We start from the raw sequence: 84,644 nt of genomic DNA on the forward strand, positions 1-84,644 counted from the left end.
GCACCGGGCGGACGCCGTCCGGGTCGTTCAGGTAGGGGACGTCGACGATCAGCGTGTCGTCCCGGTCGAACAGCACGGCCACCGGGGGCCGGGGGCGCCGCGCGGCGATCTCCCCGCGCAGCCGGTGGTAGCACGCGGCGGGCGGGATCAGGGCGCTGGTGACGACCATGCGCGCCACTTCGCCGGGCGTGCGCGGACCGGGGAGGATCCGGCGGCCGGCGAACTCCGCCGTCAGCCCGGCCCAGAGCCCGGCCGCGAGCAGGGCTTTCCCACGCTGGTTGACCAGCGGCAGCGTGAGCGCGGCCAGACCGGCCACTGTGGACAGTGCGTGCAGGCCGAGCCGGCCGGGCCCGGCGCCGGTGCGCTGCCGCCAGAGCACGCCGTGCTTGGCCCGCATCAGCGCGTTGTCGGCGTTGCCGCGCTGGGCTTTCAGGCTGTAGAAGAACCCGGCCCGCCGGGCCGGGTGGGTGGTCAGCCGCTCGCCCTGGTCGATCCGGTGCCCCGCGTCGGCGACGCGCAGCGCGAGGTCGGAGTCTTCGCGGAACGCGCGCGGGAACCGTTCGTCGAAGCCGCCGGCCTCGGCGAGGGCGGCGCGGCGGTAGGCCATGTCCGCGGTGATCCACCGCGCGTGCTCGAGTCCCGCGGTGCCGCGCTCGTCGTCGGCGGGCCGCCGGTCCGCGGGCAGCGGAACGGTGATGCGGCCCTGGGACGCGGCGACGTCCGGGGGCAGGGCGGCGACGTCGCGGTCGAGCTGCCGCGGCCAGTCGGGGGCGAGCACGACGTCGTCGTCGACGAAGGCGATCCACTCGCTCTTGGCGGTGCGCCAGCCGAGGTTCCGGGCCGCCGCCGGACCGCGGCCGCCGGAGCGGAGCACGCGGACCCCTCCGGGGACGGCGAGTTCGCCGCCACCGGGCCGGTCGTCGACGACGAGGATTTCCGCCGGCCGCGGGGCCGGCCCGCCGAGCAGGGTGTCGAGCAGTGGCCGAAGCGTCTCCCGGCCCGTCGTGGGGATCACCACGGTGTAGTCGAGCGAAGCAGTCACCCGGCGCGGATACCCCCGGCCGAGGTGATCAAACGGCGTGTCGGAGCGCCCGGACCGGGTAACCGCCGGGCGACGAGAAGGAGGTGCGGATGACCGCGGGGACGATCGAAATCCGGAACCCGGCCGACGGCAGCGTGGTGGGCAGTGTGCCGACCGCGGGCGAAGACGAGATCGCCGCGGCGCTCGCGCTGGCGAACCGGACGAAGGCGCAGTGGGCGCGGACGCCGGCCGCCGAGCGCGGCGCGCTGCTGCACACCGCCGCCGAACGGCTGCGCGCCCACGCCGACGAGCTGGCGAAGGCGAACGAAGCGGAGACCGGGCGCCCCCGGGGCGAAGCGCGCGAAGGTGTACTCGCCGGGGCGGGCACCTTGGACCAGTACGCGGAGCTCGGCCCGGTCCACCGCGGCCGCAGCCTGCTCGGCGACGTGGGCGCGACGGACCTGATGGTGCCCGAGCCGCGGGGCGTGGTCGTGGCGCTCACGCCGTGGAACGACCCGGTCGCGGTCGCCTGCGGGCTGCTGGGGGCGGCCCTGGTCACCGGGAACACGGTGGTGCACAAGCCGAGCGAGCGCGCGCCGCACACGGGGCAGTTGCTCGGCGAGGTCCTCGGCGGCGTCTTCCCGGGCGGCGTGCTGCAGACCGTCCACGGCGACGGCGGCGTCGGCGCGATCCTGGCGATGCGCGACGACGTGGACGTGCTCGCCCACGTCGGCAGCACGGCGACGGGCCGTTCGATCGCGGCGAGCGCGGCCGCGACGGGCGCGAAGACGTTGCTGGAGAACGGCGGCAACGACCCGCTGGTGATCGACGAGGACGCCGACCCCGGGTGGGCGGCCGGCCAGGCGGCGCTGGGCGCGTTCGCCAACTCGGGCCAGATCTGCGTCGCGGTGGAGCGGATCTACGTGTGCTCGGCGATCGCGGAGCCGTTCCTGGCGGCACTGGTGAAGGAAGCCGAGTCGCGGACGCTCGCGCCCCTGGTGGACCGGCGCCACCGCGACCACGTGCACTCCCACGTGTCCGACGCGATCGCGCGCGGAGCCCGGTTGCTGACCGGCGGTTCGGTGCCCGAGGGCCCGGGGGCGCACTACCCGGCGACGGTGCTGACGGAGTGCACGCCGGAGTTGCGGGTGATGGCCGAGGAGACGTTCGGCCCGGTGGCGCCGGTGCAGGTGGTCCCGAGCTTCGACGCGGGCCTGGCGGAGGCGGCGAAGGGTGCGTACGGGCTGGCGGCGACGGTGCTGACGGGCTCGATGGCCAATGCCCAGCGCGCGTGGCGCGAGCTCCCGGCGGGAACGGTGAAGGTGAACAACGTGTTCGGCGGCGCACCCGGCGGGGCGGCCCACCCGCGTGGCCGCAGCGGCAACGGGTACGGGTACGGACCGGAGCTGCTGGACGAGATGACCCAGACGAAGCTCGTGCACATCGCCCCGCCGGCATGACGGGACAGCAGGACAGACGCGGCGGCTCGGCGCCGGAGGGGGAGGAGGTGAGCCGGAGGGGCCACGGGGAGCCGGGGGAGGAGAGCGCGGGCGGCGGCGCTTCGCAGCAGCGGGGAGAACGCGAGCGGCCGGGGCGGCCCGGCGGCCCGGGTTCGCGGGGCGCGAGTTCTCCGGCGGGCGGCGACCGGCCCCGCCGCCCGGGCCCGCAGGACACCGATTCCCCCGCGGATGGGGCCGGGCGCAAGGAGACCGCCCTCCACCGGGTCGTCCGAGCGGTCAAGCCGCACCTCGGCAGCGCCCCACCCCCGGATGCCGAGCACCACGACCGGTCGCCCTTCGGGTGGTTCGCGCGGGCCTTCCGGATTCCCGGGCGGGAACGGCGGGTTCTCGTCCAAAGCGCCAAAGCGACCCTCGCCGCGTCCGCTGCCTGGGTGCTCGCCACCCTCGTCCTGCGCCTTCCGCAGCCCTTCCTCGCGCCCTATGCCGCCGTTTTCCTCGTCGAAGCCACCGTCTACCGGTCGCTTCGGGGCTGGCTCCAGCAGGTCGGCTCGGTGGCCACCGGGGTGCTGCTCGCCGCCGTGGCCGCGCAGCTCATCCCGTGGCAGGCCGTGGCCCTCGCCGCCGTGGTCTTCGTCGGGTTGCTGGCCGGGAGCTGGCGGCGGTTCGGGAGTGCCGGTGTCTGGGTCGGTGTCACCGGCATGCTGCTGATCTCCTACGGCACCGCCCGCGAACCCGTCCTGCTCGGAGACCGCCTGCTCGAGACGGCGCTGGGCGCGGCCATCGGCGTCGCCGTCAACACGCTGATCTTCCCGCCCCTCTACGGGGAACGGCTGGCCGCCGCGGCCGGGCGCCTCGCCACCGCGCTGGCCGGGCTGCTCGAATCGCTTTCCGACGTCGTCCGGCGGGACGAGCCGCCCGAAGACCTCGGCGATCTGCTGTCGCAGGTGCAGGACGCGCGCAGCCAGGTGCTGGCCGCCGAAGAAGCCGTCGGGCTCACGCGGGAAGGGCGGCGGCTCAACCTCCGCCGGGGCCGGCCGACCGCCGGGGTGCGGCACGAACGTCCCCTGCGGACGCTGCTCGGGCTGTGGCCCGCCGTGTCGCAGCTGGTCGCCGCCGTGCGCACCACCGCGGGGCGCCGGGAACACCCCTTCGAGTACCCCTGGCCCGACGCGCGGGACGCCGTGGCCGACCTGATGCACCACCTGGCGGGTGCCGTGCAGGCGGTCGCCCTGGTGGGTGAACCGGTCGAGCTGGACGAATGCCGTGCGCTGCTCGGGCAGCTGGAGAAGCGGCTGGTGACCGCCGAAGAGGACGGCGTGCCCGCCCGGCTGGGCCTCGGCACCATGACGCTGCCCGCGCGGCTGCTGCTGGAACAGCTCGAACAACGCTGAAGCGCGCCTGAGCGCTACCGGATCGCGATCGCGTCGGCCTCCGAGCGGTGGCGCCGGCAGGCCGTGCACACCATCGTCTGGCCCAGCAGGGTGCCGTCGCCGGACACCAGGCGGGCGACGTGCAGCGTCGGCAGGCCGCACTCCTCGCACGGGATCGGCTTGCTGTCGTGGCTGATCATCACTCGGTTCGGCATGACACCCGGCTACCCAGTGGCCTGCGCCACACTCGTCCGGCGCAGTGACGTCACTCGAACGGAGTAGTCACTTCGCCGGATACTGACGCTCGCGGAGCAGCTCCGCGAGGTGGACGGCGTTGCGGACGAGGGTCGCGTTCGTGGCCGCCACGGCCTGGGGCGTCTCGTCGAGGTCCTGGTAGTCGCCGCCCTGCATGGCTTCGCCGTTCCAGTAGGTGGCGCCCTGGGCCGGCACCGTGAAGCCGGTGTCGTTCAGCGCCTGGAACAGGTCCGCGATGATCTTGTGGGCGCCGTCCTCGTTGCCGACGACCGCGGCCACGGCCACCTTGCCGAACATCGCGGGCCGCCCCTCGTCGTCCGTTTCGGACAGCTCGGCGTCGAGGCGCTCCAGGACCCGCTGCGCCACGCTCGACATGTGGCCCACCCACGTCGGGGTGGCGACCAGCAGGACGTCCGCGGCGGCGATCTTCCGCCGGATGTCCGGCCACGCGTCGCCGTCGCCCATGTCCGCTTCGACACCCGGGCGGACGTCGTGGTCGACGACGCGCACCAGCTCGCCGGTCGCGCCGCGTTCGGCGAAAAGGTCGAGCAGCTGCCGCGCGATGAGGTCGCTGCTCGACTTTGCCGGCGACGGCTTGAGCGTGCAGGTCAGCGCGAGGACGCGCAGGGTCATGAGAGCCTCCTGGGATGGGTGCCGACGCCGGTGTGGGTGAACCCCGCTTCGGCGAGGGCGTCGGGATCGAGCAGGTTGCGCGTGTCGACGACGACCGCCCGGTCGGCCGACGCGGCCAGCCGGGCCCAGTCGAGGTCCCGGAACTCGGGCCACTCGGTGAGCACGACGAGTGCCGCGGCGTCCTTGGCCACCAGGTACGGGTCGTCGACGACCTGGACCGCGCCCATGCCGGGCACGCACGCGACGGCCGGGTCGTGCGCGGTCAGTTCGGCACCCGCGCGGGCCAGGTCGCCGGCCACCGCCAGCGCGGGGGAGTCGCGCAGGTCGCCGGTGCCCGCCTTGAAGGCCAGGCCCAGCAGGCCGATGCGGGTCCCGGCGAGGGAGCCCGCGGCCGAGCCGGTCACCGCCTGCCGCACGGCCCGCACCACGCGGGCGCGCTGCCGGGCGTTGACGCGGACCGCGTCGCGCAGGATGCCGAAGTCGACGCCCGCCGACTCGGCCGCGTGCAGCAGGGCCGAGGTGTCCTTCGGCAGGCACGACCCGCCCCAGCCGGGGCCCGGCGCGAGGAACTCCGGGCCGATCCGCGCGTCGAGGCCCATGGTGCGGGAGACCTCGCGGACGTCCGCGCCGAACCGCTCGCACAGTTCGGCGAGGACGTTCACGTAGGACAGTTTCACCGCGAGGAACGCGTTGCTGGCGTACTTCGCGAGTTCGGCGCTGGCCGCGTCGGTCGCCACCACGGGCGCGCCGGTCGGCTCGTACAGCCGGGCGACCCGGTGCGCGGCGGGCGAATCCGCCGGGTCGGTGCCGACCACCACCCGGTCCGGGTGCAGGAAGTCCTCGACCGCGTGCCCTTCGCGGAGGAACTCCGGGTTGGCCACCACCGGCAGGTCGTCGCGGCCCAGCAGGTGCGGCAGCCGGGCGGCGGTGCCGACCGGCACCGTCGACTTGGTCACGAGCACGCAGCCGGGCCGCAGCAGCCTGCCGAGCTGCGGCACGACGGTTTCGAGCACGCCGAGGTCGGGGCGCCCGTCCTCGGCGGGCGGCGTCGGCAGGCAGAGGAAGACGAGGTCCGTGCCGTAGAGCTCGGCCTGGGCGGTGGTGAAGGTCAGCGTCCGGTCGCCGAGGCCCTGTGCGACCAGGTCGGCCAGGCCGGGCTCGGCGATCGAGACGATCCCGCGCCCCAGTTCGTCCACTTTGGACTCGTCGGCGTCCACGCAGGTGACGCGGTGCCCGAGCCGGGCGAAGCAGGCGGCACTGGTCAGGCCGACGTAGCCCGCGCCGACGATCCCGATGTGCTCAGCCATGCGCCACCCTCGCTTCGAGGGCCGCCCGCGCGGCGGCGAGCACGCGTTCCTCGCGCAGCAGGAGCAGCCCGCCGTCGGGTTCCGTGCCGTGCGGGTCGCCGACGTTTCCCGCCCACAGCACGACATGCTGCCGCGCGGACGGCGGCGGGCCCCACAGCCGGGGCGGGGTCGGGCCGAACAGCAGCACCGACGGCGTGCCGAACGCCGTGGCGAGGTGCCCGACGCCGGTGTCGCCGCAGACGACCAGGGCCGCCCCGGCCACCAGCGCGGCCAGGTCCGCCAGGCCGGTGCGCCCGGCCAGCACGGCGTCCTCGCCGAGCCCGGCCGTGTCGGCGATCGAAACCGCCAGGTCGCGCTCGGCGGCGCTGCCGGTGAGCACGACCCGGTGCCCGGCCGCGGCCAGCGCCCGGACCACGCTCGCGAACCGTTCGGGCGGCCACCGCCGGGCGGGGAACGCCGCGCCCGGGTGCACCACGACCGCGTCCGGGACGGGGTTCGGGCCCGGCGGCACGGGCAGGTGCAGGGCCGACCGGTCCGCTTCTACATGGTGGTATTCGACGAGCCGGCACCAGCGGTCGACCTCGTGCACGTCGTCGCGCCAGTCGAGGCCCGGCACGTCGGGGAAGTCGGGGTGGCGGTGGGTGAGCAGCTCGGCGGGGTCGGCTTCGAGGAGGTCGTGGAGGCTTTCCGGGCCGCTGCCGTGCAGGTTGACGGCGAGCCGCGGCGGCGGGCCGGGCCAGGCGAGCTCGCCGAGCCCGGACGTCGGCAGCAGCTCGTCGACGGCGTCGATCAGCTCCACCAGGTCGCGCAGCGGCTCCGGCGCGGCCAGCACCAGCCGGTCGCCGGGGTACGCCGCCCGCAGGGCGCGCAACGCGGGCACCGCTGTCAGCAGGTCCCCGACGCCGAGCGCGCGCAGCACGAGGACCGCGGCACTCACGGCCACGACCCCTCCTCCGACGCGCACACGACCAGTTCCCGGACCTCGGCGCCGGGCGGCTGCTGCAGCGCGAACACCACGGTGTTCGCGACGTGCTCCGGCTGGTTGAGCTTCGCGTCCGGCGGCGGCTTGTACTGGTCGGTGCGGTCGTCGAAGAAGTGCGTCCACATCCCGCCGGGCACGAGCAGCGTGACGCCGACGCGGCCGGCCAGCTCGGCGGCGAGCGCGCGGGTGAAGCCGACGACGCCGAACTTCGAGGCGCAGTAGGCGGTCGCGTCGCTCACCGCCTTGATGCCCAGCGTGGACGCGACCGTGACGACCGTGCCGTGCGAGCGTTCCAGGAAGGGCAGCGCGGCGCGGATCACCGCCGCCGTGCCGAACAGGTTCACCTTGACGACCCGCTCCCAGTCCTCTGTGGACACTTCGCCGAGCGGGCCGCAGGCGTCGGTGCCGGCGGCGGTGAAGACGCCGTCCAGGCCGCCGGCGCGCTCGGCGAGCTCCCGCACCGCGGCCTCGGTCGCGGCGGTGTCGGTCAGGTCGGCTTCGACGTATTCGGCCGGGTCCTCGGGGCGGACGCGGTCGAGGACGTACGGGGTGCCGCCCGCCTTGCGGACGGCGTCGACGGTGGCGGCACCGAGGCCGGACGCGCCACCGGTGATCAGGACGTTGCCGAGGGGTCGCATCGCACTCCTTCGCCAGATCGGGGGATTTCAGGCACCGGCCGCCGCGGCGACCAGCCGGGACGTCGAGTAACCGGGCACGGTCGGGACGAGCACGACCTCGCCGCCGTGCCGTTCGACGACCGCGCGTTCGGGCAGGTCGGCGGCCGCGTAATCGCCGCCCTTCACCCACACGTGCGGGCGCAGCTTTTCGAGCACGGCGGCGGGGGAGTCTTCGTCGAAGACCGCGACCGCGTCTACAAAGGACAGTGCGCTCAGCAGCCGGGCCCGGTCGCGGTCGCGCACCAGCGGCCGGCCGGGTCCCTTGAGGCCCCGCACCGAAGCGTCGGAATTGAGGCAGACGACGAGCGCGTCGCCGAGGGCGCGCGCCTGCCGCAGCAGGCTGACGTGCCCGGGGTGCAGCAGGTCGAAACAGCCGCCGGTGGCGATCAGGCGGCCGCCGCCCGCGCGGACCCGCTCGGCGAGGCCGAAGGCGTCGGTCGCCGGCTGCGGGTCGGGGACCGGGCCGTCGTCCGTGGACAGCGCGGTCGCGCCGCCGGCCGCGACGAACCGGGCGGCCGCCTCGACCGCCGTCGCCACGGCTTCGGTGGCGTCCGCCCCGTCGAGCAGGGCCGCGGTGGCCGCGGCGGCGAACCGGTCGCCCGCGCCGCAGGTGTCGGGCGCGGTGTGCCCCGGTGTCCGCGCCGCGGCGGGGACCGGGATGGTCGTCTCGCCGAGGCCGTCGGCGAGCACGGCACCGCGGGCGCCGACGGTGACCGCGACCGCGTCGGCGTGCCAGTGCCCGCGCAGCAGCTTGGCGAGCTCGGCCGGTTCTTCGTGCCCGGCCAGCACCGCGCGGGCCTCGGTGAGGTTCGGCGTGACCAGGCACGTGCCGGGCACCGGCTGGGCCCCGCGCGGGTGCGGGTCCCAGACCACCGGGATCCGCTCGGCCAGGTCCCGCAGGAGCCGCCGGACGTCGGAGTTGCGCGTCAGGCCGCGGCCGTAGTCGGCCACCAGGACCGCGCCGGCGGATTCGAGGACCTCGTGCACCCGGGCGGGCACCGGGTCGGCGGTCGCCGTGCCGTCGCCGGAATCCAGGCGCAGCAACGACTGCCCGCCCGCGCGGACTCGGGTCTTGCACACCGTCGTGCCGCGCAGCGGCAGCGGCAGCACGGTGACGTCCGGTTCCAGCAGGCCGGTGAGCGCGTGGCCGCCTGCGTCGTCGCCGAGCGGCGTGACCAGGACGACCTCGGCCGCGGACCGCGCGGCCAGCAGCGCGGCCAGGCCGGCGCCGCCGGGGCGGCGGCGCCGGGCCGTCAGGTCGACCACCGGGACCGGCGCCTCCGGGCACAGCCGTTCGGCGGTGCCTTCGGCGTCGACGTCCAGCAGCGTGTCGCCCAGGACGACCAGCGGCTTCACGCGGTCACCCCGAGCGCGTCGTCGAGCGCCGCGCAGAGGCCGTGCACCAGCGCCAGGTGCATTTCCTGGACGGTCGCCGTGGTCGGCGCCTCGACCGTCACGGCGTCGTCGCACAGGGCGGCGAGGGGGTTGGGGGCCGGGCCGGTCAGCGCCCACGTCGTCACGCCGAGCTCGTGCGCGGCCTTCGCGGCGGCGACGACGTTCTGGCTGGTGCCGCTGGTGGACAGGCAGACCAGGACGTCGCCCGGGCGCCCGTGCGCGCGCACCTGGCGGGCGAAGACCTCGTGGTCGCCGTAGTCGTTGACGATGGCCGTGGTCGCGGAGGTGTCCGCGTGCAGCGCGATGGCCGAGAGCGGCTGCCGTTCGTGGCGGAACCGGCCGACGAGCTCGCCGGTGAGGTGCTGGGCCTCGGCGGCGCTGCCGCCGTTGCCGCAGGCGAGCAGCCGGCCGCCGGCCTCGAACACGCCGGCGAGGTGCCGTCCCCACGCGGTGATCCTCCTGGCGGATTCGCGGGTCCGGCCGGCGGCTTCGGCCAGCGCGGCGAGATGGTCCTCCATCACGGCACCTCCTTCTTCTCCGGCGACGCCGCGCCGGTGCGGGTGGATCGGGGCCGCCGGAGCACGAACGGCCCCAGGGCGAGCAGGTCGATCGGCGCGGAGCCGAAGCATTCGAGCGCGTCGCGGGGCGAGTCGACCATCGGGCGGCCCGCGGTGTTGAGGCTGGTGTTGATGACGACGGGCAGGCCGGTCCGGCGTTCGAAGGCGGCCAGCATCCGGGCCAGGACCGGATTTTCGCGGTCTTCGACGGTCTGCACGCGGGCGGTTCCGTCGACGTGCGTGACGGCCGGGATGCGGTCGCGCCAGGCTTCGGCGACGTCGTGCACGAAGAGCATGTACGGGCTGGGCAGCGGGCCGCGGGTGAAGATTTCGGCCGCGCGTTCGGCCCGCACCATCGGCGCCACCGGCCGGAACTGCTCGCGGCCCTTGACGTCGTTGAGGCGTTCGAGGTTCGCCTTGCGGCCCGGGTGGGCCAGCAGCGACCGGTGGCCCAGCGCCCGCGGCCCGAATTCGGCGCGGCCCTGGAACCAGGCGATCACGTCGTCGTTCGCCAGTGCTTCGGCGACGGTCTCGGCGAGGTCGTCGGGGCGTTCGTACGGCAGCTTCGCCTTGTCGAGGATTTCTTCGAGTTCCTCGTCCGTCCACCCGCGACCCAGACCGGCGTCGCCCATGGGTTTCCCGCGTTCCCCGGCTTCCGCGGCCAGTTGCAGCGCGGCGCCGAGCGCGGTGCCCGCGTCCCCGGCGGCCGGCTGCACCCAGATGCGGTCGAACGGGCCTTCGGCGTGCAGCCGGCTGTTGGCGACGCAGTTGAGCGCGATCCCGCCCGCCATCGCCAGGTCGCGCTGCCCGGTGGCGTCGTGCAGCCAGTCCGCCAATTCCAGCAGGATGTCTTCGAGGACTTTCTGGACACTCGCGGCGAGATCGGCGTGCCGGCGGGTGAGTTCTTCGCCCGCTTCGCGGCGCGGGGCCAGCGCGGCGAGGTTCACGCCCGAAGCGTGGAAGCCGCCGTCGCCGGTGACGTGGACGTGTTCGCAGAGTTCGTCGAGGAACTCCGGGGTGCCGTAGGAGGCGAGCGCCATCACCTTGTACTCGTCGCTGGAGCGCGCGAAGCCGCAGTGCTCGGTGAGGTCTTCGTACAGCAGCCCGAGCGAATGCGGCAGCTTCTGGGCCGCCAGTTCCTTGAACCGCCCGTCGCGGTACTCACCGGCCAGATAGGACGTGCTCTCGCCGCGGCCGTCGGCGACGAGTACGGCGCAGTCGCCGAAGGGGGCGGCGAGCGCGGCCGACGCGGCGTGCGCGACGTGGTGCCGGACGAACTTGACGATGCCCGGGTCGAGGCCCGGCAACGCGGACTTCAGGAACATCGGCGCCCGCTTGGCGAATTCCGTCCGCAGTTCCTCGCCGCTCGGGTCGTGCCCGGGCAGGCCCGGTTCGACGAGCGCGGGGTCGTAGGAGTACCCGACGGCGTCGAGGTCCTTCGCGGACAGTCCCGCCTGCGCCAGGCACCAGGCGGCGGCCTGGGCGGGCTGCTCCCAGGTGGAGAACGGCACCGCCTGCTTGCCGTGCTTGCGGCGGCTGAAGCGTTCTTCTTCCGCCGCGGCCACGATCTCCCCGTCCACCACCAGCGCTGCGGCCGGGTCGTGGAAGACGGCGTTGATCCCGAGTATGCGCATCGACCTGCCTCTGGCGTTCCGGTGCGGACTCGACCGGCCCGCGTTCGCCTATAGCGCTACCCGGCGAAGTCGTTGATAAACGATGGCGCGCAAAAGCCCTGGGCGTCGCTACTCAGGGCAACGGCGCCCGGCGGAACCACGCCGCGGTGCGGCGGAGACCGTCGTCGGCGTCGATCTTCGGTTCCCAGCCGAGGACGTCGCGGGCGAGGGCGATGTCGGGGCAGCGGCGCTGCGGGTCGTCGACGACGGCGTCGACGTACTCGATCGGCGAGTCCGACCCGGTGATGGCCTTGATCCGTTCGGCCACCTGGCGAACGGTGAGCTCGTGCGGGTTGCCGATGTTCACCGGCCCGGGGTGCCCGGACCGGGCGAGGGCCACGAGACCGCGGACGGTGTCCTCGACGTAGCAGATGGACCGGGTCTGGTCGCCGGTTCCGGTGACCGTGAGGGGTTCGCCGCCCAGCGCCTGGTCGACGAACGCCGGGATCATCCGGCCGTCGTGGGCGCGCATGCCGGGGCCGTAGGTGTTGAAGATCCGCGCGATGCCCGTGTCGACGCCGTGTTCGCGGCGGTAGGCCGACGTCAGCGCCTCGGCGTAGCGCTTGGCTTCGTCGTAGACGCTGCGCGGCCCGATCGGGTTGACGTTGCCCCAGTACCGTTCCTGCTGCGGGTGTTCCAGCGGGTCGCCGTAGACCTCGCTGGTCGAGGCGAGCACGAACCGGGCGCCGTCGCGGCGGGCCAGGTCGAGCGCGTTCTCCGTGCCGTGCGAACCGGCCCGCAGCGTTTCGATCGGGAGGGCCAGGTAGTCGCGGGGCGACGCGGCGGACGCCAGGTGGAACACGACGTCGGCCCGGCAGTTCAGCGGCATCGGCTGCGTGACGTCGTGACGCACGAACCGGAACCGGTCGTGGCGGCGCAGGCGGTCGAGGGTGTCCGCCGAGGACGTCGCGAGGTTGTCCACGGCGATCACTTCGACGTCCTCTTCGAGCAGCAGCTCGCACAGGTGCGCGCCGACGAAGCCGGCACCCCCGGTCACCACCGCACGCTCGAACCGCCTGGTCACTCCCGGATCCGTCATGCCGTGGCGGCTACCCGGCCCCGGTGGGCGCAAACCCGTGTAAGGGGATGACGAGCGGGTACGTGCCGGGCATGCGAGTTCTGCTCACGGGTTGGGCCAGTTTCCTGCACGGCGAAGCGACGGCGGGTGACGTCCTGAGCCTCGACGCGGCCGGGGCCGCGCTGGCCGGGGCGGGGATCGACCACGACGTCGCGTGGAGTCCCGGCTTCCGCCCCGGCACCCTGCACCTGCCGGACGCCCCCGCCGGGGACTACACGCACGTGGTGTTCGCCTGCGGCCCGCTGCACGGGCCGCAGGTGCGGTGGCTGCACGAGCGGTACGCGGCCTGCCGCCGGATCGCCGTCGGCGTGTCCGTGCCGGACGCGCGCGATCCGGCGGTGACCGGGTTCCACCGCGTGCTGGCGCGGGACGACGGCGGGACCGCGGCACCGGACCTTTCCCTGGCGGGGGCGGTGTCGGTTACGCCGGTGCTCGGCGTGGTCCTGGCGCCGCACCAGCCGGAGTACGGCGGCGCGGGACGGCACGACGAGGTCCACGCGGCCCTGACCGGCTGGCTCGCCGGCCTGGACTGCGCCCGCGTGCCACTGGACACCCGGCTGGCGCACGCGGACTGGCAGCGGTGCGCCACCCCCGCCCAGTTCGTCTCCGCGCTGTCCACAATGGACGCAGTGGTGACCACCCGGCTGCACGGGCTGGTGCTCGGGCTCAAGGCCGGCGTCCCGGTGGTGGCCGTCGACCCGGTGGCCGGCGGCGGGAAGGTGACCGCGCAGGGCGCGGCGCTGGGCTGGCCGGTCGTCGCGGCCGAAGACGTCGCCGACACCGGTGTGCTCGACGCGCGGCTGAAGTGGTGCCTGTCCCCGGAAGCCGTGGCCGATCCGCCGGTCCCGCGCCTGACGGCGCTGGTCGACGAGCTGGTGGGGGCGCGGTGACCGCGCGCACGACCGTCGTCATCGCGACCCGCAACCGCGCCGCCGAGCTGGCGCGCAGCCTCCGTCAACTGTCCTCATTGGACCCGCGGCCGCCGGTCGTGGTGCTGGACAACGCATCCGGCGACGACACGGCCGCGGTTGCCGGGCGGTACGCGAACGTGCGGGTGATCCGCCTGCCGCACAACCTCGGTGCCGCCGCCCGCACCCTCGGCGTCGTCGTGGCCGAAACCCCCTATGTCGCCTTCAGCGACGACGACTCGTGGTGGGCGCCGGACGCGCTGGCCGAGGCCGAGCGGATCTTCGACGAGCACCCGCGGACCGGCCTGCTCGCCGCCCGCACCCTGGTCGGCCCGGAGTGCCGCGACGACCCGGTGACACCCGAGATGGAACGCAGCCCGCTCGGCCACCCCGACGGCGCGCCCGGGCCACTGGTGCTCGGCTTCCTCGCCTGCTCCGCCATCGTGCGGCGCACCGCGTACCTGCAGGCCGGCGGCTTCAGCCCGTTGCTCCACTTCGGCGCCGAAGAACAGCTGCTGGCCTTCGACCTGGCCGCACGCGGCTGGGAGGTCTGTTACGTCGGGCGCCTTCTTGCCCACCACCACCCGTCGCGGTCGCGGCCGCCGTCGTCGTGGCGCCGCCGGGCCGAACTGCGCAACCGGCTGCTGATCGCCCTGCTGCGCCGGCCACCGCGCGTGTGCCGCCGGGAGGTGGCCCGGACGCTGGTGCGGGCGCCCGGCGCCGTCCTCGGCGCGGTGCCGCGCCTGCCGCGCGCGCTGAGCTCGCGGCGCGTGCTGCCCGCCCACGTCGAACACCAGGCCCGGACTCTGGAAAGGACCGCCGAATGGCGCGAATCTCGGTCGTGATCATCACCTGCAACCGTCGTGCGCAGTTGCGGGAGACCCTGGGCCACATGACGTCTTTGCCGGACGCCGCACCGATCTTCGTCGCCGATAACGGGTCTCAGGACGGCACGGCCGACATGGTCGCCCGCGAGTTCCCCGAGGTCCGGCTGTTCCGGCTGGCGGAGAACCTCGGAGCGGTGGCGCGCAACGTCGCCGTCGAAGAGGTGACGACACCGTACGTCGCTTTCTGCGACGACGACACGACGTGGCAGCCGGGCGCGCTCACACGGGCCGCGGACCTGCTCGGCGAGTTCCCGGCGCTCGGGTCGGTGACCGGCCGCTGCCTGGTCGAGCCCGGCCTGGCCGAGGACCCGATCACGCCGGAGCTGCGCGAGTCGCCGGTGCCCGGGCCGGACTGGCTGCCGGGACCGGCGCTGCTCGGCATCATGGCGGGCCTGACGGCGGTGCGGGTCAGCGCGTTCCGCGAGGTCGGCGGCTTCTCGACCCGGATGTGGCTCGGCGGTGAGGAAGAGCTGTTCGCCTTGGACCTCGCCGCCCGCGGCTGGTGGATGTGCTGGGCGGAGGACGTGGTGATCCACCACGCGCCGTCGAAGCTGCGCGACCCCCGCCACCGCCGCCGCCTGGGCATCCGCAACACGGTGTGGACACTCCTGCTGCGCCGCCCCTGGCCGGCGGTCGTCCGCCGCGGCCGCGACGTCCTGCGCACCGCCCCGCGCGACGCCGCCACCGCGGCGGCCCTCCTGGACGTGGTTCGCGGCCTGCCGTGGGTCCTCCGCGACCGCCGGGTGGTCCCCCCGCACGTCGAGCACGGCCTCCGCCTCCTGGAAGCCCCCCAACGCGCCTCCCAAGCCCGCCGCTACGTGGGCTGACGCGGTCGTGAGTGGTAAGGCGCGTTAGAACGCGCCTTACCACTCACGACGGGTTCAGCGGGCCTCGGCGGTGGCTGCGGTCTGGGGGACCAGCTTGAGGTAGGCGCGCAGCGTGTCGGCGGCGACGCGGTCCCACGAGTAGCGGGCCACCGCGCGGTCGTGGCCCGCGGTGCCGTAGGCGTGGCAGAGGGCCGGGTCGTCGATCAGGCGGCGGACCCGGGTGGCCAGTTCCTTCGGCTGGTGCGGGCGGACCAGCAGCCCGGTGACGCCGTCGACGACGGTGTCGGTCAGGCCGCCGACCGCGGCCGCGACCACCGGGACGCCGCAGGCCATCGCCTCCAGCGGCACGATCCCGAACGGCTCGTACCACGGGGTGCACAGCACGGCGTCGGCCGAGCGCAGCAGCGCCGGCATGTCCTCGCGCGACACCTGGCCGGGCCAGCGCACGCGGTCGCCGACGCCGAGCCGGTCGGCCAGCTGCCGCAGCCGCTGGGCCTCCGGGTCCTGGGACAGCCTGCCGCGTTCGGGGCCGCCGGCGATGACGAGCTCGGTGTCCGGCAGCTGGGCGAGCGCGGTGATCGCGATGTCGAACCCCTTGCGCGGCACCAGCCGTCCGACGGCGACCAGCCGGTGGGCCAGCCGGCGGCGCGCCACCGGCCCGTCGGGGGAGAACCGGCCGAGGTCGACGCCACAGGGGACGATCGAGATCCGGGACCGCGGCACGCCGAGGCGGGACAGCTCGAAGACCTCGTCGGAACAGGTCGCGACCACCCGCCCGGCCTGGCGGCCGATGATCCGCTCCAGCCGGATCCGGTCGGCCGGGCTGGTGTCCTGGTCGCCCTGGTAGCGCTTCTTGACCACGCCGAGGGCGTGGAAGGTCTGCGCCACCGGGGTGCCGGTCGCGCTCGCGGCGAGCGACGTCGCCAGGCCCGACATCCAGAAGTGCGCGTGCGCCACGTCGGGGCGTTCGAGCGCCCACCGGTCCCGCAGGAAGCTGCCGAACTCGCCCATGTAGGGCAGCAGGCGGTCCTTGGGCTCCTTGCGCGGCGGTCCCGCCGGCACGTGCACGACGCGGAACCCCTGTCGTGTCTGCACCTCGGGCGGTTCGTCGCGGCTCTCCCGGCGCGTGTAGACGGTGACCTCGTGGCCGGCCCGCGTCAATGCGGCCGACAGCTCCGCGACGTGCACGTTCTGGCCGCCGGCGTCGGCTTCGCCGAGGGCGGCGAGGGGGTTGGCGTGCTCGGACACCATCGCGATCTTCATCGGTGAGGCGTTCCCTTCGGGGTCAACGGGCCGTCTCGGCGAGGAGGTGGTCCCAAGCGGTCAGGAAGGCGTCCAGCCCGTAGTGCTTCAAGGCGTGCTCACGGGCGTTCTTCCCGGCGAGCGCGGCGAAGTCGGGCTCGTGCAGCAGCTCGTGGAAGCCGCGCGCCAGCACGGAGACGTCGGTCGACAGCACGCCCGCGTCGGCCGGCACCGCGTCGACCGCTTCGGTGGCGGCGAAGACGACGACCGGCATCGCCAGGTGCATGGCCTCCAAAAGGGACAGACCCAGCGACGTCCACCGGGCGGTGTGCAGGTAGACGCGGCGCCGGGCGATCTCGTCGTGCAGCTTCGGCGCCGGGACGTCGCCCAGCCCGCGCAGCGGCGCACCGAGCTGCTCGGTGCCCATCCCGAACACGTCGACGGGGGCCGCCTCGGCGAGCGTGCCGAGCAGGTCGGCGCCGGTGACGCGCTGCCGCCGCACCGGCTCGTTGATCATCGACACACCGGCGGCGAGCTCACCGGTGTAGCGCGGGCCCGGATCGGGGATGCCGTGCGGCACGACGGTCGTGGGCGCGCGGCCGCAGTCCCACATGGCCGCGTTGAAGTGGGTGACGTGCGCGACGGTGACGTCGGAGCGGCCGGCCAGCGGGTGCTCGCTCGACGCGGCGTACGGCCGCGGCGCGTTGTGTTCCACGTAGACGGACGGCACGCCCAGGCGCGCGGCGAATTCCAGCTCCTCCGGGCGTTGCAGCACGACCACGTCGGGCTCGGCCTCGGCCAGCCGGTCGAGCGGCACCTCGGTCACCGACGGCCAGTCGCGCCCGGCCTTGCCCAGGCCCCAGGGCGCACCGTCGGGTGACGCCGGCAGGAAGTAGTCGTGGCGGCCGCGGACGAAGGCGTCGGTCCACGAGCCGTGCACGTGCCAGAGCAGTACTCTCAGGCGCCGGGATCCGGGATCGGTCATGGTTCCTGGTTTCCCGGAGATCGCCCGTTAAACGTGCGACCGGAGGGGGTACCCGGCCCCCGACGCCCGTGCGCCGACGAAGGGACATCCATGCGGTTCACCCCACGGGGCACCCGGTTCTTCGACCTGCTCGCCGACGCGGCGAAGAACCTCGTCACCGCGACCGCGCTGCTGAGCGACCTCGTCGCCGCCGACCCGGCGGAACGAGAGCCGATCGCCAAGCGCCTGCACGAGGTCGAGCACCAGGGCGACGAGCTGATCCACACGATCATGGTCGAGCTCAACAGCTCCTTCGTGACGCCGTTCGACCGCGAGGACATCCAGGCGCTGGCCGCCAAGATCGACGACGTGCTGGACTTCATGGACACCGCCGCGGACCTGGCCGTGCTCTACCGCATCGGCGCGTTCCCGCCCGGCACCGACATCCTGGTCCGGGTGCTCTGCCGGTCCGCCGAGCTGACCGCCGCGGCGATGCCCGGGCTGGCCAAGGTCGGGGACCTCGAGCCGTTCTGGATCGAGATCAACGAGCTGGAGAACGAGGCCGACCGGGTCTACCGGCGGATACTGGCCCACCTGTTCGAGCCGGGCGGCGACGCCCTCGAGGTGCTCAAGACCAAGGAGGTCGTCGAGCAGTTCGAGCTGGCCGCCGACGCGTTCGAGCACGTGGCCGACGTGGTGCAGACCATCGCGGTCAAGGAGTCCTGAGTGACGGGCACCGCCGCCCTGGTCACCGTGATCGTGCTGACGCTCGTCTTCGACTACACCAACGGGTTCCACGACGCGGCCAACGCCATCGCCAGCGCGGTGTCGACCCGGGCGCTGACGCTGCGCGCCGCTCTGGTGCTGGCGGCGGTGATGAACCTGGCCGGTGCGCTGCTGTCCACCGGGATCGCCGCCACGGTGGCCAAGGGAATCATCGACGTCCCGGCCGGACCGGACGCGCTCACCGTGGTCTTCGCGGCCCTGCTCGGGGCGATCACCTGGAACCTGATCACCTGGTACTTCGGTCTCCCGTCGTCGTCCTCGCACTCGCTGATCGGCGGGATGGTGGGCGCGGCGCTGGCCGCCGCCAGCACCGTGCACTGGGCCGGCATCGCCGAGAAGGTGCTGCTCCCGATGGTGGCGTCGCCGCTGCTCGGGCTGGTCCTCGGGTACGCCGCGATGGTCGGCGCGCTGTGGTTGCTGCGCCGGGCCAACCCGCACCGCAGCGGCCGCGTGTTCCGCCGGTTCCAGATCCTTTCGGCGTCGGCGCTCGCGCTCGGCCACGGCCTGCAGGACGCTCAGAAGGGCATGGGCGTGATCGTGCTGGCCCTGGTGGCGGCCGGCCAGCAGTCGACGTTCGCCGTGCCGTTGTGGGTGACCCTCGTGTGCGCCGCGGCCTTGTCGCTGGGCACCTATTCGGGTGGTCTGCGGATCATGCGCACCCTCGGCCGCCGGGTGTTCCCGCTCGACCCGCCGCACGGCTTCGTCGCGGAGTCGGTGGCGTCCTCGGTGTTGTACGTGACGGCGTTCGCGGTGAAGGCCCCGATCTCGACGACGCACGTGATCACCGCGGCGATCATGGGTGTCGGCGCGACGCGGCGGCTTTCCGCGGTGCGGTGGGGGATCGCGCGCGACATCGTGCTGGGCTGGGTGCTGACCTTCCCGGCCGCGGCGGCGGTGGCCGCGGCCGTGTACCTGGTGGCCGGCCTGTTCACCTGAGTTTGCCCCTCGCCCTCCGCGGGAAGCCGGGACGGAGACAACGTCCGCGGAAAGGGAGAGCCATGAAGGCAGTGACCTGGCACGGCAAACGCGACGTCCGCGTGGACGAGGTGCCGGACCCGAAGATCGAGGAGGGGACCGACGCCGTCATCCGGGTCACCTCCACCGGCATCTGCGGTTCCGACCTGCACCTTTACGAGGTGCTGGGTGCGTTCATGACCGAAGGCGACATCCTCGGCCACGAGCCGATGGGGATCGTCGAGGAGGTCGGGCCCGCCGTCGCGAACCTCAAGCCGGGCGACCGCGTCGTGATCCCGTTCAACATCTCCTGCGGCCACTGCTGGATGTGCGAACGCGGCCTGCAGTCGCAGTGCGAAACCACGCAGGTCCGGGAGCAGGGCAAGGGCGCCGCGCTGCTCGGCTACACCAAGCTCTACGGCCAGGTCCCCGGCGGCCAGGCCGAGTACCTGCGCGTGCCGCAGGCGCAGTACGGCCCGATCAAGGTCCCGGACGGCCCGCCGGACGAGCGGTTCGTCTACCTCTCCGACGTCGTCCCGACCGCCTGGCAGGCCGTCGAGTACGCGAACGTGCCGGAGGACGGCACGGTCGTGGTCTTCGGGCTCGGCCCGATCGGGCAGATGAGCTGCCGCATCGCGCGCCACCGCGGGGCCGCGCAGGTGATCGGCATCGACCTGGTGCCCGAGCGCCTCGCCCGCGCCCGCGAGCACGGCGCCACCGCGCTGGACACGCGTGACCACAAGGAAATCGGCGACGCCGTCCGCCAGCTGACCCACGGGCGCGGCGCGGACTCGGTGATCGACGCGGTCGGCATGGAGGCGCACGGCGCCCCGGTCGGCAAGCTGGCGCACACCCTCGTCGGGCTGCTGCCGCAGCCGCTGGGCGAGAAGATCACCGAGAAGGCCGGCATCGACCGGCTGAGCGTGCTCTACGCGGCCATCGACAGCGTCCGCCGCGGCGGCACGATCTCGCTGTCCGGTGTCTACGGCGGGATGGTCGACCCGATACCGATGATGGAGCTGTTCGACAAGCAGGTGCAGCTGCGGATGGGCCAGGCCAACGTGCGGCACTGGCTGGACGACATCATGCCGGTGCTCACCGGCGACGGCGACCCGCTCGGCGTCGAGGGCTTCGCGACCCACAAGCTGCCGCTGGAAGACGCGCCGCGTGCGTACGACATCTTCCAGAAGAAGCTCGACGGCGCCCAGAAGATCCTGCTGCAGCCGTAACCCCCGGGGAGGGAACTGACTCTTGCGAGCCGTCACCTCGCTACCGCACGAAATCACCGAATCCGACCACGTCCGGATCCCGGTGTCCGACGGGATCGTGCTGTCCGCCCGCATCTGGCGGCCGGTCTCGTCGGACGCCGAGCCGGTGCCGGCGATCCTCGAATACATCCCCTACCGCAAGCGGGACCTCACCGCGCCCCGCGACTCCATCCACCACCCCTACCTCGCCGGGCACGGGTACGCCTGCGTGCGCGTGGACATCCGCGGCACCGGCGAGTCCGAGGGCGTCCTCGAAGACGAGTACCTCGAACGCGAGCAGCTCGACGCCGAGGACGTCCTCGAGTGGATCGCCGCGCAGCCGTGGTGTACCGGAGACACCGGGATGATGGGGATCTCCTGGGGCGCGTTCGCCGCGCTGCAGGTTGCGGCGCGGAAACCGCCCAGCCTGCGTGCGATCGTGATCTCGTCGTTCACCGACGACCGGTTCGCCGACGACATGCACTACATGGGCGGCTGCCTGCTGTCGGACAACGTCGCCGAGTCGGGCACGATGTTCTCCTACGCGACGCTGCCGCCGGACCCGGCCGTCGTCGGCGAGCGGTGGCGCGAGATGTGGCGGGAGCGCCTGGACCACTGCAGCCTGTGGATCGGAAACTGGCTCGGCCACCAGCGCCGCGACGACTACTGGCGGCACGCTTCGATCTCGGAGAACTACAGCGACGTGCAGGTCCCGGTGCTCGCCTCGAGCGGCTGGGCGGACGGCTACTCCAACGCCGTCACCCGGCTGCTGGCCCACCTCGACGTCCCGCGGCGCGGGCTGATCGGCCCGTGGTCGCACAAGTACCCGCACCTCGGCGAGCCGGGCCCGGCGATCGGCTACCTGCAGGAAGTCGTGAAGTGGTGGGACCACTGGCTGCGCGGCGCGGAGAACGGCGCCATGGACGGGCCGATGCTGTGCACGTGGATGCAGGAGAGCGTGCCGCCGTCGACGTCCTACGAGGACCGGCCCGGCCGGTGGGTCGGCGAGGCGACCTGGCCGTCGCCGCACGTCCGGCCCACGGTCCTGCCGCTCGCCCGGCACCGCCTCGGCCGGCCGGGGGAGACCTTCGACGACGAGGCGCTGACGCTGTCGTCGCCGTTGTCGGTCGGGCAGTTCGCCGGGAAGTGGGCGTCCTACAGCGCCCCGCCCGACCTGCCCTACGACCAGCGCGAGGAGGACGGCGGGTCGCTCGTGTTCGACACCGATGTGCTCACCGAGCGCTGTGAGATCCTCGGCGCGCCGAAGGTGCGGCTGGCGGTCTCGGCCGACCAGCCGGTCGCGATGGTCGCGGTGCGCCTGTCCGACGTCGCACCGGACGGGCGGGCCACGCGCGTCACCTACGGGCTGCTCAACCTGACCCACCGCGACGGGCACGACGAGCCGGCGCCGATGGAACCCGGCGAGCAGTGCGCGGTGGAGATCGAGATGAACGCCGTCGCCCAGGCTTTCCCGGCCGGGCACCGGATCCGGCTGTCGGTGTCCACTTCGTACTGGCCGCTCGCCTGGCCGCCGCCGAAACCGGTGCTGCTGAGTGTCCACACCGGACAGAGCGGGCTGGAGCTGCCGGTGCGCCCGGTCGCCGAGCCGGACGAGCTGCCGTCGCGGCCGTTCGGCGAACCCGAAGGGGCGCCGCCGATCCCGGTCACCCGGGTGACGCCGGGGGAGCAGCGCTGGACCGTCTCGCGCGACCTTGTCGGCTACGAGTCCGCGCTGGAGATCGTGAAGGACGAGGGCACCCAGCGCTTCGACGACCTCGACCTGGAGGTCACCCGGGACGTCCGGGAGCGGTACCGCTGGGTCGCCGACGAGTTCTGCTCGCCGGTCGCGGAAACCGAATGGGTGGTGACCTTCGCCCGCGGCGAGTGGCAGGCGCGCAGCGAAACCCGGACGCGGGTGTCCTGCACGGAAACCGAGTTCGTCGTCGACGCGCAGCTCGACGGCTACGAAGGCGCCCGGCGGATCGTCTCGCGCAACTGGCACGAGCGGATCCCGCGGGACCTGGTCTGAGTTTCGCTCTGGCCACACGGGGTAAGCCTTCCGGGTGCGGATCGTGATCACCGGGGCCACCGGCAACGTCGGAACGGCGTTGCTGGCCGCCCTCGACCCCGTCCACGACGTCGTCGGCCTGGCGCGCCGGCTGCCCGACACGACGGCCGAGCCGTACCGCCGGGCCGGCTGGCGCGCCGCCGACATCGGCGTACCCGGCGCGGAGGAGGAGCTCGCCGCGTTGTTCGCCGGTGCGGACGCCGTCGTGCACCTGGCGTGGGCGATCTCGCCGCTGCGCGGTGACCCGCCGATGTGGCGCACGAACGACCACGGCACCCGGCACGTGCTCGCCGCGGCGGTGGCCGCCGGGGTGCCGCACGTGGTCGTCGCGTCTTCCGTGGCCGCCTACGGGCCGGCGCCCCGCTGGGCGAAGGTCACCGAGGACTGGCCGTGCGACGGCATCGCGGGCAGCGCCTACAGCCGCGGCAAGGCCGCGCTGGAAACCCTGCTCGACCGGTTCGAAGAGCAGCACCCGCAGGTCGCGGTGGCCCGGATCCGGCCGTGCGCGATCCTGCACCGGCGCGCGGCGGGCCAGTTCTCGCGCTGGCTGCTCGATCCGGCGGTGCCCGCCGGGCTCGTCGGCGGACGGCGGCTGCCGGTTCCGCTGTGGACGGATCTGCGCGCCCAAGCGGTGCACACCTCCGACGTCGCCGCCGCGATCGACCGCATCCTCGACCGGTCCTTCACCGGCCCGGTCAACCTGGCCGCGCCGGAGGTGCTCGACGCCGACGCGCTGGCCGCCGTCCTCGGCGGGCCGCGCGTGCCGGTGCCGAAGCCGCTGGCGCAGGTCGCGGCCCGGGCGGCGTGGCTCGGCGGCGCGCTGCCCGCCCATCCGGGCTGGCTCGAACTCGCCGACCGCGCGGCGCTCGGGGACACGACGCTGGCGGAGACCGCGCTGGGCTGGCAACCTCGATATGACGCCGCGACCGCGGTCGCCGACCTGGTCGCCGGGCTCCGGTCGGGCGCGGGGGCGGCGAGCGCGCCGCTGGCCCCGCCGCGCCGCGACGGGGTGCTGGGCCGGCTCCGCTCGCTCACCCGGGTCGGGCCGAGCCACCAGTCGCAAGCCTGACCAACCGGGAGGCCGGAGTGAGTACGGAAGCCGTCGACGCGGTGGTGATCGGCGCCGGCCACAACGGCCTGGTGGCGGCGAACCTGCTGGCCGACGCGGGCTGGTCGGTGCTGGTGCTGGAGGCGACGGACCACCCCGGCGGCGCGGTCCGGACCGCCGAGGTCACCGAGCCGGGCTTCCGCAACGACCTGTTCAGCGCCTTCTACCCGATGAGCGCGGTGTCCCCGGCGATCCGCGGCCTGCGCCTCGAGGAGTACGGCCTGCGCTGGCGGCACGCGCCCGAGGTGCTCGCGCACGTCCTGCCCGACGACCGGTGCGTGGTCCTGTCCCGCGACCTCGACCGCACGGCGGCGTCGGTCGAGGCGTTCGGGGACGGCGACGGCGACGCCTGGCGGCGGCTGTTCGAGCAGTGGCGGCACATCCGCGAACCGCTCATGGAGGCGTTGTTCACGTCGTTCCCGCCGATCCGCCCGGGCCTGAAGCTGCTGCGCCGCACGGGAACCGCCGAGGCGCTGCGGCTGGCGCGCATGCTGACGCTGCCGGTGCGCCGGTTCGGCGACGAGCTGTTCACCGGCGAGGGCGCGAAGCTGCTGCTGGCCGGGAACTCCGCGCACAGCGACCTGTCCGTCGACAACGCCGGCAGCGCGGTGTTCGGCTGGCTGATGGCGATGATCGGCCAGGACGAGGGGTTCCCGGTGCCGGCGGGTGGCGCGGGCGAGCTGACCGCGGCGCTGGTGCGCCGCCTGGAGGCCCGCGGCGGAAGAGTCCACTGTGGACGTCCGGTGCGGGAGGTGCTGGTGGCCGGCGGCCGGGCACTGGGTGTCCGCGACGCCGGCGGCGATCCGGTGCGGGCACGCAAGGCGGTCCTGGCCGACGTCCCGGCGCCGACGCTCTACGGCGAGCTGCTCGCGCCGGAGTGGCTGCCGCGGCGGCTGGCCGAAGACCTGGCGCGGTTCCAGTGGGACAGCGCGACGGTCAAGGTGGACTGGGCGCTGTCGGGGCCGATCCCGTGGACGGCCGAAGCGGCGCGCGGGGCCGGCACGATCCACCTGGGCACGGACCTGGACGGGCTGTCGGCGTTCGGCGGCGAGCTGGCCCGCGGCCGGACGCCGCGCCGCCCGTTCCTGCTGCTGGGGCAGATGACCACGACCGACCCCGACCGCTCGCCGCCGGGCACCGAGTCGGCGTGGGCGTACACGCACGTGCCGCGCGGCACGACGGAGAACCGGGCGGCCCTGGACCGGCGGGTCAAGCGGATCGAGGAGACGGTCGAGGCGAACGCGCCGGGGTTCACCGCCCTGATCAAGGCCCGCTACGCGCAGGGCCCGGCCGAACTGGCGGAGCACAACCCGGGCCTGGTCGGCGGCGCGGTCAACGGCGGCACGTCGGCGATCCACCAGCAGCTGTTCTTCCGCCCGGTCCCGGGCACGGGCCGCCCGGACACCCCGGTCGACCGCCTGTACCTGGCGGGCGCCTCGGCCCACCCGGGCGGCGCGGTCCACGGCGGCCCGGGCTCGAACGCGGCCCGCGCGGCCCTGGCCAGGGCGGGAGCACTGGGCGCCGGCTACGCGGCGGTGATCCGGGCGGCCAACCGGGCGGTCTACGGCTAGCCCGCCGGCCGCCCCGCCGCGTTAGGGCCGGGGGTGGCCGTTCTTCGCGCGGGCGTGCTTACCCGTGGCGAGGTCGGCGAGCCGGGCCAGGGACTCGTTGTTGCGCGGCTTGGCGATGAGCGCCTGCACGGCCTCGGGGAGCACCTTGCCGGGGCCGCGGATGATGTGCTCGCTCATCCGGACGAGCGTCTGCCCGTCGCCGTGCGGGACCAGGGTGAGCCCGACCGCCGCGGCGCCCAGTGGCCAGCCGTGGGCCTCCAGCGAGAGCGACAGGCCTGGCTCGACCGCCCGGACCACGGTGACGTCCTGGACGTGCAGCGGCCACGGGCCGACGCTGTGGTGGATCCGCGAACCCACGTCCGGCCAGTCGCCGTCGACGTCGCGGATGTGCGAGCTGCCGACCACCCACCCCGCGTAGAGCCAGCCGTCGGCGAGGACGGCGAACACGGCGTCGGGTGGTACGTCGATCACGCGGCTGACCTCGGGCACGGCTTCCTCCTGCTTCGGGTGACGAACCAGGCATACCCATTCACGGACGGGGTATGCCCGCTCGTACCGAGCGGAGGTGGCGATGGCAGCCGGACGGCGAGAAGAACCCGAGGGCCCGGGCGAACTGTCGAAGCGTTCGTGGGGCGCCGTGCTCAAGCGGACGTTCCAGCAGTTCGGCCACGACAACCTGACCGACTGGGCGGCGGCGCTCACCTACTACGGCGTCCTGTCGCTGTTCCCGGGCATCATCGTGCTGACGGCGAGCCTGGGCCTGCTGGGCCCGGACAAGATCCAGACGGTGATCGACAACATCGACCAGGTCGTCCCCGGCCAGGGCAAGGACATCCTCGTCGGCGCGATCAAGGAACTGGCCGGCTCGCGCGGCCTGGCCGGCCCGCTGGCGATCCTCGGCCTGCTCGGCGCCCTGTGGTCGGCGTCGGGCTACGTCGGCGCGTTCATGCGGGCGTCGAACGCGATCTACGGGATGCCGGAAGGCCGGCCGATCTGGAAGGTGGTCCCGCTGCGGGTGGCGCTGACCGTCGGCATCGTGGTGCTGCTGGCGGCGTGCGCGCTGGGGGTGGTCGCGACGGGCTCGGTCGCCCGCCGGATCGGGGACCTGATCGGACTGGGGTCGACCGGCATCCTGGTGTGGGAAATCGCGAAGTGGCCGGTGATCGCGGTGCTGGTGAGCGTGGCGTTCGCGTTGCTGTACTGGGTGGGGCCGAACGTCCGGCAGCCGGGGTTCCGGTGGCTGACGCCGGGCGGGCTGCTGGCGGTCGTGCTGTGGGTGCTGGCGTCGGCGGGGTTCGCGCTGTACGTCGCGAACTTCGGGTCCTACAACAAGACCTACGGTTCCCTGGCCGGGGTGATCGTGTTCCTTGTATGGTTGTGGATCTCCAATCTCGCGGTCCTGCTGGGGGCCGAACTGGACGCGGAACTGGCCCGCGGCCGCGCGATCGAGGCGGGCGGCGAGGACGACCAGGAGGAACCGTTCCTGCCGCCGCGGGACACGAAGGCGATGGACGCAGACGAAGCCGCGGCGGTGGCGGAGTCGGAACGGGAGTGAGCGGATGGCCTGCCGCATCACCGGGCTGGTGCTGGACTGCCACGACCCGGATCGCCTGGCGGAGTTCTGGTGCGCGGTCCTGGGGTACGAGGTGATCGGCCACGAGCCGGACGGCCTGGAGCTGGGCGTCCCGGGAGCCCGCCTGGGTGACGGCCCGCCCACGCTGGTGCTGGCCCAGAGCGAGAACCCGAAGCGGGCGAAGCTCCCTCTGCACATCGACGTGAACCCGGCCGGGAGCGACCAGGAGACGGAACTGGCCCGGTTGACGGCGCTCGGCGCCCGCCCGGCGGACGTGGGCCAGACGGGGGAGGAGTCGTGGGTGGTGCTGCAGGACCCGGAGGGCAACGAGTTCTGCCTGCTGCGGAAGGACATCGGCGCGGCGGGAAAGCAGCACGGGTAACCGCGGGCCGGCTGCCTCCGATCCGGGGCGGTGACCACCCCCGCTGGGGAGCGCCTCAACCGGCCCCGGAGATCCTCAGCGGTCCTCGACCCCGCACCGCCGCCACTCGACCCGATCGCCCGCGCGATCGGCGTGCCAGACCGGTGTCGCCTCGCCCTCCCAGACGGGCACCAGCCGGTCCGTCGCGACCCGTCCGCGGGCCACCCGGCCGAACAACTCCACCCCGTCCGCGCGCCGCGCCGCCGGGATCCACGCCGGGAACCGCGTCCGCGGCAGCTTCCGTTCGATCCACTCCCGCGCCGAGCCTTCGCTCCCGTGGTCCGACTCCACGATGCTCGACACGGCCCGGCCGCCGCCGACGGTCAGGCCGATCGACGCGCGCCAGCGGACGGGAGAGGCTTCGGGTGTCATCCTCTCCAGGTTCCCCGACGACCGCGGTCGGCGGCCAGTACACGTTAGGATGGATCCACGCTCACTCACCGTGCCTCCTCACGCAGAATGTCATGACGCGTTGAGCAACCTCGCGCACGCCCGCTCCAGGACCGCCCGCGCTTCGTCGCCGTCCAGCCGCGCGGCGCGCTTCAGCGCCGGGGCGATCGTGCGCTCCGCGCGGTAGGCCTCCACCAGCCGGGGGTCCACATAGGACGACCGGCAGACCGCCGGGGTGTTGCCCAGCGCCGTGGAGACCTCCTTCATCACCTTCGCCTCCGCGCGCTTGCGGGCGGTCTCCGACGTCGGCGGGTCCGCCGCGGCGAAGGCGGCCGCCGCCAGCACGGTCGCGTTCCACGTGCGCATGTCCTTGGCCGTGCAGTCCTCGCCCGCCAGTTCCTTGAAGCGCTCGTTGATGTCGGCCGCGTGCACCTCGTGCCACGTGCCGCCCTCGCGGTAGACCAGCAGCCGGTCGCTGCCCGACCGGCTGCGCAGCAGCGACTTCAGCACCGAAGCGAGTTCCGCGTCGCAGATCGCCACTTCGCGGTCCAGGCCGCCCTTGGCGACGTAGCAGAACCGGCACTCGTCGCCCCGGACCGCGGCGTGCGAGCGCAGCAGCGTCGCGACGCCGTGGGTGCCGTTCTCCTCCGCGTACTCCTCGCCGCCGGTGCGGAAGATCCCCCGGTCGAGCATGCGCAGCGCGGCGGCGAGCACCCGCTTCCGGGTGAGCCCGGACCCCGCCAGGTCGGCCGCGACCGACTCGCGCCACTGCGGCAGCCGGCGGGCCATCTGCAGCACGCGGTCGTGCTTCTCCTCGTCGCGGTCGCGGCGCCACTGCTCGTGGTAGAGGTACTGGCGTCGCCCGGCGTCGTCGGTGCCGACCGCCTGGACGTGCCCGTTCGGGTACGGGCTGATCCACACGTTCCGCCAGGCCGGCGGGATGACGAGGTCCTTGATCCGCGCGAGGAGCTCGTCGTCGGTCACCGGCGAGCCGTCGGGCATGGCGTAGGAGAACCCGCGGCCGCGGCGGATGCGCTTGATGCCCGGGCCGCGCAGGTCACTGCGCCGGAGTCTGGTACGTCCCACCGCCGCGAAATACCCGCCCCGCGTACCGGGAAACCATGGTTGCCCGCCGCCGCGGCGGGTAGCCGACGACGAAGGACCGGAAGGAGCACGGATGACCACCGCAACCAAGCCGCTCGCCGTCGTCACCGGCGCGTCCAGTGGGATCGGGCTTGAGCTGGCGAAGCAGTTCGCCCGGCACGACTTCGACGTCGTGCTGGCCGCCGAGGACGCCGAGCTCGACACCGCTGCCGCCGAGGTCCGCGCCTGCGGCGCGCAGGTCGAGGCGGTCCGCACCGACCTCGCCGCCCCCGACGGCGTGGAGGAGCTGGTCCGACACCTCGCCGACCGCCCGGTGGCGGCGCTGGCGGTCAACGCCGGCGTCGGCGTCGACGGCGAGTTCGCCGGGGACACCCGGCTGGAGGACCAGCTGACGGTCGTCGACCTGAACGTCCGCTCGGCCGTGCACCTGACCAAGCGGGTGCTGCCCGGCATGGTCGGCCGCGGCCGCGGCCGGGTGCTGTTCACCTCGTCGATCGCCGGCACCTCGCCCGGGCCCTACCAGGCCGTCTACGCCGCTTCGAAGGCGTTCCTGACCTCGTTCTCCGAAGGGCTGCGGGCCGAGGTGAAGGACACGGGCGTCACCGTCACCGCGATGCTGCCCGGCCCGGTCGACACCGAGTTCTTCGAACGCGCCGGCATGGAGGACACCAAGATCGCCGCCGGCGACAAGGACAGCCCGGCCGAAATCGCCGAGGCGGGGTACGAAGCGCTGATGGCCGGGAAGGACAAGATCGTGCCCGGCGCGGTGAAGAACAAGCTCCAGGCGGCCGCCTCCCGCGTCCTGCCGGACGAGGCCAAAGCCAAGCAGCAGGGCAAGATGATGAAGCCCGGATCGGCGGATGCATGAGTGTCGCCGAGCAGGCGAAGCGGATCCAACGCCGCTACGCCGGTGACGAGGACCGGCCGCTGGGCGGGTACGTCGCCGCGATGGGCGCCTACAGCGCGCTGGTGGGCGGGCTGACGCTGCTCGGCCGGGCCGTCGGGGCCCGGCTGCCGGAGCGGTTCGGCGTCGGCGACACCCTCCTGCTGGGCGCGGCGACGTTCAAGGCCAGCCGCCTGCTGGCCAAGGACGCGGTGACCAGCCCGCTGCGGGCGCCGTTCACCCGCTACGAAGAGCCGGCCGGTGACGACGAGCTGAACGAGTCCGTGCCCGGCACGGGCCACGTCGAGCACGCGGTGGGCGAGCTCGTGTCGTGCCCGTTCTGCCTGAACGTCTGGGTCGGCACGGGACTGGCCGCCGGCCTGGTGATCGCGCCGCGGCCGGCCCGCCTGGCGGCCACCGTGCTCACGGCCGTGGGCGTGGCGGACGCCCTGCACCTGCTCTACGACGCGGGCAAGAAACTCGCCGCCGGTTAGGCCGGGCGGGCCGGTGGGGACGTCCCCACCGGCTCATTCCCGGCCGCGGCGCAGCGGCCGGACCGCCGGGCCCTGCACCACGGCGCCGTCGACGCCGAACCGCGAACCGTGGCAGGGGCAGTCCCACGTCTTCTCGGCGTCGTTGAACGAGACCAGGCACCCCAGGTGCGTGCAGTGGGCGCCGACCGTGTGCAGCTTCCCGGCTTCGTCGCGGTGGGCGGCGACGAGCTCGCCGCCGACGCGCACGACCTCGGCCTCGCCGGGCTGCAGGTCGTCGAGCTTCTCCGACCGCCACAGCGCGGCGACGTGGTCGCCGACCAGGTACTTCGCCACGGTCAGGTTGTCCTGCGCCACTTCGAGCACCGAGCGGGCGTCGAAGCGGTTGGGGTCGAACAGGTCCGCGGCCGGGTGCGGCTCGCCGAGGATCCGCGCCGCCAGCACGTGCCCCGCGGCCGTGCCGCCGGTCATGCCCCACTGCCCGAACCCGGTGGCCACCCACAGGTTCTTCGCCCCCGGCAGGTACCGGCCGACGTAGGGCAGCAGATCGGGCGTGGACAGGTCGTGGGCGGACCATCGGTGGGTCACGCGGTGTAGGCCCGCGTGCGCGTCCGCCCAGCTCGCGAGCCGCCCGTACCGGCGTTCGACGTTGACGTGCGCGCCCACCCGGTAGTGCTCGCCGCCGGCGATCACCATCGGCGTGCCCCGCTCGGTGTACCCGCGCACGGAGTGGTGCGTGTCGGCGTCGAGGAACATGCCCGCCGGCGGGGTGTTCCCGGCGGCCGGGCCCGCGACGACGAGGTCGCGCACCGGGTCGAGCCGGGCGAAGTACAGGCCGCGGTCGAGCACCGGGTAGTGGGTGGCGACGACGACCTCGCCCGCCTCGACGTCGCCGCGCGAAGTGCGGACGGTCCGCCCGTTGACCGCGGTCGCCCTGGCGTGCTCGACGACGGTGCCGCCGAGCCGTTCGACCTCCGCGGCCAGGCCCAGCAGCCACCGGCGGGGGTGGAAGTGCGCCTGGCCGGTGGTCCGCACCGCCCCGAGCGCGGGCACGTCGAGCGCGACGTCTTCGGTGAAGGACGCGGGCAGGCCGGCCGCGGCGGCCGCGTCCGCCTCCCGCTTCAGTGAATCGACGGTGCTGCCCCGGGTCGTGTAGACGTAGCTGTCGGCGCGGGTGAACCCGCAGTCGATGCCGAGCTCGGCATCGGTGGCGGCGATCCATTCGCCCGCCGCCGCCTGCGCTCCGGCGTAGACCTTCGCGGCGCCGTCGCCGTGGCGGGACGCCAGGTCCGCGTACTTCGCCCCGTGCTGGGCGCTCACCTTCGCGGTGGTGTGGCCGGACACCCCGGCCGCGACCCGCTCGGCCTCCAGCACGACGACCGAGCGGCCGCCGCGGGCGAGCAGCAGCGCGGTGGTGAGCCCGGCGATGCCCGCGCCGAGCACCGCGACGTCGGCGGCGCCGGGCACCGGCACGCCGGTGCGATCCGGGGCGGGAGCGGTGTCGACCCACAGGGATAGCGGTTCGGGCAGGGCTGTCATGCCTGCGGATGCCCGCTCACCGCCGGGCCAAACCGGCCATCCGGCCCCGTTTGGCCTGTTCGGAGCGCCGGGTAGCCCCCGGGCATGAGTACGAACATCTTCGTGATCGGCCTGGACGAGGAGAACCGGCGGGTCCTGGAACGCCTGCCCCTGGCCGGGACCTGCTCGTTCCACGGCCTGCTGACCCCGGAAGAGCTGCAGCACGGCGAGATCGACTTCGAAGCCCTCCTGAAGACCGCCCAGCACGAGCTCGACGCGTTCGACGGCGACGTCGCCGCGATCGTCAGCTACTGGGACTTCCCGGCCGCGTCGCTGGTTCCCATCCTGTGCGCCCGGTACGGCCTGCCCAGCGTGTCGCTGGAGGCGGTGCTCAAGTGCGAGCACAAGTACTGGAGCCGGCTGGAACAGAGAAAGGCCATCGACGAGCTGCCGGACTTCGGCATCGTCGACCTCGACGGCGCCCACCCCGCCCCGCCGGACGGCGTCGGCTACCCGATGTGGCTCAAGCCGGTCAAGTCGTTCTCCTCCGAACTGGCCTTCAAGGCCGAAAACGACGCCGAATTCGCCGGTGCCGTCGCCGAAATCCGGGCCGGTGTCGGCCGGGTGGGGGAGCCGTTCGGCTACGTGCTCGAACAGGTGTCGCTCCCGCCGGAGATCGCCCGCGTCGGCGGCGCGGCGTGCCTGGCCGAAGAAGCGCTGCACGGCGTCCAGGCGGCCATCGAAGGGTATGTCCACCAAGGCGAAGTCACCGTCTACGGTGCCCTCGACTCGATCAACTACCCGGACAGCTCCTCCTTCCTGCGCCACCAGTACCCGTCGCAGCTGGGGGAGGAGCCGGTCCAGCGGATGCGGGACGTCGCCGAGCGGGTGATGAAGCAGATCGGCTTCGACAACGGCACCTTCAGCATCGAGTTCTTCTGCGACCCCGAATCCGGCCAGGTGTGCCTGCTGGAGATCAACCCGCGGCACTCGCAGTCGCACGCCGAGCTGTTCGAGTTCGTCGACGGCGTGGCCAACCACGAGATCATGGTGCGCCTCGGCCTCGGTCAGGACCCCGGCCGCCGCCCCACCAAGGGCACCTACCAGATCGCCGGAAAGTGGTACCTGCGCCGCTTCGAAGACGGCGTCGTGACGCGCGTGCCGACCCGCGAAGAGATCGAAGCCGTGCAGGAGCGCGTCGACGGCACCCAGATCGAAATCATCCCCGAGGTGGGGCAGCGGCTTTCCGACCTGCCGGAGCAGGACAGCTACAGCTTTGAACTGGCGCACCTGTTCGTCGCCGGGCACACCGAACACGAAATGGTGCAGAAGTACCAGGCGTGCGTGGACGCGCTGCCCTTCGAGTTCGCTTGAGGGATGAAAAGCGGGGGTCGCGTTCGGACAGTCCGAACGCGACCCCCGCGGGACGGCCCGCGGTCAGCCCGACTGCGGGTCGCTGTCGTCGTGCTGATCGCCGTCCGACGTGCCCTGCTCGCCGCGGAGGGTTTCGCGCTGGGCTTCCGGCGTGTCACCGTGCGGGTCGTCGCCGCGGGCGCCTTCGGCCGGCTCGGTCGGGTGCTGCGTGCGCTCTTCGGACGTCATCCCGGTTCTCCTCTCCTCGATCCGTTCCGTCCCGGATACCCCGCCGCACCCGGCTCAACCACGGCGTTTGCCGCGGTGATCGCCGGGTAAGCCCGGAACGACGCGGTTGTCCCACCGGCGATCGCGCCGGGCCGCGGCGAGTGGAGGAGACCCAGATGACCACGTCGGCGGAACCCGTCCGCCCGGGCCCCTTGGCCGCCCGGCCCGTCGCCCCCCGTCCCGTCCCGCCCGCCCCGCGGATGCTGCGGCTGCCGGGGGTGTACCGCCCCCAGGAGGACACCGCCCTGCTCGCCGCGGCGATCGCCGATCTCGCGATCCCGGCCGGCGCGCGGGCCCTCGACCTTTGCACCGGCACCGGCGCGCAGGCCGTCACGCTGGCCCGCCGCGGCGCGGGAACCGTGTTCGCCGTGGACCTTTCGCGCCGGGCGCTGGCTTCGGCGCGGCTCAACGCGCTGGTCCGCCGGCTCACCGTGCGCCCGTGCCGGGGCGGCCTGAGCCGGGCGCTGCGCGAAGGCCCGTTCGACGTCGTCGTCGCGAACCCGCCGTACGTGCCGTCCGCGGCCCCGGCGGTCCGGTCCACCCGGGGCTGGGACGCGGGCCCGGACGGCCGCGCGGTGCTCGACCCGCTGTGCGCCGCCGCGGGCACGCTCCTGCGTCCCGGCGGGACCATGCTGCTCGTGCAGTCCGCCCTGTCCGATGTGGACAGGTCGCGGGAACTGCTGACCGCGCAGGGCCTCCGGACGTCCGTCGCCCGCCGCGCGTGGATCCCGTTCGGACCGGTCCTTTCCGGACGGACGGCGTTCCTGGAGGCGGCCGGGCTGATCGAGCCGGGGCAGCGGGTGGAAGAGCTGGTGGTGCTCCGTGCCGTCCGCTGAGCGCCCCCGCCGGGTGACCGTCGTCCCGGGCGGGCCGGTCCTCGTGGAGGGCCCGGTCGAGCTGAGCACACCGGAGGGCGGCACCGTGCGTTCGGACCGGTTCGTCGTCGCGGTGTGCGCGTGCCGGCGCAGCAAGCGGTTCCCCTTCTGCGACACCAGCCACCGCAAGCGGATCCGCACCCGGACGGAGGACTGAACCGGTGGCCTCCCGGCGAACCGGGAGGCCACCCCCACGTCAGTCCAGCGGCAGCCGCAGCGACGATTCCCCGGCCTGCCACCGGCCCAGCACGTGCTCGCCGAAGCGGCCCTCGAGGAACTCCGTCGCCTGGATGCCGAACACGACGTCCGCGGCCAGCGCCGGCTCCTGCTCCAGCAGGTCGCCGAGGACGTCGTGGCGCATCACCTGTTCGTGGACCGCATCGGCTTCGATGTGCTCGGTGTAGAAGAACCGGCACGCCTCCGGCGCGTCGAGGCGGCCCAGGGCCTGGTCCATCCGCTGCGCCGACGGCCCGGTCGTGATCTCCGCCGCCGCGAAGTGCCCGCACAGCGCGCCCCGCAGGGACCGGTGCAGGCCGAACAGCGACATCATGTTGACCACCGCCAGCATCGCGCCGGGGACGTGGTCGATGAGCTCCAGGTAGCCGTCCGGCAGGCCGGCCGCGCGCAGCAGGTCCGCGTAGAGCCGCGCGTGCACGAGTTCCGCGCGGCCGCCGCCGAACTCGTCGAACTCCACGGCCACCAGCGCGGCCTTGGCCCGGCCGCGCAGCCGCGGGATCACCCACGCGTGCGGGTCGGCTTCCTTGTGGTGGTAGACCGAGCGGTGCGTGAAGTACTCCCGCACCTGCGCCCAGTCGCCGTGGTCGCGCAGGAAGTGCGAAATCCCTTCGACGTCGATCGGTTCGACCAGCAGGCCGTCGAGCTCGCCCGCCACGTCGTCCCCGCCGGCCACGTTTTCCCGCAGCGCGGCGAGGAACCGCGCCTCCAGCGCGCCGCGCAGCCGCAGCACCTCCGGGTCCCACTCCCAGTCGGCCGAGACCCCGGGCAGGCCCTGGTAGTGCAGTTCGTAGCACAGGTGCAGGGCGAGCTGGAGGTCGTCGCCGAGCGGGTCGGCGTCCGCGAGGCCGTCGAAGTCCAGGTCCGCCCGCGGGTGTTCGCGCCGGAGCGTCCCCAGCACGGATTCCGACAGCGGACCCCGGGCGGCAGGCAGGGTGGCCGCGCCGGTGGCGGTGGAGGTCGTCATGAGCCAGGGCTACCCCGTGAGCAGCGTTCCATGCTCCACCGGCACGGTGGCCGCGGTGAGCCACCGCACCGCGGCCGCCGTCCCGTCGACGGCCGCCGCACGCTGCTGCACGGACCCGGTGCCCCCGGTGTGCAGCGCGCCGACGAGCTCTTCGACCTCGGCCAGGTCGCCGCTCTCCTCGAGCGGCGTCCGGACGTGCGCCAGCAGGGCTTCGACCAGCGTCCACGCGGGACGCCGCGTCTCCTCGGCGGCGTCGACGAGCTCCCCGCCGAGGCCGTGGCGCGCCGCCGTCCAGACCGCCGCCGCGGCCACCTGCGGGGACAGCGGCGCGGCTTCCCGGCCTTCGGCCAGGTCGGCCAGCGCCCGCCGCACCAGGGCCCGGCTCAGCAGGGCCTGCAGCACCGCGTGGTCGACGGTCAGCGCGGTGTCGGCCACCCGGAACTCGACCGTCGGGAACCGGCCGGACGGGCGGGCCAGCCAGAACGACTGGTCCGCGTCGACCAGCGCGCCGCAGTCCACCAGCGTCTCGACGGCGCGGCGGTACTCGGCGTGCCCGCGCAGGTGCGGCGGGACGCCGGAACCGGGGAAGCGGGACTGCAGGACCATCCGCCAGCTGTGGTACCCGGTGTCGCGGCCCTGGTCGAACGGCGCGTTGGCGGACAGCGCGAGCAGCGTGGGCAGCCAGCGGCCCAGGTGGTTGACGACGGCGACCGCCGTGTCGGGGTCGGGCACCCCGACGTGGACGTGGCACCCGCAGGCTTCGTAGTCGGCGACGACCGCGCCGTAGACGGCGTCGATTTCGGCGTAGCGGCCGGTGCTCGCGGGCGGCGGCCCGGCCGGGCCCGGCCCGACCGGCGTGCCGGTGGCCAGCAGCGCGCAGTCCTCCGCCGCCGCGGCCCCGGCCAGCACCCGCCGGGCCGCGGTCAGCTGGTGGCGCAGCTCGTCCGCGGTGGTGCAGACGCCGCTGGCGGCTTCGAGCTGGGTGAGCCGTAGTTCGCGGTGGATCTTCACCCCTTCGGGCAACGGGCCGTGGTGGCGGTGGCGGGCCAGCACCGGTTCCGCGCACGGCGAGGCGTGCCCGGTGCGCGGGTTCACGAGGAGGAACTCCTCTTCGACACCCATCGTGGGCGGGCCGTCGGGCATGGGCGGGCTCCTTCCGGACGGGCGTTGGCCGGGGATACCCGCTCCGGCCACGGAAATGCGGCGGGGACCCGGGGCTTGTTTCGCTGCTCGCCCGCCGCGGGTACTTGGCCGAGATGACAACGCACCACTGGCCGTGGCCGATCGGGGCGGACGCCCCGGCGGCACACCGCCTGCCTTCGCCCCGCGCCCCGTCCGAAGCCGACCCGGGCAGCCGGATCCGCTGGAAGAGCGCCGACGCGGTCGTCGTGGAGGTCACCGGCGAGGTGGATCTCTGCACGGTGGCGCGGCTCGCGGCCGTGCTGGACGAACACGTCCGCGCCCGCCCCGGCGTCCTGCGGGTCGACCTCGGGCAGGTCGGGTTCCTCGGTGCCGCCGGCATCCGCGTGCTGCTGCGGGCCGAGCGGCACGCCGAAGCTGCGGGCGTCCACCTCGTCGTGGACGCGGGTGGCTCGCGGGCCGCGGTCCGCGCCCTCGACCTGCTCGACCGCCTCCAGGGGCGCTAGTCCCCGGCGAGCAGGTCGACGACGTCCTCGCCGCGGTGGCGCTCGGCGAACCGGCGCCGCTGCCGGTCGGCGCCGCCGCCCTCGGCGGCCAGCCGGGCCGTTCCTTCCCGCGCGAAGTCGAGGTCGCCTGCCGCTTCCAGCGCGGGCGCGGTCAGCTCGATCAGAGCGTCGAGGACCACCTTCGCCGGCTCCAGGTCGCCGGTCTTCGGGTGCGGGCAGCAGCCGGTCACCCCTTCGCGTGACGCCCGCCAGAGCTGGGCGCGCAGCACTTCGTTCGGCAGGTGCGGCCGGGGCGCGTCGCCGGCCAGCGCGGTGGCGACCAGCCCGCGGGCCAGCACCGCCAGCAGCACCGCGTCGTCCGGGGTGGCGGCGACGTCGGCGATGCGGAATTCCAGCGTCGGCTGCTTGTCCGAGAGCCGGACGTCCCAGTAGATCATCCCGCGGTCGAGGATCGAGCCCGCGCGCAGCCACGCGTCGACGATGCTTTCGTACTCGTCCAGCGACGCGAAGTGCGGCGGCGGCCCGGCCGACGGCCACCGGCTCCACTGCTGGTAGCGCCAGCTGCAGTAGCCGGTGTCGTAGCCGTCGGAGATCGCCGAGTTCGCGGTCACGGTGAGCAGCGCGGGCAGCCACGGCCGGACGTGGTCGAGCACGTGGACGCCGGTCTCCTTGTCCGGGATCGCGACGTGCACGTGGCAGCCGCACGTCAGCGAAGTCCGTGCGGTGGCCCCGAAGTGCTCGGCCATCCGCTCGTAGCGCGGGTTCGGCGTGATGACGGGCGGGCTCTCCTCGGACAGCAGCGGGGACGCGGCGGGCAGCAGCCGGTACCCGCGCCGGCGCGCCGCCTTCGCCAGCTCGCCGCGCAGCCCGCGCAGCTGGCGCAGGGCCTCGCCGTGGGTCCGGCACACGTCGGTGGCCGCCTCGGCCTGTGACCGCGTGAGTTCGTGCTGCAGCTCGCCCTGGTCGTCACCGGCCGCTTCGGCCGCGTCCACGACGTCGTCGCCGGCCTGGGACAGGTGACCACGGCGGTCGACGACGAAGTACTCCTCTTCGACGCCGAACGTCAGCACGTCGCCGATCGGTTCGTTCACCGGTGTTCTCCTGGGGGGTCGGGGAACCGCGGGGTACCCGGACGGGAAATCCGGCAAACGGCGTTTTCCCCGGCGGAGAACGGGTATCCCGCCGCTCATGAACCCGAGCGCCGCCTCTTCGCCATCGCTGCTGGCCGCCGACGCGGGTGCCACCGTTCGCCGGCTGTCCCGCTGCGTGGGCGAGGGCGAACTCGACTCCCCGGCCGAGATGTACCGGGTGCTCGGTGCGCTGCGGCTGCTGGCCGACGACCTGACCCAGCTGCTGCCCGCCCTGCAGGGACGGCTGGAGGACGGCCTGCTGGCCGGCCGGGTCGTCTGCCCCGGCGCCGACGCGGTCGCCGCGACCTGGGCTTCGGTGGGGGAGGTCGGCCGGGCGCTGGCGCACGCCAGGACCGTGGCGCTGCTGATGACCAAGGAACTGGAGAACTCCCAGGTCGCCCTGCGGGACCTGGCCACACCGTGAGGACACCGATGTCGACCGACGCGATCGTGCTGCTCAAGAACGACCACAAGACCGTGGAGAAGCTGTTCAAACAGTTCGAAAAGGCGGGGGAGGACGCGTACGACGAGAAGCGCCGGATCGCCGACTCCATCATCGAGGAGCTGACCGTCCACGCCTACATCGAGGAAGAGATCTTCTACCCGGCCGCGCGGGAAGCCGTGCCGGAGACGAAGGACCACGTCCTGGAAAGCGTGGAGGAGCACCACGTCGTCGTGTGGATGCTGTCGGAGCTGCTCGGGATGGACCCGAAGGAGGAGACCTTCGACGCGAAGGTCACGGTCCTCACCGAGAACGTCCGCCACCACGTCGAAGAGGAAGAGGACGAGTGGTTCCCCGAGGTCCGCTCGGCGATGGGCCGCAAGCAGCTGCAGGAACTGGGGCAGCGGATGATCGACGCCCGCCCGAAGGCGCCCAAGAACCCCCTGGAACTCAAGAGCGCCAAAGCCTGACCCGCGCGCGCCCGTGTCGTGAGTGGTAAGGCGGGTTAGAACCCGCCTTACCACTCACGACCGGTTCGCGACGACGCGGATCGACTCGAGCCGGGAGTCCGCGGGGTCCGGCAGGAGCATGCCCGCGTCCAGCCCGCTGCGCAGGTAGTCGACGACGGGCCTGGTGATCACCTCGCCGGGCAGCACCCCGGGTGCCCCGGGCGGGTACGGCGTGATCATCTCGGCCGCGATCCGGCCCACGGCCTCCGCCGCGGGCACCTGTTCGGCCGGGCCGAAGAACGCGTCCCGCGGCAGCATCGCCGTCTCCAGTTCCAGTTCCCGCGGCGACGGCAGGTCCACCTCCGGCGGCTTCTCGAACGAGGGTGCCGCCTTCACCAGCTCGTCGATCGCGCCGATCAGCGTGCCGGCCGTGTTCTCGTCGTCGGCGTGGGTGAACTGGGCGACGATCCGGCGGTGGTCGGACAGACCGACGGTGACGCGCTGGTGCTCGCGCAGCCAGTCGGCCGCCTGGTACCCGCTGATGCCCAGCGGCACGAGGTCGAGCACGACCTTCAGCGGGTCGGCGGACTGGGCGAGGTCCGGGCCGAGGAATTCGTCGTACATCACCGTCACGCCGAGGCCGGCCAGCCGGCCGCGCACCGACTCCACGAGCGCCAGCGCACCGTCGAGGAGTTCCTTGCCCTGTTCGGCCATCTGCCGCCGCCAGCCGTCGAGGGCCGCGTAGACCAGCGAGCTGGCACTGGTCGTGCCGAGCAGGTCCTCCCGCGCCTTCAGCACCTTCGGGTCGACGCGGTCGCCCTGGAGGTGGAACACCGAGCTCTGCTCGACCGCGGCGCCCATCTTGTGCACGCTCGTGACGCACACGTCGGCGCCCGCGTCCATCCCCCACGGCGGCAGGCCGTCGTGGAACGGCAGGTGCGCACCCCACGCCTCGTCGACGATCAGCGGCAGCCCGCGTTCGTGGCACCACCCGGCGATGGCGCTCAGGTCGCCGCACGTCCCGTAGTCCGTGGGCGTCACGACCAGCGCGCCCTTGACTTCGGGGTCCCGTTCGTACGCCTCGGCGAACTCCCGCACGCCCGGCGGGTGGCTCAGGTGCCGCTCGGCGTCCCAGTGCGGGTGCACCCACACCGGCCGGACCCCGCTGACGATCAGGCCGGAGATCACCGACTTGTGGACGTGCCGGGGGACCAGCAGCTTTTCGTGCGGGCCGGCGACGGCGAGCATGGCGCTCTTCACCGACAGGGAACTGCCGCACGTCGAAAAGAACGTGTGCTCGGCGCCGACCGCGTCGGCCATCAGCTCCTGGGCCTTGGCCAGCACGCCCTGGTGCATCAGCCGGTCGTCCAGGCCGTTGAGCGCGATGACGTCGGACCTGAACACCTCGGCGCCGACGACCGCCAGCACCCGCGGGTCGACGCCGCGGCCCTGCTTGTGGCCGGGCGCGTTGAACGGGACGTAGCCGGCGCTGTGGTAGTCGCGCAGCGCCTCGAGCACCGGTGCCTTGCTGTGGTCCATTCCGCCGGAGTAGCCGGAGGCGGCCCGCGCGAAACCCCGGTGGCGTGACCCTGTGCGGTTGGGGTATTCCGGAGGGCATGGAGTGGCACGAGGAGCTGCACGAGCGGGCCGACGAGCGGATCGAGCACCTGGACGAGCGGCTGTGGGCCGTCGCCACCGCGCTGCACGAGCAGCCGGAACTGTCCTATGAGGAGCACGCCGCCGCGGACCGGCTCACGCGCGAGCTGGCCGCGGACGGCTTCGAGGTCGAGACGGGGGTCGCCGGGCTCCCCACGGCGTTCGCCGCCCGGGCCGGCGAAGGGCGGCCGTGCGTCGCGCTGCTGCTGGAGTACGACGCCCTCCCCGGGCTCGGGCACGCGTGCGGGCACAACCTGATCGCCGCGGCCGGGCTCGGCGCCGCGCTGGCCGCCAAGGAGGTGCTGGGGGACACCCCGGGGTCGCTGCTCGCCGTGGGCACGCCGGCCGAGGAACGCGGCGGCGGCAAGGTCGCGCTGGCCGAGGCGGGGGTCTTCGACGACGTCGACGCGGCCCTGATGATCCACCCCGGCGTCCACTCGTGGTCGTGGGCGCCGCTGACCGCGCAGGTGGAGCTCAAGGTGACCTTCCACGGCCGCGCGGCCCACCCGACCGGCGACCCGGAGGCGGGCATCGACGCGCTCGCCGCGCTGATCCAGGTGTTCGGCGCGGTTTCGGCGCTGCGCCAGCGGCTGCCGCCGGGTTCGCACGTCCAGGGGATCATCACCCACGGCGGCGAGGCGACGAACATCGTCCCGGACCGCGCCGAGGGCCGCTTCGGCCTGCGGGCGCTGACGACGGACGCGCTGGACCGCCTGGTCGAAGCCGTGACGACGTGTGCGGAGGGCGCGGCGCTGGCAACCGGCGCGAAGGCCGAGGTCGAACGCCTCGGCCGCGGCTATTCGCACTTCCGCGACAACCCGGTGCTGTCCGAGCGGTTCACCGAGCACCTGGCGGCGTGCGGGATCCACGCGACCCCGCCGGCACCCGGCGTCTACCTGGGATCGTCGGACATCGGTGACGTCAGCGTCCGCGTCCCGGCGATCCACCCGTTCGTGGCGATCGCGGCGGAGGAGTACTCGGACCACACGCCGGAGTTCGCCGAAGCGGCGGCGAGCCCGCGGGGGCGGGCGGCGATGCTGGCGTCGGCGGCGGCGCTGGCCCGGACGGCGATCGACCTGCGGACGCACCCGGCGCTGGTCAGCCGGGCGTGGGACTGCTTCCGCGACCTGGCGCGGACGGGGTGGTGACCGGGCGCCGCCGCAGGAGCCGCTCCACGTGGTTCATCGCCTCCACGCCCTCCGGGATCGCCTGCATCAGCCAGTTGTGGAACATGCCGGGGTATTCGCGGTAGTCGACCTCGGTCCCGGCGTCGCGCGCCCGCGCGCGGAACCGGCGGCAGTCCGGCAGCAGGACGTCCCGGGTGCCGATGAACAGCGTGATCGGGGCGAGCCCGGCCGGGTCGGCGTGGATCGGGCTGACCAGCGGGTCACGGGGATCGGTGCCCTCGGCGTACATCCGGCCCGCCTCGCGCAGCCCGGCGATGCCGAGCATGGGGTCGGTCTCGTCGAGCAGCTCCGAGACGGGATCTTCGAGCAGGACGTCGAGCCACGGCGAGTACAGGATCAGCCGTTCGGGCTGCGGCCGCCCGGCCGCGCGCAGGTTCTGGGCGATCGCCAGGGCCAGCGCGCCGCCCGCCGAGTCGCCGGAAACCACGACCCGCTCGGCCTCGATCCCGTCGTGGGCCGCCTGCACCATCGGGATCGTCGCCGTGTGGTCGTGGTGCGGCACCAGCGGGTACACCGGCAGCGTCACCGCGCAGCCGAGCCGTGCGACCAGGTCGGCCGCGTACGTCCAGTGGTGCTTCTCCACCTGCTCGACGTACCCGCCACCGTGCAGGTGCAGGACGTGCAGGTCGCTCGCCGGCTCGGTGCGCGGCCGGAAGGTGAAGCAGGGGAAGCCGTTGACCTCGTGCTGTCCGACGTCGACCCGCCGCCGGATCTTCCGCGGCGGCCGGGCCATCGACGGCTTCTGGTGCCGCGGCAGCCGGTGGTGCAACGCCGAGGCGTTGTCGTAGAACCGTTTCTGGCCCGACGCCCGCAGCGCCGCCATCCGGAGCTTCGCCTGCACACTGACCACGTTCGCACTCCTTCCCGTCCGCACCCGGTTACCCGGGCGCGGACGGGGCTAACTAAGCCACGGAGGTGTAGTGCGACGCGTCACCTTCCAGCGACTCGCTCGGCCGCCCGTCGATGCCGGCCGGGACGTCGCCGGCCACCGTGACGCGGTTGAGCCGCCGCGGCAGGCCGTCGTAGTTGTCGATCGCGTAGTGCTGGGTGATCCGGTTGTCGAACAGCACCAGCTGGTCCGGCTCCCACGCCACCCGCACGATGTTCTCCGGCCGCGTGACGTAGGACTGCAGCAGCCGCAGCAGGTCCCGCGACTCGGTCACCGAAAGCCCTTCGATCCGCTGGGCGAACCCGCCGATGAACAGGCCGCGCTCGCCGGTCACCGGGTGCACCCGCACCACCGGGTGGACGGTCCGGTACTTCCGCGAGACGAACTGCGCCCGGCGCTCGCGCTCCTGCTCGTCCACCGTCTCCGGCGGCTGGACGTAGTCGTAGTCGTTGGTGTGCACCGCCCGCAGCGTGCCGGCGAAGGCCCGCAGCGGTTCCGGCAGGTCCCGGTAGGCCGCGGCGGCGTTCGCGATCAGCGTCTCGCCGCCGTAGGGCGGCACGACCAGGCTGCGCAGCGTGCTGGCCTTCGGCGGGTTGAGGACGAAGGTGACGTCGGTGTGCCAGTGGTTGGCGCGGCCCCGCTCGCTGTCCACGGGCAGGATCGTCGGCGCGCCCTCGACGGCGGGCACCGTCGGGTGGGCCTTGGTGAGCTCGCCGAAGTGCGCCGCGAACCGCTGCTGGCCCTCGTCGTCGAGCCGGACGTTCCGGAACACCAGGGCCTTGTGCTCGTGCAGGGCATCGGTCAGGAACGCCACCTGCGCGGCGTCGAGGTCACCGGACGGGTCGAAGCCGACGATCTCGGCGCCGATCCTCCCGGTCAGCTTGCGGACGTCGGTGCCGATGGTGGTCATGCGGGCTCCTTCACTCGGTTGCGGTTGACGGGCCGCGCGAGGCCGTAGTGCTCGCGCAGGGTGCTGCCGGAGTACTCGGTGCGGAACAGGCCGCGCCGCTGCAGCTCCGGGACGACGAGGTCGACGAAGTCGTCGAGCCCGCCGGGCAGGGTGGGCGGCATGACGTTGAAGCCGTCGGCGGCGCCGCCGCGGAACCAGGCCTCCAGCTCGTCGGCGACCTGGACCGGCGTCCCGGCGAAGACGCGGTGCCCGCGCCCGCCGGCCAGCCGCTCGAGGAGCTGCCGGATGGTCAGGTCTTCGCGCCGGGCCAGGCCGACGACCAGGTCGAACCGGCTCTGGCCGCCTTCGGTGAAGGTGCCGACTTCCGGCAGCGGGCCGTCCAGGGGATAGCCGGTGACGTCGTGGTCGAGCATCTTCGACAGCTGCTGCAGCCCGTAGTCCGGGGTGATCAGCGCGTTCAGCTCGGCCTCGCGTTCGCGCGCCTCGGCTTCGGTGCGGCCGAGGATGGGGGAGATGCCGGGCAGGATCTTGATTTCGTCCGGTGTCCGGCCGTACTTCGCGAGCCGTCCCTTGACGTCGTCGTAGAACGCCTTGCCCTCGGCGAAGGTCTGCTGCGCGGTGAACACGGCTTCGGCGTGGCGGGCCGCGTACTCCTTGCCGGTCTCCGACGACCCGGCCTGCACGAGCAGCGGGTGGCCCTGCACCGGCCGTTCGATGTTGAGCGGCCCGCGGACCTGGAAGTGCGGCCCGTCGTGCGCGATCGCCCGGATCCGGCCGGTGTCGGCGTAGACCCCGCTCGCCCGGTCGACGACCGCCGCGTCGTCGTCCCAGCTGTCCCACAGCTTCTTGACGACCTCGACGAACTCCTCGGCCCGGTCGTACCGCGCGTCGTGCGACGGGCGCCTGGCCAGGTTGAAGTTGCGGGCCTCGTCGATGCCCGCCGAGGTGACGATGTTCCAGCCCGCGCGCCCGCCGGAGAGGTGGTCGAGCGAGGCGAACTTCCGCGCCAGGTGGTAGGGCTCGTTGTAGGTCGTGGACGCCGTCGCGATCAGTCCGATGTGGACCGTGGAGGCGGCGAGCGCGGACAGCAGCGTCAGTGGCTCGAAGTGGCTGTGGGAGTTGTGCTTCACATTGCCCCACAGGGCGACGCCGTCGGCGAGGAAGATCGAGTCGAGCCGGCCGCGCTCGGCGGTCCGCGCGATGTCGACGTAGTGCTGCAGCGTCCGGGCCCGGTGCGGGTCGGTCGACGGGTGCCGCCACGCGGCTTCGTGGTGGCCGTTCGGCATCACGAACGCGTTGAGGTGCATCATGCCTTCTCCTTGGGACGCCAGGTGGAAAACCGCCGTTCGAGGACGACGAAGCCGGAGTTGACGAGCACTCCGAGCACCGAGACCGCGATGATCCCGGCGTACATCTGCTGGATCCGGAAGTTCACCTGGCTCGTGTTGATCAGGTAGCCGAGCCCGGCCTTCGCGCCGACCATCTCCGCGGCGACCAGCACCAGGATCGAATAGGACGCCGCCATCCGGATGCCGGTGAACACCGTCGGCACGGCCGAGGGCAGGATCACCTTCCGGAACAGCCGCGGGCTCGACAGCCCCAGCGAGCGGGCCGCCTTGACCAGCAGCGGATCGACCGTGTTGACCCCGGCGATCGTGTTGAGCAGCACCGGCCACACGCAGGCGTAGACCACGAGGCTGACCTTCGACAGCTCGCCGATGCCCAGCAGCAGCGTGAACACCGGCAGCAGCGCCAGCGCGGCGGTGTTGCGGGCCAGTTCCAGCAGCGGCTGCAGGAACCGCGCGACCGGCCGGTACCAGCCGATCAGCAACCCCAGTGGCACCGCCACCGCGACGGCCACGGCGAACCCGGCGGCCGAACGCCCGACGCTGGCGAGCAGGTGGTCGGCGAGCTCGCCGTCGAGGGCCAGGTCCCACAGGGCCTGGAGATCTTCCGACAGCGGCGGCAGGAACGTCCGCGTGCTCTCGTCGAGGACGAACCGGGGGACCAGCTCCCAGAGCAGGACGAACAGCACGACCGCGGCGGACGCGTGCACCGCCCGGGTGAGCTGCCTGGTGAACCGGCGCGGCTTCGGCGGGGAGCCGGTGAGTCCGGTGTGGACGGCCGGCGCTTCGAGGGTGGTGGTCATCGGACCGCGCTCCGTTCGTGTTCGGCCGCCTTGCGGACCTCGTCGTGCAGCAGTTCCCAGAGCCGGTGGCGCTGCCGCCCGAACTCGGGCCCGGAGCGCACGTCGCCGCTGCGGTCGCCGAGGTCGACGTCGACGACGGCCTTGAGCCGCCCGGGCCGCGACGTCAGCACCGCGACCCGCTGGCCCAGGTAGACGGCCTCGTCGATGCCGTGGGTGATGAAGACGATGGTTTTGCCGGTGCGGCGCCAGATCCGCAGCAGTTCCTCCTGCAGCTGCTCGCGGGTCTGCGCGTCGAGTGCGGCGAACGGCTCGTCCATCAGCAGCACGGCCGGGTCGTAGGCGAGGCTGCGGGCGATCGCGACGCGCTGCTTCATCCCGCCGGACAGCTCGTGCGGGTACCGGTCCTCGAAGCCGGACAGCCCGACCAGGGCGAGGTATTCGCGGGCCCGTTCGGCCCGCTGCCGCTTCCCGAGCGGGCCGCCTTCGAGGCCGAACTCGACGTTGGCGCGGGCGGTGCGCCACGGGAACAGCGCGTACTGCTGGAACACCACTCCGCGGTCGAGACCCGGGCCGCGCACCGGCTCGCCGTCGATGCGCACCTCGCCGGACGTCGGCGTGGTCAGCCCGCCCAGCAGGTCCAGCAGCGTCGACTTGCCCGAGCCGCTGGGGCCGACGAGCGAGAGGAACGTGCCGTCGGCGATGTCGAGGGAGACGTCGTCGAGCGCCGTGAGTTCGCCGAAGGTCTTGGTCACCGAGCGGATGCTGATCACTTGGTCACCGCCGGCGCGCCGTCGCGGTAGGGGTTGAACTCGTTGGTGTAGAGCTTGGCGGTGTCGATCTTGTCGTGCTCGAGGTAGCCCTCCTGCTTCAGCCACGGCTCCCAGCGGGTGTAGTCGGCGTCGGAGATGAGGCCGCCGCGGGTGATGCCGACGCTCTTCCAGTACTTCAGCGTGTCGGTGCTTTCGTTGCGGCCGCGGGCTTTGATGATCTTCGTGAAGCGTGCGATCACCTCCTCGCGCGGGGTGGTGCGCTCCCACTCGATCGCCCGGGCCACGGCGGAGACGAAGACCTTCGCGGTCTCCGGGTACTTCTTGATGAAGTCGGTGCGCAGCACGTACGGGCCGCCGTTGTAGGGCCCGAACGCGCCGACGTCGGTGAACAGCGGGCGGACACCCCCGGCCGCGACGGCGTGGTCCTGCAGGATCCCCTGCAGCGCGGCGACGTCGAGCTGGCCGTTGCGCAGCGCCTGTTCGGCGTTCACCGGCGGGATCACGACGAGCTGGACCTGCTTGATCTCGTCGTCGGCCAGGCCCTGCCCCTTCAGCCACGTGTCGAGCGCCGCTTCGAGGTTCGCGCCGGCGGTGTTGACGCCGACCTTCTTGCCGATCAGGTCGCGGGCGGTCCGGATCGGGCTGTCCTCTTTGGTGTAGAAGCCGATGAACGCCTTGTCGTCGGAGCCGTAGTAGTTGACGACCGCCTTGACCGGCGCCCCGGCCTCGACGAGCTTGACGACCGCGCCGGTGAAGGCGCCGCCGAAGTCGGTCTGGTCGGTGGCCGCGGACTGGATGTCCTGCGGGCCGCTGATCGTGTTGCCGACCCACTTCAGCTTGATCGGGCCGAAGTAGCCCAGGTCTTCGGCGAGTTCGGGCAGGGTGACGGCGTTCGCGCTGCCCTGGTAGCGCAGTTCCAGCTTCTCGGGTTGGCCGGGCGCACCGGTGGCCGTCGCCGAAGCGCAGCCGGCCAGCAGGATCGCGGCGGCGGCGAACAGGGGCAGGGTTTTCTTCACGGTTTCGTCCGTTCCGGGAGTCGGTGGGGATGCCGCAATTGTTCGCAGCACCCGGACGGACGGTCAATTTTGCGAGTTCGTGAAATAACTCCGCCGGTTCACGAAGCGCGCGGCAACCCGGTCAGCAGGGGACCGAGCGGGTCTTCGTAGAGCACGTCCAGGAGCACCGCGCCGCCGGCGGTCGCAAGCTCGGTGCCCGGGAAGCTCGTGCCCACAACGGTTTCCGCCGGATCGGGGCAGCGGGACCGGTCGCGGACCTCGTCCCGGATGGTGGGAAGGCAGCCGGGGACCCGGGCTATACTCCGGTCGACCACCACGAGCACGGCCGGGTTCAGCACGTCGAGCAGAAGGGCCGCCGCCTGGCCGATCAGCCGCGCCCGGTCGAGGAACATCGTGACGGCCGCGGAATCGCCGCCGGCGGCGAGCGCGAGCAATTCCGGAAAGTCCGGCCGCGCGATCATCCCGTTTTCCGCGGCGTTGCGCGCGAGCGTTCCTTCCGAAACGGCCGCCTCGAGGCAGCCGGTGCGCCCGCACCGGCACGGCTCGCTGCTGCCGTCGACCCTCAGGTGCGCGACGGCGCCCGCGGCCGAACGCGGCCCGTGGTGCACTCCCGTACCGGTGGCGAAGGCGGCGTCGACGACGTTGCCGGTGAACAGCTGCACGACGCTGTCCCGGGCGCGCGGGTGCCCGAAGAGCCGTTCGGCGTGCACCAGTGCCCGCGCGTGCCCGTCGACCTCGACCGCCAGTCCGGTGCTGCCGGCGAGCAGGTCGCGGACCGGCACGTTGCGCCAGCCGAGCAGCGGGTGTTCGACGACGGTGCCGGACTCCCGGTCGACCCAGCCGCCGGTGGCGACGCCGAGGCCGAGCGGCTCGCGGTCCGGCGCGTGCCCGAGCAGGAGGTCGTCGAAGATCTCGGCGGCCCGCGCGAGCAGGTCTTCCGCGGCCAGCCCGTCGTGCGGTTCTTCGTGCTGTACCAGCACTTTCCCGCGCAGGTCGAGCAGCGCGACGGTGGCGTGGTGCACGGCCAGGTGCAGCGCGCCGGCGACGTGCCGGCTCGTGTCGAGGTCGACCGGCACGTGCGGCCGTCCGACGCTCTTGCGCGGCTCCGCTTCCGGAAGCTCGCACAGCAGTCCTCGCTGCAGCAGCTCGGCGCTGTGCCCGGTGACGGCGGCGGCCGACAGCCCGGTCCGCCGCGCGATGGTGCTGCGCGCGATCGGTCCGCCGTCGAGGACCGCCCGCAGCACGGCGCTCGCGCTGGCGCTGCGCCGGGCGCCGCGCGCGTCCGTCCTCTGTGGACTGCCGACCCCGCTGGTCATGGCCCGATCGTCGCAGATGGAGCGGCGCGGGCCCAGTGTGCCCAGGATGCGGGCTTGACGCATACCCATATGGGCATATGATGGCCGCGTGGCACGAGCAGCGACGACGGCGGACACCTTCAACGCGGTCGCCGAACCCCGGCGGCGGCAGATCCTCGACGTCCTCATGGACGGCGAACGGCCGGTCGGCGACCTCGTCGACCTGCTCGGCCTGGCCCAGCCGCAGGTGTCCAAGCACCTGCGCGTGCTGCGCGAGGTGGGCGCGGTGGACGTGCGCGGCGACGGCCGCCAGCGGCTCTACCGGCTCAACGGCGCCGCGCTCAAGCCCATCCACGACTGGGTCAAGCGCTACGAACGGACGTGGTCGGAGCGGTTCGCGCGGATGGACGAGGTCCTCGAAGAACTCAAGGAACAGGAGCAGTGACGTGGAGATCACCACCCCGGCCGACGACCGGATCCTCATCACGCGCGAGTTCGACGCGCCGAAACACCTGGTCTACCGCGTGTGGACGACGCCGGAGCTGGTGCGGCGCTGGTGGAGCGGCCACCGCGGGACCACCACCGAGGTCGAGATGGACCTGCGGCCCGGCGGCCGCTGGCGGTACGTGCTGAAGAGCAACGACGGCGCCGAGGTCGGCTTCCACGGCGAGTACCGGGAGATCGTGCCGGACGAGCGGCTCGTCTACACCGAGGTGTACGAAATGCCGGGTGTGGACCTCGATTCCGTGGACGGCCCGCTGAACACGGTCACCTTCACCGCCCTCGACGGCGACCGCACGCGCCTGGAGCTGCTGACCGAGACCGGCAGCAAGGAACTGCGCGACACCATCCTGCAGTCCGGTATGGAGATCGGGGTGGCCGAACAGATGGTGCTCATCCAGGAGCTGGCGGACTCCCTGCGTTAGCGGCCCGCAGGAACCGCTCACCCGTCTTCGCCAGCGCCTCGGCGAGTTCCGGCGCGTCGAGCACCTCGAAGTCCACTTCGAGCAGCCCGAGGTGGAGCGCGAGCATCGGCGCGTGGTCGGAGCCGACCTCGGCGACGCAGCGGTCCGGGCCCTCGGGCGTCACACCGACCGCGATCGGCAGCCGGGCCCGGACGTGTTCCACCGGCGCGTGCAGCCGCACCCGGGCGTGAAACCGCCAGGTCGCCGCGCCCGCACTGCGCTGGACGAACTGCACGACGTCGCCTTCCGGTGGCTCGCGCGGCGCGAAGCGCGGCCCGTTCGGCACCTTCGGCGTCATCCGGTCGACGCGGAAGGTGCGCCAGTCGTCCCGGGCGGTGTCCCAGGCGACGAGGTACCAGCGCCGTCCCCAGCTGACCAGCCGGTGCGGCTCGACGTCACGGCGGCTCGGCGTGCGCTCGTGGCTGGTGTAGTCGAAGCGCAGCCGTTCGCTCGCCCGGATCGCCGCGGCGATGGCGGTCAGCACGTCGGCGTCGACGGCCGGGCCGGCGCCGGGCACCGCGACCGTCGCGGCCTGCAGTGCCCGCACCCGGTGCCGCAGCCGCGACGGCAGCACCTGCTCCAGCTTGGCGAGGGCACGCACCGACGTCTCGCCGATGCCGGCCACGCCCGCCGCCGTCCGCAGCCCGACCGCGACGGCCACGGCTTCGTCGTCGTCCAGCAGCAGCGGCGGGAGCTGCGCGCCCGCGCCCAGCCGGTAGCCACCCTGGACACCGGGGGCGGCTTCGACCGGGTAGCCGAGTTCCCGGAGCTTGCCGATGTCGCTGCGGACGGTGCGCGCGGAGACGCCGAGCCGGCCGGCCAGGTCGGCGCCGGTCCAGTCACGCCGCGTTTCGAGCAGCGACAGCAGCCGCAACAGGCGGGCGGAGGTCTGCAACACCGTCCGAGCATCGCATGAATCGCGGAAGAAAGTCTTCCGCAATGGCTCCTACCGTGCTGTTCATGACGAACGAAATCCACCCCTTCCGCATCGATGTCCCGCAGGCCGACCTGGACGACCTGCACCGGCGCCTGGCCGCGGCCCGGTTCGCCGGCCCCGTGCCCGGCGACGAGCCGGACTGGTCGCGCGGCATCCCCACGGCCGAGGTCCGCGCGCTGGCCGAGTACTGGCGCGACGGCTACGACTGGCGTGCCCAAGAGGCGGCGATCAACGCGTTTCCGCAGTTCACGACCGTGATCGACGGCCAGGTCATCCACTTCCTGCACGTCCGCTCGGCGCAGGCCGACGCGATGCCGTTGCTGCTCACCCACGGCTACCCGGGCTCGGTCGCCGAATTCCTCGACGTCATCGGCCCGCTGACCGAGCCGGGCCCGGACGCGTTCCACGTCGTCGTCCCGTCGTTGCCGGGCTTCGGGTTCTCGACGCCGTTGAGCGGCCCCGGCTGGGAGCTGGCCCGCACCACGGACGCCTTCGCCGAGCTGATGACCCGGCTGGGCTACGAGCGGTTCGCCGCGCAGGGCGGCGACATCGGCGCGGGCGTCACCGGACGGCTCGCCGCGGTGCACCCGGACCGCGTCATCGGAACGCACGTCAACAGCGACCGCGGCACCATCGCGCTGGCCGGAGAGCAGCTGCCGCTGCCGGCGGGCCTGTCCGAGGCCGAACAGTCCGAACTGGACGCGGCGCGCGAAGCGTGGAAGGCGGGCCGCGGCTACCTGGATCTCCAGTCGCACACGCCCGAGACGATCGCGGCCGCGCTCACCGACTCCCCGGTCGGGCAGCTGGCCTGGATCGCGGAGAAGTTCCAGGCCTGGACCGGCGCGGGCGGCATCGGCCGCGACCGGCTGCTGACGAACGTGAGCCTGTACTGGTTCACCCGCAGCGGCGCGACGGCGGCCCGGTTCCTGTACGAGGCCGCCCACTCGGCGCACGGCTGGCTGGCGCCCTCGGACGTCCCGGCGGGCTGGGCGGTGTTCGACACCTCGCCGGTGGTCCGCCGGATCATGGACCCCGAGGAGAAGATCGCGCACTGGTCGGACTTCGCGGCCGGCGGCCACTTCGCGGCGATGGAGGAGCCGGAGCTGCTGGTGGCCGACATCCGCACGTTCTTCCGCACCCTGCGCCGGTGAGCCTGCCGCGGCCGTCGTGAGTGGTAAGGCGAGTTCTAACGCGCTTTTCCACTCACGACCGGGGGTGCTGGGCCAGAATCGGCGGTGTGCAGTTCGCCATCCTCGGGCCGGTCGAAGCCCACCGTCCCGACGGGACCCCGGTCGCCCTCGGCGGCCCGCAGCTGCGCGGGCTGCTCGCCCTGCTCGCGCTCGACGCCGGGCGCGTCGTCAGCGCCGGACGGCTCATCGACGGCCTGCACGGCGAGCACCCGCCCGAGGGTGCGGCCGAGGCCCTGCAGTCCCAGGTCTCGCGGCTCCGGCGGCGGCTGCGCGACGGCGGCGCCCCCGACGGTCTCGTCGAATTCACCCCGGCCGGGTACCGGCTGGCCGTCGACCCCGCCGCCGTCGACGTCCACCGGTTCGAACGGCTCACCGCGCAAGCGCGGGAGACCGCCGATCCGGCGGTGCAGCTCGAGCTGTTCACCGAAGCCCTCGCGCTGTGGCGGGGGCCGGCGCTCGACGGGCTCGCCGACCCGCCGCGCGCGGCCCGGCTCGCGGAACTGCGGCTGGCCGCGACCGAGGACCGCGTCGAAGCCGGGCTCGCCCTCGGCCACCACGACCGGCTCGTCGCCGAGCTGCGGGAGCTCGCCCGCGAGCACCCGCTGCGCGAACGGCTCACCGCCCAGCTGATGCGGGCCCTGCACGGCAGCGGCCGGTCCGCCGAAGCCCTCGCGGTGTTCGCCGAGATCCGCGAACGCCTCGCCGGCGAACTCGGCGCCGACCCGTCGCCCGAGCTCGCCGACGCCCACACCGCCGTCCTCCGGGCCACCCCCGCCCTGGCGCGCCGGGTGCCGGTGCCGCTCACCGGGTTCGTCGGTCGCGCCGAGCTCGGCCGGCTCACCACGGCCCTGCGCGACGCCCGGCTCGTCACGCTCACCGGGCCGGGCGGCACGGGCAAGACCCGGCTCGCCGTCGAAGCCGCGGCCGAGGTCGGTGACAACCAAGGCTTCGCCTCGAGCCGGGAGCTTCGCCACCCGAACCCCCGAGAAGCCGTCTGTTTCGTCGAACTCGCGACGGCCACCGACGTCCCGCGCGCGGTCCTCGCCGCGCTGGGCCTGCGGGAACAGGGTGTCCTGACCCCGGGCGCGGCGGCCGACCCGGCCGACCGGCTGGCGGCCGCGCTCGCCGACCGGCCGCTGCTGCTGGTCCTCGACAACTGCGAACACGTCGTCGCCGCGGCCGCCCGGCTGGTGCGGCGCCTGCTGGGGGAGTGCGCCGGCCTGCGCGTGCTGGCCACCAGCCGGGAGGCACTGGGCCTGACCGGCGAGACGCTGGTACCGGTCGGCCCGCTGCCCGCCGAGGCCGCCGCGCGCCTGTTCACCGACCGGGCCGCGGCCGTGGCCCCCGGCGAGGCACCCGACCCCGGCGCGGTGGCCCGGATCTGCGCCGCCCTCGACGGCCTCCCGCTGGCCATCGAGCTGGCCGCCGCCCGCCTGCGGTCCCTGTCCGCGGCCGACGTCGCCGCCCGCCTCGGCGACCGCTTCGGCCTGCTTTCGCGCGGCGACCGGACGGCCGAACCCCGGCACCGCACCCTGCGCGGCGTCGTCGAGTGGAGCTGGGACCTCCTGGACGCGGACGAGCGGCTGCTGGCGAGCCGGTTCGCGGTGTTCGCCGGCGGCGCGCGGCCGGCCGCCGTCGAGCAGGTCTGCGAAGTCCCCGACGCGGTGCTCTCCGGGCTGGTGGAGAAGTCCTTCGTCGAGTTCACCGGCGGCCGGTACCGGATGCTGGAGACGATCCGCGCGTTCTGCGCCGAACAGGGCGAAGACCGGCACGCGGCGCACGCGAAGTACTTCCTGGACTTCGCCGTGGCCAGCGAACCGAGACTGCGTGGCGCGGACCAGCTGACGGCACTGGCCGAGCTGACCGCCGAGCACGCCGACCTGCACGCGGCCCTGCGCTGGAGCGCCGCCGAAGCCCCGGAAACCGCGTTGCGGCTCATCGCGGCCCTGTCCTGGTACTGGTGGCTGCGGGGCCTGCGCAGCGAGGCGACGCCGATCGCGGACGCGGTGCTCGCCGCCGTCGGTCCCGAGCCACCGCCCGGGCTGGCCGAGGAGTACGTCCTGTGCGCGATCCACGCGTCGGCCACCGACGTCGCGGTCGAGCCGGTCCTGCAGCGGCTCGACGGGCCGCTGCGGTACCCGTACCTCTTCCTGCTGTGGGCGTTTTCCCCGCGCACCAAGGCGAAGGAAGGCGAGCGGCTGGCCGCGCTGATCGGTCCCGACGCGTGGTCCCGCGCCTTCGCGCGGATCGGGGACGGCCTCGGCGCGCAGTACGGCGGCCGGATCGCCGAAGCCGAAGAGCACTTCTCGGCGGCACTGGACGCTTTCCGCGCCCTGGGCGACCGCTGGGGCGAGGCGAGCGCGCTGGAGAAACTCGCCGAGTTCGCGGACTGGCGCGGCGACCACGCCCGGTTCCGCACGCTGATGGACGAGTCCGTGCGGCTGGCCGGCGAGCTCGGCGCCACCGAGGACGCGGCCGACCTGCTCTGCCGCCGCGCCGACGGCGTCCTGCGGCAGGGCGACGCCGAAGCCGCGAAGGCCGACTACGAAGCAGCCGCCGAGCAGGCCCGCGCGGCCGGAACGCCGCTGACGCTCGCCCGCGCCCGCGGCGGCCTGGGGGAGATCGCGCGGCGCGCGGGCGACCTGGCGGCGGCCCGGCGCTGGTACTCCGCGGCGCTCGGCCTGGCCGGCGGCCCGGTGACCGGCGGCGAGACCCGGATCCGCCTCCACGCCGGCTTCGGCTGGACCGCGGCCGCGGAGGGCAGGCTCGACGAGGCGACCGACCTGCACCAGGAGGCACTCGCCACGGCGATGGAGCACACGAACCTGCCGGGCGCGGCGCAGGCGATCGAAGGGCTGGCCGGGGTGCTCGCCGGCCGCGAGGAGGACGAGCGGGCGGCGTTCCTGCTCGGCGTGGCCGTCGGGCTGCGCGGCGCGCCCGTCACCGGAGACGCCGACGTCGACGGCGTGGCCGAGGGCGTCCGGGCGCGGATCGGCGCCGCGGCCTTTTCCGAAGCGTTCGACCTAGGCCGGGAAACGCCGCCCGAGCAGGCCGTCGAGGCGGCCGGTCAGCGGCGGTTCGCGCTCGGTTCGTGAGCGGTCAGCGGCCGCGCCCATCCTTCGGGGCATGGACATCCTGATCTCCGGCGCCGGCATCGCCGGCCCCGCCCTCGCCTGGTGGCTGAACCACTACGGCTTCCGCACCACCGTCGTCGAGCGCGCCCCGAGCCTGCGCGAGGGCGGCTACAAGGTCGACATCCGCGGCGTCGCGGTCGAGGTCGTCCGCCGGATGGGCCTGCTGGACGAGGTGCACGCGGCGAGCACCGACATGCGCGGCGCGGCGTTCGTGAACAGGCGCGGCAAGGAGCTGGCGACGCTCGACGCGGACACGTTCGGCTTCCGCCACGGCGACGACACGGAGATCCTGCGCGGCGACCTGGCCCGGATCCTGTACGACGCCACCCGCGGGAACACCGAGTACGTTTTCGGCGACTGGATCACCGGCCTCGACGAGCGTCCCGGCGGCGTCGAGGTGACGTTCGCCCACGGCACACCCCGCCGGTTCGACCTGGTGGTCGGCGCGGACGGCCTGCACTCGGGCGTCCGCGCGCTGGCGTTCGGCCCGGAGGAGGACTACCTGCGCCGGTTCGACGCGTACGTTTCGATCGCGACGGTGCCGAACAGCTTCCGGCTGGACCGCTGGGAGCTCCTGCACGCGGCGGCCCCGGGCCGGATGGTGAACGTGTACAGCACCGCGCGGGCGTCCGACGCGAAGGCGGCTTTCTGGTTCACCGCGCCACCGTTGGCTTACGACCGCCGGGACGTCGACGCCCAGAAGGCCATCGTGGCGGACCGCTTCGCGGACCTGGGCTGGGAAATCCCGGCGCTGCTGACGGCCATGAGCTCGGCAGGCGACTTCTACTTCGACCCGGTGTGCCAGATCGTGATGGACCGCTTGTCGACGGGCCGCGTGGTCCTCCTCGGCGACGCGGGTTACTGCGCGTCACCGGCCTCGGGCCAGGGAACAAGCCTGGCCCTGGCGGGCGCGTACGTTCTGGCGGGCGAGCTGGCGGCGGACTTCCCGGCGGGGCTGTCCCGGTACGAGGCGTTGATGCGGCCGTTCATCGAGAAGAACCAGGCCCTGGCGAAGACGGCGCTGCGCGGCATCATCCCGCAGTCGCGGGCGTTCGCGTGGTTCAACACCCGCATGATCCGCCTGCTGCCGCACCTCCCGGGCCGCAACCGAGTCCTGGAGCAGATGTCCCGCCCGATCCGCGAGGCGGCGAACGCGTTGGAGCTGAAGGATTACGCGCTCGCCACCTGATCCCAGGCTTTGCGGAAGGCGATGACGAGCTCCCGGGCGCCGTAGGGGTTGGCGCCGAGGTACCGCCGGGCGCGGGCGAGCGTCTCGAACCCACCGGGGCCACGGGCGGCGCCGACGGCCATCCGCTGCTCGTCGAGGTCGTTGTCGAAGACGTCCAGCAGAACGGCGAGGTATTCGGCCATGACGGCGACATCGAGCCGGACACCGGCGACGAGGCCGGACTCCTCGTCACCGCCCCCGGTGCCGGCGACGTTCGCCGCGAAGGTGCGCAGCAGGTCCCCGGTCAGCTCGTCGACGGGGTATTCGTCGAGCACGGGAATGAGCGCGGCCCCGGCCCACCGGTCAGGCGACCGGTTCAGCCGATCCATGGCGGCCCGCGTGGTCCGGCCGAGCTGACGGCGTACCAGCCGCGCGGCGACGGTGGCCAGTTCGAGTTCCTCCGACGGTTTGTGGTCACTGATCGCTTCGCTGAGCCGGATCAGTTCCCGCGCCAGCCCACCGGAGACGGCGTAGGCGAGGGCGGAGAACTGTTCCGGCAGGTCGACCACCCGCCGGTTCAGGAGGAGTTTCGCCTGGTCGAAGGTCAGGTAGTCGACGCGGACGATGGTGTCGAAGGCGCTGTCGAACACGGTTCGCATCCCCATGGCGGAGAGTTCGAAGTCGGCGAGGGCGTCTTCCGAGACGGAGACGAGGAAGTAGCAGTTGGGCACGTTGAAGACGGCCTTGAGCTCGTTGAGGAACTGCTGGGCGCCCTCACCGTCACTGATCCGGTCGAGTTCGTCGATCCCGATGAGCACTTTCCCGTCGAGGTTGCGCACGACCTCCGCGGCGACGCCGAGGAAAGCGCGGAACCGGTCGACCAGCTGGGGGTGGTTGAGCGGGATGTCGTCCCGCTTCACGGAACTCTTGCGTTTGAGTGCGGTGCCGGACAGGGCGGGGGCGCCGAGGGAGACCTCGCCCTCGGTGGTGTGGCTCTGCAGGAAGCGGAGCTTGTTCCGCTCGCTCCGGGCCAGGTGGAGGAGTTCGGGAGCGGTCAGGACGCCTTGGCCGGGACGACGCTCGCGCTCGACCCAGGTTCCACGGATCAGGTGGAACAGGCGCAGGAGCCCCGACTGCGCCGACCCGTCCGCGGTGCGGCTCGCCCGGGAGTTGATCGCCGGATCGTGGTCGGCGGCGTAGTTCTCGACTTCGTCGCACAGCCGGCCGAACAGGTGGGTGAGGAAGTCCTTGGACTGGTAGCCGACGGGTGCGTCGACCCGGACGGTCAGATCCATCCGCGCTTCCTGCGTGCCGGACTCCCGCAGCAACTGCCCGGCGCACCACCGTTCGAGGAGAGTGGACTTGCCGGCACCGCGTGGCCCGGCGAGGGCGAAGCTGCCCTTGCTGCGCTGCCGGAGCAGCTGGCGGAGTTCCTTGGTGGCCGGCGTGTCGATGTCGACAACCGCCTCGGACACGATTTTGCTGCTCGACGGCAGGACGGTTCCGTAAGGTGAGACGAGCACCTCGCCCACTTCGGCGGCCAGGGGCAACAGGGTGGCACCGTAGAGGTATTCCAGCCATTGGTCGAACGAGCTTTGCGCAAGTCTTTCCTCGAGGCTGACGTTCACGCTCAGGAATTTCCCGACTTTGTAAAGCACCGCTACGGCGGCGACCAGCAACAAGCCGATGATGATTCCCCGTCCCGGTCCGAACCAGGCGATACTCTGCCAGATCGCGGCCGGTGGCAGTGACAGCATGAAGAGAGCGGTGAGGAGCTCGATCGGGTCGAGCCCGAATACGCGGGGATAGGGCCTGGACGACGGGCGGGTGAAGACGAAGCCGGCCAGGATGAGTGGTACGCCGGCGACGAACACTTCCGCCAACCTGTTCGGCAGCCCCGCGCCCCGGGCGATCAGCCAGATGAGCCACGGCATCGACGCGATCGTGGTGGTGACGCCGAGACCGATCAGCAAATAGCCGGCCAATCGCCAGGATCTGCCTATCCAGCCACGTCTGGCCACGTTCTGGTAACTGTTCCGGCTGCGCAGGTACACCTGTTCGTAGGTGAACGCCTGCTCCAGGACCGTGGTGCGGTCCTGTTCGACCCGGTCGCGCAGCCTGTCCGCGGCCGTCCGGCTCAGCCGCCAGTTCTGGGCCACCTCGCCGATCAAGTGCTCCAGAACCTGGTCGGGGCGGTCCCGCCCTTCCTGCCACGGACGGTGGATCCTGGTCCTGATCACGGAGGGTGCGGGCATGCGCCACGGCACGTCCAGCCACGTCGAAGCAGCGACAGTGTCGGGGTGGTGGGGATACTGCCGGCCCAGCACCGCAATGACGTCCCGGGCCTCCGCCCTCCGGTTGAGGTCGATCAGGGTCAAGGCGAGTTCCAGACGTGCGCGGAGCATCCGGGGGTCCAGGTCGAGCGTGCGCCGGTACGCCTCGATGATCTTCGGAGGTGGTGCGTCATCGGCAGTCAGCACCCGTACGCGGCACAGGTTGAGCTGCGGGCTCGACGGGTCGCGCTGAAGGGCCGTTTCGGAAAGGAGCTTCGCAACAGGGAGATCTCCCTGCATCAGCAGGCAGGTCACCGCGCCCAGGACGGCTCCCGGCCGCGAGGGGTCCATCGACATCGAGTCCCGGAACAAAGGGCTTGCTGCCTCGTAGGCCCCAGCGTCAGCCGCAATCCAGCCTCGGGCTTCCAGCGCTCCGGCATGGTCCGGGAACCGCGTCCGGAGATCGTCCGCCGATGCCGCCGCCACGGAGGTGTTCCGGCCGATCCGCAACAACTCGGAACGGACGATGGCTGCCCGGACATCACCGGGATCGAATTCGAGGGCCTGGGCGGCCAACCGGGGCGCGACCACCGTCTCGCCACGTTCGGCCAAGCACAGAGCGTGTTCCACCAGCACCGCCGGCGACGTCCGTGCAGCCGGGTCCGCGTGGTCGAGCAGGCGCTCGGCCTCGTCGACCCGCCCTGCCATGCGCAGTGCGGTCGCCTGCCCGGCCAGGGCTTCCGCGTTCGCCGGATCCAGTTCGGACGCAGACCGGAAAGCAACCAGCGCCCGGTCGGGGTCCCGCAAGGCGGCTCCGCAGTCGAACGCCATGAGCATCGGATCATCCGGCTGGCCGAGCGCAACGATTCCCCGCGCGAGTTCGACCTCCACCGACCCCCACACCGCGGACAGCTTCGCCAGCTCGGCCCGCCCCTCATCCCACCGGCGCAGCAACCACAGCGCACGAACCCGCCCAGCCGCCGTGTGGGCACTGCCGTCCGCCCCCAGTTGCTCACACGCGGCCAGCGCGGCAGCCCCGTCGAACCGCCCGAGAGCCGCGTCGAGGTCCGCGAACGAATCGCTCATGACGGTAGGTACCGGGCCGCTGATCACCTGTTACAACCGGCGGGGGAAATTCAGCCCCATGGAGCATCACCCGAGGGGATCGTGCCCCCAGTTCATCAGCGAGTGCCGCCACGTCGTGTCCTTGACGTCCCCCGATGGGCGCTGGGCCAGGTGCCGGTGCACGTATCCCACCACCTTCCGCATGTGCGCCAGATCGTCCCCGGAAAGGTCGTCCTTCTTCTTGCGCAGGATCTCGACGATGTGGCGGCCCGACTTGTGCCCGATCGACTCGCTGTCCTTGTGCTGCCCGGCGGCTTTCGACTCGTCGGTCTTCAGCCAGTCGTCGAGCTGCTTGGCCGTCATGTTGACGCTGTCACCGAATTCGCGGCGGGTCTCTTCGTCGTCCATCCGGGACGGGTACCCGCGGTGGCCGCGCAGCACGCAGGTCAGCATCGGAAGGGTGAACTCGCCGTCCGCGGTCTCCGGTTCGCCGGCCAGGAACGCCCGGATCCGGCCCAGTGTGTCCGCTCGTTCCCGGGGCGGCATGACCAGTACACCGGCCCGGGTGGCCAGGGCCGCCACCAGGGAATCGGCGGTGCGGCGCTGCCCGTGCGGGAACTCGGCCCGCGCCGGTGACCCGAATCGGGCGGTGTGCAACGCCTCCGCGGTTTCGGCGCGCCAGCCCGTGGGGGTGTCCCGCGGGCCGATCACCGCGCTGCCGCCGGCACGCGCCAGCCCGGCCACCCAGCCGACCCGGTCGTCCACGACGTTCCACAGACCGGCCAGGATGCCGCCCGGTGCCAGCACCCTGGCGATCTCCGGTCCGGCGACGGCCAGGTCGAACCAGTGCAGGGCGTTGCCCGCCAGCACCGCGTCGACGGACGCGTCCGGCAGCGGGATCGCCTCGGCGCTCCCGGGCCGGGCCCGCGCGCCCGGCAGGGTCCGGCGCAGCTCGGCCAGCATGGCCGGGTCGGGCTCGACCGCGGTCACGTCGAGCCCGAGGGTCACCAGGGTGGCGGTGAGCTTGCCGGTTCCGGCGCCGAGGTCGAGCACCCTCGGGCCGGGCGCGGGGCCGAGCGCCCAGCGCACCGCGGCGGGCGCGTAGTCCGGGCGGTGCTCGGCATAGGCGGCCGCCGCCGCGCCGAACGACGAGGCGAGCTCGTTCTTTTCCACCCGGTCACCGTAACCGCGCTTGCCCCCCGAGTGAGAGGGCGGATTCGGGGTACCTGCAGCGTATGAGCAACGAATTCAAGAAGGGCGACCGCGTCAAGTGGGACGCCGGCAACCAGAGCTCCGTCGGCACTGTCGAGGAGAAGATCACCAAGGACACCCACGCCGGCAAACGGGACGTCAAAGCGTCACCCGACAACCCGCAGTACCTGGTCAAGAGCGAGAAATCCGGCAAGACCGCGGTCCACCACCCGGACAAGCTCCACAAAGCCTAGCGCGCCGCGCGAACCTGAGCCGCGACCTCCGTCAGCTCCTCCCGCGACCGCACCCGCCAGTCGGCCTCCAGCACGAAGCCGTCGCCGGGGAACCGGGGGATCACGTGCAGGTGGACGTGGGGGATCTCCTGGCCCGCCGCCTCCCCGTCGGCCAGGAACAGGTTGACCGCCTCGCACCGCAGGTCCGTGCGCCGCAGGGCCGCCGCCAGTTCCTGGGCGATCGTGAACATGCGCGCTCCCGCGGACGGCGGGAGCGCGGCCAGGTCCGCGGCGTGTGCGCGGGGGAGGACCAGCAGGTGGCCGGTCGTCACCGGACGCAGGTCGGCGATCGCCACGAACTCCTCGTCCTCGTGGACGAACGCCGCGGGGGCCCGGCCCGAGCCGATCGCGCAGAAAACGCATTCTCCGTCCGTGGTGGTCGCCGGCAGGCGGTGGAGTTCAGCCATGCGGGTGACCCTAGCCGAGCCACTGGTGCAGGGCCCACCACGACCGGACCGTGTCGAGGACGCGGCCGCCGCTGTTCTCCGCCAGGGCCACCGGGGTCAGCTCGGCCAGCCGGTCCAGGCGGTAGCGGACCGTGTTCGGGTGCAGGTGCAGCGCGTCCGCCGTCGGGCGGAGGCGCTGGCCGTGGTCGAGGTAGGCCAAGGCCGTCGCGGCCAGTTCGCGGTGGAACGCGTTGGCCGGGTCGAGTGCGCCCAGCAGGTCCGTCGCGAGCAGGTCGCCGAGCAGCGGCTGGGCCGCCAGCGCGACTTCGCCCGCCAGGGACGGCAGGTCGTGGTGGCCCGGCCCGGCCAGCCGCGCCGCCGCCGCGCAGAGGCGGTGCACCTCCCGCAGGTCCCCCAACGCCACCGGCGGCGCGACCACCAGCAGGACGCCGTCGGCGAGCGCCACCCCGGCGGGCGGCCGGGCCGCCAAGCCGGTGAGCCTGCCCTCGACCAGCCCGTACACCCCGCCGAACTCCAGCAGCGCCTGTTCGAGCGTCCGGGCCCGCGCCGGGTCGCTGACGTCGGACACCACACAGGAGTACCGGCCTTCGGGACGCAGCCCGGCCTGCCGGAGCTCCTCGGGCGTCGGCGGGTCCCCGGCGAGCAGCAGCGTGCGCAGCAGCTGGGTCCGAGCGTCGCGCACCGTCCGTGACAGCTGGAGCTCGGCGGCGTGGTAACCCTTGACGATGTGCCGTTCCAGCGCGCCGGTGTAGCGCTCGGCGTCGAGCACGGTTTCCAGGATGACGTCGTCCGGCAGGCCCGCGGCCCGGGCGCGTTCCACGGCGAAACGGGCGGCGAGCGTGCGGCCGGCCTGGACCCCGCGCAGCAGGTCGGTGAGCGGGACACCCTGCGCGGCCCGGTCGGCACCCAGCGCCTCGGCGGTGGTGTAGTCGGCGCTGTCGGGGTTCGTGGTGGCGCGCAGCGCGGCCGAGAGCAGGAACCGGACGTGCCGCCGGTTCTCCGCCTCCGGCAGCCGCGCCACCTCGGGTGACTGGCTCCGCGCGGCCTTCACCAGCTCGTCGACGACGCTGTCGTCGGCGGCCATCGCGTCGAGCACCTGCCGGAGCAGCGGTGAGGCCGGCACGGCACCCTCCCGTTGTGGCAGGGCCACAACACCGCGGCCGCGATGTTGGGCGAGCGGCCCTACCGGAGCGGCTCCGGTGGCCGGTTATCGTGACGATACCGGACAGTAACCTCGTTTCCCCGCGAAATCCACCGCACCTCTTCAGCGTCGAAAGGTGTTCCCGTGCCCCATTCCCGCCGGAAAAGGTCGTACCTCTCCCGCCTGGCCTGCCTCACCGCGTCCGCCGCCCTGCTGGCGACCGGCGCCGCGGTGCCCGCCACCGGCGCCGCGGTGCCCGCCACCGGCGCCGCGGCGGCCCTGCGGGAGGTGATGTTCGTCGGCAACAACTGGGACGGCACGGCGGACGTCATCCAGTCCCGCGGCTCCTTCGCCCGCATCGCCCGGGTGAACATCATCCCGGACAAGGACCAGCGCCTCCAGGAGATCTACCTCAACCCGATCAAGCTCGCCTTCTTCCTCGGCATCCGCAACGGGCCCGGCGAAGGGCACGACCAGTTCGTCGACGACATGTACACCACACCGGACGGCGGTTCGGTGGTGGCGTCGCGGCCGAGCTTCGCCGACGTCGTCTCGATCAACCTGACCACCGGCCGGATCAACTGGCGCTTCCCGGTGTCGGGCTTCCGCTCCGACCACATGGCGGTGTCGCCGGACGGCCGCCGCGTCGCCGTCTCCGCGTCGACGTCCAACACCGTGCACGTGCTGGACATCGTGACCGGGCAGCAGGTCGGTTCCTTCGCCACCGGCGACAAGCCGCACGAGAACGTCTTCACCGACGGTGGCCGCTACCTCTGGAACATGTCGATCGGCGAGGTCAACACCGACCTCGACGACCCGGGCTGGGACTTCACCAAGGGGGACCGGCACATCACCGTGGTCGACGCCACGACCTTCCGCCAGGTCAAGGTGATCGACATGCGCCAGCGGCTCGACGCGTTCGGCCGCAGCGACCTCTCGGACGCCGTGCGCCCGGTCGCGTTCACCCCGGACGAGTCGAAGCTGTACTTCCAGGTGTCGTTCTTCAACGGCTTCGCGGAATACGACGTCGCCACCGACAAGATCACGCGGATCAAGGAGCTGCCGAAGAACCCGGCGACCAGCGACGACCGCAAGACCTTCGTCAACGACTCGCGCCACCACGGCATGTCGATGAACCCGGCCGGCACCAAGCTCTGCATCGCCGGGACGATGGACGACTACGCCACCGTCGTCGACCGCGCGTCCCTGCAGCAGGGCACGCTGGTGCCCGCGGTGAAGCCGTACTGGGCGACGGTCAGCGGCGACGGCAACGCGTGCATCATCTCCGAAGCCGGCGCGGACCAGGTCACCGCCATCGACTTCGCGACCGGGCAGAAGCTGGTCTCGGTGCCGGTCGGCGACCACCCGCAGCGGGTCCGCCTCGGCCACGTCCCCGAAGGCTGGACAGGCCCGGCTGCCTGAACCGGTCGTGAGTGGTAAGGCGAGTTCTAACGCGCCTTACCACTCACGACCACGCGCGCTCAGGAGACGGCGAAGGCCGCGGTCAGCCAGCCGCGGACTTCGCCGTCCACATCGGACACCGACCGCAGGCTCAGCTTGTGGCCGACCCGCGGCCCGCTCGCCCAGCTCGCCGGGGCGATGCGGGCCGTTTCGACGGGACTCGGCAGCCACAGGTACACCAGCACGTCCCGCGACCGCGGCCGCAGCTCGGCCAGCTTCCGGTCGCGCTTGAGGAACACCCCGACCTTGACGGCGTCCTCGTGGACGTCGCCCAGGGTGTGCAGGTGCCCGAGGACGGCGTCGTAGATTTCGCGCTGCCACGGCGGTTTTCCGGCGAAGGTCTCGTCGACGGTGCAGCCCGGCACGCAGGTGTGCCCCTGGCCCGTGCGCGCGAACTCGCGGTCGCAGCGCGGGCACGTCCACCGGATCGGCATGCCGTCCAGGATGGCACTCACAGTGCGGCCGGGCCGAGCGCGGGGATGGTCGCGGCCGCGTGCACCAGCTGCCGGGCCGCCTCGGCCGCGGCCTGCCGCTGCGCCGGCGGCAGCTTGTCCAGCAGCGTGCCCAGCGCGGCGTGCCGCCGTTCGAGCATGCGCGCCACGATCTCGTGCCCGGCCTCCGTCACCTCCAGTGTCACGACGCTGCGGTTGCCCGGGCTGCGGCCGCGGGCCACGTACCCGAGGGCTTGCAGCCGGTCCGCCAGCCGCGTCACCGAGGACGCGTTGACGCCCATCGCCGTCGCCAGCTGCGAGCTCGGGACCCGGCCGAGCCGGTCGAGGACCAGCAGGAGCCGCGACTGCGGGAACGACACCTCCGGCGGGGCCGCGTGCGCGCACTCCCACGCGATCCCGACCAGGACCACGGTGAGGCCGTCCAGGGCGGCCACGTCCGGGTCGGCGTCATGAAGGGGTTGCATGACGCAATACTTGCCAATCGCAAGAGCATCGGTCAAGATGGACATCCCCGGCGTTCGCCGGCGGTGTCCGGCCGGCTCGGCCGCCCCCTTCCCTTTCGTGTGCCATCGGCGTGCCTTGAAGCTGAATCCGTTGGTGTGCAAGGAAATTCCTTCGGATTTCGCTGAACCTCCGCGTGACGGCGTCCGTGTACCGCGTACCCGAACTGTCGTCAGAAGGAGGAACCATGCCGGATCACCGTGGCATGACGGGCCGCGCCAAGGCCCGGACCGCGCTGGTCGTCGTGGCCACGCTCGCCGTGGTCGGCGTGGGCTCGGTGATGGTGCTCAACGCCGGCGCCCAGACCGCGCCCGGCTCGACGCAGGCGCAGGTCCCGGCGCACGACATGGCCGGCATGCAGCCGGGCTCGGCCGCCCAGGCCGGGGCGGACGACGTGGCAGGCGCCGGCCCGGTCACCGAGCTCGACAAGACGTTCCTGGTCAAGGTCCGCCAAGCCGGGCTCTGGGAGATCCCCGCGGGCGACCTCGCGCAGACCCACGCGAGCAGCGAACAGGTGAAACGCGCCGGCCTGCACCTGCTGGACGGGCACTCGCACCTCGACCAGCTCGTCCGCGAGGACGCCAAGATGCTCGGCGTGACGCTGCCGGACCAGGCCAGCGCCGAACAGCAGGGCTGGGTCCGGCAGCTGACCGCGGCCCAGGGCCTGGAGTTCGACAAGCTGTTCGCGAACCTGCTGCGCGCGTCGCACGGCAAGATCTTCGCGACCATCGCCGAGGTCCGCGCCGGCACGCAGAACGACGTCATCCGGCGGCACGCGACGCAGGCGAACCAGACCGTGCTGGACCACATGACGGTCCTGGAGGACACCGGGCTGGTCGACGCGAAGACGATCGCCGACGTCGCCGCGGCGGTGAACCCGCCGGCGAAGTGAGGCTAACGGGCGGGCGGCACGATGCCGTACTCGTGGATCTTGCGGTAGATCGTCGCCCGTGAGATGCCCAGCAGCTTCGCCGCCCGAACCTTGTTGCCGTCGGCGTCCTCGAGGCACCGCACGATGGCGTCCCGCTCGATCGACTCGAAGCGGTTGAGCGGCCGCCGGGTCACCGCGTGGAACTCCGCCGGCAGGTCGCCGGGGCGGATGGTGCCGGCGCGGCGGCGCTGGGCCACCTTGCGCAGCACCTGGTGGAGCTGGCCGGTGTTGCCCGGCCACTCCGCCCGCATCAGCAGGTGCAGCGCCGCGGCCGAGCAGGTCAGCCGTCCGCCGTAGCCGAGCTTGCTCAGCACCAGCGGGACGAGCTCCGCGAGGTCCTCGACGTGGTGGCGCAGCGGCGGCACCCGGACCGTCCGGGGGAAGGACTTCAGCAGCTCGGCCAGCGCCGGCTCGGTTTCGGCTTCCGGCACGAGCGTGACGACCACCCACGGCGCGTCCGGGGCCTCGCGCAGCTGCCGCAACACCGCGGTCAGCGCGTCGGCGGCCGGGCGCGTCAGGCGTTCGGCGTGCCGGATCACCAGCGTGCGGACCGGGGCTTCGGCGTGTTCGCGCCGCAGCGCGTCCCAGTCCGCGGCGGGCGTCGCGTCGACGGTCAGCAGCCGGGCCGCCGGGTGGTGGCGCTGGTGCAGGCCCTTCGCCAGGGTCAGCTTGCCGGTGCCGGGCTCGCCCTCCAGCGCGACCCACTCGCCGCGCTGGTGGCCGGAGTCGAGTTCGTGCCCGCAGCGCAGCCACAGCGGCGCCGAACCGACCACGCCCGGCAGGTACATGGGCAGCATCGGCGTCGGGACGGCGAGGGTCTCTTCGGCCTCGATCAGCTTCACCGACAGCACGCCGCCCGCGGTCTCGGATTCGCGCCGGCCCGCGACGCGGCGGCAGAACACGCGCACGCGCAGCCCGCTCGACAGCGACAGCGTCGCCGGCGTCCGGCGGCCCTCCGCGACTGCTTCGGTGGCGTGGCCGAGCAGCACCGACTGGTCGGCCGGGTCGAGCAGCTGCCGCGCCCGGTCGTTCATCATCACGATGTCTTCGTTGAACGCCAGCACGATGCCCGTCCACCGGCGGCAGGTCTGCAGGTAGGCCTGGAACAGCATCATCTCCCGCAGGTCGCTGTGCCGCAGCAGGGCCTGGCGGATCTGCTCGGCCGTGGACCGCGCCAGCGCGACGAGCAGCCCGCCGGCGTCCTTGTACCAGCAGGTGAGGTCGACGGCGCCGACCTTCTTGCCGGAGATCGGGTGGTGGATCGGGACCCCGGCGCACGCCAGGTTCTCCAGGTGCTCGGCGTAGTGCTCGTGCCCGAACACCGTCGTCGCGCGGCCGTCCTCCAGCGCGGTGCCGATGCCGTTCGTCCCGACCGACTGCTCGCCGTAGCTGAACCCCGGGACGAGTTCGACGCGCTCCAGGTGCCGGGCCAGATCGGCGTCGCCGGTTCGCTGGGTGAGCACCACGCCGCCGGGGTCGGTGAGGATGAGGCTGATGGGCTGGCCCTCGAACTGCTCGCCCAGCTTGTGCAGCACCGGTTCGGCGCCGCGCATGAGCGGGATGTCGAGGTTCTGGTCGCCGAGGTAGAGCGGGTCGATCCGGTCGGCTTCGACCTGGAACTCCCGCGACCGCCGCCACGAGGCCAGGATCGTCGGCCGGACCGTGTCGGCCGGGACCGTTTCCGCGGTGAGGAACCGCACCCGGCTGCGGGCGAGCTCGTCGTCGGCGACCAGGGCCATCTCGTCCACGTGACCTCCAGTTCCCCGCGGCCCACGTGGGTGCGGGCACACCCGTTGTGCCGCGCGTCCAGGGTACGGGCGCGGCGCACGGACCGGTGTCTCAAATTGAGACGCACCCGGGCGCGCACCGGCGGTGCGATGGGGGCATGGCCGCCGAGACGTACAACCCCTGGACGATCGTCAACCTGGTCTTCACGCACCTGGCCGAGCAGGGCCTGCACCCGGAACTCGGCGCGGCGGGCCACCCCGGCGAACCCGCCGCCGAGCTGCTGCGCGCGTTCGGGATCGTTCCGACCGTCGAGGGCGACGCGCGCGTGCAGGCGGGGATCCACGACGAGCTGGCCGGGCTGCGCGCCCGCCTGCTCGACACGCCCTGAGCAGCGGTTCTGTCTCAGATTGAGACCCGCGGCGCGCGCCCGCGCCCCTTCAATGGTCAACGCAGGACGCCCCGGGCGGCGAGCTCAGGAGAGAAGGAGTTGATCCATGAGTCGCCAGAGTGTGGCGAAAGCCCACCAGAAGATCCAGGAACTGTCGTGGGAACCGGCGTACCACACCCCGGTCTCGCACTACGGCACCGACTACACCTTCCGCAAGGCCAAGAAGAAGGACCCGCTGAAGCAGGTCCTCCGCTCGTACTTCCCGATGCAGGAGGAAAAGGACCACCGGGTCTACGGCGCCGAGGACGGCGCGATCCGCGGCAACATGTTCCGCCAGGTCCAGGAACGCTGGCTGGAGTGGCAGAAGCTCTTCCTGTCGATCATCCCGCTGCCCGAAATCTCGGCCGCGCGGGCGATGCCGCTGCTGTTCCGCACCGTCCCGAACCCGGAACTGCACAACGGCCAGGCGATCCAGATGATCGACGAGGTCCGGCACTCGACGATCCAGCAGAACCTCAAGCGCCTGTACATGCAGAACTACATCGACCCGGCGGGCTTCAACTCGAGCCTGCGCAACTTCCAGAACGACTACTGCGGCACCATCGGCCGTCAGTTCGCCGAGGGCTTCATCACCGGGGACGCGATCACCGCGGCGAGCATCTACCTCACGATCGTCGCCGAGACGGCGTTCACGAACACGCTGTTCGTCGCCATGCCGGCCGAGGCCGCCGCGAACGGCGACTACCTGCTGCCGACGGTGTTCCACTCGGTCCAGTCCGACGAATCCCGCCACATCAGCAACGGCTACGCGACGCTGCTGATGGCGTTGTCGGACGAAAGCAACCACCAGCTGCTCGAACGCGACCTGCGTTACGCGTGGTGGAACAACCACGCCGTCGTCGACGCCGCGATCGGCACGTTCATCGAATACGGTACCAAGGACCGCCGCAAGGACCGCGAAAGCTACGCGGAGATGTGGCGCCGCTGGATCTACGACGACTACTACCGCTCCTACCTGGTCCCGCTGGAGAAGTACGGCCTAGTAATCCCGCACGACCTCATCGAAGAGGCGTGGAACCGGATCTGGAACAAGGGGTACGTCCACGAAGTCGCGCAGTTCTTCGCCACCGGGTGGCTCGCCAACTACTGGCGCATCGACCCGATGACCGACGAGGACTTCGAGTGGTTCGAGTACAAGTACCCGGGCTGGTACGACAAGTACGGCAAGTGGTGGGAGAACTACAACCGCCTCGCGACGCCGAACGGCCACCACCCGATCGTCGCCGAAGACGTCGGCTACGTGTACCCGCACCGCTGCTGGACCTGCATGGTGCCGTGCCTCATCCGCGAGGACATGGTGGTCGACGAAGTCGACGGCCAGCACCGGACGTACTGCTCGGAGACCTGCCGCTGGACCGACGCCGAGGCGTTCCGGCCCACCTACCAGGGCCGCAACACCCCGAACATGGGACAGCTGGTCGGCGCCCGCGAGTGGGAGACGCTCTACCACGGCTGGAACTGGGCCGACGTCGTCTCCGACATGGGCTTCGTGCGCGACGACGGCAAGACCATGGTCGCGCAGCCGCACCTGGACCTCGACCCGAAGAAGATGTGGACGCTCGACCACCTGCGCCGGATGCCCGAGGTGCAGTCGCCGAACGTGCTGCTCAACCAGATGACCGGCGAGCAGCGCGCCGCGTTCGTGGCCGACTACAACCGCCAGGGCCCGGCCGGGCGCCCGGCGCCGCAGGCCTGACACGAACCGGTCGTGAGTGGTAAGGCGGGTTAGAACCCGCCTTACCACTCACGACCCCGCACCGAGACGGGGCTGGGATGACAGCGGAAAAGCACCGCGTCCGGTTCGAGCCGGTCGGGATCGAGATCGACGTCGCCGAGGACCAGACGATCCTGCGCGCCGCCGCCGAGCAGGGCGTCATGCTCATGCACGGCTGCAAGGAAGGGCAGTGCGCGTCCTGCAAATCGTTCCTCCTCGACGGCGACGACGTCGAACACGACCGGTACTCCACCTTCGCGCTCCCCGACTTCGAAAAGGAGGAAGGCTTCACGCTGCTGTGCCGGGCCCACGCCTACGAAGACCTCACGATCGAGCTGCTCAACTACGACGAGGAGATGATCCAGTCCGGCCTGCCGATCCAGGAGGCGACGGTCGAGGTCGTCGCCAACGACCCCGTCACGCACGACCTCCGGCACCTGGTGGTGCGGCTGGACGAGGAGCTGAAGTTCTTCCCCGGCCAGTACTTGGACTTCGCGGTTCCGGGCACCGAGGAGACGCGGTCGTTCTCCATGGCCAACACCTCGGCCCGCGACGGGCTCCTGGAGTTCGTCGTCAAGATCTACCCCGACGGGCTGTTCTCCCGGTTCCTGGCCACCGGAGTCGCGGTCGGCGACCGGCTCCGGGTGACCGGCCCGTTCGGGGTGTTCACCCTCCGGGACAACCCCGGCGCGGACCTCGTCTTCGTCGGCGGCGGGGCCGGGATGGCGCCGATCCTGTCCCTGCTGCGGTCGATGGCCGAGCGCGGCATCGACCGGAAGGCAGTCTTCTACTACGGTGCTCGCCGCCGCCACGACCTCTGCTTCGAGGCCGAGCTGCGGGGACTGGAAGAAAAGTTGCCGGACTTCCGTTACGTACCAGCGCTTTCCGAGCCGGGTGACGACGACTGGACCGGCGAGACCGGCTTCGTCACCGACGTCCTGCGCCGGGCCGGCCTCGACCTGAGCGGCGCCGACGCCTACGTCTGCGGGCCGCCGCCGATGGTCGAGGCCGCACTGGAGCTGCTGCCCGCGCTCGGCGTCGACGGCAAGCGCGTCTTCTACGACAAGTTCACCACCACGGGCGAAGGGTAGGAAACCCATGACAGCCACGTCCGAACGCAGCGTGCCCAAGCCGGCGTTCACCGACGCCGAAGCGGGCGCGAAGGTCTTCCCGGACTCCACGGCCCGCCAGTACAACTACTTCACCCCGGCCAAGCGCAAGCAGAGCCACTACGAGGACGTCACCGTCGAGGTCCAGCCCGACCCGCGGCACTACCTGTCGCAGGGCTGGCTCTACGCCTTCGCCGACGGCCAGGGCGGCTACCCCCTGGAGTGGACCGCGCTGAAGGCGTGGGGCTCCGACCGGCCGCTGCCCGAACGCGGCCCGGGCTCCGGCGGCCGGGGCTACGACTGGCCGGCGCACGGCTGGCACGAGTTCCGCGACCCCAACGAGGAATGGGAGCTCACCCTCTACCGCTACAACGCGAACGTCGTCCGCCAGCTCAACCAGAACATCGACGCGGCCCGCCAGGCCAAGGCGTTCGAGCAGTGGAACCGCAACTGGGTCGACTTCGTCGCCAAGCACGTCGGCGCGTGGATGCACGTCGACCACGGCCTCGGGCTGTACCTGTTCGCCAACGCCAACCGCCGCGCCCCGACGAACATGCACAACAACGCGATCTCGGTGAACAGCATGCACCGCATCCGCGCGGCGCAGGACCTGGCCCTGTACAACCTGACGCTCACCGAGGAGATCGAGGGCTTCGACGGCACGGCTCATCTGTCCACTTGGAACGAGGACCCGGCCTGGCAGGGCGTGCGCGAGACCGCCGAGCAGCTGACCGGGATCTGGGACTGGGGCGAGGCGATCTTCGCCGCCAACGTCGTCTTCGAGCCCCTCGTCGGCGAGCTGTTCCGCAGCAACCTGGTGCAGCAGGCCGCGCCGGCCAACGGCGACTTCGTCACCCCGACGCTGATCGGCGCCGAGGAGTTCGACTTCTCCGAGCGCGACCTCCGCTACACCAAACCGCTGTACCACCTGCTGATCAACGACAAGGAGTTCGCCGACCACAACAAGGCGCTGCTGCAGAAGTGGCTCGAGGACTGGGTGCCGCGGTGCATCGCCGCCGCCCGCGCGCTGCAGCCGCTGTGGTCGCAGCCCGACGCCAAGCCGATCCGGTTCGAGGACGGTCTCGACCGCGTGAAGAGCCGGTTCGCCGGCATCCTGTCCGAATTGGGCCTCAAAGCACCGGAGGAGCTGGGCCAGTGACCATCTTCAAAACGGCGGAAAGCCCGTTCAAGGCCGACAACACCGCGTCCAACATGTGCGGGTTCACCCTGATGAACAACCAGGTCGGCGCGATCGTCGCCGAGGTCATGGGCAGCAAGGACAACGTCACGATCACGCCGCTGCCCTCGATGATCCGCGTCGACGCCGTCGGCCGCATGGACGTCGTCTACGCCGAGGTCGACGAGGCCGCCGGCGAGGAAGAAGGCTGGTTCAACGCGGCCGAGTTCGAGGAGAGCATGTCCACCCACTACGGGCGGATGATCCACGAAGACGACCGCACGATCATGTTCGCCAACCCCGAGGACGCGGCCGAGTTCCTGGACTTCGACCTCAAGCCCATTCGCTGAGAAACGGCACTCGATCCCGCTCAGGAGGATCACAAATGTACGAAAAAGACGGCGAAAAATACTTCGTGGTGGACGCCCACACCCACTTCTGGGACGCGAGCCCGGACAACTGGGTCAAGGGGCAGGAGGAATACGCCAAGGGCTGGATCGAGTGCTTCCACGCCTACCAGGGGCTCGGCCCGAAGGAGACCCACTGGCCCATCGACCGGTTCCAGAAGTACTCCGAGGAACTGATGATGCACGACCTGTTCGAGGTCGGGCACGTCGACACGGCCATCTTCCAGCCGACCAACCTGCGGCAGTGGTACAAGAACGGGTTCAACACGACCGAAGCGGACGCGGCGCTGGCCGAGAAGCACCCCGGCAAGTTCCTCGTCAACACGACCTTCGACCCGCGTGAAGGCGACGAAGGCCTGAAGGCCCTGGAGGAACGCGTCAAGCGGTACGGCTGCAAGGGCGTCAAGCTGTACACCGCCGAATGGCGCGGTGACTCGCGCGGCTGGAGCCTCAAGGACCCGGAAGCGGTGCGCTTCTTCGAGAAGTGCGAGGAGCTCGGCGTCAAGAACATCCACGTCCACAAGGGACCGACGATCTGGCCGCTCGACAAGGACGCCTTCGACGTGTCCGATGTGGACCACGTGGCGACCGGCTTCCAGGGCCTGAACTTCATCGTCGAGCACGTCGGCCTGCCGCGCATCGAAGACTTCTGCTTCATGGCCACCCAGGAGCGGAACGTCTACGCGGGGCTGGCCGTCGTGGTCGGCGGCCTGATGCACGCCCGGCCGAAGTTCTTCGCCAAGGTCATGGGCGAGCTGATGTTCTGGCTCGGCGAGGACAAGCTCATCTTCGGCGCGGACTACGCGATCTGGGAACCGAAGTGGCAGGTCGAGGGCTTCGTCGACTGGAACATGCCGTCCGACGACGAGCTGTCGGACTTCCCGCCGCTGACCGTCGACCAGAAGAAGAAGATCCTCGGGCTGAACGCCGCGCGGCTGTACGACATCGACGTCCCGGCCGAGTTGCGGCTCGCGGATCCGAAGAACGTCGAGCCCGTCGGCGTGCCGAACTCATGACCGCCGTGGTGACCGGGGTCCGCGCCGCCGTGTGGGCGGCGCTGGGCACCGTCCGGGACCCCGAACTCGACGAACCCCTCACCGACCTGGGGTTCGTGGCCCGCTGCGAGGTGAGCGCCGCGGGCCGAGCCGTCGTCCGGCTGCGGCTGCCGACGTACTTCTGCGCGCCCAACTTCGCGTTCCTGATGGTCGCGGACGCCTACGACGCCGTGGCCGGGGTGCCGGGCCTGACCGGGCTCGACATCCGGCTCGACGACCACTTCGCGTCCGACGTCATCAACCGCGGGGTGGCCGCGCGGCAGGGGTTCGTGGCCTCGTTCGACGGCGAGGCCGTCGACGAGCTGGACACCTTGCGGTTCGACTTCGTCCGCAAGGCGGTGCTGGCCGGTACCGACCGCGTCTGCCGGTCCCTGGGCCGGGACCCGGCGTCACTGACCCTCGGTGACGTCCCGCCGAGCCCCGACCTGGACCGGCTGCGGGCCCGCCGCCGCGAGCTCGGCCTGCCCGCCGAGGACGGCGACCCGCTGCTGCTCGACCCGGCAACCGGTACGACCCCAGCCGACGCGAAGCGGTATCTCGCCTTCGCGCGGTTGACCCGCACGAGCATGGAGGCCAACTCGGGCGTCTGCCGCGGCATGCTGCGCGCGCGGTACTCGCTCGGCGCAGAAGAGGAGGGCACGGGATGAAGGCCGTGCGGCTGCAGAAGTACCACCAGCACCCGGTGATCGAAGACGTCCCGGAGCCGCGCGCGACCGGACCCTTCGACGTCGTGGTCAAGATCGGCGGCGCCGGCGTGTGCCGCACCGACCTGCACATCATCGAGGAGCAGTGGGCCGAGAAGTCCGGCGTCGAGCTGCCGTACACGATCGGCCACGAGAACGCGGGCTGGGTGCACGAGGTCGGCCCGGCGGTGACGAACGTCGAGGTCGGCGACACCGTCATCCTGCACCCGACGCCGACGTGCGGGCTCTGCCACGCTTGCCGCGCGGGCGACGACATGCACTGTCCCAACGGGAGCTTCCCGGGCATCAGCAGTGACGGCGGGATGGCGGAGTACCTGCTGACGTCGGCACGGGCGTGCATCAAGCTCGACCCTGGCACGCAGCCGTCCGATGTGGCCGCTTTGGCGGACGCGGGGATCACCGCCTACCACGCGGTGCGCAAGGCCGTTCCGCACCTGTACCCGGGCACCACCTGCGTCGTCAACGGCGCGGGCGGCCTCGGGCACATCGGCATCCAGTCACTGCGCGCGCTGACCGCGGCCCGCGTGATCGTGGTCGACCGCAACGCCGACGCGCTCGAACTGGCGGCCACCCTGGGCGCCGACGAGACCGTGCTGGCCGACGGCAAGCAGGTCGAGGCCGTCCTCGACCTGACCGGCGGCAACGGCGCCGAGGTCGTCCTCGACTTCGTTGCCGAGCAGGGCGCCCAGCAGGACGCCTTCGCGATGACCCGGCGCGCGGGCTCGCACTTCGTCATCGGCTACGGCTCGAACATCGAGATCCCGACGATCGACATCATCTCCACCGAACGCAACATCATCGGCAACCTCGTGGGCACCTACAACGACCTGGCCGAGCTGATGGTGCTGGCCCAAGCCGGGAAGGTCACGCTGCACACGAAGAAGTACCCCTTGGATGCGGCGCTCGACGCGCTGGCCGACCTCGACGCCGGGCGCGTGCGCGGCCGCGCGATCCTCACCCCCTAGGAGCAGGCAGATGGCGAAGGAACTGCGGTTCGGCTCGGACGCCCGCGACCTGCTGCTGGCGGGGGTGGACAAGCTGGCCGAAGCGGTCAAGTCGACGTTGGGCCCCAAGGGGCGCAACGTCATCATCGAGAAGATCACCGGTTCGCCGGTGGTCACCAACGACGGCGTCACCATCGCGCGGGAGATCCACCTGAAGAACCAGTTCGAGAACATGGGCGCGCAGCTGGTCAAGGAAGCGGCGATCAAGACCAACGACGTCGTCGGCGACGGCACCACCACGGCCACCGTGCTGGCCCAGGCGATCGTCCGCGAAGGCATGCGTGCCATTGCGAGCGGCGGCAACCCGGTGCTCGTCAAGCGCGGCATCGACCACGCCGTCGGGCTCCTGGTGGCGCACCTGGAAAAGCAGGCCCACCCGGTGGTGTCCGAACAGGACTACGCGCGGGTCGCGGCGATCTCGGCCAACGACGACGACGCCGTCGGCGCGGTCATCGCCAAGGCGCTGCACACCGTCGGCGACGGCGGCGTGGTGACGGTCGAGGAGTCGCCGTCGATCGGGATGAGCGTCGAGTTCGTCGAAGGGTTCGAGTTCGACAACGGCTACCTTTCTCCGTACTTGGTCACCGACCCGGGCCGGCTGGAGGCGGTGCTCGACGACCCGTACATCCTGATGTGCGCGGAGAAGATCACCAAGGTGCAGCAGCTGATGCCGTTGCTGGACAAGGTGATGCGCGCGCCCCGGCCGCTGGTCGTCATCGGCGAGACGGTCGAGGGCACGGCGCTGTCCATGCTGGTGCACAACCACGTGAACGGCACCTTCCAGTCGGTGGCCGTCCGCGCACCGGGTTTCGGCGACCGGCGGCTGCACAAACTGGAGGACCTCGCGGCGATCGTCGGCGGCGCTGTCCTTTCGCGACAGTCCGGGTTCACGATGGAGACGATGACCCTGGAACACCTCGGCCGCGCCAAGCAGGTCCGCGTCACCGAGAACCGCACCACGATCGTCGGCGGCGCGGGGTCTTCGGAGGCGGTGGAGTTCCGGGTCGGGCAGTTGCGCGCGGAGCTGGAGCGCGCGCAGTTCGGCGTGGACGAGGACGTCCTGACCGAACGGATCGGCGCCCTCACCGGCAAGGTCGCCGTCGTCCGGGTCGGCGCGGCCACCCCGGCCGAGCTGAAGGAGCTGCAGCACCGGGTCGAGGACGCCCTGTCGGCGACCCGGGCGGCGATGGCCGAAGGCATCGTGGCCGGCGGGGGAGCGGCGTTGCTGCACGCCGAGAAGGCCCTGGAGGACCTGGGTCTCTCGGGTGACCAGGCCATCGGCGTCGAGATCGTGCGGCGCGCCCTGGCCGAACCGGCGTTCCTCATCGCGCACAACGCGGGCCACCCGGCGCACGAAATCGTCGCGCGCACCCGGGAACTCGGGGACGACGAAGGGTTCGACGCCCTGCACGACCGGTACGGCGACATGATCGCCCTCGGCGTCGTGGATCCGCTGCGGGTGTGCCGGTCGGCCGTGCAGAACGGGGCGTCGGTGGCGGGCCTGCTGCTCACGACGAACTCGCTGATCGCCGAGGAACAGACCCCGTGGGGCGGCAGCCCGGCCCTGATGACCGAGTTCGGGCCGCTGGACGAGGGGCTGCACCAGCCCTCGCCCGACGCGAGCACGCCGCAGTCACTCGGGATGGGCCCCTCCGTCGGCTGAGTTCCCCGGCCTGCGGAGTGCGGAGGTCTTCCCGCCGGTGTCCTGAGCCCCGGCGGGGAGACCTCCGGCTCACGGAGCCAGGCCGTGGCGGGCCAGCTCGTGCCCGGCCAGCTTCTCGATGACGTCCCGGTCGCGCTCCCGCCAGCCGGTGGCCGGTTCGCCCACCGCGGCCAGGCGGTGCAGGGGCTGCGTCGTGAGGGCGCGCAGCGCGAGCAGGTCCAGCCCTTCGTCGCCCAGTGCCCGCAGCCGGGCCGCGGCCGTGGCACGGCGGGTGTAGTGCCAGCGCAGCGGCAACCACGACACCAGGAGCGTCAGCACGGGCAGGGCGATGATGACCGCCGCCAGCCACCAGGCCAGGTTCTCGACGGCCTCGATCTGCCAGTGGCCGGCGTCCGTGAGCTTGGTCCCGACGTCCGAACCGCCGTGCAGGGCCTTGGCCAGTGCGTCCCCGACGAGCGGGAGGCCGTCGGCGGAGTTCGCCGCGGAGTCGAAGGTGCCGCGCAGGCCGGTACCGGCGTCGACCAGGCCGTCGCCGGGCGCGCGCAGCTTCATGACCTGGTCGTACACCGAGGTCCCGAGCCACACCGCGACGACGACGAGCAGCACGGCCAGTAGGTCGCTGACGAGCTGGGCGGTCCGGCGGATCGGCCGTTCGGCGTAGAGCTGCATCGGGGGCGCCTTTCGCGGTGGGGGGAGCGCGGCCACGGCAACGTACCCGGGTCCCGTCCGGGCGAACCGGGCCCGGCGATCTATGACGCCGGTCATAGTGTGTTCGCCTCGGCGGTGTGCTCTCATGGGGCTATGACGACTGTCATAGAGGTCGCGGATCGCGAGGGTGCCGCCGCCGTCGTCGCGGCCTGCTCGCCGGACAGTCTCCGGCGCCGGTTCATGATGGGCGGCCCGGCCCGGCCGGCCGAGGTTTTCCAGCGCTACCAGCGGTTCCTGCTCGCCGGCCCGCCGGACGGCGTCGCACTGCTCGCCTTCCGCGGCGGCACTCCGGTGGGGCTGCTCAACTTCGTCTCGGAGAAGCCGGGGGAGGCGGAGATCGGGATCCTGGTCGCCGACGCGTGGCAGCGGCAGGGGATCGGCAGCGCGCTGAGCCGGTGGCTGTGGGCGTCGGGACGCTGGCCGGGCTGGACCGTGCGCGTCACCGTCCAGGCCGGCAACACCGGCGCCGAGGCGCTGCTGCTGCGGCAGGGCTTCCGGCCGGTGCCGTCCTACGAGCGCGGCGAACGCGACTTCACGCTGGTCGTCCCGGACTGGGTTACCATGACGGACGTCATGAAGGAGGCAGCCGATGGCCAGGACCCCGCGCGAGCGGATGGTGCTCAGCGCCGCGCAGCTGGTGCGGATCCAGGGTGTCGGGGCGACCGGCATGCGGGACGTGGTCGCCCACGCCGAAGCGCCCAGGGGGTCCCTGCAGCACTACTTCCCGGGTGGTAAGGACCAGCTGATCGCCGAAGCCGTCACCTGGGCCGGCGACTACGCGGCCCGCCGCGTCGCGCGCGTCGCGGCGAAGATCGAGAACCCGACACCGGGAAAGCTGTTCGAGGCGATGGCGGCCCAGTGGCGCGACGAGTTCACGAGGGACGGCTTCGACGGAGGCTGCCCGCTGGTGGCCACGGTCGCCGACACGGCCGCGACGAGCGACAGCCTCCGCGAAGCGGTCGGCAAGGCGTTCGACGGCTGGCAGCGCCCGGTGGCGGCGACGCTGGAGCAGCTGGGGGTGCCGCCGGTCCGCAGTGCATCCTTGGCTGTGTTGATGCTCAGCGCGTTGGAGGGGGCGATTGTTCTGGCGCGGGCACATCAGGACGTCGCTCCGCTCGACACGGTGGTCGCGGAATTGCGGCCGTTGCTCGACGGCGCCGTGGACAAACGGCGTCGTCGAGGCTAGGGGATTTCACGCGGCGGATGTCTCTGTCATGCACCCGATCGTGTGATGAACTGGTGTTCGGGTGCTCGGTATTGTGGGGGTATGGCGGGAAACGCGATGCAGGAAGCCGAGGCGGTGGCGCTGGCCGACCGTGCCGGTGAGCTGCTCGCGACCATGCGGGCTGCGGAGGCTTCGCTGGGTGCGCTGCTGGTGGAAATCGAGCAGCGCGGGGTGCGGGAACTGTTCGGGTACCGCTCGGTTGCCCGTTTGCTGGAGCAGCTCGCCGATGTGCCGAAGGCGGCGGCGGAACGGATGGTGAAACGGGCCCGGGCGCTCAACCCCGGCCGCAATCTCGACGGCAGCGCGATTCCTGCACTAGCCCCTGCGACCGGTTTCGCGGCCCTGGCCGGTCGCTTGAGCAACCCGATGATCGACGTGATCGTGGCTGCCCTGACCGATATCCCGCCCGAGCATCGCGACGGCGCCGAGGCCCGTCTGCTTTCCTTCGCCGGGGAGGCGGGGCACCGGCAGGTCGCCGCCCTCGGGGCGCGGATTCTGGCTCATCTCGACCCCGGCGGTCCCGCACCGGAGGATTCCGAACCTGCCGTTCCGGCTCGGGAGTTGTCGTTGCGGCGGAGAGGATCCGGGATGTGGGAGCTGCACGGCCGGTTCGACGACGAGACCGGCATGCGCGCGAGCGCCCTCCTGGATGCCCTGGCCCAGCGCCGCCCCACCGACGACGGCGGGCCCGACCTTCGCACCCCGCAGGAGCGTTACGGCGATGCCTTCTCCGATGCGGTCGATCTGGCGGTGAACTCCCCGGACCTGCCGATGCAGGCCGGGGAACGCGCCCACGTGATGGTCGCGGTGTCGTTGCAGGACCTGAAAACCGGGGTCGGGCAGGCAACCTTGGGCGATACCGGCCGCATGTCGGCGGCGGAGGCGCGGATCCACGCCTGCGACAGCATGATCATCCCCGCGGTGCTGGGCGAGAAGAGCGAACCCCTTGACCTGGGCCGCCTCCGCAGGCTGATCTCGGCCGGGCTGCGCCGCGCCCTGTACCTGCGCGACCGTGGGTGCGCGTTCCCGGGCTGCCATCGTCCACCGCGTCGCTCGGGGTGGGAGGTCCGCATCGCCGCCGACGGGTTCCCGGAGTTCCTGCCACCCCGCTTCCTGGACAAACAGCGAAAACCCAGGCGTAACAACCTGCACCGACCGCTGCCCTTCGCAGCATGAAGGTGGACAGGCCCGCAGCCCCACGGCTACGGGCCCATCACCCACACCCGCAGCGCCCCGAAACGGGCGGCGGAACTCTTCCGCGGGCTCACTGGCGCCCTCTTCGCCTCCATCGCGCCTGGGAGCTGGCGGCAGAACCTCCCGCGACCGCACGTTTCGCCGCCGACCCGAGGCGGCCCACGCGATCTGCCCAGCCGGACCGGCCGGAACCCGGGCATTGCCTCACCGGCAGCGAGCGGTCATCCCGCCCGGCCCGAACCCGGCCGAAATCCCCCCAAGCCTGCGGGCGCGCGCGAGCCGCCCCACCTCGTCACCCGTTCGAGCGACAACCCTCCCTTGCCCAACCAGTCCCCGGGATCGTGGTCTTTCGGGCATCCGGGTGGCGGTGCCGACGCGGGCCGCTGCTGCACTGCTACTGTTCGTCAGGGAACTTGCTTGAAGGCTTGACGAAAAGGATCCGGCGAGGGGAAATGGCGGAGCGGTTCGAGTTCGTCCTCGAGGTCTTCGAAGCCCTCGTTGTCGGCCGGGCGACCGGGGGCGATGTGCAGCGTTACCCCCTTCGGGCCGGTCACCTGCCCAGTGATCCCGTGCGGTTCGTGCGGGTGGCCCGGCAGGTCTACGACGCCCTGGAAGAACGGCGGCTTTCCGTCTCCGGTGAACTCCACCCCGGGGTGCGGACCGCCTTCGAGCTGCTCGCCGAGCCTCGCGTGTCGGTGGCCGTCAGCGGGATCGACGGGCTCGGGGCCGATGTGGCCGTTCTCGTCGTCACCGACGGGGCGCAGGCGCTCGGGATCACCCAGGCGCCCGATACCGATGACCTGCTGTTCTCGCTCTTCGCCGACGAGGACCTCGTCGAGGTCGTCACCGGGGTGCTGCCGCCGGCCCCCGCCGCCACCACCGGGCGGCACGTCGTGCACCGGGCGGCCGGGCGGGAGGTTTCGGCCATGACCGCCAAGCGGATCGCCGAGGCCGAATTCGACGAAGAAGAGACCGATGCCTTCGGGATGATCGAGGTCAAGGCCGTCGTGCGGCCCGGGCGGCGGCCGCCGGCTCCGAAATCCTCCGATGTCGCCGTGCTCGAACGGGTGCTGGCCGAACCCCGGCTCGGGGGCGGGCACATCGCCGTCACCGCGCAGGGGCGGCGGGGGGAGCGGCTGGCCGGTGAGCCGCTGAGCTGGCTCGACACCGCCGACGGGCGGTACCTCGTGCACACCCGGACCGGTGACTCCGGGGAGCTGACCGCCGAATACGTGCCGGCCGGGCGGGCCGATCTCGCGCGGGCCATCCGCGACGCGATCGCGGCTGTCTACTGATCGGGGAGGACCAGATGACGACGGAAGAGACCGCGGCGACGGTCCAGGCTGTCCAGGCCACCATGCAGCTCCAATCCGCCACGACCCCCGAGACGAAGGCCGTGGCCGCGCTCCGGGTCGGGCTCGCCGGGGCGCAGCTGAAGCGGCTCGCCCAGACCGGTGGCTTCGCCATCGACGACACCACCGGCAACCAGCTGATCGAGGCGCTCGAAGGCGTGCTCGAGTCCCTCGAAGCCCGGTGGGCCGCGCTGCAGCGGCTGCACGACGCCCCGGCGATGAGCCGGACCGCCACCGGGCAGTGGGTCTCCGCGCACATGGTCAGCACCGCCGCCGACGAAAACGGGCTGGTCACCCAGCTGCAGGCCGCGCGGCAGGAGTTCCCGACCTACATCGAAGCCATCAAGCTGGCGAAGCAGAACTACAAGTCCCGGGAAGAGACGACGCAGAAGACGTTGACCTCGCTCCCGGCCGCCGACCAGAGCTGAGGGAGACCGTGGCACCCACCGCCGAGTCCGTCTCGGACCCGTCGTCGCCGGACTACGACCCGCGCAGTCCGCTCTACGACGTGACCGCCGATTCGTCGTCGAAGTACTACGTCGGGCCGCTGACCACGGACAAGTCGCCGTCGGGCGACGAGATCCGCGAGATGGCCACCAGGCAGGTCGACGACGAGATCCGGCGCGGCTGGCTCGGCCCGGTCGTCGACCCCGTGCTGCGCGACAAGAAGATCCAGGAGCTCTACCAGCAGCACCTCGACGACGCCAAGCACGGCCTCGACGAGGGCCTCACCATGCGCGAAACCGGCGGGGCGCCGCGCACCCTGTGGAACAACGCCAGCCACGAACAGATGAACGAAGCCATCACGCAGGACGCCAACCCGGCGACCGTCGCGGAAACTTCGGAAGAATGGGTGCGGGTCGGCAACGACCTCGGCACCCACCAGAAAACCCTCGCCGACGCGATCAACGCCAGCACCAGCAACTGGCAGGGCGGCGCCGGCGACGCCGTCCGCGAGCACCTCGCCGGCGTCGGCAAGTGGCTGGGCGCGACCGCGCAGGGCGCCACCCTCGCCGGCCGGCAGCAGGAAATCCACTCCCAGGCGCTCAACGAGACCCAGCGGCAGATGGTCGCCAACCCGCCGGTGCAGTTCGACCTCCAGTCGACCAACCAGCGCCTGATGTCGATGACCGACCCGGTGCAGTACGCGGCCGCCGCGGGCGAAGCCATGCAGACCTACCGGGCGCAGCAGGCCGCGCGGGAGCACGCCGCGCAGATCATGACCCAGTACGACGAGACCATCGGCGGCGCGGTCGCCACCCCGCGGTTCCCGGCCCCGCCGAAGCTGCCGACCGCCACAGCGACCAGGCAGAGCGTGGCCGCGGGCGGGGGCGCCGGAGCGGGCAGTGACGCGCAGCCGCTGCTGGCGCGGACCGCGATGGACGGCGTGACGCCGCGGACCCCCGCCGGCGTCAACGCGGCGGGCCTGGACGGCAGCGGCGGCGCGGGTGGCGCCGGAGCCGGCGGTGCGGGCATCCCCGGTGTCCCCGGCGACGGCACGGGTGGCTCCGGCGGAGGCTCCGGCTTTTCCGGCAGCGGCATCCCGGGCGGCGGCAGTGGCATCCCGGGGGGTGGCTCCGGCTTCTCCGGCGCCGGCATCCCCGGCGGTGGCAGCGGCGCGGGCGGCTCCGGCGGCGCGGGCTTCACCCCGCCGAACTTCGACGCCCCCGGCGGCCCCTCCGGCGGCAACTTCAGCGGTGCCGGCATCCCCGGCTCGTCGCTGCCGCACTTCGACGACTCGACGACGTCGTCCGGCTTCACGCCCTCGGGCATCCCGGGCGGCGGCGGGACCGGCGGCAGCGGGTACACCCCGCCGTCGATCCCGAACATCCCCGACGTTTCCGGCGGGGGCGGCGGCAGCGTCCGCGGCGGCAGCCCGATCCCGGGCTTCACCCCGCCCGGCATCGACCCGATCACCGGCCTGCCCACCGGCACCGGCCCCGGCGGCATCCCGGGCGGCGGGACCGGCAAGATGCCGACCATCGGGCGCCTCGGCGGGATCAACGGCGAAAGCATCGCGAGCCGCCTCGGCGGTATCGGCGGCGGCGGTGGGGCCGGGGGCGGGTCCCTCGGCGGCATCGGCGGCGGTGCCGGTGGTGGTGCGGCCGGTGGCGGCGTGCGCGGCACGGGCGCGGGCAACCTCAGCGGTGGTGCCGCCTCCGGCGCGGCCGCGGAAGCCGAAGCGGCGGCGGCGCGCAACGCGATGTCGGGGCGTGGCGCGGCCGGTGCGGCCGGGTCCCCGGGCATGGGCGGCATGGGTGCCGGGGCCCGCGGCGGCAAGAAGGACGACGACAAGGAACACAAGTCGGCCGACTACCTCGAGAGCGACGACCCGAACTTCTTCGCCGGGGAACAGGTCGTGGCGCCGCCGGTGATCGGCGACTGGAAGAACCAGGATTGGAAGTGAGCGCATGACGGGCGCCGGCTTCGAGGTCGAACCGGACGACTTGGTCGCGCACGCGAGTCACGTCGAGGGCCTGATCGACCGGCTCACCACGGCCTCGCAGGCGGCCGACTCGGCGATGTCCGACCACGCCTACGGGCTGCTCTGCGCGTTCCTCCCGCCGATCATCCGGCCGACGAACGAGAAGGCGAAGGAGTCGCTGACGGCGTCGGCCGAAGGCGTGCGCGGGCTGGCCGACAACGTCCGGACGGCCGCGCAGTCCTACCGCGAGGGCGAAGAGGGCAACGCGCAGCCGTTCGAACGTCAGCTCGCGGCGTCGTCGCCGCGCGCGGTGGAAGCGAGGACAAACGCATGACCGGCCCGAACGGCCTGGGGGACCTGATCCAGGACCCCGACGAGACGATCCGCCGGATGGACGATTGGGCGGCCGGGTTCGCGGCGAAGGCGCAGCGGTACCAGGCGGCGCAGGAGCAGACCGAGCGGCTGCGGCTCACCGCGACCAGTTCCGACGGCGCGGTCAGCGTCACCGTCGGCGCGGACGGCACCGTCACGGACCTCACGTTCTCGAACAAGGTCAAGTCGTTCCCCCTCGAAGAGCTGTCGCGGCAGATCCTGACGACGATGCGGCGCGCGCAGGCCGGCATCGCCGACAAGGTCGCCGGGGTGATGGCCGAGCAGCTCGGCGACGAGGACCGCGAGACCCGCGGTGCGCTGCTGGACAACCTGCGCGGCCGCTTCCCGAACCCGGACGAACCGGACGAGCAGCCGCCCGCACCGCCGGCCCCGCAGCCGCCCACCCCGTCCGGTGGCGCTGCGACGCCGCCGCCCGTCCCCGGCGCCCCGCAGCCGCCGCGGCGGCCTGCCGCTCCTGACGACGAGGACAACAATCCGTGGTGAATCCGCTGATCGCGGACACGAAGGATTCCACGAAGGCGTATTCGGGGATTTCGCTGCTGGAGTCGGCGAACGATCTGAAGTCGGCCATCGAGAGCGGTGATTGGGCGTCGGTCGCGATGGGGGCGGTCGGGACGGCGCTG

General features: G+C 72.6%; 84 protein-coding genes and 1 pseudogene (1 of these 85 running past the window's edge). 47 read left to right on the plus strand and 38 right to left on the minus strand.

The genetic code is table 11. The features are described from left to right. A protein-coding gene (locus OO60_RS26465; RefSeq protein ID WP_033262286.1) for an HAD-IIIA family hydrolase crosses the window boundary here: on the minus strand, positions 1-1,042 show its 5' portion. Its footprint begins 437 nt before the window's first position; the window shows 1,042 of its 1,479 coding nt (coding positions 1-1,042); it begins with the start codon at positions 1,040-1,042; the stop codon falls past the left edge of the window. An 89-nt stretch (positions 1,043-1,131) separates the two neighbouring features. Between OO60_RS26465 and OO60_RS26470 the strand changes: the two genes are divergently transcribed. Then, entirely contained in the window at positions 1,132-2,481 is a 1,350-nt protein-coding gene (locus OO60_RS26470; protein WP_033262287.1) for an aldehyde dehydrogenase family protein, read from the plus strand. A gap of 362 nt (positions 2,482-2,843) precedes the next feature. Beyond that, entirely contained in the window at positions 2,844-3,872 is a 1,029-nt protein-coding gene (locus OO60_RS26475; protein ID WP_051767777.1) for an FUSC family protein, read from the plus strand. A gap of 14 nt (positions 3,873-3,886) precedes the next feature. Here the strand turns inward: OO60_RS26475 and OO60_RS26480 are convergent, their stop codons facing one another. The 9 genes from OO60_RS26480 to OO60_RS26520 all read right to left on the minus strand — a co-directional run bounded on the left by OO60_RS26480 (position 3,887) and on the right by OO60_RS26520 (position 12,354). After that, entirely contained in the window at positions 3,887-4,066 is a 180-nt protein-coding gene (locus tag OO60_RS26480) for a hypothetical protein (RefSeq protein ID WP_033262288.1), read from the minus strand. A gap of 67 nt (positions 4,067-4,133) precedes the next feature. Continuing rightward, a complete protein-coding gene (locus OO60_RS26485) occupies positions 4,134-4,739 on the minus strand; it encodes a flavodoxin family protein (RefSeq protein WP_033262289.1) in 606 nt (201 codons plus the stop codon). After that, positions 4,736-6,046, minus strand: a complete 1,311-nt coding sequence (locus tag OO60_RS26490; protein WP_033262290.1) for a UDP-glucose dehydrogenase family protein — start codon at positions 6,044-6,046, stop codon at positions 4,736-4,738. The genes OO60_RS26485 and OO60_RS26490 overlap by 4 nt, the downstream gene beginning before the upstream one ends. Next, a complete protein-coding gene (locus OO60_RS26495) occupies positions 6,039-6,989 on the minus strand; it encodes a glycosyltransferase family 9 protein (protein WP_033262291.1) in 951 nt (316 codons plus the stop codon). The genes OO60_RS26490 and OO60_RS26495 overlap by 8 nt, the downstream gene beginning before the upstream one ends. Beyond that, positions 6,980-7,666 carry an SDR family oxidoreductase gene (locus tag OO60_RS26500; RefSeq protein ID WP_033262292.1) on the minus strand — a complete coding sequence of 229 codons (687 nt, stop codon included), beginning with the start codon at positions 7,664-7,666 and terminating at the stop codon, positions 6,980-6,982. The genes OO60_RS26495 and OO60_RS26500 overlap by 10 nt, the downstream gene beginning before the upstream one ends. A gap of 27 nt (positions 7,667-7,693) precedes the next feature. After that, positions 7,694-9,061 (minus strand): PfkB family carbohydrate kinase, encoded by a 1,368-nt coding sequence (locus OO60_RS26505; protein WP_033262293.1) that lies wholly within the window; start codon positions 9,059-9,061, stop codon positions 7,694-7,696. Further along, a complete protein-coding gene (locus OO60_RS26510; RefSeq protein WP_081911263.1) occupies positions 9,058-9,618 on the minus strand; it encodes a D-sedoheptulose-7-phosphate isomerase in 561 nt (186 codons plus the stop codon). Before OO60_RS26510 ends, OO60_RS26505 begins: the two co-directional genes overlap by 4 nt. Beyond that, entirely contained in the window at positions 9,618-11,291 is a 1,674-nt protein-coding gene (locus tag OO60_RS26515) for a carbamoyltransferase family protein (RefSeq protein ID WP_003083386.1), read from the minus strand. The genes OO60_RS26510 and OO60_RS26515 overlap by 1 nt, the downstream gene beginning before the upstream one ends. A 112-nt stretch (positions 11,292-11,403) precedes the next feature. After that, positions 11,404-12,354, minus strand: a complete 951-nt coding sequence (locus OO60_RS26520; protein WP_003083388.1) for a UDP-glucuronic acid decarboxylase family protein — start codon at positions 12,352-12,354, stop codon at positions 11,404-11,406. Positions 12,355-12,440: 86 nt separating this feature from the next. On the opposite strand from OO60_RS26520, the gene OO60_RS26525 reads away from it, so the two are divergent. The 3 genes from OO60_RS26525 to OO60_RS26535 are packed head-to-tail and all read left to right on the plus strand — an operon-like array spanning position 12,441 to position 15,030. Continuing rightward, positions 12,441-13,298: a polysaccharide pyruvyl transferase family protein gene (locus OO60_RS26525; RefSeq protein ID WP_033262342.1), complete on the plus strand. Its 858-nt coding sequence runs from the start codon at positions 12,441-12,443 to the stop codon at positions 13,296-13,298. Then, a complete protein-coding gene (locus tag OO60_RS26530; RefSeq protein ID WP_003083392.1) occupies positions 13,295-14,161 on the plus strand; it encodes a glycosyltransferase family 2 protein in 867 nt (288 codons plus the stop codon). The genes OO60_RS26525 and OO60_RS26530 overlap by 4 nt, the downstream gene beginning before the upstream one ends. Next, positions 14,140-15,030, plus strand: a complete 891-nt coding sequence (locus OO60_RS26535) for a glycosyltransferase family 2 protein (RefSeq protein ID WP_033262295.1) — start codon at positions 14,140-14,142, stop codon at positions 15,028-15,030. The genes OO60_RS26530 and OO60_RS26535 overlap by 22 nt, the downstream gene beginning before the upstream one ends. Before the next feature lie 54 nt (positions 15,031-15,084). On the opposite strand, the gene OO60_RS26540 is transcribed toward OO60_RS26535, so the two are convergent. After that, positions 15,085-16,293 carry a glycosyltransferase family 4 protein gene (locus OO60_RS26540; RefSeq protein WP_033262296.1) on the minus strand — a complete coding sequence of 403 codons (1,209 nt, stop codon included), beginning with the start codon at positions 16,291-16,293 and terminating at the stop codon, positions 15,085-15,087. A 22-nt stretch (positions 16,294-16,315) separates the two neighbouring features. Further along, positions 16,316-17,257, minus strand: coding sequence for a glycosyltransferase (locus OO60_RS26545; RefSeq protein ID WP_051767772.1), 942 nt, complete (start codon positions 17,255-17,257; stop codon positions 16,316-16,318). A 90-nt stretch (positions 17,258-17,347) separates the two neighbouring features. Here OO60_RS26545 and OO60_RS26550 point away from each other — a divergent pair, with 90 nt between their 5' ends. The 6 genes from OO60_RS26550 to OO60_RS26575 all read left to right on the plus strand — a co-directional run bounded on the left by OO60_RS26550 (position 17,348) and on the right by OO60_RS26575 (position 24,970). Beyond that, positions 17,348-17,962: a DUF47 domain-containing protein gene (locus tag OO60_RS26550; RefSeq protein WP_004561878.1), complete on the plus strand. Its 615-nt coding sequence runs from the start codon at positions 17,348-17,350 to the stop codon at positions 17,960-17,962. After that, complete coding sequence (locus OO60_RS26555) at positions 17,963-18,958, plus strand: inorganic phosphate transporter (protein WP_004561877.1); 996 nt, start codon at positions 17,963-17,965, stop codon at positions 18,956-18,958. Positions 18,959-19,020: 62 nt separating this feature from the next. Further along, entirely contained in the window at positions 19,021-20,205 is a 1,185-nt protein-coding gene (locus OO60_RS26560; protein WP_004561876.1) for a zinc-dependent alcohol dehydrogenase, read from the plus strand. A 22-nt stretch (positions 20,206-20,227) separates the two neighbouring features. Beyond that, the gene (locus tag OO60_RS26565) at positions 20,228-22,252 is read left to right on the plus strand and encodes a CocE/NonD family hydrolase (protein WP_004561875.1); all 2,025 of its coding nucleotides are present in this window, start codon (positions 20,228-20,230) and stop codon (positions 22,250-22,252) included. Positions 22,253-22,286: 34 nt separating this feature from the next. After that, positions 22,287-23,360: an NAD-dependent epimerase/dehydratase family protein gene (locus tag OO60_RS26570; RefSeq protein ID WP_033262297.1), complete on the plus strand. Its 1,074-nt coding sequence runs from the start codon at positions 22,287-22,289 to the stop codon at positions 23,358-23,360. A gap of 17 nt (positions 23,361-23,377) precedes the next feature. Further along, on the plus strand, positions 23,378-24,970 hold the full coding sequence (locus OO60_RS26575) for a phytoene desaturase family protein (protein ID WP_033262298.1): 1,593 nt from the start codon (positions 23,378-23,380) through the stop codon (positions 24,968-24,970). Between the two features lie 21 nt (positions 24,971-24,991). Here OO60_RS26575 and OO60_RS26580 read toward each other — a convergent pair whose 3' ends face one another. After that, complete coding sequence (locus OO60_RS26580; protein ID WP_003063262.1) at positions 24,992-25,459, minus strand: SRPBCC family protein; 468 nt, start codon at positions 25,457-25,459, stop codon at positions 24,992-24,994. An 82-nt stretch (positions 25,460-25,541) separates the two neighbouring features. Between OO60_RS26580 and OO60_RS26585 the strand changes: the two genes are divergently transcribed. Together OO60_RS26585 and OO60_RS26590 are read left to right on the plus strand one after the other, a co-directional pair. Next, entirely contained in the window at positions 25,542-26,525 is a 984-nt protein-coding gene (locus OO60_RS26585; RefSeq protein WP_003063258.1) for a YihY/virulence factor BrkB family protein, read from the plus strand. Between the two features lie 4 nt (positions 26,526-26,529). Then, complete coding sequence (locus OO60_RS26590; protein WP_003063256.1) at positions 26,530-26,925, plus strand: VOC family protein; 396 nt, start codon at positions 26,530-26,532, stop codon at positions 26,923-26,925. A 75-nt stretch (positions 26,926-27,000) separates the two neighbouring features. On the opposite strand, the gene OO60_RS26595 is transcribed toward OO60_RS26590, so the two are convergent. Both OO60_RS26595 and OO60_RS26600 read right to left on the minus strand, forming a co-directional pair. Continuing rightward, a complete protein-coding gene (locus tag OO60_RS26595; RefSeq protein WP_003063252.1) occupies positions 27,001-27,336 on the minus strand; it encodes a hypothetical protein in 336 nt (111 codons plus the stop codon). A gap of 90 nt (positions 27,337-27,426) precedes the next feature. Next, positions 27,427-28,440: a DNA topoisomerase IB gene (locus OO60_RS26600; RefSeq protein WP_033262299.1), complete on the minus strand. Its 1,014-nt coding sequence runs from the start codon at positions 28,438-28,440 to the stop codon at positions 27,427-27,429. Positions 28,441-28,531: 91 nt separating this feature from the next. Between OO60_RS26600 and OO60_RS26605 the strand changes: the two genes are divergently transcribed. Beyond that, positions 28,532-29,326 (plus strand): SDR family NAD(P)-dependent oxidoreductase, encoded by a 795-nt coding sequence (locus tag OO60_RS26605; protein WP_003063245.1) that lies wholly within the window; start codon positions 28,532-28,534, stop codon positions 29,324-29,326. Further along, positions 29,323-29,835, plus strand: a complete 513-nt coding sequence (locus OO60_RS26610) for a DUF1360 domain-containing protein (protein ID WP_003063242.1) — start codon at positions 29,323-29,325, stop codon at positions 29,833-29,835. Before OO60_RS26605 ends, OO60_RS26610 begins: the two co-directional genes overlap by 4 nt. 33 nt (positions 29,836-29,868) lie before the next feature. Here the strand turns inward: OO60_RS26610 and OO60_RS26615 are convergent, their stop codons facing one another. Beyond that, positions 29,869-31,371, minus strand: coding sequence for an FAD-dependent oxidoreductase (locus OO60_RS26615; protein ID WP_003063239.1), 1,503 nt, complete (start codon positions 31,369-31,371; stop codon positions 29,869-29,871). Between the two features lie 84 nt (positions 31,372-31,455). Between OO60_RS26615 and OO60_RS26620 the strand changes: the two genes are divergently transcribed. Continuing rightward, positions 31,456-32,724, plus strand: coding sequence for an ATP-grasp domain-containing protein (locus OO60_RS26620; RefSeq protein ID WP_003063237.1), 1,269 nt, complete (start codon positions 31,456-31,458; stop codon positions 32,722-32,724). A 63-nt stretch (positions 32,725-32,787) separates the two neighbouring features. Here the strand turns inward: OO60_RS26620 and OO60_RS47205 are convergent, their stop codons facing one another. Then, positions 32,788-32,952 carry a hypothetical protein gene (locus OO60_RS47205; protein WP_003063234.1) on the minus strand — a complete coding sequence of 55 codons (165 nt, stop codon included), beginning with the start codon at positions 32,950-32,952 and terminating at the stop codon, positions 32,788-32,790. Between the two features lie 155 nt (positions 32,953-33,107). On the opposite strand from OO60_RS47205, the gene OO60_RS26625 reads away from it, so the two are divergent. Together OO60_RS26625 and OO60_RS26630 are read left to right on the plus strand one after the other, a co-directional pair. Then, positions 33,108-33,827: a methyltransferase gene (locus OO60_RS26625; RefSeq protein WP_003063232.1), complete on the plus strand. Its 720-nt coding sequence runs from the start codon at positions 33,108-33,110 to the stop codon at positions 33,825-33,827. Beyond that, on the plus strand, positions 33,814-34,023 hold the full coding sequence (locus OO60_RS26630) for a CDGSH iron-sulfur domain-containing protein (RefSeq protein ID WP_003063228.1): 210 nt from the start codon (positions 33,814-33,816) through the stop codon (positions 34,021-34,023). Before OO60_RS26625 ends, OO60_RS26630 begins: the two co-directional genes overlap by 14 nt. Before the next feature lie 39 nt (positions 34,024-34,062). Here the strand turns inward: OO60_RS26630 and OO60_RS26635 are convergent, their stop codons facing one another. Together OO60_RS26635 and OO60_RS26640 are read right to left on the minus strand one after the other, a co-directional pair. Next, positions 34,063-35,067, minus strand: a complete 1,005-nt coding sequence (locus OO60_RS26635) for an iron-containing redox enzyme family protein (protein ID WP_003063226.1) — start codon at positions 35,065-35,067, stop codon at positions 34,063-34,065. A gap of 9 nt (positions 35,068-35,076) precedes the next feature. Continuing rightward, a complete protein-coding gene (locus OO60_RS26640; RefSeq protein ID WP_033262300.1) occupies positions 35,077-36,210 on the minus strand; it encodes a carboxylate-amine ligase in 1,134 nt (377 codons plus the stop codon). A gap of 113 nt (positions 36,211-36,323) precedes the next feature. On the opposite strand from OO60_RS26640, the gene OO60_RS26645 reads away from it, so the two are divergent. Next, entirely contained in the window at positions 36,324-36,713 is a 390-nt protein-coding gene (locus OO60_RS26645; protein WP_033262301.1) for an STAS domain-containing protein, read from the plus strand. Here OO60_RS26645 and OO60_RS26650 read toward each other — a convergent pair. Beyond that, positions 36,710-37,804 carry a carboxylate-amine ligase gene (locus OO60_RS26650; RefSeq protein ID WP_033262302.1) on the minus strand — a complete coding sequence of 365 codons (1,095 nt, stop codon included), beginning with the start codon at positions 37,802-37,804 and terminating at the stop codon, positions 36,710-36,712. The two genes, OO60_RS26645 and OO60_RS26650, sit on opposite strands and share 4 nt — an antisense overlap. 97 nt (positions 37,805-37,901) lie before the next feature. Between OO60_RS26650 and OO60_RS26655 the strand changes: the two genes are divergently transcribed. Further along, complete coding sequence (locus OO60_RS26655) at positions 37,902-38,267, plus strand: hypothetical protein (protein WP_033262303.1); 366 nt, start codon at positions 37,902-37,904, stop codon at positions 38,265-38,267. An 8-nt stretch (positions 38,268-38,275) separates the two neighbouring features. Then, on the plus strand, positions 38,276-38,755 hold the full coding sequence (locus OO60_RS26660) for a hemerythrin domain-containing protein (protein WP_033262304.1): 480 nt from the start codon (positions 38,276-38,278) through the stop codon (positions 38,753-38,755). A gap of 54 nt (positions 38,756-38,809) precedes the next feature. Here the strand turns inward: OO60_RS26660 and OO60_RS26665 are convergent, their stop codons facing one another. Then, positions 38,810-40,273, minus strand: coding sequence for an aminotransferase class I/II-fold pyridoxal phosphate-dependent enzyme (locus tag OO60_RS26665; RefSeq protein WP_033262305.1), 1,464 nt, complete (start codon positions 40,271-40,273; stop codon positions 38,810-38,812). A gap of 77 nt (positions 40,274-40,350) precedes the next feature. Between OO60_RS26665 and OO60_RS26670 the strand changes: the two genes are divergently transcribed. Beyond that, on the plus strand, positions 40,351-41,538 hold the full coding sequence (locus tag OO60_RS26670; RefSeq protein ID WP_033262306.1) for an amidohydrolase: 1,188 nt from the start codon (positions 40,351-40,353) through the stop codon (positions 41,536-41,538). Here OO60_RS26670 and OO60_RS26675 read toward each other — a convergent pair. From OO60_RS26675 to OO60_RS26705, 7 genes are all read right to left on the minus strand, one after another. Beyond that, the gene (locus tag OO60_RS26675; RefSeq protein ID WP_003085213.1) at positions 41,489-42,427 is read right to left on the minus strand and encodes an alpha/beta hydrolase fold domain-containing protein; all 939 of its coding nucleotides are present in this window, start codon (positions 42,425-42,427) and stop codon (positions 41,489-41,491) included. The two genes, OO60_RS26670 and OO60_RS26675, sit on opposite strands and share 50 nt — an antisense overlap. Positions 42,428-42,479: 52 nt before the next feature. Then, on the minus strand, positions 42,480-43,376 hold the full coding sequence (locus OO60_RS26680; protein ID WP_003085211.1) for a TauD/TfdA dioxygenase family protein: 897 nt from the start codon (positions 43,374-43,376) through the stop codon (positions 42,480-42,482). After that, on the minus strand, positions 43,373-44,686 hold the full coding sequence (locus OO60_RS26685; protein WP_003085209.1) for an LLM class flavin-dependent oxidoreductase: 1,314 nt from the start codon (positions 44,684-44,686) through the stop codon (positions 43,373-43,375). Before OO60_RS26685 ends, OO60_RS26680 begins: the two co-directional genes overlap by 4 nt. After that, positions 44,683-45,525: an ABC transporter permease gene (locus OO60_RS26690; protein ID WP_003085207.1), complete on the minus strand. Its 843-nt coding sequence runs from the start codon at positions 45,523-45,525 to the stop codon at positions 44,683-44,685. The genes OO60_RS26685 and OO60_RS26690 overlap by 4 nt, the downstream gene beginning before the upstream one ends. Continuing rightward, on the minus strand, positions 45,522-46,295 hold the full coding sequence (locus tag OO60_RS26695) for an ABC transporter ATP-binding protein (RefSeq protein WP_003085204.1): 774 nt from the start codon (positions 46,293-46,295) through the stop codon (positions 45,522-45,524). Before OO60_RS26695 ends, OO60_RS26690 begins: the two co-directional genes overlap by 4 nt. Further along, complete coding sequence (locus OO60_RS26700; RefSeq protein WP_003085202.1) at positions 46,292-47,311, minus strand: ABC transporter substrate-binding protein; 1,020 nt, start codon at positions 47,309-47,311, stop codon at positions 46,292-46,294. Before OO60_RS26700 ends, OO60_RS26695 begins: the two co-directional genes overlap by 4 nt. Positions 47,312-47,409: 98 nt before the next feature. Beyond that, positions 47,410-48,627 carry an ROK family transcriptional regulator gene (locus OO60_RS26705; RefSeq protein WP_003085201.1) on the minus strand — a complete coding sequence of 406 codons (1,218 nt, stop codon included), beginning with the start codon at positions 48,625-48,627 and terminating at the stop codon, positions 47,410-47,412. Positions 48,628-48,715: 88 nt separating this feature from the next. Between OO60_RS26705 and OO60_RS26710 the strand changes: the two genes are divergently transcribed. Next, positions 48,716-49,051, plus strand: a complete 336-nt coding sequence (locus OO60_RS26710) for an ArsR/SmtB family transcription factor (protein WP_003085200.1) — start codon at positions 48,716-48,718, stop codon at positions 49,049-49,051. A gap of 1 nt (position 49,052) precedes the next feature. Beyond that, complete coding sequence (locus OO60_RS26715; RefSeq protein WP_003085199.1) at positions 49,053-49,532, plus strand: SRPBCC family protein; 480 nt, start codon at positions 49,053-49,055, stop codon at positions 49,530-49,532. Here OO60_RS26715 and OO60_RS26720 read toward each other — a convergent pair. Beyond that, on the minus strand, positions 49,501-50,469 hold the full coding sequence (locus OO60_RS26720) for a helix-turn-helix transcriptional regulator (RefSeq protein WP_033262307.1): 969 nt from the start codon (positions 50,467-50,469) through the stop codon (positions 49,501-49,503). The two genes, OO60_RS26715 and OO60_RS26720, sit on opposite strands and share 32 nt — an antisense overlap. A gap of 62 nt (positions 50,470-50,531) precedes the next feature. Here OO60_RS26720 and OO60_RS26725 point away from each other — a divergent pair, with 62 nt between their 5' ends. The 3 genes from OO60_RS26725 to OO60_RS26735 all read left to right on the plus strand — a co-directional run bounded on the left by OO60_RS26725 (position 50,532) and on the right by OO60_RS26735 (position 56,021). Beyond that, positions 50,532-51,659 carry an epoxide hydrolase family protein gene (locus OO60_RS26725; protein ID WP_033262343.1) on the plus strand — a complete coding sequence of 376 codons (1,128 nt, stop codon included), beginning with the start codon at positions 50,532-50,534 and terminating at the stop codon, positions 51,657-51,659. A gap of 86 nt (positions 51,660-51,745) precedes the next feature. After that, positions 51,746-54,793, plus strand: coding sequence for an ATP-binding protein (locus tag OO60_RS26730; RefSeq protein ID WP_033262308.1), 3,048 nt, complete (start codon positions 51,746-51,748; stop codon positions 54,791-54,793). A 31-nt stretch (positions 54,794-54,824) separates the two neighbouring features. Beyond that, positions 54,825-56,021 carry an FAD-dependent monooxygenase gene (locus OO60_RS26735; RefSeq protein ID WP_004562242.1) on the plus strand — a complete coding sequence of 399 codons (1,197 nt, stop codon included), beginning with the start codon at positions 54,825-54,827 and terminating at the stop codon, positions 56,019-56,021. Here the strand turns inward: OO60_RS26735 and OO60_RS26740 are convergent. From OO60_RS26740 to OO60_RS48350, 3 genes and pseudogenes are all read right to left on the minus strand, one after another. Beyond that, on the minus strand, positions 56,003-59,359 hold the full coding sequence (locus tag OO60_RS26740; protein ID WP_033262309.1) for a tetratricopeptide repeat protein: 3,357 nt from the start codon (positions 59,357-59,359) through the stop codon (positions 56,003-56,005). The genes OO60_RS26735 and OO60_RS26740 overlap by 19 nt on opposite strands. Positions 59,360-59,425: 66 nt before the next feature. Next, positions 59,426-59,746, minus strand: coding sequence for a DUF3140 domain-containing protein (locus tag OO60_RS47210; protein ID WP_081656096.1), 321 nt, complete (start codon positions 59,744-59,746; stop codon positions 59,426-59,428). Between the two features lie 384 nt (positions 59,747-60,130). Then, positions 60,131-60,511 (minus strand): annotated as a pseudogene (locus tag OO60_RS48350) (class I SAM-dependent methyltransferase); the annotation flags it as partial. A gap of 62 nt (positions 60,512-60,573) precedes the next feature. Here OO60_RS48350 and OO60_RS26750 point away from each other — a divergent pair. Continuing rightward, the gene (locus tag OO60_RS26750; RefSeq protein ID WP_033262310.1) at positions 60,574-60,783 is read left to right on the plus strand and encodes a hypervirulence associated TUDOR domain-containing protein; all 210 of its coding nucleotides are present in this window, start codon (positions 60,574-60,576) and stop codon (positions 60,781-60,783) included. On the opposite strand, the gene OO60_RS26755 is transcribed toward OO60_RS26750, so the two are convergent. Next, positions 60,780-61,229 carry an HIT family protein gene (locus OO60_RS26755; RefSeq protein WP_033262311.1) on the minus strand — a complete coding sequence of 150 codons (450 nt, stop codon included), beginning with the start codon at positions 61,227-61,229 and terminating at the stop codon, positions 60,780-60,782. The two genes, OO60_RS26750 and OO60_RS26755, sit on opposite strands and share 4 nt — an antisense overlap. A 10-nt stretch (positions 61,230-61,239) precedes the next feature. Beyond that, on the minus strand, positions 61,240-62,352 hold the full coding sequence (locus OO60_RS26760; RefSeq protein ID WP_033262312.1) for an RsbRD N-terminal domain-containing protein: 1,113 nt from the start codon (positions 62,350-62,352) through the stop codon (positions 61,240-61,242). A 162-nt stretch (positions 62,353-62,514) separates the two neighbouring features. Between OO60_RS26760 and OO60_RS26765 the strand changes: the two genes are divergently transcribed. Continuing rightward, positions 62,515-63,792, plus strand: coding sequence for a YncE family protein (locus tag OO60_RS26765; protein WP_033262313.1), 1,278 nt, complete (start codon positions 62,515-62,517; stop codon positions 63,790-63,792). A 59-nt stretch (positions 63,793-63,851) separates the two neighbouring features. On the opposite strand, the gene OO60_RS26770 is transcribed toward OO60_RS26765, so the two are convergent. Continuing rightward, entirely contained in the window at positions 63,852-64,265 is a 414-nt protein-coding gene (locus tag OO60_RS26770) for a DUF5655 domain-containing protein (RefSeq protein ID WP_244885583.1), read from the minus strand. Positions 64,266-64,282: 17 nt separating this feature from the next. Continuing rightward, positions 64,283-64,747, minus strand: a complete 465-nt coding sequence (locus OO60_RS26775; RefSeq protein ID WP_033262315.1) for a MarR family winged helix-turn-helix transcriptional regulator — start codon at positions 64,745-64,747, stop codon at positions 64,283-64,285. A 224-nt stretch (positions 64,748-64,971) separates the two neighbouring features. Between OO60_RS26775 and OO60_RS26780 the strand changes: the two genes are divergently transcribed. Then, the gene (locus tag OO60_RS26780) at positions 64,972-65,676 is read left to right on the plus strand and encodes a DUF4142 domain-containing protein (RefSeq protein ID WP_051767774.1); all 705 of its coding nucleotides are present in this window, start codon (positions 64,972-64,974) and stop codon (positions 65,674-65,676) included. Between the two features lie 2 nt (positions 65,677-65,678). On the opposite strand, the gene OO60_RS26785 is transcribed toward OO60_RS26780, so the two are convergent. Beyond that, entirely contained in the window at positions 65,679-67,463 is a 1,785-nt protein-coding gene (locus OO60_RS26785; RefSeq protein ID WP_004559307.1) for a sigma-54-dependent Fis family transcriptional regulator, read from the minus strand. A gap of 137 nt (positions 67,464-67,600) precedes the next feature. Between OO60_RS26785 and OO60_RS26790 the strand changes: the two genes are divergently transcribed. The 9 genes from OO60_RS26790 to groL all read left to right on the plus strand — a co-directional run bounded on the left by OO60_RS26790 (position 67,601) and on the right by groL (position 76,724). Further along, positions 67,601-67,831 carry a hypothetical protein gene (locus OO60_RS26790; protein WP_004559306.1) on the plus strand — a complete coding sequence of 77 codons (231 nt, stop codon included), beginning with the start codon at positions 67,601-67,603 and terminating at the stop codon, positions 67,829-67,831. A gap of 106 nt (positions 67,832-67,937) precedes the next feature. Next, complete coding sequence (locus OO60_RS26795; protein ID WP_081656023.1) at positions 67,938-69,587, plus strand: ferritin family protein; 1,650 nt, start codon at positions 67,938-67,940, stop codon at positions 69,585-69,587. 77 nt (positions 69,588-69,664) lie between these two features. After that, complete coding sequence (locus OO60_RS26800; protein ID WP_004559304.1) at positions 69,665-70,696, plus strand: NADH:ubiquinone reductase (Na(+)-transporting) subunit F; 1,032 nt, start codon at positions 69,665-69,667, stop codon at positions 70,694-70,696. A 7-nt stretch (positions 70,697-70,703) separates the two neighbouring features. Continuing rightward, positions 70,704-71,873: a ferritin family protein gene (locus OO60_RS26805; protein WP_004559303.1), complete on the plus strand. Its 1,170-nt coding sequence runs from the start codon at positions 70,704-70,706 to the stop codon at positions 71,871-71,873. After that, positions 71,870-72,241: a propane 2-monooxygenase effector subunit MimD gene (mimD, locus tag OO60_RS26810; protein ID WP_004559302.1), complete on the plus strand. Its 372-nt coding sequence runs from the start codon at positions 71,870-71,872 to the stop codon at positions 72,239-72,241. Before OO60_RS26805 ends, mimD begins: the two co-directional genes overlap by 4 nt. A gap of 35 nt (positions 72,242-72,276) precedes the next feature. Further along, positions 72,277-73,314, plus strand: a complete 1,038-nt coding sequence (locus OO60_RS26815; RefSeq protein ID WP_004559301.1) for an amidohydrolase family protein — start codon at positions 72,277-72,279, stop codon at positions 73,312-73,314. Next, on the plus strand, positions 73,311-74,000 hold the full coding sequence (locus tag OO60_RS26820) for an iron-sulfur cluster assembly protein (protein ID WP_004559300.1): 690 nt from the start codon (positions 73,311-73,313) through the stop codon (positions 73,998-74,000). The genes OO60_RS26815 and OO60_RS26820 overlap by 4 nt, the downstream gene beginning before the upstream one ends. Further along, entirely contained in the window at positions 73,997-75,022 is a 1,026-nt protein-coding gene (locus tag OO60_RS26825) for an NAD(P)-dependent alcohol dehydrogenase (RefSeq protein ID WP_004559299.1), read from the plus strand. Before OO60_RS26820 ends, OO60_RS26825 begins: the two co-directional genes overlap by 4 nt. A 10-nt stretch (positions 75,023-75,032) precedes the next feature. Next, on the plus strand, positions 75,033-76,724 hold the full coding sequence (groL, locus tag OO60_RS26830; protein WP_033262316.1) for a chaperonin GroEL: 1,692 nt from the start codon (positions 75,033-75,035) through the stop codon (positions 76,722-76,724). Positions 76,725-76,793: 69 nt separating this feature from the next. On the opposite strand, the gene OO60_RS26835 is transcribed toward groL, so the two are convergent. Beyond that, the gene (locus tag OO60_RS26835) at positions 76,794-77,393 is read right to left on the minus strand and encodes a hypothetical protein (protein WP_004559298.1); all 600 of its coding nucleotides are present in this window, start codon (positions 77,391-77,393) and stop codon (positions 76,794-76,796) included. 132 nt (positions 77,394-77,525) lie between these two features. On the opposite strand from OO60_RS26835, the gene OO60_RS45945 reads away from it, so the two are divergent. From OO60_RS45945 to OO60_RS26875, 8 genes are all read left to right on the plus strand, one after another. After that, a complete protein-coding gene (locus tag OO60_RS45945; protein WP_004559297.1) occupies positions 77,526-78,167 on the plus strand; it encodes a GNAT family N-acetyltransferase in 642 nt (213 codons plus the stop codon). Further along, positions 78,100-78,618 (plus strand): LmrA/YxaF family transcription factor, encoded by a 519-nt coding sequence (locus OO60_RS26845; protein WP_004559296.1) that lies wholly within the window; start codon positions 78,100-78,102, stop codon positions 78,616-78,618. Before OO60_RS45945 ends, OO60_RS26845 begins: the two co-directional genes overlap by 68 nt. An 81-nt stretch (positions 78,619-78,699) precedes the next feature. Next, on the plus strand, positions 78,700-79,833 hold the full coding sequence (locus tag OO60_RS26850) for a DUF222 domain-containing protein (protein WP_033262318.1): 1,134 nt from the start codon (positions 78,700-78,702) through the stop codon (positions 79,831-79,833). A gap of 470 nt (positions 79,834-80,303) precedes the next feature. Next, positions 80,304-81,146 (plus strand): ESX secretion-associated protein EspG, encoded by an 843-nt coding sequence (locus OO60_RS26855; protein WP_004559294.1) that lies wholly within the window; start codon positions 80,304-80,306, stop codon positions 81,144-81,146. Positions 81,147-81,160: 14 nt separating this feature from the next. After that, positions 81,161-81,631 (plus strand): hypothetical protein, encoded by a 471-nt coding sequence (locus tag OO60_RS26860; RefSeq protein ID WP_004559293.1) that lies wholly within the window; start codon positions 81,161-81,163, stop codon positions 81,629-81,631. Between the two features lie 8 nt (positions 81,632-81,639). Then, entirely contained in the window at positions 81,640-83,610 is a 1,971-nt protein-coding gene (locus OO60_RS26865) for a hypothetical protein (protein ID WP_033262319.1), read from the plus strand. A gap of 4 nt (positions 83,611-83,614) precedes the next feature. Beyond that, entirely contained in the window at positions 83,615-83,962 is a 348-nt protein-coding gene (locus tag OO60_RS26870) for a type VII secretion target (protein ID WP_033262320.1), read from the plus strand. Then, complete coding sequence (locus OO60_RS26875; protein WP_033262321.1) at positions 83,959-84,504, plus strand: YbaB/EbfC family nucleoid-associated protein; 546 nt, start codon at positions 83,959-83,961, stop codon at positions 84,502-84,504. Before OO60_RS26870 ends, OO60_RS26875 begins: the two co-directional genes overlap by 4 nt. Positions 84,505-84,644: the final 140 nt, after the last annotated feature.

Source organism: Amycolatopsis vancoresmycina (assembly GCF_000716785.1).
GTDB classification, from domain to species: Bacteria; Actinomycetota; Actinomycetes; order Mycobacteriales; family Pseudonocardiaceae; genus Amycolatopsis; species Amycolatopsis vancoresmycina.

Coding starts and splice junctions, on each gene's coding strand:
- OO60_RS26615 (WP_003063239.1), bottom strand. CDS start 31,371: ATGACAGCCCTGCCCGAACCGCTATCCCTGTGGGTCGACACCGCTCCC.
- OO60_RS26820 (WP_004559300.1), top strand. CDS start 73,311: ATGACCGCCGTGGTGACCGGGGTCCGCGCCGCCGTGTGGGCGGCGCTG.
- OO60_RS45945 (WP_004559297.1), top strand. CDS start 77,526: ATGACGACTGTCATAGAGGTCGCGGATCGCGAGGGTGCCGCCGCCGTC.
- OO60_RS26790 (WP_004559306.1), top strand. CDS start 67,601: ATGGCCGCCGAGACGTACAACCCCTGGACGATCGTCAACCTGGTCTTC.
- OO60_RS47210 (WP_081656096.1), bottom strand. CDS start 59,746: ATGGACGACGAAGAGACCCGCCGCGAATTCGGTGACAGCGTCAACATG.
- OO60_RS26870 (WP_033262320.1), top strand. CDS start 83,615: ATGACGGGCGCCGGCTTCGAGGTCGAACCGGACGACTTGGTCGCGCAC.
- OO60_RS26800 (WP_004559304.1), top strand. CDS start 69,665: ATGACAGCGGAAAAGCACCGCGTCCGGTTCGAGCCGGTCGGGATCGAG.
- OO60_RS26635 (WP_003063226.1), bottom strand. CDS start 35,067: ATGACGACCTCCACCGCCACCGGCGCGGCCACCCTGCCTGCCGCCCGG.
- OO60_RS26735 (WP_004562242.1), top strand. CDS start 54,825: ATGGACATCCTGATCTCCGGCGCCGGCATCGCCGGCCCCGCCCTCGCC.
- OO60_RS26485 (WP_033262289.1), bottom strand. CDS start 4,739: ATGACCCTGCGCGTCCTCGCGCTGACCTGCACGCTCAAGCCGTCGCCG.
- OO60_RS26835 (WP_004559298.1), bottom strand. CDS start 77,393: ATGCAGCTCTACGCCGAACGGCCGATCCGCCGGACCGCCCAGCTCGTC.
- OO60_RS26750 (WP_033262310.1), top strand. CDS start 60,574: ATGAGCAACGAATTCAAGAAGGGCGACCGCGTCAAGTGGGACGCCGGC.
- OO60_RS26755 (WP_033262311.1), bottom strand. CDS start 61,229: ATGGCTGAACTCCACCGCCTGCCGGCGACCACCACGGACGGAGAATGC.
- OO60_RS26670 (WP_033262306.1), top strand. CDS start 40,351: ATGGAGTGGCACGAGGAGCTGCACGAGCGGGCCGACGAGCGGATCGAG.
- OO60_RS26780 (WP_051767774.1), top strand. CDS start 64,972: ATGCCGGATCACCGTGGCATGACGGGCCGCGCCAAGGCCCGGACCGCG.
- OO60_RS26590 (WP_003063256.1), top strand. CDS start 26,530: ATGGCCTGCCGCATCACCGGGCTGGTGCTGGACTGCCACGACCCGGAT.
- OO60_RS26550 (WP_004561878.1), top strand. CDS start 17,348: ATGCGGTTCACCCCACGGGGCACCCGGTTCTTCGACCTGCTCGCCGAC.
- OO60_RS26585 (WP_003063258.1), top strand. CDS start 25,542: ATGGCAGCCGGACGGCGAGAAGAACCCGAGGGCCCGGGCGAACTGTCG.
- OO60_RS26705 (WP_003085201.1), bottom strand. CDS start 48,627: ATGACCAGCGGGGTCGGCAGTCCACAGAGGACGGACGCGCGCGGCGCC.
- OO60_RS26625 (WP_003063232.1), top strand. CDS start 33,108: ATGACCACGTCGGCGGAACCCGTCCGCCCGGGCCCCTTGGCCGCCCGG.
- OO60_RS26645 (WP_033262301.1), top strand. CDS start 36,324: ATGACAACGCACCACTGGCCGTGGCCGATCGGGGCGGACGCCCCGGCG.
- OO60_RS26775 (WP_033262315.1), bottom strand. CDS start 64,747: ATGCAACCCCTTCATGACGCCGACCCGGACGTGGCCGCCCTGGACGGC.
- OO60_RS26605 (WP_003063245.1), top strand. CDS start 28,532: ATGACCACCGCAACCAAGCCGCTCGCCGTCGTCACCGGCGCGTCCAGT.
- OO60_RS26655 (WP_033262303.1), top strand. CDS start 37,902: ATGAACCCGAGCGCCGCCTCTTCGCCATCGCTGCTGGCCGCCGACGCG.
- OO60_RS26540 (WP_033262296.1), bottom strand. CDS start 16,293: ATGAAGATCGCGATGGTGTCCGAGCACGCCAACCCCCTCGCCGCCCTC.
- OO60_RS26740 (WP_033262309.1), bottom strand. CDS start 59,359: ATGAGCGATTCGTTCGCGGACCTCGACGCGGCTCTCGGGCGGTTCGAC.
- OO60_RS26620 (WP_003063237.1), top strand. CDS start 31,456: ATGAGTACGAACATCTTCGTGATCGGCCTGGACGAGGAGAACCGGCGG.
- OO60_RS26725 (WP_033262343.1), top strand. CDS start 50,532: ATGACGAACGAAATCCACCCCTTCCGCATCGATGTCCCGCAGGCCGAC.
- OO60_RS26490 (WP_033262290.1), bottom strand. CDS start 6,046: ATGGCTGAGCACATCGGGATCGTCGGCGCGGGCTACGTCGGCCTGACC.
- OO60_RS26500 (WP_033262292.1), bottom strand. CDS start 7,666: ATGCGACCCCTCGGCAACGTCCTGATCACCGGTGGCGCGTCCGGCCTC.
- OO60_RS26825 (WP_004559299.1), top strand. CDS start 73,997: ATGAAGGCCGTGCGGCTGCAGAAGTACCACCAGCACCCGGTGATCGAA.
- OO60_RS26595 (WP_003063252.1), bottom strand. CDS start 27,336: ATGACACCCGAAGCCTCTCCCGTCCGCTGGCGCGCGTCGATCGGCCTG.
- OO60_RS26855 (WP_004559294.1), top strand. CDS start 80,304: ATGGCGGAGCGGTTCGAGTTCGTCCTCGAGGTCTTCGAAGCCCTCGTT.
- OO60_RS26470 (WP_033262287.1), top strand. CDS start 1,132: ATGACCGCGGGGACGATCGAAATCCGGAACCCGGCCGACGGCAGCGTG.
- OO60_RS26680 (WP_003085211.1), bottom strand. CDS start 43,376: ATGACCACCATCGGCACCGACGTCCGCAAGCTGACCGGGAGGATCGGC.
- OO60_RS26510 (WP_081911263.1), bottom strand. CDS start 9,618: ATGGAGGACCATCTCGCCGCGCTGGCCGAAGCCGCCGGCCGGACCCGC.
- OO60_RS26515 (WP_003083386.1), bottom strand. CDS start 11,291: ATGCGCATACTCGGGATCAACGCCGTCTTCCACGACCCGGCCGCAGCG.
- OO60_RS26660 (WP_033262304.1), top strand. CDS start 38,276: ATGTCGACCGACGCGATCGTGCTGCTCAAGAACGACCACAAGACCGTG.
- groL (WP_033262316.1), top strand. CDS start 75,033: ATGGCGAAGGAACTGCGGTTCGGCTCGGACGCCCGCGACCTGCTGCTG.
- OO60_RS26815 (WP_004559301.1), top strand. CDS start 72,277: ATGTACGAAAAAGACGGCGAAAAATACTTCGTGGTGGACGCCCACACC.
- OO60_RS26480 (WP_033262288.1), bottom strand. CDS start 4,066: ATGCCGAACCGAGTGATGATCAGCCACGACAGCAAGCCGATCCCGTGC.
- OO60_RS26845 (WP_004559296.1), top strand. CDS start 78,100: ATGCGGGACGTGGTCGCCCACGCCGAAGCGCCCAGGGGGTCCCTGCAG.
- OO60_RS26560 (WP_004561876.1), top strand. CDS start 19,021: ATGAAGGCAGTGACCTGGCACGGCAAACGCGACGTCCGCGTGGACGAG.
- OO60_RS26665 (WP_033262305.1), bottom strand. CDS start 40,273: ATGGACCACAGCAAGGCACCGGTGCTCGAGGCGCTGCGCGACTACCAC.
- OO60_RS26545 (WP_051767772.1), bottom strand. CDS start 17,257: ATGACCGATCCCGGATCCCGGCGCCTGAGAGTACTGCTCTGGCACGTG.
- OO60_RS26850 (WP_033262318.1), top strand. CDS start 78,700: ATGGCGGGAAACGCGATGCAGGAAGCCGAGGCGGTGGCGCTGGCCGAC.
- OO60_RS26860 (WP_004559293.1), top strand. CDS start 81,161: ATGACGACGGAAGAGACCGCGGCGACGGTCCAGGCTGTCCAGGCCACC.
- OO60_RS26525 (WP_033262342.1), top strand. CDS start 12,441: ATGCGAGTTCTGCTCACGGGTTGGGCCAGTTTCCTGCACGGCGAAGCG.
- OO60_RS47205 (WP_003063234.1), bottom strand. CDS start 32,952: ATGACGTCCGAAGAGCGCACGCAGCACCCGACCGAGCCGGCCGAAGGC.
- OO60_RS26795 (WP_081656023.1), top strand. CDS start 67,938: ATGAGTCGCCAGAGTGTGGCGAAAGCCCACCAGAAGATCCAGGAACTG.
- OO60_RS26770 (WP_244885583.1), bottom strand. CDS start 64,265: ATGCCGATCCGGTGGACGTGCCCGCGCTGCGACCGCGAGTTCGCGCGC.
- OO60_RS26640 (WP_033262300.1), bottom strand. CDS start 36,210: ATGCCCGACGGCCCGCCCACGATGGGTGTCGAAGAGGAGTTCCTCCTC.
- OO60_RS26875 (WP_033262321.1), top strand. CDS start 83,959: ATGACCGGCCCGAACGGCCTGGGGGACCTGATCCAGGACCCCGACGAG.
- OO60_RS26805 (WP_004559303.1), top strand. CDS start 70,704: ATGACAGCCACGTCCGAACGCAGCGTGCCCAAGCCGGCGTTCACCGAC.
- OO60_RS26685 (WP_003085209.1), bottom strand. CDS start 44,686: ATGATGCACCTCAACGCGTTCGTGATGCCGAACGGCCACCACGAAGCC.
- OO60_RS26610 (WP_003063242.1), top strand. CDS start 29,323: ATGAGTGTCGCCGAGCAGGCGAAGCGGATCCAACGCCGCTACGCCGGT.
- OO60_RS26690 (WP_003085207.1), bottom strand. CDS start 45,525: ATGACCACCACCCTCGAAGCGCCGGCCGTCCACACCGGACTCACCGGC.
- OO60_RS26535 (WP_033262295.1), top strand. CDS start 14,140: ATGGCGCGAATCTCGGTCGTGATCATCACCTGCAACCGTCGTGCGCAG.